This is a genomic window from Massilia solisilvae, assembly GCF_024753215.1.
GTDB classification, from domain to species: domain Bacteria; phylum Pseudomonadota; class Gammaproteobacteria; order Burkholderiales; family Burkholderiaceae_D; genus Telluria; species Telluria solisilvae.
The window spans coordinates 56,110-169,643 of sequence record NZ_JANUGV010000007.1; the positions used below are offsets into that span (position 1 = coordinate 56,110).

Consider the following 113,534-nt stretch of genomic DNA (forward strand, 5'->3'; position numbering starts at 1 on the left):
AGCCGGCCCGTGTCGTCCACGCCGGCGGCCACGCCTTCGTGCAGCACTGCGCCGCGGTCGAGGATGCGGACCGTGTCGCCCTGGTAGGCGTGCAGCAGGTTCCAGCGCGCGGCAAAGGCGGAAAACCCGGTGCGTTCGAACTGGCGCAGCATTGCGGCCAGGCCGTCCAGGAGCGCCGCTATCAGTTCGTCGCGGTCCATGCGCGCCAGCCACGGGACGGCGGACACGGCGCGTCCGATCTCGCGTTCGAGTTCGTCGGGCATCACGAGGTTCAGGCCCACGCCGATCACGGCCCAGATCCCCGGGCCCGGCGCGGCCGCCGTCTCGATCAGGATGCCGGCCAGCTTGTCGCCATCCTTGAGCAGGTCGTTCGGCCACTTCAGGCGTACCTGCACGCCGAGCCGGCCGAGCGTTTCGGCCAAGGCCACGCCCACCGCCAGCGGCAGTCCGGACAGCGCCTGCGGCCCGGACTCGAACTTCCACGCCAGCGAAAAGGTCAGCGAATGGCCGGGCGCTGACAGCCAGCTGCGCCCGGCGCGCCCGCGCCCCGCGGTCTGGTTCTCGGCCACCAGCAGCAGCGGCTGCGCGAGAGCGCCTGCGCGCGCCAGCAGGTCGACGTTGGTCGATCCGGTTTCAGGCACCACTTCGACTTGCACGCCGCTCGTGGACAGCGCGGCGATCGATGCGGCGTTCATGGCGCCGCCTTGCGCGCCTTGCGCGGCGCCTTGTGGAACAGGGCGTCGTACAGCGGATTGGGCAGCAGCCGCAGCAGCTTGGCGACGACGCCCATCTGCCACGGGATGACACGGTAGCTGTCGCCGCGGCCGATGGCGCGCACCGCCAGTTCGGCGAAGCGATCCACCGGCATCAGGAAGGGCATCGGGTATTGGTTGTGACGGGTCATTGGTGTATCGATGTATCCCGGCGCGATGGTCACGACCGGGATGCCATGTTGCTTCAGTTCGAGCCGCAGCGACTCGCAGTACGAGATGACCGCCGCCTTCGATGCGCTGTAGGCGCCGGCGCCGGGCAGGCCGCGGATGCCGGCCACGCTGGCGATACCCACCAGCCGGCGCGGACCCGGCTGGGCCTTCATCGCCTCGACGAAGGGAGCGAAGGTGGCCACGGTGGCGTTGACGTTGGTGGCGAACACGGCGTCGAACACGCCAAGGTCTTCCGCGCGGTCGGTGAGCGTGCCGTGCGAGATGCCGGCGTTGGCGATCACGATGTCGGCGCCGCCGAGCGCGCCGATGAAGTCCTGCGCGGCGGCCGCCAGCGCAGGACGGTCGAGCACGTCGAGCGCGTACACGCGGTGGCGTTCGGGATTGGGCAGGCTGGCGGCCAGTTCTTCCAGCAGTTCGCGGCGGCGCGCGGCCAGGCCAAGCGTGGCGCCTTGCTGCGCGTAGCGGCGCGCCAGCGCGGCGCCGATGCCGCTCGATGCGCCGGTGATGAACACACGGTCCATGCTGCCGGCGGCATGGGTCATTTCTTGTCCGCTTTCGCGCGTGCGACCAGGTAGTCCATCACCTGCAGCGCCTCCTGCTGCATCTGGCTCTCGGCGACCTGTTCGGTTTGCCCCAGGTGGGCGTGGTAGGGCGAGGTCAGGTAGCGGCCGCCGACGGCGACCATCGGCCACTGGTTGATGCCGTAGGCCTGCATCTTGGCGTTGGCCTGGTACATGCGCGCCTGCACGCCGTACGAACGGTAGGTGTCGATGAAACGGGCGCGGTCGATGCCGGCCTTGCTCGCCCAGTCGAACACGGCTTCGTCGGTATTGAGCGGCAGGCGGCTTTCGTGCATCGCGGCGAACACCTTGGCGTGGTACTGCTCCAGCAGGCCCAGCGCCTCGAGCGTGTAGAACAGGCGCTGTTGCGGCAACACGTTCATGTCGCGCGTGATGTGCACGCGCTTGAACACGATGTTCGCGCCCTGCTTTTTGACCCAGGCCGCCAGCACCGGCTCGAAGGCGTTGCAGTGCGGGCAGTAGTAGGCGAAGAACTCGGTCACTTCGACCTTGTCGCCGGCGTCCGTCGGCTGCGCGGCCGGCAGCACCAGGTATTCGACGCCGGCCGCGGGCGCATTGGGGGAGGCGCCTGCGGCCGAAACGAAGCCGAGCAGGGCGCAGGCGATCAGCAGGCGGCGCAGCAGGCGCATGGGAAGCTCCCTATTTCTGGTTGCGGACGATGGCCACGTCCACGCCGCTGTCGAGCAGCTTGGCCCTGGCCTTGTTCATTGCCTCGACCTGGTTGTACGGGCCCATGCGCACGCGGTGCAGCACGCCCGAATCGCTGGTGCGGTCGCTGATGCTGGCCTCGAAGCCGAGCAGGGCCAGCTTGGCCTTGGCGCTTTCGGCGTCGGCCATTTCGCGGAACGCGCCGGCCTGCAGGTAGTACACATAGCCGTCGCCGCCGGCTGCCGGGGCCGCGGCGGGGGCGGCAGGCGCAGGTGCTGGCGCGGCGCGCGGCGTCTCGGCCGCCGCTTGCGGCGCCGGCTCCTTCATGCCGGCGATCGCGGTGCCCAGCGGGTCGGCGTCGGCCGCGTTGCCGCTGCGGGCGGCGCGCGCGCTCAGTTCCTTGTTCGCTTCGCGCGCGGCGTCGCGGTTGCTGTACAGCGGCTTGTTCGGGTCGGTCGCCTGGCCCGGCTCCGGGTCTGCCGGGCGGCCAGTCTTGACCGCCTTGTCGGTGAACGGCGAGGCGCCTTTGGTGATCGCCAGCGCCACCGCCACCGCGATGGCAAGGCCGATGATCAGGCCGATGATGATGCCGGTGAGCGTGCTGCCACGCTGGCGGCTGTGGAGTGGGTGCTGGACGGTCATTGACGCCTTCTCTGGTTACATCTTGTTGGGTGCGGATACGCCGATCAGGGCCAGGCCGTTGCGCAGCACCTGGCGGGTTGCCGCCAAGAGTGCCAGGCGCGCCAGCTTGAGCGCCTCGTCGTCCACCAGCACGCGCTCGGCGTTGTAGTAGCCGTGCAGTTCGCCGGCCAGCTCGCGCAGGTAGAACGCGACCTGGTGCGGGCCCAGTTCGGCCAGCGCGCGCTCGAGCATTTCGGGGTAGGCGGCCAGGGTGGCCAGCAGCGTCGCTTCGCGCGGGGCGGTCAGCGGGGCCAGGTCCACGCCCGCCAGCGCCGCTTCATCGCCGCCCCACTGCGCCAGCACCGAACAGATGCGGGCATGGGCGTACTGCACGTAGTACACCGGGTTCTCGTCGCTGGTCTTGAGCGCCACGTCCACGTCGAACACGAATTCGGTATCGGCCTTGCGCGAGATGAGGAAGAAGCGCACCGCGTCGCGCCCGCGCGTGATGTCGCCGTTGCCCGACCATTCGATCAGGTCGCGCACGGTTACGTAGGAGCCGGCGCGCTTGCTGATCTTGACCTCTTCGCCGTTCTTCATCACGGTGACCATCTTGTGCAGCACGTAGTCGGGGTAGCCCTGCGGGATGCCGATGTTCACCGCCTGCAGGCCGGCGCGCACGCGCGCGATGGTGCCGTGGTGGTCGCTTCCCTGCACGTTGATCGCCTTGGTGAAGCCGCGGCGGAATTTCTCGATGTGGTAGGCCACGTCCGGCAGGAAGTAGGTGTAGGTGCCGTCGGACTTGCGCATCACGCGGTCCTTGTCGTCGCCGTAGTCGGTGGTCTTGAGCCACAGCGCGCCTTCCTGTTCGTAGGTCTTGCCCGAATCGACCAGCGCCTTGACGGTCGCCTCGACCTTGCCGTCGGTGTAGAGCGAAGACTCGAGGTAGTAATTGTCGAACTTGACACCGAAAGCCTGCAGGTCGATGTCCTGCTCGTTGCGCAGGTAGGTCACCGCGAAGCGGCGGATCGATTCGAGGTCGTCGGTGGCGCCGCTGGCGGTGGCCGGCTGGCCATCGCTGGCCGAGACGGTCTTCCTGGCCAGGAAGTCGTCGGCGATGTCCTGGATGTAGTCGCCGTTGTAGGCCGACTCGGGCCATTCCGTGTCGCCCGGACGGAAGCCCCGTGCGCGCGCCTGCACCGAGTTGGCCAGCGTGAGAATCTGTACGCCCGCGTCGTTGTAGTAGAACTCGCGCGTGACCTGGTGGCCCTGCGACTCGAACAGCGACGACAGCGCGTCGCCCAGCGCGGCCTGGCGGCCGTGGCCCACGTGCAGCGGGCCGGTCGGGTTGGCGGACACGAATTCGATGATCACGTGCTTGCCGGTGCCGGCGGTGCTGCGGCCGTAGCCCTCGCCCTGCTGCAGGATGGTGCGCACCACCGACTGCTTGGCACTGGCCGCCACGCGCAGGTTGATGAAGCCGGGGCCGGCCACGTCGGCCGATTCCACCAGCCCCTGTGCGGCGGGCTCGGCAAGCAGGGCGGCGACCAGGCGCGTGGCCAGCTCGCGCGGGTTGGTCTTGAGCGGCTTGGCCAGCTGCATGGCGATATTGCAGGCGATGTCGCCGTGCGACGGGTCGCGCGGGCGCTCCAGGACGATATTCGGGGTCAAATCGCTGCCGGCGATGATCGGCGCAAGGGCGGCCTGGAACAGGGCAGCGATTTCTTGTTTTTGTTGGGCGAGCATGGTGGTTCGTCTGTAAAGGGTTCGGGCCGTGGCCGCGCCACAGGCAAAATATCGTCCATTATACTGGTTTGCCGCAGCGCCGAATACCGCCAGGGCGCGCCGCGGCGCGACGGTTTAAGCCTGGCCAAAGGCGAAGCCGGTACAATGGCCGTCCTTTATGCATCCACGATCGCCATGACCGAAAAGCGCCCGACGCTCACCCTCAAGCCCCGGTCCAAGGCCGCGCCCGCCAAAGCGGGGCCGGCCCGCGCCGGGCAGTCGAAAGCCGCCGGGCCGAAGCCGGGGCCGGGCAAGCCGGCCGGGCCAAGGCCGGCTTCGCCAAAGCCGGCGCGGCCGGCACCGGCTGCCGCCGCGCCGCAAGCCGAGCTTGGGCCGCGACTGCGCCACAGCTACGAGGTCAAGGCGGTCCACCAGCTCGACTTTTGCCCCGAGCTGCCGGGCGATTCGCTCGCCTTTGCGCTCCTGGGCGCGGCCAGCAGCGTGGCCCGGGTGCGTGCGGGAAGCGCGCTGCCGCAGGCGCTGGCCGCCGTGTTTGCGGCCTTCGACGCCGAGCCGCAATCGCGCGGCGCGATCCAGGACATCGCCTACCGCGCCATGCGCCAGCTCGGCCGCACCGACGCGCTGATCGGCCTGATGACGTCCAAGGCGCCCGAACCGCCGATGCTGGCCGGGTTGCTGGGCTGCGCGCTGGCGCTGCTGGACCCGCCGGCCGGCGAGGCGCCACCCTACGAAGCCTTCACGGTGGTTGACCAGGCCGTGCGCGCGGCCGCCGCCCACCCCGACTTCGCCCATGCCAAAGCGATGGTGAACGCGGTGCTGCGCCGCTTCCAGCGCGAGCGCGACGCCCTGCTGGCCGACGCGCTGCGCGAGCCGCCGGCCCGCTGGAATTACCCGCAGTGGTGGATCGACGCCACCCGCGCCGCCTATCCGGACAAGTGGCAGGACATCCTCGAGGCCGGCAACGTCCACCCGCCGCTGACCCTGCGCGTGAACCGCCGCAAGAGCAGCGTGTCCGACTACCTGGACGTGCTGGCCGGCGCCGGCATCCGCGCGGCGCAGGTCGGGCCGGCGGCGGTGCGCCTGGAGCAGGCCATCAACGTGTCCAGGATCCCCGGTTTTCATGACGGCGTGGTGTCGGTGCAGGACGCCGGCGCCCAGCTGGCCGCGCCGCTGCTGGACCTGCAGGATGGCATGCGCGTGCTGGACGCCTGCGCCGCTCCCGGCGGCAAGAGCGGGCACATCCTGGAGCTGGCCGGCGTGGACCTGACCGCGGTCGACGCCGACCCCGAGCGCCTGCGCCGCGTGGGCGAGAATCTGGGCCGCCTGGGCCTGTCCGCCAGACTGGTCGCGGGCGGGGCGCAGGACCGCGACTGGTGGGACGGCCAGCTGTTCGACCGCATCCTCGCCGACGTGCCCTGCACCGCATCGGGCATTGTGCGGCGCCACCCTGACATCCGCTGGTTGCGGCGTAAATCCGACACGCTCCAACTTGCAACACTTTCGTCCGAAATACTCGACAATGTGTGGCAGATGCTCCGCCCCGATGGTAAATTGCTGTTCGTGACTTGCTCGCTGTGGCCCCAGGAATCGGAGGCGCAGGCGGCCGCGTTCGCGGTTCGCCACGGCGCGATCCGGCTGGACGCGCCCGGCCAGCTCCTTCCGGCCAGTGCCGCCGGAGAGGATCATGACGGTTTGTTCTACGCCCTGTTCCAGAAGCGGGCGTAGCCGGTCTCTGACAACAAGTACTAACTAATAGGCACTGGCCCCACTCGTGATCGTACGCTTATTACGCCTTCTCGCCTGCCAGCTCCTGCTGGCGTTCGCGTGCGCGCAGGCGCAGGCGTCCGACGGGATCGACATCACGCGCGCGGTCATCGAGTCCTCCGACGACGGCTACCGCCTGAACGCCGCCTACGCGTTCGAGCTGCCGCACGGGCTGGAAAACGCGCTGCAGCTGTCGGTGCCGCTGTACTTCACCACCGAGATCGAGCTGACCCGCCCGCGCTGGTGGTGGACCGACGAGAAGGCGGTCTCGCAGCGCCAGACCATCAGCATCAAGTACGACGTGCTCACCCGGCAGTACCACGTGCGGGTGATGGGCAGCGTGCAGCAGAGCTTTCCCACCCTGGATGAGGCCTTGTTCATGATCCGCCGCAGCCGCTGGCTGATCGCGCCCAAGGGCGCGCTCAAACCCGGCGAGACGTACAATGTCACGCTGCGCATGTTCATGGACCGCGAATACCTGCAAAAGCCGCTGCAGGTGAATGCCTTCAACAACTCCGACTGGCGGCTCACGTCCAGCAAGAAAACCTTCACCTATAAGGCAGAGTAAAGCGTGAACCAGGCTTTCCGCTATGCGTTGGTGGTCGGCGCGGCGATCGTCTCCATCCTGCTGTTCCTGCTGGCCTCCGCGTCCGACAACTCCGGTTTCTTCGACCGCAACTACTCGTGGCTGCTTGGGCTCAATGCCGTGACGGCGGCCGGCATGCTGGTGCTCGTGATCGTGGCGCTGGTGCGGCTGGTGCGTCGCTACCGGGCGGGCAAGTTCGGCTCCAGGCTGATGGCGCGGCTGGTGCTGCTGTTCGCCGTGATTGGCATCCTGCCGGGACTGGTCATCTTCATGGTCTCGGTGCGTTTCGTGTCGCACTCGATCGAGTCCTGGTTCGACGTGAAGATCGAGGCGGCGCTCGAATCGGGGCTGAACCTGGGCCACGCCGCGCTGGACGAGGCGCTGTCCGAGCTGTCGGCCACCGCCGAGAGCACCTCGGCTGCATTGGCCGGGCAGAGCGACCTGCACGCCAAGGCGGTGCTCAGGCGCGCCGTCAACGACACCTCCGGCATACAAAGCGCCATTCTGCTCGACGCCGAAGGCAAGGTGCTGGCTGTCGCGTCCAGCACGCGCGGGGCCGACCTGTCGGCCGACCTGCCCACGCCCGCGATCCTGCGCCAGGCCGGCATGCCCGCCGGGTACGCGCACGCCGAGGGCGGCATCGAGCGCGACTTCCGCGAGGCGCCCGGCGAAGGCAATGCGCTGGACGCGGCCACCGGGCTGCGCCTGCGCGTGGTGCGCGCGGTGCCCGAGCCGCCGGGCGCCGCGCCGCGCTACCTGCAGTTGCTGCAGTCGGTGCCGGTCAACCTGGCCTCCAACGCCGAGGTGCTGCGCACCGCGTACAGCGAATACCAGGAGCGCTTCGTGGCACGTGTCGGTTTGCGCAAGATGTACCTCGAAACGCTCACCCTCACGCTGCTGCTGGCCATGTTCGGCGCGCTCGCCAGCGCTTTCCTGATCGCCGAAAACCTGGCCCAGCCGCTCCTGGTGCTGGCCGAGGGCACGCGCGCGGTGGCCGAGGGCGACCTGTCGCCGCGCCCGATCGTCGAAACGAAGGACGAGCTGGGCACGCTGACGCAGTCGTTCAACGCCATGACCGGCCAGCTGTTCGAGGCCAGGAGCGCGGTCGAGCGCAACCGCGCCGCGCTGCAGTCGGCCAAGGCGCACCTGGAATCGGTGCTGGCCAACATGTCCGCCGGCGTGATCGTGATGGATGCCGACGGCGTGGTGGTCAACACCAACGACGCTGCGCACCGCATCCTGCAGGTGGAGGCGGGCGCGCTGGCCGACCGGCCGCTGGACGAGATCGAGGGGCTGGAAGGCTTGGCCGGCATCGTCAACCGCGCATTTTCGGCCCAGAGCGCGCAGTCCGCCGCCGGCAGCCGCCTGCACGCGCACTGGCAGCAGCAGATCGAGGTGCCGCGCCGGCCGGGCTCGCCCGAGGACCACGACATCACCCTGCTGGCGCGCGGCTCGCGCCTGCCGGTGGGCGCGGGCAGCGGCTTCATCGTGGTGTTCGACGACATCTCGGACGTGATCTCGGCGCAGCGCTCGGTCGCCTGGGGCGAGGTGGCGCGGCGCCTGGCGCACGAGATCAAGAACCCGCTCACGCCGATCCAGCTGGCGGCCGAGCGCATGCAGATGAAGCTTGCGCCGCACCTGCCGCCCAAGGAATCGGAGTTGCTGGACAAGGGCGCCACCACCATCGTCAACCAGGTGGCCGCGATGAAGCGCATGGTGGACGACTTCCGCGACTACGCCAAGGCGCCGCCGGCGGTGCTCGAGCCGCTCGACCTGAACGCGCTGATCGAGGAGATCCTGCGCCTGTATCAGGCGGGCGACGACTCGGACGTGATCCATGCCGCGCTGGCGCCCGGTTTGCCGCACGTAATGGGCGACGCCACCCAGCTGCGCCAGGTGATCCACAACCTGCTGCAGAACGCGCAGGACGCACTGACCGACCGCGGCGAAGGCGCACCTGTGCCGCGCATCGACCTGACCACCGAGGCGATCCACTACCAGGGCGCGGACGGCGCCGCCGGCACCGCGGTGCGCATGTCGATCGTGGACAACGGCCCCGGTTTCGCGCCCAAGATCCTGTCGCGCGCGTTCGAACCCTATGTCACGTCGAAGGCGCGCGGCACCGGCCTGGGACTGCCGATGGTCAAGAAGATCATCGACGAACATGGTGGCCGGATCGATATATCGAACCGTGCCGATGGAACCGGCGCTTCCGTGTTCATTTTGCTGTTAAAGTTAGCGCCTGAGGCGAACTTGGCCGCAGCGTAAATCGCGCATAAAATCATGCCTGTTGATGGGTGAGATCTGGAAGGCACACACATGGCGAACATACTCGTAGTAGACGATGAAATGGGAATCCGGGAGCTGCTCTCGGAGATCCTGGGCGACGAAGGCCATGCGATCACCTTGGCCGAGAACGCGCAGCAGGCGCGCGAGGCGCGCGCCGTGGGCGCGCCCGACCTCGTGCTGCTCGACATCTGGATGCCCGATACCGATGGCGTCACGCTGCTCAAGGAATGGCAGCGCGACGGCTTGCTGACGATGCCGGTCATCATGATGTCCGGCCACGCGACCATCGACACGGCGGTCGAGGCAACCCGGATCGGCGCACTGAATTTCCTGGAGAAACCAATCGCGCTGCAAAAACTGCTGAAGGCGGTGCAGCAAGGTCTTACCCGTGCGCAAGAAGTGGCGCGCGCCCCGGCCATTGCCCCGCGCCCGATCGCGGCAGCACCGAGCGAAGAGAGTGTGGCTGCGCCCAGCCCCATGTTCAGCGCGGCGGCGCCGGCGCCGGCCATCAACGGCCGCATGATCGGCATGGCCACCGCCAGCGACGCGCACGGCCATGGTTACACGCTCAGCTTCGACCTGCCCCTGCGCGAGGCGCGCGATGCGTTCGAGCGCATGTACTTCGAGCACCACCTCGGGCGCGAAGGCGGCAGCATGACGCGCGTGGCCGAAAAGACGGGCCTGGAGCGCACCCACCTGTACCGCAAGCTCAAGCAGCTCGGCGTCGAGCCGGGCAAGCTTGCTAAAAAACAAGGATGACCGGCCGGCGCGTGACCACCACCCTGGTCACCGGCCCGTCCTGCCATGACCGCGAGCAGGCGATCGCGGCGCGCCTGCACCACGACGGAGCACTTTCCGCCGTCATTCTCGAAGGCTTGCCCGACGGCCAGCCGGTCCTCGTACCGTCCCCCTCACTGTTGATTGAACGCATCGCTCCCGGTTGCCTGTGCTGCACCGGGAATCTGGTTTTGCGTGTAACATTAAATCGTCTCCTGCGCCGCCGCCCGGCCCGGCTGTTCATCGGGCTGGCGAACGCGGAACATCTTGGTCAGTTGCGATCGTGGCTGTGCAGCGCGCCATACGATCAGCTGTTGGAACTGGCGCCGAATTAGCACTCTTGAAATCGGTTCGGCCCAGCCCCACTTCTTCACTGAAGTGACAAGCCAGCCGTCCGCCGCCGGCGGCTGGTCGCCACACAACTCTGATCGGGAGGAGTCATCATGAACATGATCTACAACAGCGAACAGTACAGCGTGGTCGAATTCGGCGCCGACCGGAATCTCGAAGCCCTGCGCTTTGGCGGCTATGAAATCGTCGACAAGGCTGGACGGCGCGAGGCATTCATCGGCGGCAGACTGGCGCAAGCCTTCCGGCGCGACGTCAACAACCTGATCGCGAGCGAGCCGACCATGGAAGAAATCGACGACTTCCTGGGCTCGTATGACACCCTGATGAGCCAGCCGGTGGTGCTGCACTAAGCGCCACCTGCCGGGCCGGCTTGGCAAGCGGCCCGGCAGCGCTGACACATGGTAAGCTTGCAGCCATGTGCCAGCTTCTCGGAATGAATTGCAACGTCCCCACGGACATCGTTTTCAGCTTCACCGGCTTTGCCCACCGTGGCGGGCGCACCGATACCCACCGTGACGGCTGGGGCATCGCATTCTTCGAAGGCGCCGGGGTGCGCCATTTTGTCGACCACGAGGCCGCGATCGACTCGCCGATCGCCGAACTCATCAAGCGCTACCCGATCAAATCCACCAACGTCATCGCGCACATCCGCAAGGCCACCCAGGGCCAGGTGGCGCTGGAGAACTGCCACCCGTTCGTGCGCGAGCTGTGGGGCCGCTACTGGGTGTTCGCCCACAACGGCGACCTGAAGGACTTCGCGCCCGCGCTCACCGGGCCGTTCCGCCCGGTCGGCAACACCGACAGCGAACTGGCGTTCTGCTACCTGCTGCAGGAACTGCGGGCGCGCTTTCCCGACCGCGCGCCGGCACTGCCGGCCTTGCGCGCGGCCGTGGCCGAACTGGCGCAGCGCATCGCGCGGCACGGCACCTTCAACATGATGCTGTCCGACGGCACCGCGCTGTTCGCGCACTGCTCGACCAAGCTGTGCTACATCGTGCGCCAGCACCCGTTCGCGCACGCCCACCTGGCCGACGAGGACCTGTCGGTCGATTTTTCCACCGTCACCACCCCGCGCGACCGCGTCGCCATCATCGTCACCGAGCCGCTGACCAAGAACGAGCAGTGGACCGACTTCGCGCCCGGCGAACTGAAGGTGTTCGTGGACGGCGCACCGCTGCCCGCGGACGCCTGAGCCGCTGCCCGGCAGCCCTTATGCACGCTGCCTGTTTTGGTTTTTTCACCCCTCATAGTTGATAGGCCACGCCTGCGGCCGGAACGCGCAGAATGGCCTCCCTGTCGGTGTTTTTCTGACAACGAATGTAAGACAAAACCGAAATCCGGGGCAGCGCCGAACTGCTGCAACACCATGGTTCAGGAGGGGTGAAACATGTCCAAAACGAGCAAGGCATCGAATAATCTCCATCATGTTCAAAACCAGTGGGGCGGCTCGTCCGCGCCGTGGCAGGAAGGCGGCATGTGGGTCCTCGGCTGCCGTTCCGGCCAGAACGTCGTCGCCCTCAACCTCACGTCCGGCGACGGCGGCAAGACCTTCACGGGCCAGATGAAATACGCGGGCGAGGGCGCCATCGGCGTGCGCGCCACGCTCACCCAGGCCAACACCTACATCGTCGAAAACCAGTGGGGCGGCAACTCGGCGCCGTGGCATCCGGGCGGCACCTGGGTGATCGGCTGCCGCGCCGGCCAGAACGTGGTCGCGCTGAACATCGAGTCCGGTGACGGCGGCCAGACCATGGCCGGCACCATGACCTACGCCGGCGAAGGCCCGATCGGCTTCAAGAGCCAGCTGGCCGACGGCGGCGTGTACCTGGCCGAGAACCAGTGGGGCGGCTCGGCCGCGCCGTGGCACCAGGGCGGCGTGTGGGTGCTGGGCTGCCGTGACCAGGCGGTGATCGCGCTGAACATTGCCTCCAACGACAACGGCAAGACCCTGAACGGCACCATGCAGTACGTGGGCGAAGGGCCGATCGGTTTTCGCGCCACGATGGTCGCCGGCAACAACTACCAGGTCGAGAACCAGTGGGGTGGCTCGTCGGCCCCGTGGCATCCGGGCGGCATCTGGCTGATCGGCTGCCGCGCCGGCCAGCAGGTGGTGGCGGCCAGCATCACCTCGGGCGACGGCGGCAAGACCTTCAACGGCGGCATCACCTATAGCGGTGAGGGGCCGATCGGCTACCGCGCCATGATCCAGCCGGGTTGATGCCGGCTTTTGGCAGGGTGGGCGGGCAACCCGCCCACCCTGCATGATGCACCGCCTCAGCTTGCCGTGCCGGTTCCCACCCACTGCGCATGCAGCTCGGGGTCGGTGCGCATCTCCCACAGCGCCAGCACCACGGTGGCAATGCCGACGATAAGCAGGCTGGCCGTCATGCGCCGGTCCTGCACGTTGATGAGCCAGGGCGACACCGCCGTCCAGATCCCCACGATCAGGTTGAGCAGCACGGCCCAGATGTAGGTCTTGTACAGGTCGAAGATGGCCAGCGCAGCCATGATCAGTCCCGCGACGAAGCCGTTGATAGCCACCGGCGACGAGCCGGGATAGCCCAACGCCATCGGTGAAACGAACAGCCAGATACCAAGCAGCAGGATGAGTTGGTCCTGCCATCGCCTGGTCGAGAAACGCAGTGCCATGATGAACCTCCTTTGCGGGCCATTCCCGCAGTGCGTTTGGCAACAAATTCGCCGGTAAGTTCGCTGGCGGACATAAGGGGGACTTGCGTAAAGACAATATCAAGTGGACACTCTCGGCAACCGTTAATCATCCAACAATGCGGAGGCCGGATGCCCGATGTCCTGTTGAGTGCTTCAAACCTGGTGAAATCCTACGGCGAGCGGCGCGCCGTCGATGGCGTATCGCTGCGCGTACTGGCCGGGCAAACGCTCGGGCTGCTTGGCCCGAACGGCGCCGGCAAATCGACCACGGTCGGCATGCTGTGCGGCCTGGTGCGGCTTGACGCCGGCGAGGTGCTGCTGGCCGGCGAGCCAATCAGCCCGGATGCGATGCGCGCCAAGGGCCGCATCGGGCTGGTGCCGCAAGACCTGGCGCTGTACGAGGAGCTGCCCGCGCTTGAAAACCTGCGCCTGTTCGGCGCCCTGTATGGCCTGGCGGGCGCGCGGCTGACCGAACGCTGCAAGGCGGCGCTGGCGCTGGCCAACCTGGAGGACCGCGCGCGCGACAAGGTCGCCACGTTCTCGGGCGGGATGAAGCGGCGCCTGAACATCGCCTGCGCGCTGCTGCACGAGCCGCAGCTCTTGATCCTGGACGAGCCGACGGTGGGCGTGGACCCGCAAAGCCGCAACGCCATCTTCGACACGCTCGAACAGCTCAAGCGCGAAGGGCGCTCGCTGGTGTACACCAGCCACTACATGGAGGAGGTCGAGCGGCTGGCCGACCACATCGTCATCATGGACCACGGCAAGGTGCTGGCCGACGAGAGCCCGGCGGCGCTGCGCGAGCTGCTGCCGGCGCAGGCCGCGCTGCGTTTCGAGCTGCGCGAGCCGCTCAAGGAAGAGCACCTGGAACGCCTGCGCGGCGAGGCCGGGGTGGCGGGCATCAGCGCCAACGGCACGGCGTACGAGGTGCGGCTGGCCGACCCGGACGACGCGGTCTCGCTGCTGGCCTGGCTGGAAAAGAACGGCTACCGGATCCATCATTTCGCCACCGCCCGCGCCAGCCTCGAAGACATCTTCCTCAACCTTACCGGGCGCTCGCTGCGCGACTGACATGACCGCCTTGATTGCACTTGTCCGCAAGGACCTGATCCTGTTCCTGTCCGACCGCCGGCGCCTGCTCGTGAGCCTGGTGATGCCGATCCTGATCGGCGCCTTCTTCGGCTACCTGACCGGCGGCGCCGGCGACAAGGGGACGATCGACGTTGCGCTCGTCATGCAGGACAGCAGCGACGTCGCCGCAAAAATCGAGGCCGGCCTGCGCGCCGACCCGAGCCTGCACCTGGCGTCCATGACGCTGCCGGAGGCCGAGGCCGCCGTCAGCAAGGGCAAGCAGGGCGTGGCCATCGTGATTCCTGCCGGCTTTGGCGACGCCGCCGGCGAGGCGCTGTTCGGCGTGGCCGACAAGCCGCAGGTGCGCCTGCTGTACGACCCGTCGCAAAAAGCGGTGCTGGCGATGGTCAAGGGAATGCTGACGCAACAGGTGATGCAAGTCGTCAGCAGCGAAATGTTCGGCGGCCGGCGCGGGGCCGAGCTGGCCGACCGCGGGCTGCGCGAGCTGGACAAGCGGCCGGACGCCGACGCGAAGGCCCTGCGCGACCTGCTGGGCAGCGTGAAGAACTACCACGTCAGCTTGCAGGACAACGGCAAGGCTGAATCGGCCGGTCTGTCGATGCCGTTTTCGACCAACGACGAGCCGATGAAGGCGGGGCCTGCCGCCGAGGGCTACAACGGCTACGCGCATTCGTTCGCCGGCATGGCCGTGCAGTTCATCCTGTTCATGGGGATCGACATGGGCATCGGCGTGCTGCTGGCCAAGCGCAGCGGCGTGTGGAACCGGCTGCTGGCTGCGCCCGTGTCGCTTACCACCGTGCTGCTGGCGCGCGCCGCGTCCACCGCGCTGATCGCATTCGGCCTGATGTGCGCAGTGTTCGTCGTGGCGGTGCTGGGCTTTGGCGTGCATGTGGCCAGCGTGGCCGGCTTCGTGTGCGTGGTGTTCGCGTTTGCGGCGATGACCGCCGGGTTCGGGCTGTTGATTGCGGCATGGGGCAAGACGCCGGAGGCGGCGCGCGGCATCTCCATGGTCGCGACGCTGCTGATGGTGATGGCCGGCGGCGCGTGGATGCCCTCGTTCATGTTCCCGCCGTGGATGCAGCATGTCTCGCTCGCGATGCCGACGCGCTGGGCGGTGGACGGGCTCGACGCGGTGACCTGGCGCGGCTTCGGCATGGAAGTGGCCGGGCCGGCGACGCTGGCGCTGCTGGGCTTTGCGGTGATGTTCGCCGCGCTGGCCATGTGGAAGTTCAGGCAGGAAGACCAATAGAGCCGTCGTCCCGGCGAAGGCCGGGACCCATGCCGAGCATCCGTGCGCCAGCCTTGGGGTGTAGGGTGGGCAGATTCTGCCCACGCGTTCAATCAGAGCCAGCGCACAGGCAACGCAAGCGGGAGTTGAACGCGTGGGCGGGAGACCCGCCCACCCTGCGGATTACGACAGGTTCGGCGCCAGGTAGCGCTCCAGCTCGGCCTTGTCCATGCCGCGCCGGCGCGCCATGTCCTCGAGCTGGTCCTGCCCGATCTTCCCGACCACGAAGTAGGTGGACTGCGGGTGCGAGAAGTAGAAGCCGGACACCGCCGCCGCCGGATACATCGCGAACGCATCCGTGAGCTCCATGCCGATCTCGCCGGCCTGCAGCGTGTCGAACAGCGGGCGCTTGACCGTGTGCTCGGGGCAGGCCGGATACCCCGGGGCAGGGCGGATGCCCTTGTAGCGCTCGCCGATCAGCTCCTCGTTCGACAGCTTCTCGTCGGACGCATAGCCCCACAGGTCGGTGCGCACGCGTTCGTGCAGGTACTCGGCAAAGGCCTCGGCCAGGCGGTCGGCCAGCGACTTGAGCATGATGGCGGAGTAGTCGTCGTTCGCCTTCAGGAAGCGCTGCTCGTGCTTCTCCACGCCCAGCCCCGCGGTGACGGCGAACATGCCGATGTAGTCGGCAATGCCCGACGACCTGGGCGCAATGAAGTCGGCCAGGCACCGGTTCGGCTTCTGCTCGCCGTCCACCACCGGCTTGACGCCCTGCTGGCGCAGGCCGTACCAGGTGAACGCCACCTGCTCGCGTGAATCGTCGGTGTAGATCTCGATGTCGTCGTCGCCCACCGTGTTCGCCGGCAGCAGCGCGATCGTGCCGTTGGCGGTGAGCCAGCGGCCCTCGATGATCTGCTTGAGCAGCGCCTGGCCTTCCTCGAACAGCTTGGACGCGGCCTCGCCCACCACCGGGTCGTGCAGGATCGCGGGGTAGGGGCCTGCCAGGTCCCAGGTCTGGAAAAACGGGCCCCAGTCGATGTAGCGCGCAATGGCGGCCAGGTCCACGTTGCGGAACTCGCGCCGGCCGATGAACTTCGGCTTGACCGGGGCGTAGTCCAGCTTCGCCTTGTTCGCGCGCGCCTGCTCCAGCGTGACCATCGGCAGCGCCTTCTTGTTGGCGTGCTGCTCGCGGATGCGTTGGTAGTCGGCCGCGATCTCGGCCAGGTAGGCGTCGCGCCCGTCCGCCGACATCAGCGACTGGGCCACCGATACCGAGCGCGAGGCGTCCGGAACGTAGATCACCGGGCCTTCGTAATGCGGGGCGATCTTCACTGCCGTGTGCGCGCGGCTGGTGGTGGCGCCGCCGATCAGGAGCGGGATCTTGCGCTCGCGGAAGTACGGGTCGCGCTGCATTTCGCGCGCCACGTGCGCCATCTCTTCCAGCGACGGGGTGATCAGGCCCGACAGGCCCACGATGTCCGCGTTCTCGATCTTGGCGCGCGCCAGGATCTCGGACGCCGGCACCATCACGCCCATGTTCACCACTTCGAAGTTATTGCATTGCAGGACCACCGAGACGATGTTCTTGCCGATGTCGTGCACGTCGCCCTTGACGGTGGCGACCACGATCTTGCCCTTCGGCTTGGCCACCACGCCGGTCAGGCGCTCCTGCTCTTTCTTTTCCTCTTCGATGAACGGGATCAGGTGCGCCACCGCCTGCTTCATCACGCGCGCCGACTTGACCACCTGCGGCAGGAACATCTTCCCTTGCCCGAACAGGTCGCCCACGATGTTCATGCCGTCCATGAGCGGGCCTTCGATCACCTGGATCGGGCGCCCGCCCGCATTGGCCAGCTGCTGGCGCGCTTCTTCGGTGTCCTCGACGATCCACTGCGTGATGCCATGCACCAGCGCGTGCGCCAGGCGCTTGTCGACCGGCGCATTGCGCCATTCGAGGTTCTGTTCCTGCTTGTTGCCGCCGGCCTTGAGGGTGCCGGCCAGTTCGATCATGCGCTCGGTCGCGTCCGCGCGGCGGTTGAGCACCACGTCCTCGACGTGCTCGCGCAGCCCCGGGTCCAGTTCGTCGTACACGCCGATCATGCCCGCGTTGACGATACCCATCGTCATGCCGGCCTTGATCGCGTGGTACAGGAACACGGTGTGGATCGCTTCGCGCGCCGGGTCGTTGCCGCGGAAGCTGAACGACACGTTCGATACGCCGCCCGACACCTTCGCATGCGGCAGGTTCTCGCGGATCCAGCGCGTGGCGTTGATGAAGTCCACCGCGTAGTTGTTGTGCTCCTCGATGCCGGTGGCGATGGCGAAGATGTTCGGGTCGAAGATGATGTCTTCGGGCGGGAAGCCGACCTTCTGCGTGAGCACGTCGTAGGCGCGCTTGCAGATCTCGGTCTTGCGCGCGAAGGTGTCGGCCTGGCCCTGCTCGTCGAAGGCCATCACGATCACGGCCGCGCCGTAGCGGCGACACAGCACGGCCTGGCGGATGAATTCGTCTTCGCCTTCCTTGAGCGAGATCGAGTTCACGATGGCCTTGCCCTGCACGCACTTCAGGCCCGCCTCGATCACCGACCACTTGGAGGAGTCGATCATGACCGGCACGCGCGAGATGTCCGGTTCGGATGCGATCAGGTTCAGGAAGCGCTGCATCGCGGCGCTTGAATCGAGCATGGCCTCGTCCATGTTGATGTCGATGACCTGGGCGCCGTTTTCGACCTGCTGGCGCGCCACCGACAGCGCCTCGTCGAACTGTTCGTTCAGGATCATGCGCGCGAACGCCTTGGACCCGGTCACGTTGGTGCGCTCGCCCACGTTCACGAACAGCGAGTTCTCGTCGATGGTGAACGGCTCCAGGCCCGACAGGCGCATCGCGACCGGAATGTCCGGCACGCGGCGCGGTTCGGTGGTGGCCAGGATGTCCGCGATCGCCTTGATGTGCTCGGGCGTGGTGCCGCAGCAGCCGCCGGCGATGTTGATGAAGCCGGCATCGGCGAATTCGCGCAGCAGGGCCGAGGTATCGGCCGGCAGCTCGTCAAAGCCGGTGTCGCTCATCGGGTTGGGCAGGCCCGCGTTCGGGTAGATGCACACGAAGGTGTCGGCGATCTGCGACAGCTCCTCGGCATAGGGCCGCATCAGCGCGGCGCCCAGCGCGCAGTTCAGGCCGATGGTGAGCGGTTTGGCGTGGCGCACCGAGTTCCAGAACGCCGGCACGGTCTGGCCGGACAGGATGCGGCCCGAGGCATCGGTGACGGTCCCGGAGATCATCAGCGGCAGGCGCGGCGCATCGGGATGCTCGTCGAAGTACTGGTCGATCGCGAACAGTGCGGCCTTGCAGTTGAGGGTGTCGAAGATGGTCTCGACCAGCAGGATGTCCACGCCGCCTTCCACCAGGCCGCGCACCTGCTCGTGGTAGGCCGCCACCAGCTCGTCGAAGGTGACGTTGCGCGCGGCCGGGTCGTTCACGTCCGGCGAGATCGAGGCGGTTTTCGGCGTCGGGCCGAGCGCGCCGGCCACGAAGCGCGGCTTGTCGGCGCTGCTGTATTTGGCCACGGCGGCGCGCGCCAGCTTGGCTGCCTCCACGTTCATCTCGTAGGCGAGATGCGCCATGTGGTAGTCGTCCTGGGCGATGCGGGTGGCGCCGAAGGTGTTGGTTTCGATGATGTCCGCGCCGGCGGCCAGGTAGCGCTCGTGGATTTCCTGGATCACCTGCGGCCGGGTCAGGGTCAACAGTTCGTTGTTCCCCTTGACGAACAGCTCGCGGTGGCCGCTGCCGGCAGGCGCGGCAAAATCGGCGAAGCGCGCGCCGCGGTACGCCGCCTCGTCCAGCTTGTACTGCTGGATGATGGTGCCCATCGCGCCGTCCAGGATCATGATGCGGCGCGCAAGAATGTCGCGCAGCTGGGCTTCGATCGGGGAGGGGGCGGCGGTGCGGGTATTCATCGTTCTGCTTTCAAGAGGCGCGGCGCAAAGCCGCACTGTTGGGCGGGTCTGAAATTATACGTGATCGCGGCTGTTTGGTTCTTAGGCAGCCGCGGCGGCCAAAGTTCACCATGTGCGAGCGTTTGGCGACCCGCGAGTCAGTTATTTGTAACATTGTGTATTAACAGCCGCTGTCGTTACATTGCGATACAATTCGCGCCCCCTCAGCAATCTCCGCGTTACATATCGGTACGAAAATCATAGCGTGCCACCGGGGCGTGGCAGAAAGTGTTAAATAACTGGCATGTGTCGCGCTGTCGCGTGCACCGCCGAAATGGAAGATCCAATGAACAAAGAATACGAGCCGGACTGGAATCAGCCGGCAGTCCGCCCCCACGACACCGTCGCGCAAAAGCATCACGCCGGCGGTGGCGTCAAGCAGATCGTCACCATCCGCCTGGACGTGGACATGCTGGAATGGTTCAAATCGGCGGGGCCTGGCTACCAGACCCGCATCAACCAGGTCCTGCGCGCCCACATGGATGCGCAGCGCGCGGCAGCGCAGCAGCAACAGTAATTCGCACCGCGGGCAGGGCGGGCAGATTCCCTGCCCGCGTGTCCAGTGCCGGCGTGCTCTACGACGGCGCGGCAGGGAGGGCGATCCGGCCCACCCTGCGCCACCTCACTCGAACGCGAGGTTCTCGAGCGGGAAACCCTTGAGGAACTCGGCAGCCGGCAGGCGCTTGCCGCCCGGTTTCTGCAACTGGGCCAGGCGCAGCGCGCCCTGGCCACACGCGACCACGATCCCATGCTGGGCGTCGGCCTGCAGCACCGTGCCCGGCGTTCCCACGCCTTCCACCGGCTCGGCTTTCCAGATCTTGACCGTCACGCCACCCGCCTGCGCATGCGCGCCAGGGAACGGGTTGAACGCGCGTACCTTGCGCGCCAGCGCCTCGGCCGGCTGCGACAGGTCGAGCTTCGCTTCTTCCTTGCTGATCTTGGCGGCGTAGGTGACGCCTTCGTCGGGTTGCGGCACCGGGCGCAATTCGCCGTAGCGCCTGAGGGCATCGACGATCATGCGTCCGCCCAGCGCGGCCAGCTTGTCGTGCAGGCTGCCGGTGGTGTCCTGCGGCGTGATCGGGAGCGACTCGATGGTGAGCATGGGGCCGGTATCCAGGCCTTCTTCCATCTGCATGATGGTCACGCCGGTCTCAAGGTCGCCCGCTTCGATCGCGCGGTGGATCGGCGCGGCGCCGCGCCAGCGCGGCAGCAGCGAGCCGTGGATGTTGATGCAGGGCCGGATGTCGAGGGTGCTCTTCGGTAGGATCAGGCCGTACGCGGCCACCACCATCACGTCGTAGTCGAGCCTGGACAGCGCCTCGTGCGCGGCCTTGGCCTGCGCGGCGCGCTCCGGGTCGCGGCTGTCCAGGCGCAGCGACAGCGGCTGCAGCACGGGAATGCCGTGCGCCAGCGCGAACTGCTTGACCGGGGACGCTTGCAACTGCATGCCGCGCCCGGCCGGGCGGTCGGGCTGGGTGAGGACCAGGGGAATCTCGAAGCCCGCTTCGAACAGCGAGCGCAGGGCCACGGCGGCAAACTCCGGGGTGCCGGCAAAAACGACCTTCATGCGCGCGCCTTAGCGACGGGCGCCGGCGGCGCGCGGACCCGGTTCGCGCTGCATCCCGCGCTCTTCCTTGAGCAGCTTGGTCTTGATGCGGTTGCGCTTGAGCGGCGACAGGTATTCGACGAACACCTTGCCCATCAGGTGGTCCATTTCGTGCTGCACGCACACCGCCAGCAGGCCGTCGGCCTCGAGCTCGAACGGCTTGCCGTGCTGGTCGAGCGCGCGCACCTTCACGCGCGCGGGGCGCTCGACGCCGTCGTAGATGCCCGGCACCGACAGGCAGCCTTCTTCGTACAGCTGCTTGTCTTCGCTGGCCCAGATGATTTCGGGGTTGCAGAACACCTTGAGCTGGTCATGCGTTTCCGACACGTCGATCACGATCAGGCGCTCATGCACATCGACCTGGGTCGCGGCCAGGCCCACGCCTGGCGCGTCGTACATGGTTTCGGCCATGTCCGCCACCAGCTGCTGCAGGCGCTCGCCAAAATCGGTCACCGGTTTGGCGACCTTGTGCAGGCGAGGGTCGGGATAGCGGAGGATGTTCAAAATGGCCATGTGTCTGGTCGTGATATCTGTTCAATCAGGTTTGTTGGAAAAGCGCCCACACAAGCACAAATACTGCACGCCAGCCCGGAAGCAGGACGCGGTTTTGTCTTGCTAGTTCAGGGATTTATGTGCAGAATTTGATACAGTTCGGCAACTTTCTGGATCCGCCGTGCGGGTCCATGCGCCGCCTCTTGTGCTGTGGTTCGGCCGGGGCGAACAGCGCAGCCAGCATTTGTCGCGTGACAGCCGCACTTTACGGACCGTTTCGATGAAAAATTTTAGCATAGTCGGGACCCGCCTTGCAGCGGCAGCCCTGTTCACGTGTGCGGCGATGGCCGGGGCGCACGCCGCGCCGGGCAGCGACTTCCGGCCCGACGCGCCGGACCAGCACGTGGTGGTCAAAGGCGACACCTTGTGGGGCATCTCCAGCACCTTCCTCAACAGCCCGTGGCGCTGGCCGGAAGTGTGGGGCCTGAACAAGGACGAGATCCGCAACCCGCACTGGATCTACCCCGGCCAGATCATTTACTTCGACCGCACGCACGGCCGCCTGTCGCTGCACAAGCCGGGCGACGGTGGCGCTGGCGACGCGCAAGGCGAACCGCCTGAGCTGCGCATGTCGCCCCAGCTGCGCACCGAGGCGCTGGGCAAGGACGCGGTCCCGGCCATTCCCGCCGCCGCGATCGAGCCATTCCTGTCCCAACCCCTGGTGGTCGAGGCCGACGAGCTGGCCGGCGCCGCGCGCATTACCGCCTCGCCGGAAGGGCATCTGTACCTGGGCAAGGGCGACAAGGTCTATGTGCGGGGCGACCTGAACGGCGGCAGCTCGTTCCAGGTATTCCGCCCGGGCACGCCGCTGACCGATCCGGAATCGGGCAAGGTGACCGCCTGGCAGGCCACCTACCTGGGCACCGTGGCGCTGCAGGCTCCGGCCCGGGGCGGCGCCGACGTGCACACCTTCGTGGTCGCCAGCTCGAACCGCGAGATGGGCGTGGGCGACCTGCTGGTGCCGGCCCCGCCGACCCCGCTCCGCAACTATGCGCCGCACCCGCCGGAGCGCCCGGTCAGGGCGCGCGTGATGTCGATCTACGCCGACGTGGCGCAGGCCGCACAGAGCCAGGTCGTCACTGTCAATAAGGGTTCTGTTGACGGACTCGACATCGGCTCCGTGCTGCAGCTCTATCATTACGGCCAGACGGTGACCGACCCGGGCAGCAAGGGCTTCCTGGGCCTGTTCCGCAAGAAGATCAAGCTGCCCGACGAGCAGTTCGGGACGCTGTTCATTTTCCGTGTGTTCAAGCACGTCTCGTACGGCCTGATCATGCAAGTGACGGAGCCGGTGCGAGTCGGCGACGTGGCCAACTCACCGGAGTAAGCTCGCCGTGCAGGACACGGACCCCACCACCGCCGCCAGCGCCGACCCTCTTGCCGACTGGCTGCGCTTGGAACAGGCAAGCGGGGTGGGGTGCCGCAGCGCCAACCTGCTGCTGGCGCACTTCGGCTCGCCGGCGGCCATCTTCGCGGCCGGTGTCACGGCGCTGTCGCAACACGTTACCCAACGCCAGGCGCGCGCCCTGTGTGCGCCGCCTTCGGCGCAATTCGATGCGCTGCTCGGGGCCACGCAAGCGTGGCTGGCCGACCCCGCCCACCACATCATCACGCAGCACGACCCGCGTTTTCCAGGCGCGCTGGCGAACATCGCCGATCCGCCGCTCATGCTGTACGTGAAGGGCAATCCCGGCCTGCTGGCGCGGCCGGCGCTGGCCATTGTCGGCAGCCGCAACGCAAGCACCCAGGGCAAGGCCAATGCCGAGGGGTTTGCGCGCGTCCTGTCGCAAGCCGGGGTCACGATCGTGTCGGGCCTGGCGCTGGGCATCGACGCGGCAGCCCATGCGGGCGCGCTCAAGGGCGCGGGCGCCACCATTGCCGTCATCGGCACCGGCGCCGACCGCGTCTACCCGGCCGCCAACCGGGAGCTGGCGCGCGACATCGCCGAACAGGGCTGCATCGTCAGCGAGTATGCGCTCGGCACGCCGGCCACGAGCGGCAACTTCCCGCGCCGCAACCGCATCATCAGCGGCCTGTCGGCCGGCGTGCTGGTGGTGGAGGCGGCGGCCGAATCGGGCTCGCTGATCACCGCGCATGTGGCGGCCGACCAGGGGCGCGAGGTGTTCGCGCTGCCCGGCTCGATCCATTCGGCGCTGTCCAAGGGCTGCCACAAGCTGATCCGCGAAGGCGCGCGCCTGGTCGAGACGGTGGACGAGGTGCTGGAGGCGCTGCAGATCTCGCCGCTGGCCGGGCGCCGCCCGCAGGCGCCGCAGGCGGGCGGCGGCCTGCTCGACCACGTCGGGTTCGATCCGATCGGGTTCGATGCGCTGGCTGCCGCAACCGGCGCCAAGGCGTCCACCCTGAACAGCGAACTGCTGCTGCTCGAGCTGGCCGGCCTCATCGAGCGCCTGCCCGGCGGCGCTGTGCAGCGGCTGGTGCGGTGATCGCGACATCCCGCCGACCTTACGGTAACCCGGGCTTTTCCGCCTCCCCCTGCTGTTGAGCTTTGCCAGCGTTTTTAAGGATATTTGTTCTATTCACCCCGTCATTGCCAGAAACCAATGCATGGCGGGTTCGATAAGGCGGCAAAACAACGTTCCCAGGGCCGTGCCGTGCGGCACTTGTGTCGCGGCGAGCTTAACTGCTACAGTAGCGCCACTATGTTCGACATTCTGGTCTATCTCTACGAGACGTACTACCGTCCCGATGCCTGCCCCGAGCCGGCCGCTCTGGCGCGCAAGCTGTCGGCGGTGGGCTTTGACGATGTCGAAATCTCCGAAGCGCTCGACTGGTTGAGCGGCCTGACCGAAATGGCGGGCGAGGACATGCTAGACACCGCCGCGTCGACGGGCACGCGTATCTACGCCCGCCGCGAATTCGACGACCTCGGCACTGCCGCGGTCGGTTTCATCACCTTCCTCGAATGCGCCGGCGTGCTCGGCCCCGAGCAGCGCGAAATCGTCATCGAGCGCGCGCTGGCGCTGGGCGAGTCGCCGGTCTCGCTGGGCAAGCTCAAGATCATCGTGCTGATGCTCCTGTGGAGCCAGGGCAAAGAGCCGGACGCACTCATGTTCGACGACCTGTTCGGCGACGACGAGGAGGACGGCGAGGGCGAGCAACTGCCCAGGCTGCTGCACTGAGCCGCCGGTCCGTGGCCGATCGGTTCGCTACTGCACCGATGAAACTTCCTTTTTCCCGCATCCTGACGCTTGCCCTGGCCGCAGCCCTGCTGGCCGTGTCTGCGCCTACGCGCGCCGAGCCCCCCGCACCGCTGACGCCGGTCCCCTCGCTGGACCTGGCGCGCTATCTTGGCACCTGGTACGAAATCGCCCGGTATCCGAACCGTTTCCAGCGCCAGTGCGCAGGCAGCGCGACCGCCCAATACAGCATGTTGCCCGACAATACGGTCGAGGTGCGCAACCGCTGCCGCCGCGCCGACGGCAGCATGGACGAGGCAATCGGGCTTGCGCGCCAGGTCGGCGGGCGCGACTCGGCGCGGCTGCAGGTGCGCTTTGCGCCGGCCTGGCTGTCGTGGCTACCGCAGGTGTGGGGCGACTATTGGGTGATCGACCTGGATCCGAATTACCAGCTGGTGACGGTCAGCGAGCCGCGCCGTCAATACCTGTGGATCCTGGCGCGCACCCCCACCGTGGACCCGGGCGCCTACCAGGCGCTGCTGGCGCGCCTGGTACGCCAGGGCTTCGACCCCGGCCGGCTGCAGTCCGCCGCCCAACCCTAGCCGGGTACGGACCGCGCGAGCTGCCGCCCGGCGGCCCATTTTCTGTCCCCAGCGCAAACATGCTCCGCATTTTTGTTGCCGTGGGGCTAACAACTATTGCATAGTCCCCGGTGCCGAGCCCACTTGCCGTTTGCGCGGCAACCCGCTTATCATTGGCCGCTTGGCCCGGACTGTTACTAATAAGACATTTTCGGGAAAACGACCGGCTCGGCGACAAGCATGTATGATGCGGCCAAGCCTCTAATATAAGTACGACGAGAAACACTATGACCAAAACCCTCATCATCGCCGAGAAGCCGTCCGTTGCGAATGACATCGCCAAGGCGCTTGGCGGCTTTACCAAGCACGATGAGTATTTCGAGTCCGACGACTACGTGCTGTCGTCGGCCGTCGGCCACCTGCTCGAGATCGCGGTGCCGGAAGAGTATGACGTCAAGCGCGGCAAGTGGAGCTTTGCCCACCTGCCGATGATTCCGCCGTATTTTGCCCTGAACCCGATCGCCAAGACCGAATCGCGGCTCAAGGTGCTCAACAAGCTCATCAAGCGCAAGGACGTGGGCGCCCTGATCAACGCATGCGACGCGGGGCGCGAGGGTGAACTGATCTTCCGCCTGATCGTGCAGGCTTCCAAGGCCAACAAGCCGGTCAAGCGCCTGTGGCTGCAGTCGATGACCGCCGGCGCCATCCGCGACGGCTTCGCGCACCTGCGCAGCGACGAAGAGATGCTGCCGTTGGCCGACGCCGCGCGCTGCCGTTCCGAGGCCGACTGGCTGATCGGCATCAACGGCACCCGCGCCATGACCGCCTTCAACTCGAAAGAGGGCGGCTTCTACCTGACCACGGTGGGCCGGGTGCAGACCCCGACGCTGTCGATCGTGGTGGACCGCGAAGAGAAGATCAAGAAGTTCGTCCCGCGCGACTATTGGGAAGTGCGCGCCGAATTCGTGTGCGCGGCCGGCATCTACGAGGGTCGCTGGCTCGACCAGTCGTTCAAGAAGGACGAGACCGACCCCGAAAAGCGCGCCGAGCGCCTGTGGAGCAAAGCCGCCGCGGACTCGGTGGTGGCGGCCTGCCGCGGCAAGCAGGGCACGGTTACCGAGGAGTCCAAGCCGACCACCTCGATGGCGCCGGCCCTGTTCGATTTGACCAGCTTGCAGCGCGAGGCCAACGGCCGCTTCGGCTTTTCGGCCAAGAACACCCTGGGCCTGGCCCAGGCGCTGTACGAAAAACACAAGGTGCTGACCTACCCGCGTACCGATTCGCGCGCCCTGCCGGAGGACTACCTCGGCACCGTGAAATCGACCCTCGAGGTGCTCAAGGAGAACGCGAACTACCACCAGTTCGCCAAGCAGATCCTGGACAAGGGCTGGGTCAAGCCGAACAAGCGCATCTTCGACAACACGAAGATCTCGGACCACTTCGCGATCATCCCGACCGGCGTGGCGCCGAAGAACCTGTCCGAGCCTGAGCAAAAGCTGTACGACCTGGTCACGCGCCGCTTCATGGCCGTGTTCTTCCCGGCCGCCGAGTTCCTGGTCACCACCCGCTACACGACTGTTGCGGGCCACCAGTTCAAGACCGAGGGCAAGGTGATGACCAACCCCGGCTGGCTGGCCGTGTACGGCAAGGAGGTGGCCGAGGACAAGGAGGGCGGCGCAACCCTGGTGCCGGTGGCGAAGGACGAGAAGGTCCTGGCCGACAAGCTGACCGCCAACGGCCTGACCACCAAGCCGCCCGCGCGCTACACCGAGGCGACGCTGCTGTCGGCCATGGAAGGCGCGGGCAAGCTGGTCGATTCGGACGAGCTGCGCGACGCGATGGCGGGCAAGGGCCTGGGCACGCCGGCCACGCGCGCCGCGATCATCGAGGGCCTGCTGACCGAGAAGTACCTGATCCGCGAAGGCCGCGAGATGATCCCGACGGCCAAGGCGTTCCAGCTCATGACGCTCTTGCGCGGCCTGGGCGTAAACGAGCTGACCATGCCGGAGCTGACCGGCGAATGGGAGTACAAGCTGTCGCAGATGGAGCGCGGCCATATCTCGCGCGAAGAGTTCATGCAGCAGATCGCGCAGATGACCCAGGTGATCGTCAAGCGCGCCAAGGAGTACAGCAGCGACACGATCCCGGGCGACTACGCGACCCTGCACACGCCTTGCCCGAACTGCGGCGGTGTCGTCAAGGAAAACTACCGCCGCTTCGCCTGCACCAAGTGCGAGTTCTCGATGTCCAAGACGCCGGGCGGGCGCCAGTTCGAAATCGAGGAAGTCGAGCAGCTGCTCAAGGACCGCACCATCGGCCCGCTGCAGGGCTTCCGCTCCAAGATGGGCCGTCCGTTCGCGGCGATCCTGCGCATCGTGCGCGACGAGGAGATCCACAACTTCAAGCTCGAGTTCGACTTCGGCCAGGACCAGCAGGAAGGCGAGGAAGGCGAGGGCGTGGACTTCACCGGCCAGACCGCGCTCGGTCCGTGCCCGAAATGCGGCGCCGGCGTGTACGAGATGGGACTGGCCTATGTGTGCGAGCACAGCGTGGCCAAGCCCAAGACCTGCGACTTCCGCAGCGGCCGCATCATCCTGCAGCAGGAGATCCTGCCCGAGCAGATGGCAAAGCTGCTCAATGAGGGCAAGACCGACCTGCTGCCCGGCTTCGTTTCGCAGCGCACGCGCCGGCCGTTCAAGGCCTTCCTGGTGCGCGGCAAGGACGGCAAGATCAGCTTCGAGTTCGAGGAGCGCAAGGCCAAGCCGGCAGCCAAGGGCAAAGCGGCTGCCGCGGCGGCCGACGATGGCGAGGACGCTGGCAATGGCGGCGCGGCCGTGGCAACCAAGACTGCGAAGAAGGCTGCGGCGCCCAAAGCCGCGACAAAGGCCGTGGCGCGCAAGGCGCCGGCCAAGCGGGCCAGCGCGGCAGCTAAAAAGTAAGCAATCCGGCCTGAAGAAAAACGCGAACCCCTCGGTTCGCGTTTTTTTTTGCAGTGACTGTTTGTTACGCCTGGCTCGTCGTGATGCCAATAGGTAAAAATTGCGCATTTAACATTTTATCGTTTATTGGCAGTCGTTCTGCGTTTACGCTTCGAGCACACGTCTCCAATTTGTGACAAAAAGGCGAAGTAAACATTTCTGGCCCTCACAATTTCCGCTATATTGATCTGCGGAAATTGAACGCGTCGCGGGTCCTTCCACGGCGCATGTTGAGGGCTCTCGTGAAACTATCCAACTTGAAAATTGCAGCTCGGTTATACCTGGGCTTTGGCGCCGTCGTGGCCGTGCTGGTGACGCTGTTCGTGATCGCCTATGCGAACTTCGCCCGGCTGGGGGCGGCGAACAACATGAACATCCACACCTACCAGGTACTGGGCGCGGTCGATGGCGCGCTGGCCAGCCTGATCGACATCGAGACGGGCGAACGCGGTTTTGCCCTGACCGGGCAAGACGGTTCGCTCGAGCCTTACAAGGCGGGTAAGGAAGCATTCGGAAAATACCTGGCGCAGGCGCGCACGCTGACCGCCGATAACCCAGCCCAGCAGGCGCGCCTGGAGGAGCTAAGCGCGCAGCAGCGGAAGTGGGTCGATGACGTGATCAACCAGTCGATTGCGCTGCGCCGCCAGACGGGCGACGCCGACATGGCGCCGATGGTCGCGCTGATGAAGGCGGGCAAGGGCAAGAAGCTCATGGACGCAATGCGCGCCCAGATCGCCACCATCAAGCAGACCGAGCTCACGCTGCTGGAGCAGCGCCAGCAGAGCGCACAGGAACTGCACACGACGATGGCCGCGACGCTGGTGGGCGGCGGGGTCGTCGCCACGGTGCTCGCGGCCCTGGTTGCGCTGAGCCTCGCGCGCAATATCACGGCGCCGCTGCGCCGCGCGCTCGATCTGGCCAGGCAGGTGGCGCAGGGCGACCTGACGGCGCAGGTGCGCGTGGAATCGAAGGACGAGACGGGCGAGCTGATGGCCGCGCTCAAGGACATGAACGCGTCGCTGCTGGGGATCGTCACCCGGGTGCGCACTGGCACGGATGCGATCGCGACCGCCTCGTCCGAGATCGCGGCCGGGAACCAGGACCTGTCCTCGCGCACCGAACAGCAGGCCAGCTCGCTGGAAGAGACCGCGTCGTCGATGGAAGAACTGACCTCGACCGTGAAGCAGAATGCGGACAACGCCCGCACCGCCAACCAGCTGGCCGCCGCGGCCTCGGGCACCGCGGCGCAGGGCGGCATGGTGGTGTCGCAGGTGGTACAGACGATGGGCGCGATCAACGAGTCGGCCAGCAAAATCGTGGACATCATCTCGGTCATCGACGGCATCGCGTTCCAGACCAATATCCTGGCGCTGAACGCGGCGGTCGAGGCCGCGCGTGCCGGCGAGCAGGGCCGCGGCTTTGCGGTGGTGGCCAGCGAGGTGCGCAATCTGGCGCAGCGTTCGGCCGCCGCGGCCAAGGAGATCAAGGTGCTGATCACCGATTCGGTGGAGAAGGTCGAAGCCGGTTCGCGCCTGGTCGACCGGGCCGGCTCGACGATGGAGGAGGTGGTCGCCAGCGTCAAGCGCGTATCGGACATCATCGGCGAGATCGCAGCCGCAAGCGAGGAGCAGCGCTCCGGCATCGAGCAGGTGAACGAGGCGATCAACCAGATGGACCAGGTGACCCAGCAGAACGCGGCGCTGGTGGAGGAGGCTTCGGCTGCCGCCGAGGCGATGCAGGAACAGGCGGCCGGGCTGGCCGGCCTGGTGGGCACCTTCCGGGTGGACGAGCGCGCGCAGGGCGCCGCTGCGGCCCGGCCCGCGCTGGCGCGCAAGGCTGCGCCGCCGGCCCTGGCCGTGGGCGCCACGCGCCGACAGGCCGCGTCCAGCCGTGGCGGTCGCAAGGAGGTCGCGATGGCGGGCGAGGGCGAGTGGGAATCCTTCTGAGCGCAGGATAAAAAAATGCGAGCCGATGCTCGCGTTTTCGCTTCGCCGAACGACGCCGTTTGATTTCCAGATCACGTTCGCGCCGTCGTCCCGGCGAAAGCCGGGATCGATGCTGAGTGTGCGACTTCGGAACCTCGGCATGGGTTCCGGCTCTCGCCGGAACGACGGTGTGCCGGTTTAGCGCACTTCCACACTCACCATGTTATCCGCCGGCTTGCGGTCGATGAGCTTGTTGTCCGGGTCGATGCCTGCGCGCGCCGGCATCCGGTCCACCACCAGGGTCACCTGCTGCTCGCGTCCCGTCACCAGGCGGCGCTCGCGCACGATCGGGCTGCCGTTCTTGTCGTCCACGCCGAACTCGATGTAGTCGCGCAGCGCGGCCGGCTGCTCGTCGCCCAGCTCGCCCGCGCGCACCTTGCCCGCGGTCGCATGCAGCACCACCTCGTATTTGCCGTCCGGCCGCTTGTGCGCCACGGCGCTGTCGGCGCGGTTCTCGTACAGCACGATCGACTCGAACAGGTCGTCGATGAGGTAAGCCTTGTCCGGCGGCGTGATCGCGCGCAGCGCGTCCACCAGCACCGTCGCGTTCGGGTAGGGGTTGCCGTGGTAGGCATGGCGCGCCAGGATGCCTTGCAGGGCCTGGTCCACCTTGTCCTCGCCCAGCAGGTCCTGCAGCAGGTACATCGCCAGGCTGCCCTTGCGGTAGTGGATGTAGTCCTGGTTCTCGTTCTGCGCCAGCGGCAGCTCCTTGCGGCTCTCGTGCGCGCGGCCCATCAGGTAGCGGTCCAGGTCGTAGCGCAGGAAGCGCCGCATCTTGGCCGGCCCGTAGGTGTGCTGCATGACCATCAGCGCGGTGTACTCGGCCAGCGTCTCCGACAGCACCGTGCCGCCGCGCGTGTGCGCGGCCATCAGCTGGTGGCCCCACCATTGGTGCGCTACTTCGTGCGCCGTGATGTAGTAGGGGTAGTCGATGTCCTTGGGCGAGTCGTCGTCCACCTTGGCGATGAACCCCATGCTCTCGGAGAACGGGATCATGCCCGGGAACGACTGCGCGAACTGGGCGTAGCGCGGGAACTCGACGATGCGTAGTTCGTGGTACTGGTACGGCGAGAAGCGCTGCGAGCCGTAGCTGAGCGCCGCCTTGGCGCCGCGGATCATGCGGTCCACGTTGTAGTCGTGGCCCGGATGGTAGTACACGTCGATCGCCACGTCGCCCCAGCGGTCATGCCGCACTTCGTAGCGCGCCGACTGGAACGCGTAGAAGTTCAGGATCGGCTTGGTCATCCGGTAGTGGAAGAAGCGGCGGCCGTTGGCGATCCACTCCTGCTGCAGCTCGCCGGGGGCGATCGCCACCTGGTCGGCGCTGGTGCTCACCACCGCGTCGAAACGGATCCAGTCCGCGTCCGGGCCAACCTGGTTGATCGACTGCGATGCCGCATCGTCGCGCGCGGCCATGCGTTCACGCGGGGGCAGGCCGTGGCGCTTGCGGTCGCGCGCGTCCACCAGTTCGGCCTCCTCGCGGTAACCGATGTGCGGCAGGATCTCGTTGGTGAAGAAGGTGCCGTTGCCCACCACCGGCGTATCCTGGCCCAGCCCCAGCACGCCGCCGGGCGCCCAGATCAGCGTGTAGGACAGCGTCATGCGCTGGCCACTGGCGAGCGGCTGCGCCAGGCGGTAGTGGTAGAAGCCCAGTTGCCGGTCGCTTGCTACCAGCGTGGCCGGTTGCGAGAACGAGGGCTTGAACGCGGCGCTGCGGTCCTGGTACAGGATCACGTCGCGCAGCGGCTGGCCGGTCCGGTTCTCCAGTTCGTACACACCCTTGACCATCAGGCTGCGCGTTGCGGGAGCGATGTCCACCTGCAGGTCGGTGCCGGTGATGCGCGGCTGCGGCAGGCTGGCGTAGCGCTTGTAGCGCAGCTCGTACTGCGCGCGCTGCTCTTCGCGCGCGAACGCGGTCTGGTAGTTGCCGGCGATTTCCAGGTTGTAGCAGAGCAGGCCGCCCATGCCGACGAACACGGCCAGCCCCAGGCCAAAACTGGCGAGCACGCCCGGCGTCAGGCAGCGGCGCGCCGCGCGCAGGCGGCTCCTGAAGTCTTCGTTGGTCCCGCGTGGCCACAGCAAAAGCGACACCGACAGCAGCATCAGCGCCGCGCCGCTCCAATACAGCAGGAAGGCGCGCTCGCGCACCAGGTGGTGGCCCACGCCGTTCATGGCAGAGTAGGTGAACTCCGGCGTCACGCCGTACAGCACCAGCGGATGATCCAGCCCGAGCGAGCCGAAGGTGATCAGCGCGATGTAGTAGAGGATAAGGGCGAAGTAGGCCAGGTATTTGTGGTTGATGACCACCTGCGCCGCGATCGCGAGCACCGCGATCAGCGCATACTCGGGCAGCATCACGCCGAACAGGCCTTGCAGGTACAAGCCCGGCTCGAGCGAGAAGTAGCCCCTGGCCAGCTGGATGCCCATGCCAGTCACCATGGCAATGGCCAGCATCAGCGCCTGCAGCGCGATCAGGCCAATGGTCTTGCCCAAGAGCGCTACCCAGCTTGGTACCGGCAGCGCGTCGACCATCTGCGCCATGCGCGCCTCGCGTTCGCGCCAGACCAGTTCGCCGGCATACAGCGTGGTTACGACGATCATGAACAGCGAGTACACCTCGCGGATCATGTCAAGGATCTGGTAGGTCACCGGGTAGGTATTGGTGCCGAACAGCGAGCCCAGGTTGAGCGAGCTGGCCACCAGTGCCAGCACGCCGGCCAGCGCGATCACCGCGAAGTAGATGTTCTTGACCGATTCGCGCACGCTGTACCAGCTGGCGCGCAGCAGGAGCAGGCCCAGGCTGCGGCGCGCGAAATCGGGCGTCTCGCGCGTGTCCACCGCGGCATGCGACAGCGCCAGCGGAGCCTGGGCGTTGCCGCGCGCCTTGCCGCCGGCGTCCACGCTGCCCACGAACGAGAAGCGCCAGTAGCCGAGCACCAGCACCACCAACCCGAAGCCGGCCCAGATCAGGCGGTTCATCAGGTACACGCCTTCGAACGGGACCGCCCTGGCATTGCGCTCGGCCACGGTCCAGTATTCGGTGAGCCGGATCAGGGCCGTGGTGCCGAACGGGTCGATCAGCGCGGCCAGAGTCTTGTAGTCGAGGTCGCGCGCCAGCGACGGCGCCACGATGTAACCGACCAGCATGACCACGCTGGCCACGTACACCGGCAGCATGCGCCGGGTCAGCGCCGCCAGCACGAAGAAGATGGCGCCGAAGATGAACAGGTTAGGCAGCAGCGTGAGCAGGTAGGGCTGCAGGTAGGTTGAGGCTCGGATCGGGCCGAGCTTGTCGGGGTCGATTCCCGGGATCCAGCCGGCGGCCAAAGCGCCCAGCGGGATGCTCGCAAAGACGATCGCGAGCACCGCGAACGCGCCGAGGAAGCGCCCGAACACGTAGGCGTGCTTGCCGATCGGCGCGCTGAAGAAGAAGTGGTGCATCTCGCGCTCGAAGTCCTGCTGCACCGCGCGCCCCATCATCGCCGCGATCACGATCACGCCGAAGCTGCCCAGGACCGCCGACGAAATGGCGATCGAGCGCGGCGCGTTGATCGCCACGCGCGCGCCGAACGACACCACCGCATCCTTGAACACGCCGCCGGCGGCGGCCATCCACAGCATCGCCAGCGCCAGGAAAATCAGGAAGTACACCCAGGTCGAGAGCATCCGCAGCCGCTGCTTCGCCTCGAACAGCGCAATCTCAAATATCGCCCGCATGCTTCAGCTGGCCTCTTCTTCGGGCCGGTAGTGCCCTGCGATGGTGGCGAAGTACACGTCCTCCAGGCTGGCCTGGGTCGGCTCGAAGCCGTCGCCGGGGTCGCGTTCGCTGTACACGTGCACCAGCGTGCGGCCCATCAGGAGCCGGGTCGAGATCACCGCATGCTGCTTCTGCAAGAGCGGCAGCTCCTGCTTGGTGGCGAAGCGCGCCCAGATGCTGTCCTCGATGTCGTAGGTGAGCTTTTGCGGCTCGCCGCACAGCAGCACCTGGCCCTTGTTGATGATGGCCATGTTGGCGCACAGGTCAGCCACGTCGGACACGATGTGGGTGGACAGGATCACGGTCTTGTCCTCGCCGATGTCCGACAGCAGGTTGTGGAAGCGTACCCGCTCCTGCGGGTCCAGGCCGGCGGTCGGCTCGTCCACGATGATCAGCTGCGGGTCGCCCAACAGCGCCTGCGCGATGCCGAAGCGCTGGCGCATGCCGCCCGAGAAGCCGCCCATGCGCTGGTGGCGCACCTCGAACAGGTTGGTCTGCTGCAGCAGCCCGTCCACCACCTCGCGCCGGCGCGCCTTGTTGGAAAGCCCCTTCAGGATCGCGAAATGGTCGAGCAGTTCATACGCCGTCACCTTCGGGTACACGCCGAAGTCCTGCGGCAGGTAGCCGAGCAGCTGGCGCACCGCGTCCTTCTCGTCGAGCACGTCGATGTCGCTCAGGAAGACCGAGCCGGAGTCGCATTCCTGCAGCGTGGCCAGGATACGCATCAGCGTCGACTTGCCGGCCCCGTTCGGGCCGAGCAGGCCGAACATCCCGGGCGGGATGCGCAGGCTGACGTTGTCCAGCGCGACCACGCCGTTGGCGTAGGTCTTGGACAGGTTGCGGATGCGTAATTCCATGAACACTCCTCGAGGTGCGGCATTCTCCGCACGATGTTGCCTGACGGACTCTTTGACGCTTGCATTGTATTAAATTGTCACCGCGCCCGGGTCGTTCTTGCGATGCGCTGCGCGTTTGGGGGAGCAGAATGCACGATTCGGGGAGCAGGGCGGGGGGCGAACGAAGCCGCTGATCGGTAGGGTGGGCGGGTTTCCCGCCTACGCGTTCAGCCGCAGCGGGCTGTTCGCTGCCGCATTTCCCCCGTGCAACATAGTTGAGGATGGTTGAACGCGTGGGCAGGAAGACCTGCCCACCCTACCGCAGATTCAGGTAGTCACGCCAGGCCCTTCTTCGCCGATGACGAGCCGTTCGCCGTGGTAGGCATGTGGCGGCACCGCCAGGTTGACCGGCGCCGGCACGTTGCGAAATACGCGGCCGGCCAGGTCGTACTTGGAGCCGTGGCAGGGACAGTAGAAGCCGCCGGGCCAGTCCGGGCCAAGGTCGGCGGCTCCCGGCTCGGGCCGGAACACGGGAATGCAGCCGAGGTGGGTGCACACCGCCTCGACCACGAGAAAGGCCGGGCGCACCGAGCGGGTGGCGTTGCGCGCGTATTTCGGCTGCTGGTCGGTCTGCGAGTCGGGATCGAGCAGCAGCGCGTCATGCTTGCCCAGCGTGGCCAGCATTTGCGGCGTGCGGTGCAGCACCCACACCGGCCTGCCGCGCCAGTTGACGGTGATGAGCGTGCCCGGCGCGACCCGGGTCACGTCCACGTCCACCGGCGCCGCCTCGGCCTTGGCCCGCTCGCTCGGCTCCATCGACGCCACGAACGGGATCGCCGTTGCGGCCAGGCCCACCGTGCCCATGCCAATGGTCGAGGCGACCAGGATGCGCCTGCGTGCCTGTTCCTTTTCGTCCAGCGGTCCGGTTTCGCTCATGTCCACGGGGTGCCTCGGCCAGGGTGATACCGGTTTGACCGGGAATATCGCGCGTCGTTGCCATTTTTCGTTGTGCCATGCAGAAAGGTGGATAATGGCGCGATGGACACCGCAATCAAGGAAAAGGTACTGGCCGTCATGCGCCTGGCGCGCACCCGGCAGGAGTCGACGGACTGGTTCCGCGTCGCACTGGGCCTGTATTACCTGGCCGGCCTGATGACCAGCGAGGCGATCGACTTCAAGAAGGTGGACCGCGAGTTCAACCGCTTCATCTACCACACCATCGGCGGCGGCCACAGCATCACCAGCGTGCTGCAGTACATGAGCGGGGACAAGGTGATGCCGGTGGTCCAGTCCGAGCGCTTCATGGCCGCGTTCGTCGAATGCTGCGCCGACGTGCCGGCGGACACGATCCCGTTCCTGCTGTCGCTGAACCTGGGCGTGGCAAAGAACATCTCCAGGCTCGAGGTCACCGGGCCGTTGCACGAGTGGATCGAGCGCCAGCAGGCGCTGCTGGCGCAGGCGCAGCAAACGGCGGGCGAGGGCGAACGGAACCGACCGGCAACAGGCGAAGGCCTATAATGGCGCTTTCCGCCGTATCGTTTTGACTATTTCATGATTGCCAACCGTTCCATCAATCCCCTCGACCACCTGATCGTGGGCTTCGACCGCGCTCTGCGCGTGGTCGGTGGCGTGGCCACCTCGTCCCGCCCCAACCCGGCCGCGCACGCCGCCGACTGCGAACTGAACGAAGAGGAGCAGCGCCACAGCGCCGGCCTGATGCGCGTGAACCACGTGGGCGAGGTCTGCGCGCAGGCGCTGTACGACTCGCAGGCGCGCTTCGCCCAGACGCCGCAGGTGCGCGCCCAGTTCGAGCAGGCCGCGCGCGAGGAAGAAGACCACCTGGCCTGGACCGCGCAGCGGCTGTCCGAGCTTGGCTCGCAGCCGAGCCTGTTGAATCCCTTGTGGTATGCGGGCGCGTTCGCGCTGGGCACCATCGCCGCCAAGATGGGCGATGCGCACAGCCTGGGCTACGTGGTCGAGACCGAGCGCCAGGTCGAGGCGCACCTGAACAGCCACCTCGACGCGCTGCCGCCGCAGGACGCCAAGTCGCGCGCGATCGTGGACCAGATGCGCATCGACGAGATCGCGCACGGCGCCGCCGCCCAGTCGCTGGGCGCGGCCGACATGCCGCTGCCGGTGAAAATGGCGATGCAGGCGATGGCCAAGGTGATGACCTCCACCGCCTATTACATCTGAGCCGTTTTTCGTAGGGTGGGCGGGTCTCCCGCCCACGCGTCCAACGACCGTGTGAAACGCTTTACGCCTCGACGATCTCGAACGAGTGCGTGATCTCGGCCGTCTTGGCCAGCATGATCGAGGCCGAGCAGTATTTGTCGTGCGACAGGTTCACCGCGCGCTCGACCGACGCGCTCTTCAGGTTGCGGCCGGTGACGGTGAAGTGGAAGTGGATTTTGGTGAACACCTTCGGATCGGTCTCGGCGCGCTCGGCCTTGAGGGTCACGTCGCAGCCGCGCACGTCTTCGCGCCCGCGCTTGAGGATCAGCACCACGTCGTAGGCCGTGCAGCCGCCGGTCCCCAGCAGCACCATTTCCATCGGCCGCGGCGCGAGGTTGTGGCCGCCGCCCTCGGGCGCGCCATCCATGCTGACCATGTGGCCGGACCCGGTCTGGGCCCGGAAACTCATGCCCGACGGGCCATTCCAGCTGACTTTCACTTCCATTTGCGTTCTCCGCTATTGTGCGATGCCCTTATTGTAAGGCTTACACCGCCAGCACGTAGCGCTCGCTCTTCATCCGCCACGAGGCGAACGCCACCGCCGCCAGCGCCGGCACGGCCGAGCTGAGGAAGGTGAGCACGAACGGCACCGCCTCCACCTGTCCGGTCCGGGCCATTTCGCGCAGCAGGGTCTGGTCCGAGAGCATCGGCACCAGGTACATCCAGGTGGCGGTCTTCAGGTCGAGCATCGAAACCAGCACGCCCGGCACCATCGGCACCAGCATCACGAAGCTGAGCAGGCTCTGGGCCTCCTTGAACGACTTCGAATTCATGGCCAGCGCCACCTGTACCGCAGCGGCGAACAGCGACAGCGGCAGCGCGGCGATGCACACCATGGCCAGGCCGCCCCACGACAGGCTCCACGCCATGCCGATTTCTTCCAGCGGCAGCCAGGACAGCACCAGGTGCGCCAGCGCCAGTTCGAGCGTGACGCCCACCATGGCCAGGGTGCCGGCGGCCAGCCACTTGCCGACCACCAGGTCGGCGGCGCGCGCCGGCTGCGCCATCAGTACTTCGAGCGAGCGCCGTTCGCGCTCGCCGGCGGTGCTGTCGATGGCGGTGGCCATGCCCAGCATGAAGGACGGGAAGAACAGCGCGGCCAAAATGCTGCCGATCATGGCGGCCGAGCGCGAGGCGTTGGTGCCGGTGTCGTAGCGCTGCAGCTTGATCGGCGAGAGCGTGGCCGGCGATACCCCGTGCGCGAGCAGGCGCGCGCCCGCGATGTTCGAGCCGTAGGCGTTGATCACGTCTTCGATGTCGCGCGTGCGCGAGCCGGTGTCGGCGGCCGAGTCGAACCACAGCTCGATCGCGGCCGGACGCATTGCCTCGTAGTTCTCGGCGAATTTGTCGGACACGCGCAGCACCGCCACCGTCTTGCGGCCCTTGAGCAGGGCGGCGATGCCTTCCTCGTCCATCGGCGCGACCTCGCGCAGCGTGAAGTTCTTTTGCCTGAGCTGGGTCATCAGGGTGGGCGCGCGCGCCGCGCCGATCACGGCCACCTCGGCGCCTTCGCGCTCGGGCTTGGTGGCGCGGTTGACCATCTGCTGCAGGATAAAGCCGAGCACCACCGGGTACATCACCGTGAACAGCGCCAGCATCGCCAGCGTGCGCTTGTCGCGCAGGGTTTCGCGCAGCTCCTTGACGAGCACCACCATGAAACGCGGCTTCATGCGAGGATCCCTTCTTCGCCCACCAGGCTGACGAACGCGTCCTCCAGGTTGGCGATGCCGGTGCGGCGGCACAGCTCACCGGGCGAGCCCTGCGCCACCGTGTGGCCCTTGGCGATCACGATCACGTCGTCGCACAGGTGGGTCACCTCCTGCATTACATGGGTGGCCATCAGCACGCAGCAGCCTTCCGCGCGCAGCGCCGACAGCGCGTGGCGCAGCGCGCGCGTGCTCATCACGTCCAGCCCGCGGCTCGGTTCATCCAGCAGCAGGTGGCGCGGCCGGTGCAGCAGCGTGCGCGCCAGCGCCACCTTGATGCGCTGGCCCTGCGAAAAGCCCTTGCAGCGGCGGTCGATGATGTCGTCCATCGACAGCATCTCCGATACGGCGTCGATGCGGCTCTCCAGTGCGCGGCCGCCCATGCCGTTCAACTCGCCGAAGTAGGCCAGGTACTCGCGCGTGGACAGGCGCTCGTACAGGCCGAACTGGTCGGTCAAAAAGCCGATGTTGTTACGCACCTTGAGCGGGTCGCGCTCGGGGTCGACGCCGTCGATCAGGATGGTGCCGTGGTCGCGCCGCAAGAGGCCCACCAGCGTGCGCAGCAGCGTGGTCTTGCCGGCGCCGTTGGGACCGAGCAGCGCCGTGATCTGGCCGTCGCGCGCGGTGAAGCTCACCCCGCCCAGCGCCTTCACACCGCCAAATTGTTTGCGTACTTCGTCGACTTCGATCATGGGCTGGAGGGGTCAGGGTTGCGGGCCGGCGCTGCCGAGCTGGAAGGTCGGCGCCGGGATCTCGGACAGGCAGCGCGCGTCCACCTGCTTGTCCGGGCGGTCGAGGAATTCGCGCAGCACGCGCGCCGCGCACGGCAGCTGCGACACGCCATGGCCGGCATTGGCCACCACCACGTGCTGGGCGTGCGCCATGTGGCGCGCCGCCTCCTCCGCGCGGTGCGGCGGCGTGACCGGGTCGAGCGCGCCAGAGAGCAGCAGGGCCGGCGCATCGATGCGCGACGGTGCCTTGTAGGGTACGGCCGGCACCTTCATCGCCGCGCACAGGGGCACGATGCGCTTTGCCATCGGGGCCGTGAGCACGCCCGCGTCGGCGGCCAGCAGTGCGGGCGTCATGCGCGGCACGTCCTCGGCGCAGACCACGGCCAGGTGCAGCAGCAGCGCGTTCGAGCCCTCCGCCGACAGGTCGGAGAACAGGTTCTGGCGCGCCACGAACGGCGCCCAGTTGCCCTGGTACGCGGTGTGGATCAGGAACGGCAGGCGGCGCGCGTCGGCCGGGGTGTACAGGATGTTGTGGACGGTGCCGAGAAAGCGCGTGCTGGTCATCGTGAAGCTCACCGGGCGCGCCGTGCGCGGGTCGGGCAGCGACAGCTTGACGCCGGCCGCGGCGCGCTCGACCAGCGCCGAGAATTCCTGCTTCAGGTTGGGGTAGGCCTTGCGGCAGGCGGTGTCGCGCGCGCACAGGTCGAATACCTTGTCGAGCGAGGCCTGGCTGTCGCGGCCTCCCGCCGGGATCACCTGGTCGGGCGCGGCGACGGCATCGAGCAGCAGGGTGCGCACCGAACCCGGATAGGCACGGGCGTAGGCTTGCGCCAGGCGCGTGCCGTACGAGCCGCCCCAGACGTTGATCTTGCCGTAGCCCAGCGCCTGGCGCACCTGCTCGATGTCGCGCGCGGCGGCCTGGGTGGTGTAGGCGGCAAACGGCGCGCGCGAGTTGGCGATGCAGGCGCGCACCAGCGCGTCGAGCTGCTCGTCGCCCATCGTGTCTTCCTGCGGCATCGGGCAATCCAGCTTGCCCGACAGGCCAGTGCCGCGCTGGTCGATAAAGACGATGTCGCGCGTGGCGCGGGCGCGCTTGAAGGCGCCCGAGAGCAGTGGCAGCACGTCGCTGCCGGCTTCGCCCGGGCCGCCGGCCAGCACGAACAGCGGGTCGGGACCCGCGGCCTCGCGATAGGCGCGCGCCACGGTGACGTGCAGCTTGAGGGTGCCGGCCCCCGGCTTGCCATAGTCCAGCGGCACCGGCAGCGTCACGCAGCGCAGCGCGTCCTCCGAGCCGGGCAGGTGGCAGGTGCGTTCGCTTGGCGGCTCCGCGGCCCGCACCGGGGCGGCCAGCAGCAGCGCCAGGGCCGTCGCCAACGGTAACTTATATTTCACAGGCACTCCTATTCGGGGTCGGAGTCATAATAATTTGACAATCGCGGCGAGGTCAACGGTGGGCTCAATCACTGTAGACCAAATTTCTTAGTTGCAACTTAACCTTGGTTGAATGCGCCCACGCCACAGCGCTGCGCGGCTGGGTTGACCCGGGAGCCCGTTGTCCGCTATCATTGCAGGCTTTCCGTTTGCTCAGGAAAAGACAATAAGGTCGAGTCCGCGCCAGCGAGGGCGGAACCACCGCGTAATTTGAGCATTTAACCAATTTAGGAAGTCAACATGAAAACTTTTTCCGCTAAAGGACATGAAGTCCAGCGCGACTGGTTCGTGATTGACGCGACGGACAAGGTCCTCGGACGTGTTGCCAGCGAAGTGGCACTCCGACTGCGCGGCAAGCACAAACCGGAATTTACTCCGCACGTCGATACCGGTGACTACATCGTCGTCGTCAACGCAGGCAAACTGCGCGTGACCGGCACCAAGGCCAACAACAAGGTGTACTACCGTCACTCGGGCTACCCGGGCGGTATCTACGAAACCAACTTCCTGAAAATGCAACAGCGTTTTCCGGGTCGTGCGCTGGAAAAGGCCGTCAAGGGCATGCTGCCCAAGGGTCCGCTCGGCTACGCGATGTTCAAGAAGCTGAAAGTGTATGCGGAAGGTACCCACCCGCACGCTGCCCAGCAACCCCAAGCACTCGAGATCTAAGGAGCTGACTCATGATCGGTAACTACAACTACGGCACTGGCCGTCGCAAGAGTGCAGTCGCTCGCGTGTTCATCAAGGCCGGCACCGGCCAGATCATCGTGAACGGCAAACCGGCAGCGGAATACTTCTCGCGTGAAACCGGCCTGATGGTCATCCGTCAACCGCTGGAGCTGACCGGCAACGTCGAGCGTTTCGACATCAAGGTCAACGTGCACGGTGGCGGTGAGTCGGGCCAGGCAGGCGCCGTCCGTCACGGCATCACCCGCGCCCTGATCGACTACGATGCAGGCCTGAAGGGCGACCTGGCACGTGCCGGTTTCGTCACCCGCGACGCCCGCGAAGTCGAGCGTAAGAAGGTCGGCCTGCGCAAAGCACGTCGCGCCAAGCAGTTCTCGAAGCGTTAATCGCTGCCGCAGCGTTCATCGCTGCTGCAAAATCAGCCGCCCGCTGCAAAGCCGGCGGCTTTTTTTTCGTCCGTTGCACCTGGCAGGCTTCGTGCAGTCATGCAGGGTGGGCAGCTCGCCTTCCCACCCCGCGTGTCGTTCAGCGCAGCAGCGCCTCCACGGTCTGCTGCACCTGCCAGGCTTCGTCCAGCGTGGCGAGCGTATGCGGCTCGCCGGCGCAAAAAGCCCGCAATTGCAGGGCCAGTCCTTCGCGCGTTTGCCGGTAGCTCGTTTCCTTGTCCGCCGCCCCGACCGGGTGCCATTCGCCGCCGATGCGGCGCTGCACGCAGTACCAGTCGTGCAGGCGCAACGCGCCGTCGGTGCCGACAAAGGTGCAGCGATTGTCGTCGTCGATGGCGCCTGCCACCGCGGCGTCGATCTCCACCGGCGTATCGCCGATCCGCAGCTGCGCCTGCAGGCTGGTTTCGGCTGCCGCCGGATCGCGGGGATAGACCACCGCATGCGCCAGGAGGTGCGGCGCGCCGAGCTGGCGCACCAACAGGAACAGGAAGTGCGACAGGACTTCGCGGCAAAAGCCGCCCTCGGCCCGCTGCGCCAGCCAGGTCGCATCCGCTTGCCAGGGACGCGGCCATTGCCGAAAGCGCAGGCGCACCTCGGCACGCGTGACCCGGCCCGCCACGCCGTCGTGCAGCATCCCGGCCAGCATGGCCACCGGCGGCGACGCGCCAAACCCGAAGTTGACGGCCACGCGCCAGCCTTCGTGCCCGGCGCGCGCCACCAGCGCGGCGGCGGCGTCGACATCCAGGGCCAGCGGCTTTTCGCACAGGACCGCTTTCCCGGCTTCGGCCGCGGCGGCCAGGTACTGCAAGTGCGTGCCGGGCGGCGAGGCAATGTACACCAGGTCCACGTCCGGGTCGGCAAGTACGGCCTCGGCGCTGGGGCGCATGGCGTTGTGCGCCAGCGCGGCCATCGCCGCACGCGCCTGCGGCGCCGGATCCCAGGCGCCGGCGATCTCGAACTGCCCGGATGCGACCAGCCGGGGCGCAAGCGCCCGGGCCATCGTGCCGCATCCAATGATTCCTAGTCGATATGGAGACATACGATTCCCGGGCCGGATCAGCCGGCGGCGTTCAGTTGGGTGAAGGGCTTGAGGTCCGTATAGTTGGCCACGTCGGCCATGATTTCGGCCCCGTGCTCGGCCAGGCCGGCGGCCAGGCGTTCGCCGTCGCTGCACAGCAGGTGGCCCACGGCGAGAAAGCGCGGCGGGTTGCCGTCGGCGTCGGGCAGGCCGCGGTCGACCTCGAAACCCTTGACGCCAAATGCCTGCAGGCGCTGCATCACCATCGGGAAGTGCTGGTCCCGGTAGTAGTCGAAGTCGAAACGGGCGGCGGCGTCGAACGGGTAGAACACGGACAGTTTGATCATGATGTTTCTCCTGATTGAGAGGGAAGGGACTGGCCGTCGCCGGCCAGGATGGCGAGCCACTGGTCCACGCCCCGATAGAGCGTGGACAGCAGCAGGTTTTCGTCGTGACTGTGCTGGTTGCAGTCGTCGTTCGAAATCGGCATGGTGATGACCGCAAGACCAGCGCGGGCAAAGTGGTGGAACGCGAGGCTGCCGCCTTCGCTGGGCTCGAGCACCAGCTCTTCGCCCAGCAGCGTGCGCAGCCTGGCGACGATGCGCCGGCCAGCGGGGTGGTCGAGCGGGGTGCGGGTGGCGGGAAAGCCGGCCAGGCAGTCCAGCTGCACCACCGGCCCGCATTGCCGCAGCATGGCCGCCGTCGGCGTGCCGGAAATCACCGGGTAGCCGAGTGCCGCGATCGCGTCGCGCAGCTGTGCGCAAACGGTTTCGGGCGCCATGCCCTCGACCAGGCGCAGGTCGAATTCCGCGACCGCGCTGCCTGGCACGACGTTGCGCGCGCCAGCGCCGACGCCACCGGCGGCCAGGCCGCGCAGGTTGAAGGTGGGCTGGTTGATCAGCATTTGCAGGCTGTCGCGCGGCAGCTCGCGCATGCCGAGTCGCTGCGCCACCGCCTGCTCGATCGGCGGCACGGCGGCGATCGCGGCCAGGCTCGCGGCGTCCAGCGGCGCCGCGTCCTTGCCGTAGCCGGGCAGCAGGGCGCGGCCGTCGGCATCCACCAGGCGGCCAATCAGGTGTGCCAACTGCACTGCGGCGTTTGGCGCAAAGCCGCCGAAATGGCCGCTGTGCGCATCGTGCGTCGCCGCATGCAAGGTCAGGCGGGCCTGCACGATGCCGCGCACGCCGAAGGCCACCGTCGGCAGGCCGCTCTGGTGCAATTCACCCGAGGCCGAGATGACCAGGTCGGCATTCAGGCGCGCACCGTGGTGGTCGATGATGCCCGCCAGTCCCGGCGATTCGCGTTCTTCCTCGCCGTCGAACAGGAATTTCAGGTTCACCGCCGGCGCCATGCCGGCGGCACGCAGCACGTCCAGCGCCGACAGCGCCGCCACGATGGCGTTCTTCGAATCGGCGGCCGAGCGCGCATACAACCGCCAGCTCGGGTCGATCCCCGCCGGCGAAGCCGGCCAGTGCACGAAGCCGGAGTCCGCGCCGCCGGTGCGCAGCCGGGGCTCGTAAGGCGGCGAGTGCCAGCCTTCGCCAGCCGGGACGCCGTCGTAGTGGCTGTAGATGAGCAGCGTCTCGCGCACACCAGGACGGCATAGCTCGCCATAGACGTAGGGGCGGCCGCTGGCAGTTGGCCACAGCTCGGAGTGGATGCCGCGGCGCGCCAGCATCTCGCGCAGGTGGTCGGCGTTGGCCTGGATCGCGGCGCTGTCCTCGACGTCGTTGGGCACGCGCAGCCACCCGGCCAGCTCATCCAGGATGACCAGCGAGCGTTGATGGCGGAGGGACTGCAGGGTGGCAAGTGTCATCATTGGATCCGTACAATGTGTTTTTGAACATTAAATGTAATGGTACACTTGACGGAATGATGCAGTCAAAAAGAAAATTGTTTCATGACAAATTGGATACCTGAGCTACCAGCCGCCGGTGACAAGCCGATCTATCTGGCGATCGTCGATGCGCTGCAGGACGCGATCCGCAAGGCCGTGCTGCCTGCCGGCGCGCGCCTGCCGGCGCAACGCGAGCTGGCCAAGGCGCTGGGCGTGACCGTTGGCACCGTCAGCCGCGCCTTCATCGAGGCGCAGCGGCGCGGCCTGATCGAATGCGGGGTCGGCAGCGGCAGCTACGTGCGGCGGGCCAGTGATGCGCTTGCTGACGCCGCGATCGACCTGCGCACCCACGCCCCGGCCTTCCCCGAGGGCATCGACGGGCGCGATATGCTCGAACAGGCGCTGGCTGGTTGCCTGCGCGGCGACGCTCTGGCCGGCCTGCTGGCGCCCGAGGTCAGCGCGGAGAATCCGATGCACCGGGAGGCCGCGGTGGCCTGGCTGGCGCGCTGTGGCGTCACGGCCAGCAGCGCCAGCGTCCTGATCGCGGCGGGCGCGCAGAACGGCCTGTATGCCATCCTGGCGACCTTGTCCCGCCCCGGCGCTGTGGTCCTGTGCGAGGCGTTCACCAATCCCGGTTTCATGCTGGCCGCGCGCCAGCTGGGCTTGAGCCTGGTTGAGGTCGCGAGCGACGGGGAGGGGGTGTTGCCGGACGCCGTGGCGCAGGCGTGCCGGCAGCACGCGCCGTGCGTGCTGTACTGCCAGCCGACCTGGGCCAACCCGACGGCGGCCACGATGTCGCCAGCGCGCCGCAAGGCCCTGGCGGCCGTGCTGGAGCGGCATGACCTGCCGATGATCGAGGACGACGACTACGGTCCGCTGGCGCCCGAGGGCTTGCCGCCGCTGGCCGCGCTCGCCCCCGGGCAGGTGTTCTACCTTGCCAGCCTGTCCAAGCCGATCGGATTCGGCTTGCGGCTGGCTTACGTGCAGGCGCCGCCGCGCTGGCAGGCGGCATTGCAGTCGCAGCTGCGCGCGACCATCTGGATGGTCTCGCCACTGGTGACCGAGCTGGCGGCGAGCTGGCAGCGCCAGGGCCTGGCCGACAGGATCCTGCGCTGGCGCCGTGACGAAGCGGCCGCGCGCGCGCAACTGGCGCGGCAGCACCTGGGCGTGCCCGTCAACGGCATGGCCAGCCACGTCTGGATCGCGCTGGCGCCGGGCTGGCGCGGCGACCGCTTTGTGCAGGGGCTGGAGCGCCAGGGTGTGCTGCTGGCCGCGGGCGAGAGCTTTGCCGTGCAGCCCAGCGCGCGCGGCTACGTGCGCGTGACCCTGGGTGCGGTGCCGCGTCGCGCCAGCCTTGCGCGCGGGCTCGAGCTGGTGGGCGCGGCGCTGCGCCAGCCGCCGGAGATCGAATTGCTGTGAGCAGAAACCGGCGCCGTGTGTGCCGGTGGGCATGCAGGCGGCGAGACTGCTAAAATTGCACCCTCGGCCGAAAGGCAATGTCTCATCACAAGGAAACCACAATGATCAAAGTTGGCATCGTCGGCGGAACCGGTTACACGGGCGTGGAATTGCTGCGGCTGTTGGCCGTTCACCCGCAGGTGGAGCTGACCGCCATCACCTCGCGCAAGGAAGACGGACTGCCGGTCGCCGACATGTTCCCGTCGCTGCGCGGCCGCGTGAACCTGGCTTTCTCCGCGCCCGACAAGGCCGACCTGACCAAGTGCGACGTCGTGTTCTTTGCCACCCCACACGGCGTGGCCATGGCGCAGGCGCCCGAGCTGCTCAAGGCCGGCGTCAAGGTGATCGACCTGGCCGCCGACTTCCGCATCAAGGACGCGTCCGTGTTCGAAAAGTGGTACAAGATTCCCCACACCGCCCCCGAGCTGCTGGAAGAGGCGGTGTACGGCCTGGTTGAGCTGAACCGCGAGCAGATCAAGGGCGCGCGCCTGATCGCCAACCCGGGCTGCTACCCGACCACCATGCAGCTGGGCTATTACCCGCTGCTCAAGGCCGGCGTGATCGACGCGGGCAACCTGATCGCCGACTCCAAGTCCGGCGTGTCCGGCGCCGGCCGCAAGGCCGAGATCGGCACCCTGTTCTCGGAGGCCAGCGACAACTTCAAGGCCTATGGCGTGGCCGGCCATCGCCACACCCCGGAAACGTCGGCCCAGCTGCAGCGTTACACCGGCCAGAAAGTCGGCCTGATCTTCACCCCGCACCTGGTGCCGATGATCCGCGGCATGTTCTCGACCCTGTACGCCAAGCTGACCCGTGACATCGACAACGCCGCCCTGCAGGCGCTGTTCGAGGCCGAGTACAAGGATTCGCAGTTCGTGGACGTGATGCCGTTCGGTTCGCTGCCGGAAACCCGCTCCACGCGCGGCTCGAACATGCTGCGCATCGCGCTGCACCGCCCCGAGAACGGCGACACCGTCGTGATCCTGGTGGTGCAGGACAACCTGGTCAAGGGCGCCTCCGGCCAGGCGGTGCAGTGCATGAACCTGATGTTCGGCCTGCCGGAAGAGACGGGTTTGCAACAGATCGCGCTGTTGCCGTAACGGATTTGCACCCCTGCGGCGTCGTTTTCGGCTGAGCCGGACACGATCTAGATCAAAGCGGTAACTGTTGAGCGAGATAAATTGACCAATGCTCTGGTTGGTTTTACAAGCTCGGTCCGTTCCGTCATTTCTTGCAGGGGTGCCATCATGTTCGGTCGTAATGCCAAAAGCGAAATAGACAGCCTGGTCGGTATTTCCGCCCGCATCGAGGGCGACCTGATGTTCACCGGCGGCCTGCGCATCGATGGCGAGGTACACGGCAACGTGGTGGCCGGCGACGGCGCCGACAGCGTGCTGATCGTCTCCGAGCACGCGCGCATCGAGGGCGAGGTACGCTGCGCCAACCTGGTGGTGAATGGCTATATTGCCGGTACGGTTTATTCCTCCGAGCTACTTGAATTACAGCCAAAAGGCCGCATACATGGGGATGTACATTACAAGTTGCTCGAGATGCACGGCGGCGCTCTTGTTACGGGGAAATTAACCCACCAACAGACGGGCGAGCCGGTTTTCCACCTGGCGGTGGGGGCGGAGGTGACCGAAGCATGACTTTCGCCGAGCGACTATAATGGACGGCAAACCGAATCCATCCAGGAGTTACCAAATGACTGCAGTCGCTGACGTGCAAGAAAACACCATCCCGACGCCCATCGTGTTCACCGACAGCGCCGCGCAAAAGGTTGCGCAACTGATCGAGGAAGAGGGCAATCCCGACCTGAAACTGCGCGTGTTCGTGCAAGGCGGCGGCTGCTCGGGCTTCCAGTACGGCTTCACGTTCGACGAAATCGTCAATGAAGACGACACCACCATGGTCAAGAACGGCGTCCAGCTGCTGATCGACTCGATGAGCTACCAGTACCTGGTCGGCGCCGAGATCGACTACAAGGACGACCTCGAAGGCGCGCAGTTCGTGATCAAGAACCCGAACGCCAACTCGACCTGCGGCTGCGGTTCGTCGTTCTCGGCCTAAGCCAGCACCAACAGCAGTAAAACCGTCGTCCCCGCGCAGGCGGGGACCCATGCTGAGCATCCAGTTCCGCGGCGCGGATCATGGACGCGGTCTATGGGTCCCCGCCTGCGCGGGGACGACGTTTTTAAGGCTGCGGCATCAATTGTGCCGTCGTCCCGGCGAACGCCGGGACCCATGCCGAGGTGTCGATGCGATAGCTTAGAGCGCGGCTCCGCGCCGGGATGACGATATGCTGGTGAATGTGGTGCCGACATTGTTTGCCGCCAGCGGCGGCCCGCTCATGCCGGGTACAGCGCGCCCAGGATGCGCAAGCCCTTCGCCCCCGTCACCGCCGGCAGGTTGCCTGGCTCGCGCTGCATGAAGCGGTAGCCCAGCCAGGCGAACGCCAGCGCCTCCACCCGGTTGGGCGCCACGCCCAGCACCGCCGTCGATTCCACCGGCACCTTTCCGCCCAGCTCCTGCGCAAGATCGCGCAGCAGCGTCCCGTTGTAGGCCCCGCCGCCGCACACGTAGACCGCCTGCACATGCGCGCTCTCGTCCCGGATCGCGCGCGCGATCGTGATCGCCGTCAGCCGCGTCAGGGTCGCCTGCACGTCGGCCGGCGCCACGTCCGGGCACTGTGCCAGCTTCGCATCCAGCCACTCGTCATGGAACAGGTCGCGCCCGGTGCTCTTGGGCGCCGGCTGGCGGAAGTAGGGCTCGTCCAGCAGCACCTCGAGCAGTGTCGCGTCCACCTTGCCGGTTGCCGCCCATGCCCCGTCCGCGTCGTAGGCCTTGCCCTGGTTGCGCGAAATCCATAGGTCGATCAGCACGTTGCCCGGGCCGGTGTCGTAGCCTGTCACCCGGCCGTCACCGTGCAGTACGCTGATGTTGCCGATGCCGCCGATGTTGACCACCGCGCGCGCCACGCCCGGCTTGCCGAAAGCGGCCTCGTGGAAGGCCGGCACCAGCGGCGCGCCCTGGCCACCGGCGGCGATGTCGCGGCTGCGGAAATCGGCCACCACGTCGATGCCGGCCAGTTCCGCCAGCAGGGCAGGGTTGTTGGTCTGGCGCGTGAAGCCGAGTTCGGGCCGGTGCCGGATCGTCTGCCCGTGCACGGCCACCGCCGCCACCGGCCCGCCTGCCGCCGGCAGCAGGGCCTGCACGCACTGCGCGTACGCCGCCGCCAGCCCATTGGCCGCGATCGCCTCGCGTTCGAGTTCGTTCTCGCTCTTGGCCTGCAGGGCCATCAGTTCGGCGCGCAGCGCGGCGGGAAAGGGAACGAAGGCCGCTTCGATGGTGCGGATCGTGCCGTTGCCAAAGTCGGCAAGCACACCGTCCACGCCGTCCAGGCTGGTGCCGGACATCAGCCCGATGTAGAGGGAAGAAGTGTTCATCAGATAAAGGAATTTGCCGTGCCCGGCAGTATAGTCAATAAAAAACGCCTCCCGCGCAAGCGCAGCGGGAGGCGTTCTGGTGTTGCGTCAGCCTGGCTTAGCGCGCGGCCATCGTCTGGCCGGCCGGCGCCAGCAGCGAGAAGCGGTGGCTCATGTCGGCCGCGGCCATCTTGAAGCGCGACAGTTCGCCCTGGGACAGCGGCGCCTGCGCCACCACCTTCATCGAGTTCGGGTCGCGCGCTTCGCCGGCGACGCGGAATTCGTAGTGCAGGTGCGGACCGGTGGCCCAGCCGGTGGCGCCGACGTAGCCGATCAGGTCGCCCTGGTGGACCTTCTGACCGCGACGCAGGCCGCTGGCGAAGCGGCTCAGGTGGCCGTAGGCGGTGCTGTAGTTGGCCCAGTGCTTGAGCACAACCAGGTTGCCGTAGCCGTTGCTGGTGCCGGCGAAATCGACGACGCCATCGCCGGCCGCGCGGATCGGGGTGCCCAGCGGTGCGGCCAGGTCGATGCCCTTGTGCTGCTTCCACACGCCGAACACCGGATGCATGCGCATCGAGAAGCCGGACGAGACGCGGGTGTAGGCCACCGGCGACTTGAGGAAGCCCTGCTTGAGCGACTTGCCGTCCAGGGTGTAGTAGCCGCCCTGGCGGGTGACCGGGTCTTCGTACCAGACCGACTGGTAAGTGACGCCACGGTTGACGAACTCACCGGCGAGGATGCGGCCGGTCTTCACCAGTTCGCCATCCTGGTAGAAGGTTTCGTAGACGACCGAGAAGTGGTCGCCACGCTTCAGGTCCGAGCGGAAGTCGATGTTGTTCGAGAACATCTCGATGATCTGGCCGACGATCGAATCCGGCAGCTTGGAGCCGTCGACATCGGAGTCGGTGGCCGCGTACAGCGAGCTGGTGATCTGGCGCGAGCGCATCTCGATGCGGCGCTCCAGCTCCGGCGCGCCCTCGGTCGCCACGAACTTGTCGCCCTTGCGCTTGACGGTGATGGTGGTCGGCGCGTCCTTGCCTTCGATCGTGGCGTGCAGCGACAGCAGCAGGCCGTTTTCGTCGGTTTCGGCCTGGATGCGCTTGCCGGTCTTGAGCGTCAGGATGCGTTTGGCCAGCTTGTCCGAGCGGATGAAGTTCTGCGCTTGCGCGTCGTCCACGCCCAGGCGGGTGAGCACCGAGCCGAGCGAGTCGCCCGAGCGGATCCGCTCTTCGTGGATGAACTGCTGCGAGTCGTTCTGCAGCGCGGCGATCTGCGCGGACAGGTTGGGCAGGTCCAGTTGCTGGGTGATCGACTTGACCGGCAGGTCGGAAGCGTCGGGGGCGATGGGAGCGACAGCGGTGGCGCCAAACGCGCACACTGCCAGGAAGCCAGCGCCTGCGGCGACGATCCGCGTCTTGCGGGACGTGTGGGCCAGCTTATCGGTGATTTTCTGTATTGGGTTCATGCAATCAGTTAAAATTTGCCGCTTCAACGTCTCTGAACCACTGCTTGTTATTGATCTTGTTACTGCTGATATCTTTTTTTGCGGCAAGATCGATGGATCGGGCATTATACCAAACTCCTCGGTCCTACAACCAAATTAGCTCATTTCCTACAAGAATTTTATGACAGATTCCGTTTCTTCTGGTAGTGATAAAAATGCAACTCTGCCGCTGACCGACAGCGTCCGGGAAGCGCTCGCCATTACCAAGCGGGGCGTCGACGAACTGCTGATCGAAAGCGAATTCGCACAGAAGCTGGCGCGCGCCGAGCAAACCGGCAAGCCGCTGCGCGTGAAGCTGGGGCTGGACCCGACCGCGCCCGACCTGCACCTTGGTCACACCGTCGTGCTCAACAAGCTGCGCCAGCTGCAAAACCTTGGCCACCAGGTGATTTTCCTGATCGGCGACTTTACGTCGATGATCGGCGACCCGTCGGGCCGCAACGTGACCCGCCCGCCGCTCACCCGCGAGCAGGTGGAAACCAACGCGATGACCTACTTCCGCCAGGCGTCGCTGGTGCTCGACCCCGAGCGCACGGAGATCCGCTACAACTCGGAGTGGAGCGACCCGCTGGGCGCGCGCGGCATGATCCAGCTGGCCTCGCGCTACACCGTGGCGCGCATGATGGAGCGCGACGACTTCACCAAGCGCTTCAAGAGTGGGACACCGATCAGTATTCATGAGTTCCTCTATCCGTTGATGCAGGGCTACGATTCGGTCGCTCTGCACTCGGACCTTGAGCTAGGTGGAACGGACCAGAAGTTCAACTTGCTTGTTGGCCGCGAGCTGCAGAAGGACTACGGCCAGGAGCCGCAGTGCATCCTGACCATGCCGCTGCTCGAGGGCCTGGACGGCGTGGACAAGATGTCCAAGTCCAAGAACAACTACATCGGCATCACCGAGCCGGCCAACACCATGTTCGGCAAGCTGATGAGCATCTCGGACGTGATGATGTGGCGTTACTACGAGCTGCTGTCGTTCCGCTCGATGAACAACATCATCCAGCTCAAGGCCGCGGTGCAGGAAGGCATGAACCCGCGCGACGCCAAGGTGGCGCTGGCCAAGGAAATCGTCACCCGCTTCCACAGCGCCGACGCTGCCGAGGACGCGCTGGCCGACTTCGTCAACCGCTCCAAGGGCGGCATTCCGGACGACGTGCCGGAAGTCACCCTGGCCGGCGCCCCGCTGGGGATCGGCGTGCTGCTCAAGCAGGCTGGCCTGTGCGCCTCGACCTCGGAAGCGAACCGCATGATCGACCAGGGCGGCGTGCGCATCGACAGCGCCGTCATCAGCGACAAGGGCCTCAAGGTCGAGGCCGGCACCTTCGTGCTGCAGGTCGGCAAGCGCAAGTTCGCACGCGTTACGCTGACCGCATGATTGGCCTGCTGCAACGGGTCAGCCAGGCCAGCGTGGTCGTCGATGGCGAGAATATCGGCGCCATCGACGCCGGCCTGATGGTGCTGGTGTGCGCCGAAAAGCGCGACACCGAGCGCGAGGCCGACGCCTTGCTGGCCAAGCTGCTGGGTTACCGCGTGTTCGCCGACGATGCCGGCAAGATGAACCGCAGCGTGAAGGACGTGCAGGGTGGCCTGCTGCTGGTGCCGCAGTTCACGCTGGCGGCCGACACCAAGTCCGGCACCCGCCCGTCGTTTTCACCCGCCGCCAGCCCGGAAGACGGGCGACGCCTGTTCGATTATTTCGTGCGCCGCGCCGCCGAAAGCCATGGCAATGTTCAGACCGGCAGGTTCGGTGCGGACATGAAAGTTTCGCTGATCAACGACGGTCCCGTGACTTTCTGGCTGCAGGTTGATCCGGTCGGTGTTTCGCGCTGAAACAAGCCGGCACCGGCAAGGGTCAATGACATCAGGGCGACGGGAGACAGCGATGAAGATCTGGAGTGATTCCTTTACCGAGGGCGGGGTCATCCCGCCCGAGTGCGCGTTCGCCGTGATCGATCCGGTCAACCACATCAAGCTGTCGAGCAACCGCAACCCGCACTTCGCCTGGGAAGACGTTCCCGCCGGCACCCAGTCGCTGGTGCTGCTGGCCCACGATGCCGATGTGCCCAGCGAAGGCAGCAATGTCAACAAGGAAGGCAGAACCGTGCCCGAATCGCTGGCCCGGGTGGACTTCTACCACTGGACGCTGGTGGACATCCCGCTGTGCATGAAGTCGGTCACCGAAGGCATGTTCTCGGACATGGTCACGCCGCACGGCAAGGCCGGCCCGTTGGTTCCGTTCACCATCAAGAACGGCACCGAGCACCAGCTGCGCCAGGGCCTGAACGACTACACCGGCTGGTTCGCGGGCGACCCCGACATGGCCGGCGAATACTATGGCTACGACGGCCCGTGCCCGCCCTGGAACGATGAGCGAGTGCACACTTACGTGTTCACGCTGTACGCGCTCGACATCCCGCGCCTGCCGCTGGAAGGCCGCTTTACCGGGCCCGAGGCGCGCCTGGCGATCATGGGCCACATCCTGGACGAAGCCCAGATGATCGGCGTGTACTCGCTCAACCCTGCCGTTGCGGCCACGCTCACCAAATAACCACCACGCGCCCCGAGGTTCGGGCGTCCTTGGAACCTCATGCCTGCATCAAACAACAACAACCCCACCCGCATCCTGCTGATCCGCCATGGCGAAACCGCGTGGAACGCCGAGCGCCGCCTGCAGGGACACCTCGACATTGCGCTCAACGCTGAAGGCGAACGCCAGGCCGAACTGCTGGCCGCTGCGCTCGCCAGCGAAACCATCGACGCCATCGTAGCCAGCGACCTGACCCGTGCAAGGCAGACCGCCGCTGCGGTGGCGCGCGCGCACCAGTTGCCCGTGCACGAAGACCGCGCCCTGCGCGAGCGCTGCTACGGCGGCTTTGAAGGGCTGCTGTATGCCGAGATCGCCCAGCGCTTTCCGGCCGAGTTTGCCGCATGGCAGGCGCGCGACGTGGACGCGGCGCTGCCGGCGGGGGCCAACCGGGGCGAGACCTTCCGCCAGTTCCACGACCGGGTGACGGGTGCCATGCTGCGCTGGGCCAAGGCACATCCGGGCAAGACGCTGGCGCTGGTGGCCCACGGCGGCGTGCTCGAATGCGCCTACCGTGCGGCGCAAAACATGCCGCTGGAAACGCCGCGCGACTTCAAGGTGCACAACGCGAGCGTCAACCGGTTCGTGGTCGAAAACGGCGTGCTCAAGCTCACCAGCTGGGGCGAAATCGGCCATTTGCGGCCGGCGGTGCTGGACGATTTGCCCTGATCGTTTCTCGGTACGCTCGATCGCGTTCTTATCCTCACCGCTTTACCTTGAGACCGTCGTCCCGGCGAAGGCCGGGATCCATGCTGAGCGTGCATCCAGGTAGCCCATGATGGCGCCTGTCAGGCTGTGCTTCGGGCCTGACCAAACGACAGGTGCCCTCGCTGGCCGGGCCATTGCTCGACCTGTCTATGGGTCCCGGCGTTCGCCGGGACGACGTGCTGATGCTTGTGGCGAGATCGCACCTTGGGCCATGCATGCATGTAATCGCTCGATAACCCCAGTGAATCCTCGCGCCTCACTGTCGCGTCCGCCACACCTCATCAAAAAATAGTGCTAATAAATTGAGCAGCGGTTCGGTTAAAATAGCGGATTCCCGCTGACCCTTTCCAAGTTTTCGCCTGTGCAAATCGGTCCCTACACCCTGCGCAATAACGTCTTCGTCGCCCCGATGGCAGGGGTGACGGACCGGCCGTTTCGCCAATTGTGCAAAGAGCTCGGCGCCGGTTACGCGGTGTCCGAAATGGCCGCGTCCAATCCGCGCCTGTGGGCCAGCGAAAAGAGCACGCGGCGCATCGATCACGCCGGCGAAATGGAGCCCAAAGCCGTGCAGATCGCCGGCGCCGTGCCCGAGGAGCTGGCCGAGTGCGCCAAATTCAACGTCGATCGCGGCGCGCAGATCATCGACATCAACATGGGCTGCCCGGTCAAGAAAGTCTGCAATAACTGGTGCGGCTCGGCGCTGCTCCAGCACGAAGACCTGGTCGCACGCATCCTCGACGCCGTCGTGAGGGCGGTGGACGTGCCGGTCACGCTGAAGTTTCGCACCGGCTGGAACCGCGAAAACAAGAACGCGCTGCGCATCGCGCGCCTGGCGCAGGATGCCGGCATCCAGATGCTGACCCTGCACGGCCGCACCCGCGCCGACGGCTACAAGGGCGAGGCCGAATACGACACCATCGCCGCCGTCAAGGCGGCGGTAGCCATTCCGGTGGTGGCCAACGGCGACATCACCACGCCCGAAAAAGCCAGGTTCGTGCTCGATTACACCAAGGCGGACGCGATCATGATCGGGCGCGCGGCACAGGGCCGGCCATGGATCTGCCGCGAAGTGGACCATTACCTGCGCACCGGCACCCACCTGCCGCCGCCCACCGTGGCCGAGGTGCGCGCATTGATGAACGCTCACCTGCAGGCGCATTACGCCTTCTACGGTGAATACGTCGGCGTGCGCACCGCACGCAAACATATCGGCTGGTACGTGCGTGATTTGCCGGGCGGGGAAGCGTTCCGTCAGCGCATGAACCTGCTCGAAGCGACAGCCGATCAACTCGCGGCTGTCGATGAGTTTTTCAAATCGCAATATCGGTACGGTGAGCGGTTACAATACCGGCCCGCGGATCCTGCCGACGAAGCGATGGCGGCATAGCAGTGAAGAAGAAATAAAAAAGACCAGGGGACAAACGCTGCCAACAGTAAGCAGCGTGGAAAACTAACCAGGATGAAGCAGCAAACATGAGCAAAGAGAGTATTCAGGAAGTCGTCCAGAAGAGCCTTGAGGACTATTTCAACGACCTGGGCGAGCAAAAACCGTCGAACATCTACGACATGATGGTGATGACCGTCGAAAAGCCGATCCTCGAGGTCGTGATGCACCGCGCCGAAGGCAACCAGTCGCACGCGGCGCAAATGCTCGGTATTAACCGTAACACCTTGCGCAAAAAGCTCCAGGAGCACGGCCTCCTGTAACGCGCCGGCATCCGTGGCCGTGCGATCGGGCGCGGCCGCGAAAGCGCCCCTAGCCCGATCGCAGAATTCCAATCAACCAGGCCACACCCATGATCAAACAAGCTCTTATCTCCGTCTCCGACAAGACCGGCGTGCTCGATTTCGCGCGCGCGCTGTCCGCGCTCGGCGTGAACATCCTGTCCACCGGTGGCACCGCCAAGCTGCTGCAGGATAACGGCGTGCAGGTGACCGAAGTCGCCGACTACACCGGCTTCCCGGAAATGCTGGACGGCCGCGTCAAGACGCTGCACCCGAAAGTCCACGGCGGCATCCTCGCCCGCCGCGACCTGCCGGAGCACATGGCCAAGCTCACCGAGCATGGCATCCCGACCATCGACATGGTGGTCGTCAACCTCTACCCGTTCCAGCAGACCGTTGCCAAAGAACAGTGCTCGCTGGAAGACGCGATCGAGAACATCGACATCGGCGGCCCGACCATGCTGCGCTCGGCTGCCAAGAACCACCGCGACGTGGTCGTGGTCTGCGACCCGGCCGACTACGGCCGCGTGCTGGCCGAGATGAAGGGCACCGGCGCTGCCGCCGGCGACGTCAGCTATGAGACCAAGTTCGAGCTGGCCAAGAAAGTGTTCGCGCACACCGCGCAGTACGACTCGGCCATCACCAACTACCTGACCAGCCTGGGCCCGGACAAGGCGCACGCCACCCGCGCCACCTACCCGCAGACCCTGAACATGACCTACGAGAAGGTGCAGGACATGCGCTACGGCGAGAACCCGCACCAGAGCGCCGCGTTCTACCGCGACCTGGCCCCGGCCGAAGGTTCGCTCGCCAACTACAAGCAGCTGCAGGGCAAGGAACTGTCGTACAACAACATCGCCGACGCCGACGCGGCGTGGGAATGCGTCAAGTCGCTGGGCGGCTTCGACCAGCCGGCCGGCTGCGTGATCATCAAGCACGCCAACCCGTGCGGCGTGGCGATCGGCGCCGATGCGCTGGACGCCTACTCGCGCGCGCTCAAGACCGACCCGACCTCGGCCTTCGGCGGCATCATCGCCTTCAACGTGGAAGTGGACGCCAAGGCAGCCGAAGCGGTTGCCAAGCTGTTCGTCGAAGTGCTGATCGCACCGTCGTTCACGCCGGAAGCGCTCTCGATCATGTCGGCCAAGCAGAACGTGCGCGTGCTGCAGATCCCGCTGGGCAACGGCCACAACGCGTTCGACCTCAAGCGCGTGGGCGGCGGCCTGCTGGTGCAGTCGCCGGACGTCAAGAACGTCGGCATCGGCGAACTGCGCGTCGTCACCAAGAAGCAGCCGACCCCGCAGCAGCTGCAGGACCTGATGTTCGCGTGGCGCGTGGCCAAGTTCGTCAAGTCGAATGCCATCGTTTTCTGCGGCAACGGCATGACGCTGGGCGTGGGCGCCGGCCAGATGAGCCGTGTGGACTCGGCACGCATCGCCTCGATCAAGGCGCAGAACGCCGGCCTGACGCTGGCCGGTTCGGCCGTGGCGTCGGACGCGTTCTTCCCGTTCCGTGATGGCCTGGACGTGGTGGTGGACGCGGGCGCGACCTGCGTCATCCACCCGGGTGGCTCGATGCGCGACCAGGAAGTGATCGACGCTGCCGACGAGCGCGGCGTGGTGATGCTGTACACCGGCACCCGCCACTTCCGCCATTAAACGGCGGTTCCCGTAGGGTGGGCGGGGTGAGGCTGGGCAGTGCCCAGCCGAACGAACGCCCACGCGTTCGACCAGCGCTAGCATGACCGCGTACACTGTTTGAACGCGTGGGCAGACAAGCTGCCCACCCTACATTCGTGGGACACCTCGAAAAACCTGTGTTTTTGCACAGTATTTCCCCACGAAACTTGTCTGCCGGTATAACATGCGCACATGATTATTCTCGGCATCGACCCCGGCCTGCGCACGACCGGCTTTGGCGTCATTGAAAAGCACGGCGCCAGGCTGCGTTACATCGCCTCGGGCACCATCAAGACCGGTCTGGAAGGCGCCTTGCCGCCGCGGCTGAAGGTGATCCTGCACGGCGTCTCCGAGATCATCACCACCTACCGCCCCACCTGCGCGGCCATCGAAAAGGTGTTCGTCAACGTCAACCCGCACTCGACCCTGCTGCTGGGCCAGGCGCGCGGGGCGGCGATCACCGCGCTGGTGGGCGCCGACCTTGACGTTGCCGAGTACTCGCCCACCCAGATCAAGCAGGCCGTGGTTGGCACCGGCAAGGCCGCCAAGCCGCAGGTGCAGGACATGGTCTCGCGCCTGCTCAAGCTGCCCGGCCTGCCGGGCACGGACGCGGCCGACGCGCTGGGCGTGGCCATCTGCCACGCCAACAGCCAGGACGCGCTGGCCCTGATCGGCGCGACGGCACCCGCATTCCAAGGCCTGCGCATGAAGCGCGGCCGCCTCGTTTAACCGCAAAGGAAGCACACGATGATCGGTCGTCTGTCTGGAATCCTGCTGGAGAAGAATCCGCCGCAACTGCTGGTGGACTGCCAGGGCGTCGGCTACGAAGTCGACGTGCCGATGAGCACCTACTACAACCTGCCCGAGACCGGCGCCAAGGTGACGCTGTTCACGCACCTGACGGTGCGCGAGGACGCGCACCTGCTGTTCGGCTTCGGCAGCGCCAGCGAGCGCGCCGTGTTCCGCCAGCTGATCAAGATTTCCGGCGTGGGCGCGCGCACCGCGCTCGCCATCCTGTCCGGCATGACGGTGGCTGATTTGTCGCAGGCCGTCACGCTGCAGGAAGCCGGCCGGCTGATCAAGGTGCCCGGCATCGGCAAGAAGACTGCCGAGCGATTGCTGCTGGAGCTCAAGGGCAAGCTGGGCGCGGACATCGGCGCGGTTGGCGGCGCCGCCCGTGACGACGCGCAATCGGACGTGCTCAATGCGCTGCTCGCCTTGGGGTATTCTGACAAGGAGGCGCTGGCCGCCATCAAGAACCTGCCGGCCGGTTCCAGCGTTTCCGACGGCATCAAGTTCGCGCTGAAGGCGCTATCCAAGAGCTAAGCAATGAGCATCCAGACCGACAACTTCACCGAGCAGCGCGTGATCGACGCGGCGCCCGCCTCGCCCAATGAGGAGGCGATCGAGCGCGCCTTGCGGCCCAAGCAGCTCGACGAATACGTCGGCCAGCAAAAGATCCGCGACCAGCTCGAAATCTTCATCCACGCCGCCCGCAAGCGGCGCGAGGCGCTCGACCACACGCTGCTGTTCGGCCCGCCGGGCCTGGGCAAGACCACGCTGGCCCACATCATCGCGCGCGAGATGGGCGTGAACCTGCGCCAGACTTCCGGCCCGGTGCTGGAACGCCCCGGCGACCTGGCCGCCATCCTGACCAACCTCGAGCCGAACGACGTTCTGTTCATCGACGAGATCCACCGCCTGTCGCCGGTGGTCGAGGAGATCCTGTACCCGGCGCTGGAGGACTACCAGATCGACATCATGATCGGCGAGGGGCCGGCCGCGCGCTCGGTGAAGCTCGACCTGCAGCCGTTCACGCTGGTGGGCGCGACCACGCGCGCCGGCATGCTGACCAATCCGCTGCGCGACCGCTTCGGCATCGTCGCGCGGCTGGAGTTCTACAACGTCGATGAGCTGAGCAAGATCGTCACCCGCAGCGCCGCGCTGCTGGAAGCGCCGATCATTGATGACGGCGCGCGCGAAGTGGCCAAGCGTGCGCGCGGCACGCCGCGTATCGCCAATCGCCTGCTGCGCCGCGTGCGCGACTACGCGGAAGTGAAGGGCAACGGCGAGATCACCAAAGACATGGCCGACGCCGCGCTGCGCATGCTGGACGTGGACTCCGTCGGCTTTGACGTGATGGACCGCAAGCTGCTGGAAGCGGTGCTGTTCAAGTTCGGCGGTGGGCCGGTCGGCATTGGCAACCTGGCCGCGGCCATTGGCGAAGCGGCGGACACGATCGAGGACGTGCTCGAGCCGTATCTCATCCAGCAAGGCTACCTGCAGCGCACCCCGCGCGGGCGCGTTGCGACGCCGGCGGCCTACCAGCACTTCGGCGTGGCCGCGCCGCGCATCAGTCCCACGGGCGATCTGTGGGATAACCTGCCCTGAACTACGTCGGTGGGAACCAAACGCAAAGGGTAAATGGATGGGCAAGAACCGACTCGAAGCCTTCAGCGACGGCGTCATTGCCATCCTCATCACGATCCTGGTGCTGGAATTGAAGATCCCGCATGGCGCGGACCTGGCCGCGCTTGCGCCGCTGTGGCCGGTCTTCCTGAGCTACGTTCTCAGCTTCATCTATCTCGGTATCTACTGGAACAACCACCATCACTTGATGCACGCGGTTCGCGAAATTGGCGGCGGCGTGCTGTGGGCAAACCTGCACTTGCTGTTCTGCCTCTCGCTCATTCCCTTCGTAACCGCATGGATGGGCGAAAACCACTTTGCCACGATCCCAGTCGCCGCCTACGGCATCGTGCTGTTCATGTGCGCAATGGCGTACAGCCTGCTGGTGCGCTGCCAGATTCGCTACCACGGCGGAAACCGGGAGCTCGCAGCGGCGATCGGCACCGATGCCAAGGGTTGGGCCTCGATTGTGCTTTACCTTGCCGGCGTTGCGCTGTCCTTCGTCCAGCCCTGGCTTGGCTTTGCAGTCTATATCGGCGTTGCCCTGATGTGGCTGATCCCCGACCGCCGGATCGAAAAACGCCTCGCACACGAATAGCTTGGCGGCGCTCGCGTCCGTCCATGCTCGGTACCGCCCGGTCCCGGCAACTCTGCCAATAATCGTGTCTTCGGGTTACTTCCCTGTGCTAAGATAAGCTTGCCCTAATGCAATATTTCTGACATTTCTGGAAAGGATCAAGCTTGAAACCGTTCACCATCGTGCTCGCGAGCGCGCTTGCGCTCACTTCGGCCCAGTCTGCGTTTGCCGACGTGCCGGTTGCCACCTCGGGGGCGCCGATCAATGTCGGCGCCGAGGGCATCAAGAAAACGGTTCAGGCCAAGAACTGGAAGGTGAACCTGGACTCGCCGAACAAGATCGGCACGGTGACCCGGGGGGTTTTCTGCACTGGCGCGACTGACTTCGCCTATACCGCCACCTATGATCGCTATTTTGCCGGTCAAGTGGGCAAGGTGTTCCGGGAGAAGTCGCTTGCGCTCGGTTACCCCAAGTTTGGCGGCAGCGACTCCGCTTTTGCCGACGCTTCCAATTCCAGCGCCGACTTCCGCCTCGGCTTCTCGCTGATGGACATAAGCCAGAATATCTGCATCAGCGGCACCGAAGCCAGCGGCAGTGGCAAGGTCACCCTGCGGGCGGAGTTGTTCTCGAACAAGCTGCAGAAGGTGATTTACTCGCGCACCATCGAAGGCGCGTTTTCGTCCGAGAACAAGATCAAGTTAGATGCATTTGTCGATACGATGATCGGCAACGCGCTGGATGCCATGTTCGCTGACCAGAAGTATGTCAACAGCTTCCGCGACAATGCCGTTGTGGTGTCCGACGCCCCGACCGACCTGATCCAGGTGAAGAACGGTGCCCGGCCCAGCGAGAAGGTGACCAAGGATTCCAAGGGCATCCTCAGCGCGGTGGTGACCATTGTGACCGCCAGCGGCAGTGGTACCGGTTTTTACATCGGCCGCGACGGTTACGTGATCACCAATCACCACGTGGTGGGCGACTCCAAGTACGTGAAGGTGAAACTGGCGAATGGTTATGCCGTGCCGGGCGAAGTCGTGCGCAAGAACGCGGCGCGCGATGTCGCCCTGATCAAGACCGACCTCGAGCCGCCGACGGCGCTGTTTATCCGCACGACGGCCACGAAGGTGGGGGAGGAAGTGTTTGCCGTGGGCTCGCCGTTCGGGGAGCAGCTGAGCAACACCGTCACGCGCGGCATCCTGAGCGGCGAACGTACGATGAACGACCAGAAGTTCATCCAGAGCGATGTCGCGATCAACCCCGGCAACAGCGGCGGGCCGTTGGTGGACGCCGACGGCGGGCTCATCGCCGTCGCCGACCTGAAGCGCAAGGACGCCAGCGGTATCGGCCTGTTCATCCCGATCAGCGAAGTGCTGGAGAAACTCGGGCTGAGCATCCAGTAAGGCTGACGGTCGGCGTTCCCCTGGCGCTGGCCGTGGCGCATGACAGTTGTCATGCCAAAGTCATGGCACCTGCCTCTGCCGCCTTCTCGTTGTGTTCGCGATACTGATCGCATCGAACACAACGAGAGGGAAACATGACCAAGACTGCTTTGAAAGCGCTGGCGCTCGCCGCCGGCATCACCTGCGCCGCCGCCCAGGCTTCGACCACTCTGGTGCAGGACGCGCGCGTCTTCGATGGCAAGTTCGCGCACGAGCACCGATCGGTGCTGGTGGTCGATGGCGTCATCGCCGACGCCGATTACCACGGCGCTGCCCCCGCCGGCGCCCGCATCGTGAGCGGCAAGGGACGCACGCTGCTGCCCGGCCTGATCGACTCGCACGTGCACGCCTACCGCCACTTCGAGCTGCCGCTCCTGTTTGGCGTCACCACCGAAGTGGACATGTTCACCTCCGTCCAGGCCATGCAGCAGACCACGAAGGCGATGGCGGCGGGGACCAACCGCGACAAGGCCGACTTCTTCTCTGCCGGGACGCTGGTCACGGCGCCCGGCGGCCACGGCACCGAATACGGCTTTCAGATCCCGACGCTCGCCAACGGCGCAAACGCGCAGGCTTTTGTGGACGCGCGCATCGCCGAGGGCTCGCACTTCATCAAGGTCGTGATGGAGGATGGCTACGGAGAGCACAAGTTCAACAGCCTGGACCGCGCAACCGTCAAGGCCGTCATCGACGCTGCTCACCGCCGCGGCAAGCTGGCCGTCGTCCATATCAGCACGCTGGCCAATGCACGCGCCGCTCTGGAAGCGGGCGCCGACGGCCTCGCGCACCTTTTCCCCGGCAAGTCGATCAGCGCAGAAGATGTCGACAGCCTCGCCCAGCTCGCGCAGGCCAAGGGTGCGTTCGTGATCCCGACCTTCACGGTCCTGGAGAGCATCGCGGGCCTCAAACCGCGGGACGTGATGGACGAGCCCTCGTTCGCGGGCCTGCTGAACAAGGAACAGCGCGCCACGCTCGAGGAGGGTTATCGCAACGTGCCGGTGCCGCAGCTGATGACCGCGCCCAAGATGGTTACGGCCGCGTTGCGCAAGGCCGGCGTGCCAGTCCTGGCCGGCACCGACGCCGGCAATCCGGGCACGCAGTACGGCATCAGCCTGCACCACGAGATGGCCGCGCTGGTGGATGCCGGCCTGACGCCGCGTGAAGCATTGGTGGCGGCAACCAGCGGCCCGGCCTCCGCATTCAAGCTGGGCAAGCGCGGCCAGGTCGCCAACGGCTACAAGGCCGACCTGGTGCTGGTCGAGGGCGACCCGCTCACCGATATCGGCGCTACACGCCACATTGTCGAGGTGTGGAAGGACGGCGAAAGCACGACGGCATTGCGCGACCAGCAGCGCGCGCATGTCGCGCAGGAGCAGCAGGCACGGGGCACGCCGCTGGCGCTGCCGGCCGATGGGCGCATCAGCCTTGTGCGCGACGGTAAACTGGCCAGCCCCTTCGGCGTCGGCTGGATGCCTTCGGAGGACCGCATGATGGGCGGCCGCTCCAGCGTCAAGCTGGCCACGTCCGAATCGAATGGGGGCGCGCTCATCGCAGTCGATGCCAAGGTCGAGCCGGGCTTCGCGTTCCCGTGGGCCGGAGCCGGGTTCATGCCGGGTGCGCAGCCGATGCGGCCTGCGAACCTGTCCGGCGCGAACGCGATCGCATTTCGCGTGCGCGGCGACGGCCAGCGCTACCAGCTGACGATGCTGTGGCAAGGCGCGAGCATTCCACGCGGCGTGCCGTTCGAGGCTGGCAGCGAGTGGACCGATGTGACCATCCCGTTCAGCCGCTTCGACGGCATCGATCCGGCGGCGCTGCTCATGATAGGATTCAACGCCGGTCCCAAGCCGGGCAGCTATCACTTCGAAATCGCCGACGTGCGCCTGGTCCGCCAATGACCCGCAACGGCAAGAACAACGATAAGCACAATGAACACCATACAGCGTATCCTCAAGGGGCCGTGGATTCCGCCCGAGTTCGGCAAGATGCCGTACATGTGGCTCTTCTCCCTGTGTTTCGTCTGGTGGAAGTACCTGTACGTCGTGCCAGACAGGACGGAGGTGCTGCTGATTGCACTGACCACGCTGCTGTTCTTGCCAATCTATTTGCATAGCTTCTGGGTTGAACGGGAACGCGCGCTCTTGTATGTGGCGCTTGCCAGCGCGCTGGCCACGATCTGGGCTTTCTACAACTTCTCGAACCTCTTCATCTTTGCCGGCGCCATGTGCGCGCGTGTGCAGCCGCAGCGCAGGGCATACCAGACGCTGGCAGCGGTGATGGCGGTTGCGGTGGCCGCCGGGCTGTTGCTGGCACGGGAGCGCCTGTTCTACTTCATGCCGTTGCTGGTCGTTGGTCTGCCGGTCGGCATTGCGGCGATCTCGGAAGCCAGCTTGCGGCGCACCCGCCAGGCGCTGTTGCGCAAGCAGGAAGAGGTCGAGCACCTGGCCCGCATCGCCGAGCGCGAGCGCATCTCGCGCGATCTGCACGACCTGCTTGGCCATTCGCTGTCGATGATCGCGTTGAAAGCGGAATTGGCGGGCAAGCTGGCCGAGCGCGACGTGGCGGCCTGCCGCAGCGAGATCCATGATATCGAGACCGCTGCGCGCAAGGCGCTGTCCGAGGTGCGCGCGGCGGTGACCGGCTACCGCCAGAGCGGACTGGCCAGCGCGCTGGCGAGCGCCCGTGCCAGCCTGGCTGCGGCCAACGTCGAACTGCATGAAGAGGTGCAGCGCCTGGCGCTGCCCCCGGCGAAGGAGCACGTGCTGGCGCTGGCCCTGCGCGAAGCGGTCACGAATGTGGTGCGGCACGCCCAGGCGAACCGCTGCCGGCTGGCGCTGGCGGAAGAAGACGGCATGGCAGTGCTGCGCGTGGCCGACGACGGCGCGCGCGTGCGGGAGGCCACGGACCTCAAGCGCGGCAATGGCCTGACGGGCATGCACGAGCGCGCGGCGGCTGCCGGCGGTTCGCTGTCGATTACCGCCGGTCCGGGCACCACGCTCGAACTGCGCCTGCCTTTGGGAGAACCTGCATGATCCGAGTACTGATTGCCGAAGACCAGACGCTGGTGCTGGGCGCGCTGGCCGCGCTGCTCAAGCTGGAATCGGACATCGACGTGGTCGGCACCGCCAGCAACGGCAAGGACGCGCTGGCGCTGTGCCGCCAGCTGCTTCCGGACATTGTGTTGACCGACGTGGAAATGCCGCAGATGACGGGCCTGGAGCTGGCCATCCAGCTGGCCGACGAAGGGTTCGCGAGCAAGGTCATGATCCTGACCACGTTTGCCCGCAGCGGTTACCTGCGCCGCGCGATGGCCGCCGGGGTGCGCGGCTACCTGCTCAAGGACGCGCCGGCCGACACGCTCGCCGCCGCGATTCGTCAAGTGCAGGCCGGCGGCCGCGCCATTGCGCCCGAGCTGGCGCTGGAGAGCTGGAACGCGGGCCAGGACCCGCTGTCGGACCGCGAGCGCCAGGTGCTGCGGCTGGCGGGTGAGGGCAAGACCAGCGGCGAAATCGCGAAACAGGTGCACCTGTCCGAGGGCACCGTGCGCAACTACCTGTCCGAGGCCATCAGCAAGCTCAATGCAGGCAACCGCATCGAAGCCTACCGCATGGCGCGCGACGCCGGCTGGCTCTAGGCGGGAACGACTGTGGCTGGCGCGCTGCTGCGCCTGACGCGGCACCGGCAGACCACGCCCCAGCCCCGCCGACCAGGCTCGCCGTGTACCGCACCGGCCTGCTGTCACGAACTTCGCTGTTGCAGGCCGGGGCGCTCATGCTCTACTGCTCCCGGACCCAGGTCTGGGTGCGGCCCAGCAGCGGGGTGCCGATGTAGCCGCGCATGTCGAGCTTCTTGCCGCCGTCCTTGAGGGTGATCTTGGCCTTGTAGGTCTTGCCGTTCTTGGGGTCGAGCACGGTGCCGCCGCTCCAGACGTCATCGTCCTTCTTCAGGCCGTTCAGGATGGTCATGCCGACGATCGGCTGATCCTTCAGCGCGCCTTCGCACTTGTCGCACTTGGGGTTCTGGTCTTCGCTCGGCTCGCGGAACAGCTTTTCGATCTTGCCCGAGAGCTCACCGTTGTTCTCGGTGATGCGCACCAGCGATTTGGCTTTGCCGGTTTCGTCGTCGATGGTCTTCCATACGCCGACCGGGGAATTCGATTGCGCCCATGCCGACGGCATGGCGAGTACGGCCGCGATCAAACCTGCTTGAACGAGGGTTCGCATTGGATGTCTCCTGTTTTGGTTTTAGTGACAACCAGTGTAGCAAACAGTTCAGCAGACTTGATTGAGTGTGTGCAGAATTTAGAGGAAAGTCTCAGAAAGTTACGCTGACCAAACAACACCCGCACCCACAAAACGTCGTCCCCGCGGAGGCGGGGACCCATAGACAGCGCGCGGAACTGGCAAGCTCTGAGCAGCCGTGATGCAAGCGCAGCATGGGTCCCCGCCTGCGCGGGGACGACGGGTTGAGGCTGGTTGTGTTGCTTTACGCTGCCGGCAGCTTGGCAAACTGCTCGCGCATCTTCTCGAGGGTGGCCGAGAAGTTGGCCAGGCGCTCTTTCTCCTGGGCCACAACGGCTGCCGGCGCGCGGGCCACGAAGCTTTCGTTACCCAGCTTGCCGTTGCACTTGGCGATCTCGCCCTCGATGCGCGCGATCTCCTTGGACAGGCGCTCGCGCTCGGCGGCAACGTCGATCTCGACCTTGAGCATCAGCTTGGTGGTGCCGACGATCGACACGGCGGCGGGCGACTCCGGCAGCGCGTCCACGATCTGCACTTCCGACAGCTTGCCCAGCGACTGCACGTACGGCGCAAAGCCTTCCATGCGCGCCTTGTCGTCCACATTGCCCGGCTCGACGATCAGCGGCACGCGCAGCGACGGCGCCAGCTGCATTTCGCCGCGCAGGTTGCGGGTCGCGTCGGTCAGCGCCTTGAGCTGCGCCATCCACTGCTCGGCGTTCTCGTCGATGGCCGAGGCGTCGGCAACCGGGTAGGGCTGCAGCATGATCGTCTCGCCGGATTTGCCGGCCAGCGGCGCGATCGCCTGCCACAGTGCTTCGGTGACGAACGGGATCACCGGGTGCGCCATGCGTAGCACCACCTCGAGCACGCGCAGCAGGGTGTGGCGGGTGGCGCGTTGCTGGCTTTCCGTGCCTTGCTGCACCTGGACCTTGGCCACTTCCAGGTACCAGTCGCAGTACTCGTCCCACACGAACTTGTAGATCGCGGAGGCGATGTTATCGAAGCGGTAGTCGTCAAAGCCCTTGGCCACTTCCTGCTCGGTCCGGTTGAGCAGCGAGATGATCCAGCGGTCGGCGGCGGACAGGTCTTCCGGATTCGGCTTGCCGCAGTCCTTGCCCTCCGTGTTCATCATCACGAAGCGGGTCGCGTTCCACAGCTTGTTGCAGAAGTTGCGGTAGCCTTCGCAGCGGCCCAGGTCGAAGTTGATGTTGCGGCCCAGCGAAGCATAGCTCGCCATCGTGAAGCGTACGGCGTCGGTGCCGAACGCCGGAATGCCCTCCGGGTACTCCTTGCGGGTGGCTTTGGCGATCTTGTCGGCGTCCTTCGGGTTCATCAGGCCGGTGGTGCGCTTGGTGACCAGCGATTCCACGTCGATGCCGTCGATCAGGTCGATCGGGTCGAGCGTGTTGCCCTTCGATTTGGACATCTTCTGGCCGCTCGAATCGCGCACCAGGCCGTGCACGTACACGGTCTCGAACGGCACCTTGCCGGTGAAGTGCGCGGTCATCATGACCATGCGCGCAACCCAGAAGAAGATGATGTCAAAGCCGGTCACCAGCACCGACGACGGCAGGAACGCGCGCAGGTCGGGCGTGTCTTGCGGCCAGCCGAGGGTGGAGAACGGCACCAGCGCCGACGAGAACCAGGTGTCGAGCACGTCCTCGTCGCGGTGCAGCGGGCCGAATTCGCCGGCCGCTTCCGCCTTGGCACGGGCTTCCTCGTCGCTGCGGGCAACGTACACGTGGCCCTTCTCGTCGTACCACGCCGGGATGCGGTGGCCCCACCACAGCTGGCGCGAGATGCACCAGTCCTGGATGTTGCCCAGCCACTGGTTGTAGGTGGTGGTCCAGTTTTCGGGCACGAACTTGATCTCGCCGCTGGCTACTTTTTCCAGCGCCACGTCGGTGATCGACTTGCCCGGATTGAAGGTGCCTTCCGGCGCCGGCTTGGACATCGCCACGAACCACTGGTCGGTCAGCATCGGCTCGATGATGACGTTGGTGCGGTCGCCGCGCGGCACCATCAGCTTGTGCGGCTTGACCTGCTCCAGGAAGCCCTGCGCTTCCAGGTCGGCCACGATCTGCTTGCGCGCGGCAAAGCGGTCCAGGCCGCGGTACTGTTCCGGCGCGTTGTCGTTGATCTTCGCGTCCAGCGTGAACACGTTGATCATCGGCAGATTGTGGCGCTGGCCCAGCGCGTAGTCGTTAAAGTCGTGCGCCGGCGTGATCTTCACGCAGCCGGTACCGAATTCCTTGTCCACGTACGAGTCGGCCACGATCGGCACTTCGCGGCCGGTCAGCGGCAGCCTGATCATCTTGCCGTGCAGCGGCTGATAACGCTCGTCGGTCGGGTCCACCGCCACGGCCACGTCACCGAGCATCGTTTCAGGACGGGTGGTGGCCACGGTGATCGAGCCGCTGCCATCGGCCAGCGGGTAGCGGATGTACCACATCGAGCCGTCTTCTTCTTCCGACACCACTTCCAGGTCGGAGACGGCGGTGCCCAGTTTCGGGTCCCAGTTCACCAGGCGCTTGCCGCGGTAGATCAGGCCTTGCTCGTACAGGCGCACGAACACTTCCGCCACCACTTCCGAGCGCGTTTCATCCATCGTGAAGTATTCGCGGCTCCAGTCGGCAGATGCCCCAAGGCGGCGCATCTGGCCGGTGATGGTGTTGCCGGACTTTTCCTTCCACTCCCAGACGCGCTTGACGAATTCCTCGCGGCCCAGGTCGTGGCGCGAGATCTTTTGTGCGTCGAGCTGGCGCTCCACCACGATCTGGGTGGCGATACCGGCGTGGTCGGTGCCCGGGATCCAGGCCGTGTTATGGCCGCGCATGCGGTAGTAGCGGGTCAGGCCATCCATGATGGTCTGGTTGAACGCGTGGCCCATGTGCAGGGTGCCCGTCACGTTCGGTGGCGGCAGCTGGATGCTGAACGAAGGCTTGGACGGATCGGTGGTGCCGGTGAAGTAACCGCGCTTTTCCCACTCGCTGCGCCAGAACTGTTCAATGTCGGCTGGCTCGAAAGACTTGGCTAATTCCATGGTGGTGGCGTCTAAATTTGGCGAAAAGAACCATTATAGATGACCGGCCGGAAGGTCGGTTGCCTGCGTGGTCCCCTTGCCTGGCCTGCGGTTGAGCTGGGGCAGCGATATCGCACGGGTTTCGGCGGGGATGCTCGCCACCCGCATGGCCGGGCACATTGGCAGCGTCAACGCTCGCTTGATCCCACATGATCTGGTCGTGCTCGCGCAGCTGTCGGAGGACTGCCTCGTGGATGCGCTGCCTCTGGACGATCCAGCACCGGCCGTCGCGACGAATCCATCGGTGTTTGTCACAACAAGACAAGGCTGCACGTCTTGTAAAGAGCGGCGGGCAGGTCTGCCAGCCACACGACCAATCACCTCACGAAAGGAAGTACGAACAATGAATCGCGCAAACTGGTTTCAAGTCTCGCAGGAAGGCGCCAAGGCGCTGGGAGCGCTGCACCACTACGCAACGACGGGGACAGGTCTGGAACCCGAGCTCATTCACCTTGTCTTTCTCAGGGTTTCGCAATTAAATGGTTGCGCACACTGTATCGACGTCCACACCCGCGATCTCATCAAACACGGGATGTCTATTGACAAGATTGTACTGGTGCCGGTGTGGGAAGAGGTCGAGTATTTGTTTTCGGACCAGGAGCGTGCGGCCCTCGCATGGACGGAAGAGGTAACACGAGTGAGCGAAACTCATGCTTCGGATGAGGCATACTCGGCGGCATCAACCGCATTTGGCGAAAAGGCCCTGGTCGAACTGACCATCGTGATCGCCGCCATGAATGCGATCAATCGCATGGGTATTAGCTTCCGTTTGAAACCACGTGCTAGAGCTTGAAGAGTTCCGGCGGGGAGCATCCTCGCGCGCTTTGGGTGTTGAATTGGGTAGCGCAGTAACACGTCCTGGCCCTTGATGATTCGGATGCCCGATGACGACACAGTCCGGCGTCGAATCAGGCGTCAGCAGGGAGTCGCGCAGTCAGCGGTGCTCCCGTCAACTGGAAGCCCTTGTTGGGCAGCTTGAGCGAAATTGCCGCAGCAAGCAGCAGCAGCACGCCAGCCGCGCCGAACGCAACCCAGTGCGAGCCGAAACGCTCGTAGCCCCAGCCGCCCAGCCACGAGCTGATCATCGCGCCAACCTGGTGCAGCAGGTAGGCGTAACCGTACAGCACGCCAACCAGGCGCACGCCGTACACGTCCGCGATGATGGCCGACGACGTCGCCACGCTGCCGGCCCACACCAGGCCGCCGATCGCGGCGGCCGCGTACAGCTCGAAGTGCGTTCCCACCAGCAGCAGCGCAAAGAAGCCGAGCCCGCGCACGAAGTAGATCGTCGCCAGGATGTTCTTGCGCGGCAGTTTGTCGGCCACGCGCCCCAACATCTGGGTGCCGAAAATGGCGACGATGCCGATCATGCCGATGCCAAAGGCGGCGGTGGTGGCATCAAAGCCGTGGTCCATCAGCATCGGAACACCGTGCGTGCCGAGCAGGTTCATGCTGAAGCCGCAGGCGAACAGGCCAGCCGACACCTTCCAGAACGGCGCGGTGCGCACCGCCTCGCCGAGCGTCAGGCTGGGCGCCGGCGCGGCCGTGGCAGCGGGCATGATTTGGCCCGGCAGCAGGTCGGTGTGCTCGGGGGCCTCGTCACGGATGATGAACAGGGCCGCGGGCACGGCGATCAGGGCAAACACGGCGGCAAAGGCCAGCAAGGTGTTCTGCCAGCCGATCATGCGGATGGCCAGCGAGAACAGCGGCGTGAGGATCGCAATGCCGGCCATCGAGCCGCTCGACACGAAAAACAGCGCCATGCCGCGCTGGCGCGTGAACCAGCGGCTGATCACCGGCGTCAACGCCACCTGGCTGGTGAAGGCCAGCCCGATGGACAGCAGAACCCCGAACGACAGCAGCAGGGTCAGCGGCGTGCGCGCGACGACCGTCCACAGCACCGAACCGACGACGATGGCGGTGCCGGCGAGCAGCACCGAGCGGGTGCTGTAGCGCCCGGCCAGGTAGCCGGCCAGCGGCATGCCCGCGCCATAGAACAGCATGCCGATGGCGATAATCGCCGACAGGTCGCTGCGGGAAAAGCCGAGGCTGGTCGCCATCGGGATGAAGAACGGGCCAATGCCCAGGCGCAGGCCGACCGTGAGCAGGGTCAGCAGGGTGGCGGCGATCACAATGTTCCATCCGAAATACCAGCCACCGTTGGTCTTGTCAGTCACTTCAGGTCCCGTTCTGCAGTTCTCTTGGAGCTGAAGATTGTATGCGAACAATATTTGGCGCGCTTGCCACCAACAAAAAAAGGGCGTCCTGAGACGCCCTTGGTTCGCGATGCGAGACGTGCTTACTTGCCGCAGCCCAGCGACTTGATGCGGTCGTAGGCGGCCTTGGCTTGCACCAGGCCGTAGCCGTAGTGGACGTCGCGGCCGGCGGCGCCCAGGTCCAGCGCGCTGTTGTTCAGCGAGGTGCGGATCTGGCTGCCGGTGCAGGTCGGGAAGTAGCTCCACACCAGCGCGGCCACCGCGGACACGTGCGGGGTTGCCATCGAGGTGCCGTCGAAGTAGGCGTAGTTCGATGCCTTGACCGCCACGGTTGCACTCTGGCCCAGCTGCGCCTTCATCGCGGCGCCGTCGGTGTCCGACGCCGAGACCGACGGGATGCTGGTCACGGTACCGTTGAGCGTGCCCGAGAAGCTGCCGGCCGCGTTGTTGTAGATGATCGCGCCCACGCCGCCGCTGTTCTGGCAGTTGGTGACCTTGGTCGCGAAGTCCACGGTGCCGCGCTGGATCAGGCAGACCTTGCCGGAGACGGCGGTGTTGACCGTGTCGCCGATGCCGAAGTCAGCCAGCGGGGCGGTCGCGGTCTGTTGCGGCGAGCCGTCCATCGGGAACGACGAGCCGTAACTGGTCGTGCCGACCGACAGCGACGAATCCTCGCCGGTGCCCATCGGCACGGTCGACAGCACGGACACGCCCGGGCCGGAAATCTCGACGTCGTTGTTGTACTGCGAGAACGACGCGTAGGCCTTGTTCTCGTCCACCGCCGCCACCGACATCACGCTGCCGTAGCCGGCCGGGTAGGAGGTGGTGGCGTTGCCGCTGTTGCCGGCTGCGGCGATCGAGAGCACGCCCTTGGTCTGCAGGCTGTCGAAGGCGCGCTGTTCGGTGATGCTCTTGGAGCCGCCGCCGAGCGACATGGTGATGACGTTGGCGCCGGCCGAGCCGCACTTGTTGGCGGCGCTGGCCAGCGTGGACGAGTAGGTCCAGGCGCCGTTGGCGCCGAACACCTTCACGATATGCAGTTTGAGTGCCTTGTTCGGGTTCACGCCGACCACGCCCACGCCGCTCTGGTTCACCGCCGCGATGGTGCCGAACACGTGGGTGCCGTGGTGGGTCTCGTCGGTGTACCACCAGCCGGTGCCCGAGTCGTATTCGCCGGTCACGTTGCTGCCGTTGTCCTTCAGGTCTTCATGGCTGAAGTCCACGCCGGAGTCGATGATGCAGATCTTGCGGTTGCCGGCGTTGGTGTCCGGCAGCTGGTCGGCCTGCACCAGCTTGATGCCGTACGGGACCAGCTGGCCGCTCGCATACGGCGTGCCGGTCGACGGCGTGGTCAGCGCGAAGGGCTTGCGCACCACGTCTTCCTCGATGTATTCGACGTTCGGATTGTTGTCCAGGCCCTTGAGCGCGGTGGTCGGCACTTCGACCGCCATCGCGTTCATGCCGAAGATCTCGAGCTTGACGTTGCCGTGGGCGGCGGCAACGGCGGAGCGAATGCTGGCGGCGGCGCCAGGCTTGAAGGCAACGATGACACGGGTGGTGTCCGGCGCCGCGGCGGAAGCATTGCCGATCACGCCTGCGGCAAGCGCGGCCAGGCAAAGTCCCAGGGTTTTTGATGCGCGAGTGTCGTGTTTGGTCATTCTACTTTTCTCCGTATGTAAGCCTATCGTTATCGCCGCGGTTCTTTGCCCGCGTGCTCTTGTTGCAGCCGTTGCCGCATATGCATGCAACCGATCTAGTCTATTTGGAAAGGTTCTGGCTGCGCAATTGCAGGTTCAAGCGTGCGCGAGAACTGTTGTTATGTGGTGGGCCTGCACTGTTGAAACCGCTGAGTTCGGCAGGCGCGTGCTATATTTTTCGCGCGGCCGCGAGCAGGATGCACGGCGGGTGAGCGGCCTTGGCGGACACGCATTTGCGCGTGTTCGAAGCGCGGCTTTTCCTGGCTTGATATCATGGCAAACCCCAGCGGCAGTGTCCGCGTCTGAAGAGGAAGAACACATGAAAACCAAGGCAGCGATTGCGTGGAAGGCGGGCCAGCCGCTGACGATCGAGGAAGTGGACCTGGAAGGCCCGCGCGAGGGCGAAGTCCTCATCGAGGTCAAGGCCACCGGCATTTGCCACACCGATTACTACACCCTGTCCGGCGCCGACCCGGAAGGCATATTCCCCGCAATCCTGGGCCATGAGGGCGCCGGCGTGGTGGTGGACGTGGGCCCGAACGTGAAGAGCCTGCGCACCGGCGACCACGTGATCCCGCTGTACACGCCCGAGTGCCGCCAGTGCAAGTTCTGCCTGTCGCAAAAGACCAACCTGTGCCAGGCGATCCGCAGCACCCAGGGGCGCGGCCTGATGCCCGACGCGACCACGCGCTTCCACCTCGACGGCAAGCCGATCTTCCACTACATGGGCACGTCCACCTTCTCCAACTACATCGTGGTGCCGGAGATCGCGGTGGCCAAGATCCGTTCCGACGCGCCGTTCGACAAGGTGTGCTACATCGGTTGCGGCGTCACCACCGGCATCGGCGCGGTGATCTTCACTGCCAAGGTGGAGGCGGGCGCCAACGTGGTGGTGTTCGGCCTGGGCGGCATTGGCTTGAACGTGATCCAGGCGGCGCGCATGGTCGGCGCCGACAAGATCATCGGCGTGGACATCAACCCGGGGCGCGAAGAGATGGCGCGCAAGTTCGGCATGACGCACTTCGTCAACCCGCTCAAGGAAGAGAACGTGGTGGACACCATCGTTCAGCTCACCGACGGCGGCGCCGACTACAGCTTCGAGTGCATCGGCAACGTGCAGGTGATGCGCCAGGCGCTCGAGTGCTGCCACAAGGGCTGGGGCCAGTCGATCATCATCGGCGTGGCGGAGGCGGGCAAGGAAATCTCGACCCGTCCGTTCCAGCTCGTCACGGGACGCCAGTGGAAGGGCTCGGCCTTCGGCGGCGCGCGCGGGCGCACCGATGTGCCCAAGATCGTCGACTGGTACATGGAAGGCAAGATCAACATCGACGACCTGATCACCCACCACCTCACGCTCGACCAGATCAACAAGGGCTTCGACCTGATGAAGGCCGGCGAGTCGATCCGTTCGGTCGTGGTCTACTGACGCATCCATTCCCCGTCGTCCCGGCGCAGGCCGGGACCCATGCTGAGTTGGTGCGGCACGCGGCTCCGCTCCATTGAGCATGGGTACCGGCGTTCGCCGGTACGACGGTCCAGGCGCGCGTTTTTGTCGCCTGTTCCGCTTTTCCTGCAGCCTGTCGCACCCCGGTAGCACCCTCCCACGCATTTTCCTAGAGTTGTCATCGGCGGCATGCGCCCGCCAGCAAGTAGATAAAAAGTTCTAGACAAAATTATCTAGACCTTTTAATCTGGATTCCACAACAACGGAGACCACATGAACCAGCACCGCCTTGAGCAGAAAGGGCAGCGCCGATGAGCCGCTTGCTGTCCTCCATCGTTCCCAGCCTGGGCTGGGCGCTGCTCGACTTCGTGTGGCAGGGCATGCTGGTGGGCTGGATCGCCGCCTTGCTGCTGGCGCTGCTGCGCAAGGCATCCCCGCAGGCGCGCTACGCCGTGGCGTGCGTGGCGCTGCTGCTGTGTGCGGCGCTGCCGGTGGCCGGCACGCTGCAACGGGTGCTTGCCGCGCAGTCGGCCACGGCCAGCAGCTTGCCGCTTGCACTGGCGGACGCCGCCGTCCTGCATGCCGCCCCGGTGCTGGCCCTACCCGCCGGGCAGCTTGCGTCGTGGGAAGGCATGCTCCAGCAGCGGTTGCCGCTCGTGATCTTCTGCTGGGCTTGCGGCGCCGGCGTGCTGGCGCTGCGCATGCTGCTTGGCCTGGTGTGGGTGCGCAGGCTGTGCCGGCCCGGCCATTATCGGCGCGACCCGGCCTGGCAGGCGCGCCTGGACCGGCTGGCGCGCGCGATCGGCGTGGGCCGGCGCGTCACGCTTGGCCTGGTGGACGACCTGGCCAGCCCGGTGACGGCGGGCTGGTGGCGTCCGGTCGTGCTGGTGCCGGCATCGCTGGTGTCAGGCATGCCGCCCGAGTTGCTGGAAGCGCTGCTGGCGCATGAACTGGCGCATGTGCGCCGCCTTGATTACCTGGTCAACCTGATCCAGAGCGCGATCGAAATCCTGCTGTTCTACCACCCGGCCGTGTGGTGGCTGTCGAAGCGGATTCGTACCGAGCGCGAACAGATCGCAGACGATTTAGCCGCAAGCACGCTCGGCGAACCGCGGCGCCTGGCACTTGCACTGTCCGAGCTGGACCTGTTCCGGCTCACCACCCCGCAACTTGCCCATGCAGCACATGGAGGAAATCTTATGTCTCGCATCAAACGCCTGGTTCGCCCCGAGTCCGAACCGCTGAACTGGAAGCTGGCGCTGCCCATCCTGGGCCTGGCCGCGTGCGCCGCGCTCTACGCCCACACATCCACCGCGCTGGCAGCGTCGGACACGGCGCCCGCGGCGAAGGCGTTTAAGCGCCACGCCGGCCCCAGCAAGGATGGCGCGTATGCCCTGGTGCGCGATACCGACCGCGGCACCAACATGAACGGCGACAGCGTGGACTGGAGCGAAATCGAAGCGGTCAAGAAGAACATGCACGGCCAATTCCTGTGGTTCCGCGACGGCGGCCAGGCCTGGGTCGTGCAGGACCCGGACATCCTGGCACGCGCCAATGCGGCCTGGGCGCCGGTGGACCGGCTCGGCGAGCAAATGGACGTGTACGGCAGGCAGATGGACGAGCACAGCAAGAAGATGGAAGCGCTCGGCCGCGAGATGGAGCAGTCGGTTGCACGCGTCCAGCCCGACCAGCAAGCCACGCGCGAGTTCGAGCGAAAAATGAACGAAATGGGCGCCCGGATGGGAGATCTCGGCGCCAGGTTGGCGAGTACGGATGGTGCGGAGCGCGACCGTGTGTCACAGCAGATGCGTGAGCTCGGCAAGAAAATGGACGCCGAGGGCAAGCAGTTCCGCCAGCATGCGGAGAAACAGGACCAGCGCCAGGCGCACGCGGCCATGGACGACCTGGGCCGGCGCATGCGCGAGGCGAGCAAGCCGATGGATGAATTGGGCCACCAGATGGGCGCGCTCGGCAAGCAGATGGAGCAGGAGAGCAAGACCGCCGACCAGGTGGTGCGCCAGTTGATCCGTGAATCGCGCGAAAAAGGCCTGGCCCGGCCGGTGCCGCTTACCACGGCCAAGGGCTGAGTCCAGGTTGACGTGGCAGGCGCCCGGCGGCTGTCACGTTTCATTGATTCCACCGTGTAACAAATTGTCATCGAGCTATCGAACAGTCAGTTGATGGGTTATCATTGCCGGTTGGCAATCCAGTCCTCATACGAAAAACTGGGCTGCAACGGTTCTGAAAATTCATCTTAGGAAACTCATCATGATCAAGAAAATCCTCGCTGCCGCCGCCCTGGCGACCCTGGCTGCTTCGTCGCAAGCTGCCGGTCCGGGCACCACCTACGCCGGTGTTGACGTCGGCGCGACCCACATCAAGGGCGATTCCAACCAGGTCAGCTACGGCGCCTTCGTTGGCTACAATTTCAACCAGAATTTCGCCGGCGAGGTCGGCGTGCGCCGCCTCTGGTCCGACACCCAGGACTGGAACGAGGCTCGCATGGACCAGATCGCCGTGTCGGCCATCGGCAGCCTGCCGGTCAACGCCGCGACCAGCGTGTACGGCCGCGTGGGCTACAACCGCCTGAACGCCAAGGTCGAGATGGGCAAATACGGCAGCGTTTCCGACAATACCTCGGGTCTCCTGCTGGGCGTTGGCGTGAAGTATGACTTTGACAGCAACATCAGCGGCCGCGTCGAACTGCAGCGTCCGCACAGCGACGTGCTGAACCTGAGCGCAGGCATCTCGTACGCTTTCTAAGCTGCGACGATCGAAGCAAAGGGAAGGGGTGCTGCGGCGCCCCTTTTTTTGTTCCCGAGAGAATGTAAGAGTTTGTGACCGATTGTCTGGTTGCTCGATCCCTCTGGTAAATTTCACGTCAGCAACTAGTTAAATCGATAACGACTGGTTGCGACGATCGATTCTTACAACACAACTGAAAGAGGGTTTCATGATCAAGCAATTTATCGCAGCAACCATGTTGGCGGGCCTGGGGCTCAGCGCGGCGTCCTACGCCGCCGAGCCGGTGACCAATCCGTTCTACGCCGGCGTGGAGGCCGGGGTGACCAAGAACGATGATTATTCGAACACGCGCAGCAGCTACGGCGCCTACCTGGGTTACAACGTCAACCAGAACTTCGCGGTCGAAGCCGGAGCGCGCCGCCTGTCCAGTTATGATGACCCGTGGAGGTCCCTGCGCTCGGACCAGTATTCGCTGTCGGTCATCGGTTCGCTGCCGGTCAACGAAAAGCTGAGCGTGTTCGGCCGTGTTGGCGCCAGCCACATCGTGAACAAGGTCAGCTTCAAGGCCGTGGGCCAGCCGGGGGTTCCTGATTTCCAACTCCGTGACGAGGACACCCATCTGCTGCTGGGCGTGGGCGCAAGCTACAAACTGACCGAGAAGGTGTCGGCCCGACTTGAATTGCAGCGTCCGCAAAGCGGCGTCAAGAACCTCAGCGCAGGCGTGCATTACGCGTTCTGACGTCGAGGCGCCAACGTAGAAGGGCGGCGGCCGCAGGGCTGCCGCCCTTTTTGTTCGACGGCGCAGTCAATATTGCCGATCAAATAATTGTGTGGCAGCATACGCCCCATTCGCGCGTACGCTCCCGCCGCTCCCACGCGCCGGAATGCGTGCGCATTGTTCCCGCCTTCCGGAGCCTTCATGCGCCACCTCATTCGCCTTGCATTTTCCCTGACTGTCGCCGGTGCCGGCGCTGTTGCCGTCGCGCAGACGGCGCCTGCCCAGCCCGATCGTCCTGCCACCGCATTCCCGTACACGCCGGGGCTGGACGTGAGCTCGATGGACAAGAGCGCCAACCCGTGCGAAGACTTCTACCAGTACGCCTGCGGCGGCTGGATGAAGAACAATCCGATCCCGGCCGACCAGGCGCGCTGGTCGGTGTATGGCAAGCTGGCGCAGGACAACCAGCGCTTCCTGTGGGGCGTGCTGGACGAACTGGCCAGCAAGAAGGAAGGGCGCAACGCGACCCAGCAAAAGATCGGCGACTACTTCGGCGCCTGCATGGACGAGGCGGCGATCGAACAACGCGGCGCCGCGCCGCTCAAGCCGTACTTCGAGCGCATCGCGGCGATGCGTTCCACGCGCGACTTGCCGGCCGTGCTGGCCGCACTGCACATGGATCTGGCCGATGAAGGTTTCTTCTTCGGCTTTGACTCCGGCCAGGATTTTGCCGACGCCACCCGCGTGATCGCGTTTGCCGGCGCCGGCGGCCTGGGCCTGCCGGACCGCGACTCCTACCTGAAGGACGACGCCAAATCGAAGGAAATCCGCGAGAAATACGTGGCGCACGTGGCCAGCATGTTCCAGCTGTCCGGCGAGATGCCCGAGCAGGCGCAGCGCTCGGCCGCCAAGGTGATGCAGATCGAGACGGCGCTGGCCAAGGCATCGCTGTCGCGCGTGGACAAGCGCAACCCCTACAAGCTGTTCCACAAGATGAATGGCAAGGGCCTGCAGGCCCTGACCCCGGGCTTTGACTGGCACGCCTACCTGGCCGCGCTGGGCGAGCCAAAGCTGAACAATTTCAACGTGACCGAGCCGGGATTCTTCAAGGAATTCGCCAAGCAGCTGCGCAGCAACGACCTGGCTGCGATCCAGACCTACCTGCGCTGGCACGTGATGCACGCGCTGGCGCCTGCGCTGTCGTCGAGCTTCGACAAGGAGAACTTCGCGTTCTTCAGCAAGACGCTGCGCGGTGTCCAGCAGCAGCCGCCGCGCTGGAAGCGCTGCGTGCGCCTGGTGGACACCCAGCTGGGCGAAGCGCTGGGCCAGGAATTCGTCAGCCGCGCGTTCTCGCCGGAGCTCAAGGCCAAGTCGCTGCACATGACGCGCCAGGTCGAGGAAGCGATGAAGAAGGACATCGACTCGCTCGACTGGATGAGCCCGGAGACGAAAAAGCGTGCGCAGCAGAAGCTGGCTGCAATCGTGAACAAGATCGGCTACCCGGACAAGTGGCGCGACTACACGGCATACACCGTGAAACCCGATGACTTCGCCGGCAACGTGGTGCGCGGCAATGTGTTCGAAGTGAAGCGCCACCTGGCCAAGATCGGCAAGCCGCTCGACCGCAGCGAGTGGGGCATGACGCCGCCGACGGTGAATGCCTACTTCAACCCGCAGATGAACGACATCAACTTCCCGGCCGGCGTGCTGCAGCCGCCGCTGTTCGATCCGAAGATGGATGACGCGCCGAACTACGGTAACACCGGCGGCACCATCGGCCACGAACTGACCCACGCCTTCGACGACGAGGGCCGTCAGTTCGACGCCAACGGCAACCTGAAGGACTGGTGGACCAAGAAGGACGCCAAGGAATTTGAAGAGCGCGCCCAGTGCATCGTGGACCAGTACGCGCAGTACACGGTGGTGGACGACATCAAGATCAACAGCAAGCTGACGCTGGGCGAGGACGTGGCCGACCTGGGCGGCCTGATCCTGGGCTGGATGGCGTGGAAAGAGCAAATGGCGACCATGCCGCAGCAGGCGCAGCCGCTGCGCGATGGCCTGACGCCGGAGCAGCGCTTCTTCGTCGGCTACGCGCAGTGGGCGTGCGAGAACGACCGCCCCGAGAACCAGCGCGTGCACGCGATGACCGACCCGCACTCGCCGGGCCGCTACCGCGTCAATGGCCTTTTGGTAAACATGCCGCAGTTCCAGGAGGCGTTCCAGTGCAAGCCGGGGCAGGCGATGGTCAAGGAGAAGCGCTGCCGGGTTTGGTAAGCAGGGCTGAGCGGGACAATGGATAACTACTGATGCAGGAGGCTGAGTGTGACTGATGCGCAGTTGGCCTTCTACAGCTCATGGGCCTCGATTGTTGGCTTGTGCATATCCGTTGTCTCGCTGTTCTATGTGCGAAGCATCAGGAAGAACATCATCCGGTTCAGACGCAAACAGCGGATTCGCAAATTGACCGATGAAATCCTTCAGCTCCAGGACGACGCGACGCCACTCTCCTCGGCGTCGCGCACCAAGCTCATGGCATTAAAGGGGAACATCCCGACATACGTGTGGTCCCGCTTTACTGAAAAGGGCAGGGCGGCGTTGGAAGTACATAAGCACATTGACGAGGGCAATATCGTCGCGTCAAGGAAGCCATTTACGACCTGGCCTCGTTTTCGGAGGACGCATGAACAAATACGAAGCCCTGTTCGACGAAATTTTGCAGCAGACACAGGCGCGTGAACTGGAGTGGAGGCAGCTCAGGCGCAGTGCGAATGCAGACCTCATTTTCAACCTCACCTTGGTCTACCGTCAGTTCTCGGCGGAAATGCAGCGTCGGGGTCATCTCTTGACATTACTTCTCGTCGAGAAGAAATATGACGACCCAGAGCATGACTTTGCTTATCAGCGCTATTCGCCGGAATTGCTGGTGGTCGATGAGGGGTGAACTCGTCACGACATTAACCGATTCTGTGATCGAGTGGAAAGACTTGATGCGGCTCGCTAGCATGGCTGAGGCGCAAAGCGATAAAGCGAGCAAGCTCTTCGACGCGAGCTAACCAAGTGCCGCCGGCATGGCCCCCGTTGCGCGGAGGCCGGGCCGTCAACCAGATGACTGGTCAGTGCGTCGAGGACGACGACGACTGCTGCGGGATGGTCCCGCGCCAGGCGCCAGTTTCCTTGCCGCGCTCTTCCAGCATATCCTTGAAGCGCTGCAGGTTCTGGCGCGCCTCCAGGCGCATGGCGCCCAGTGCATCGCCGATCTTTTCCATCGGGCCTTCCGGCTTGTAGCTCATCTGCACCGTGACCCGGGTGCAGCTGTCCGAGAGACGATGGAAAGTCACCACGCCGGAGTTCGGTGCGCCGCTGGTGCTGCGCCAGGCAATGCGCTGGTCCGGAATCTGCTCGGTGATTTCGGCATCCCATTCCTTTTCTTCGCCCATGACGTTGGCCTTCCAGTGCAGGTGACGGTCGTCCAGCTGTTTGACCTCGTGCACGCTAGCCATGAACTTGGGGAAATCCTCGAACTGGGTCCACTGGTTGTATGCCGAGCGCACCGGCACGTTGACCTCGGCCGATTCCATGATGGTCGAGCTCTCGCTCATGCCGGAACGGCTTTGCTTCTTGTCCATCTGCTTTTTCAGCATCATGCCGCCGACTGCGAGGGCGGCGACTGTCACTACTCGATTCAGCATGTCAAATCTCCTTTCGCTGTAAAGCACGCAAACGCTAAGGTAAGCCAATCGCGCAGCGGGTGGCGCGCGACAGGTTGTGTCCGGCAGGCAGGCCAGGCAGCGGCGCCACCGTTTCCAGTGGCGCCGCTTGCGCAGTAAAGATCAGCGGTGCATGTCGATGCCGGCCTGCGATTGCATGTGGATCAGGTTCGCTTCGAACGATTGCATCTCGAGCCCGATCGGGGCCATGTCCATATTGGCGGCCTCGAGTTTCGGGAAGAACTCTTTTTCCTCCTGCTCGATGTGATGCAGCGTGCTTTGGATCAGTTCGCGCATCAGGCGGTCGGCGTGCGGCTCGTCAAGCGACATGCCTTGCAGCGTGGCCACCAGGTCGTCGGCCTTTAGGTGTTCCTGCTCGAAGTGCCCGATCATGGCCGGGTCGATCTTGGCGCACGCCGGGGTAGAACACCGATTCTTCCACGCGCGAGTGGGTGTGCAGCGCCTGCAGCATTTGCTTGGCAGCCTGCTTCTGGACTTCCTTGTCCTGGGTGTGGCAGTACTTGTCCGCCAGTTTGCGCACCAGTTCGTGGTCGCGGATCAGCAAGTCGAGCGGGTGCTCGACCGGGTCCAGGGTCTGGACGGGTTTGACGGGATCGTCGTTGGCTTCCATTTGAATCTCCTCCTTGAAACAAAGTCGCGTACGCGAAGTCCACAAGGGTGGACCCGTTCCGGGCATATGCCCGTGGCGGGTTGGATTTTCAACACCTATCTTTGTGTCTTGGGGGAGGGCAACAGCAAGACCTTGCGATGCTGTAGCGGGCGCTGTGGCCAATGCTGGGCCGCCAGCTCCGGCGGCCCAGCATGGGTCCCGGCCTTCGCCGGAACGACGGTGCCAATGGTAGTCAGCGCGCCTCGACCAGTTCCACCAGCTGCTCGGTGGCCTTGGCCCAGCCTTCATGGAAGCCCATCTTTTCGTGCGCCTCGCGGTCTTCCACCGACCAGTGGCGCACGTGGGCGCTGTAGCGGGTCTTGCCGCCGCCAATGTCTTCAAAGTTCACTTCGGCCACCATGAACGCCTTGTCCGACGGCTCCCAGGCAGTGGTGAAGGCATCGGTGAACACGATACGGCGGTTGGGCACCACGTCGAGATAGACGCCGTTGTTGGGGAACTCCTGGCCCTCCGGCCCGTGCATGGTCATGACGCTCGCGCCGCCGGGACGCAGGTCGCTGGAGATCACGGACACGCGCCACGGCTTGGGGCAAAACCACTTTTCCATCGTCCGCGGGTCGGTCCAGGCCTGGAACAGCTTTTCAGGCGTGGCGTTGATCACGCGCGTCAGGAACAAATCGCGCCCTTCGGCACGGGTGGTGGTCTGGTTTTCGCTCATCTCATCTCCTCATTGGTCAGGTTGTTCGTCAGACTCCCGAACTCATCGATCAGTTGCCTGTTCATTGTCGTTCAGGCTTGGCGTAAATCGACAAGTGCGCGAAAAATTTTTGGTGTTTGAAGCCATCAGCTGACAAGCTGGCAACAGCGGCGGCCGCAGACCCCCGGCGGTATAATGACGGGATGCAGAATCTCCTCCAGAACCTGAATCCAGAACAACTGGCCGCCGTTACGCTGCCGCCCCAGAGCGCCCTGATTCTCGCGGGTGCCGGCTCGGGCAAAACGCGGGTGCTGACCACGCGCATCGCATGGCTGATCCAGACCGGACAGGTGTCGCCCGCCGGCATCATGGCCGTGACGTTCACCAATAAGGCGGCCAAGGAGATGCTGACCCGCCTGTCCGCCATGCTGCCGGTGAACACGCGCGGCATGTGGATCGGCACTTTCCACGGGTTGTGCAACCGGCTGCTGCGCACGCACTACCGCGACGCGGCGCTGCCGCAGGCATTCCAGATCCTCGACACGCAGGACCAGCTGTCGATGATCAAGCGCCTGCTCAAGGCCAACAATGTGGACGACGAGAAGTACCCGGCCAAGGATCTGCTGTACTTCATCAACAATGCCAAGGAACAAGGGCTGCGCGCGAATGACGTCGAGGCCTATGAGCCGATCACGCGCAAGTTTGCCGAGCTGTACGAGGTGTACGACCAGCAGTGCCAGCGCGAGGGCGTGGTCGATTTTGCCGAACTGCTGCTGCGCACCTACGAGCTGCTGTCGCGCAACCAGCCGCTGCGCCATCACTACCAGATGCGCTTCAAGCACATTTTGGTGGACGAGTTCCAGGACACCAACGACCTGCAGTACAAGCTGCTCAAGCTGCTGGCCGGCTACGGCGAGGCGCAGGGCGGCGCGCTGTTCGCGGTGGGCGACGACGACCAGAGCATCTACGCCTTCCGCGGCGCCAACGTGGGCAACATGAGCGCGTTCGAGCGCGACTTCCACGTCCAGAACCTGATCAAGCTGGAGCAGAACTACCGCTCGCACGGCCACATCCTCGACAGCGCCAACTACCTAATTTCTTACAACGCCAAGCGCCTTGGCAAGAACCTGCGCACCGACCAGGGCCAGGGCGAGCAGGTGCGCGTGTACGAGGCGTCCTCCGACCTCGAGGAAGCGCAGTGGATCATCGAGGAAGCCAAGAACCTGATGGCCGACGGCATCCCGCGCAGCGAAATCGCCATCCTGTACCGCTCCAACGCGCAAAGCCGCGTGATCGAGCACGCGCTGTTCGCGGCCGGCCTGCCGTACACCGTCTATGGCGGCCTGCGCTACTTCCAGCGCGCCGAGGTCAAGCACGCGATCGCCTACCTGCAGCTGATGGACAACCCGCACAACGACTCGGCCTTCCTGCGCGTGGTGAACTTCCCCACGCGCGGCATCGGCGCGCGCACCATCGAGATGCTGCAGGGCGCGGCCGAGCAGTACGGCATTTCGCTGTACGCGTCGGTGCCGTACATGACCGGCAAGGCCGGCTCCTCGCTGGGCGCGTTCGTCAAGCTGGTCGAGGGCGCGCGCTTCGAGACCCAGCAGTTGCCGCTGCCTGAAATGGTGCGCGTGGTGCTCGAGCGCAGCGGCCTGTTGACCCATTACGCCAACGAGAAGGAAGGCGCGGACCGCGTCGAGAACCTCGAGCAGCTGGTGGACGCCGCCGCCCAGTTCGTTCAGGAAGAAGGCTTCGGCCAGCAAGCGCCGGCGCACCTGGGCCCCCAGGCGCAGGCGCAGGCGGGCGAGCTGGTGGTCAGCGAAGACGGGGTCGAGATCCTGGACGCCGACGCGCCGTTTCCGGCGGTGATGTCGCCACTGTCTGCCTTCCTGTCGCACGCGTCGCTGGAAGCGGGCGACGCGCAGGCGCAGGTGGGACAGGACGCGCTGCAGCTCATGACGGTGCACTCGGCCAAGGGCCTGGAGTTCGACGCGGTGTTCATCACCGGCCTGGAAGAGGGCCTGTTCCCGCACGAGAGCAGCTCGCGCGAGGCGGACGGCGTGGATGAGGAGCGGCGCCTGATGTACGTGGCGATCACGCGTGCGCGCCGCCGGCTGTACATGAGCTTTACGCAGCAGCGCATGCTGCACGGGCAGACGCGCTTCAACATGAAGTCGCGCTTCTTCGACGAGCTGCCGGAGGAGTCGCTCAAGTGGCTGTCGCCGCGCGTGCAGGGGCACTGGTTCGCGAACAAGAAGACGACTGCCTGGGACGACGCCGAGTTTCGCAATGCGGGCACGGACAACAAGATCGCCCGGCAGATCACGCAGAAATCGGGTAACGGCTCCGGCTGGCGGATCGGCGAGTCGGTCTCGCACGCCAAATTCGGCGAGGGCGTGATCGTGAACATCGAAGGCGGCGCCGGCGCGGCACGCGCGCAGATCAACTTCGGGTCGGCCGGGATGAAGGTGCTGGACCTGTCGGTGGCCAAGCTCGAACGCCTGTCGCGCTAAGCGTACCAACACCCTTTGTGCCGTCGTCCCGGCTTTCGCCGGGATGACGGTAACGTTTTCAGGCCGGCTGCCCTTGCGGCTGTACCGGCTTGCCGAAAATCTGGCGGTATCCGACGTAGATCGCGCACTGCAAGAGCAGCACGAAAAGGAAGATCAGCCACATGATGATCACCTGCGCGATGTGCACCGGCCCCACGACCAGCGCCACCAGCATGCACACCGAGAAGAACAGCCCGAACCACGCCAGCAGCAGCACGCTGAACACGCGCGCGCTCTTGACCACCGCGAAGAAGCTGTAGAACGTGGCCTTGCCAGGTCCCATCTTCTCCCAGTAGGTGAGCGGCGCGGCAAAGGCCAGCGAAATCAGCGCCGCAAGGTCGAGCACGAAGATGAGGAACATCGCCAGCACGTCGGACACATCCACCGCCAGCTTCTTCGGGTCCGGCTGCTGCACCGTGATCTGCTCCCAGAACGACTGGTCGATGGCGAAACGCGCCAGCAGCGCGAGCAGCAGCGACACAGCCAGGTACACCAGCCCGAGCTTGCACAGCGTGACCACGGCCGGCTTGCGAAAGCCCGTCAGCAGCACGCCGGGTGTGACGCGCTGGCCGTTGTCGATCATCAGGCAGGCCTGCATGAAAGCCATCGACAGCGACGGAATCAGGACCACGGCCAGGATCGGGCCCACCACCGGCACGGCGGAAAACGCGATGCTGATCAGGATGTTCGCGAACATCAGCGTGGTCAGCCCGCCGGGCTGCTTGCGAAACAGCGCGGCGCCTTGCTTGAGCCATGCCCAGCCAGTGCTGGCGGGAAGCTTGCTCATGCCGGCAGCTCCTGCGACGCGTGCTCCACGCGGTCGCGCAGGATGCGTTCGAAATGGGTGGGGTCGTGCGGCGTGAGCAGCTCGGCCTCGCGCGGCAGGTGCAGGTCGTACAGGCGCGACAGCCAGAAGCGCAACGCGGCGGCGCGCAGCATGGTCTGCCAGGCGGCGCGGTCGGCGTCGGTGAACGGCCGCACCGCGTGGTACGCGTCGAGCAGCGCGGACAGGCGCGCCGGGTCCAGCTTGCCGCTTTGCTGGTCGATGCACCAGTCGTTGACCGTCACTGCCACGTCGAACAGCCAGGTATCGCAGCCCGCAAAGTAAAAGTCGAAGCAGCCGGTGAGCTTGTCGCCGACGAACATCACGTTATTGCGGAACAGGTCTGCGTGGACAGGGCCATGCGCGAGCTGACGGTAGGTGTCGGTGCCGGCAAACGCCTGCTGGAACGCGATCTCGGACGAGAGCAGCTGCGCGTTTTCCGGCGAAAGGAAGGGCATCACCTTGGGAGCTGTCTCGAGCCACCAGTCCAGCCCGCGCAGGTTCGGCTGCTGCAGCGGAAAGTCGCGCGCGGCCAGGTGCATGCGGGCCAGCATGGTGCCTGCCTCGGCGCAGTGCACCGGCTGCGGATCCATTTGCGATGCGCCTTCCAGCTTGGTGACCACCGCCGCCGGCTTGCCGTGCAGGGGCACCACCAGCTCGCCGTGCTCGTTCGGCACCGGATCGGGCACGGGAATGCCGCGCCGCGCCAGGTGGCGCATCAGCTGCAGGTAGAACGGCAGCTGGTCGAAATCGAGGTTCTCGAAGATCGTGAGCACGTACTCGCCGCGCTCGGTGGTCAGGAAGAAGTTACTGTTTTCGATGCCGGAGGCGATGCCCTTGAGCGCGAGCGCCTGGCCGAGAGGGAACTGCTTGATCCACTGGTTGAGGTCGTCCAGCGTGACCGCGGTGAAAACTGCCATGTTCAAGCAAAAAGTGAGAGTCGGTAGCTGATTCGGGTTGGCGCTTGCGCGCGGTGTTGTTCTGGCGCGGCGCGCGTTACTTGGTCGGGCGCGGCGGCGGCGGCACTTCGGCCGCGGCCGGCGTCTGCTCCGGCGTTTCGCTGCTTGGCTCGCCCTGCTTGCGCTTGCGGTTCAGGTCGAACTCCAGCACCTGCCACTGCGGCGCGCGAATGCCGCCGGCTTCCTGCGTGCCGGGCGCGGCGTTCCCCGCCGGGACGTTGGGGCGCATGTAGTAGTGGCTGGGGCCGGCCTGCACCTCGACTTCGGTGACCTGCCCGTTCTGCTTGCGCTCCTTGATCTGGGTGCCGCCTTTGGGCGGAATGGTGGTCGCCGGCACGTCGCTGCCCGGCTCGATACGCTCGAGCTTGGGCGGCTTGTCGCTGGGCGGCGCGCTTTGCGCCTGCTGCTGTGCGAACGCGCCAGGCGCGAGCGCAAACAGGCAGAGCGAGAACAGTCGGAGGGAAGGGAGCTTGCGCTGCATGATGTTTCACCTTTGTCGTTTTGTTCATTGTAACAAAGGGCGTGCCTTCCCAGTGAAAAGTGTGGGCATCGTCCCCATCTGGATTGACGGGCCGTTGCGTTTTCTTCATGCCGGATTCTGCGATAATGCGTGGATCGAACGCGGCGCTGGCCCGCCCATCACCAGATTATCTCCCTATGCAAAATACCCTGCTGCTCGTTGACGGTTCCAGCTATCTTTATCGCGCCTTCCACGCGCTGCCCGACCTGCGCAGCCCCGACGGCTTCCCGACCGGGGCCATGCACGGCATGGTCAACATGCTGCGCCGCTTGCGCGCCGATTACCCGGCCGCCTACATCGCCTGCGTATTTGACGCCTCGGGCAAGACCTTCCGCGACGAGATGTACCCGGAATACAAGGCCACCCGCGCCTCGATGCCGGACGACTTGCGCAAGCAGATCGAGCCGATCCACGAGGCGGTGCGCTACCTGGGCTGGCCGATCCTGATGGTGGAGGGCGTGGAGGCCGACGACGTGATCGGCACCCTGGCGGTGCAGGCCGCTGCCCGTGGCATGAATACGATCGTCTCCACCGGCGACAAGGACCTGGCCCAGCTCGTCAACGACAAGGTCATGCTGATCAATACCATGACCAACGACAAGCTGGACGAAGCCGGCGTGCTCGCCAAGTTCGGCGTGCCGCCCAACCGCATCATCGACTACCTCACCCTGGTCGGCGACACCGTGGACAACGTCCCCGGCGTGAACAAGTGCGGCCCCAAGACCGCGGTCAAGTGGCTCACGCTGCACGGTTCGCTCGACGGCGTGATCGAGAACGCGCACGCGATCACCGGCGCGGTTGGCGAGAACCTGCGCGCCGCGCTCGAATGGCTGCCCAAGGGCCGCCAGCTCATCACCGTCAAGACCGACTGCGACCTGACGCGGCACGTCGTATCGATCGAGGAAACGCTGGTCGGCCGTCCTGAAGACCGGGAGGCACTGCAGGCATTCTTCCAGCGCTACGGCTTCAAGACGATGCTGCGCGAGCTGACCGCGAACGGCGGCGTGGCGGCCTCCACGGCGCAGCTCAATTCGCCGGAAGGCGCGCAGGCCACGCTGCCCGGCATGCCGATCATCCGCGGCGAATACGAAACCGTGCTCACCGAAGAGCAGCTCGCCAAATGGATCGCGCTGGTCGATGCGGCCGCGCTCACCTCGGTGGATACCGAAACCACCTCGCTGGACCCGATGGCCGCCGAGATGGTCGGCATTTCGCTGTCGGTCGAATCGGGCAAGGGCTGCTACATTCCGGTGGCGCACCGCTACGCCGGCGTGCCGCAGCAGCTGGCGCGCGAGCTGGTGCTCGAGCGTCTCAAGCCGTGGCTGGAGAACCCGGACAAGCCCAAGCTCGGCCAGAACCTGAAGTACGACATGCACGTGTTCGAGAACCACGGCGTCAAGCTGCGCGGCATCGTGCACGACACGCTGCTCGAATCCTACGTGTTCGAGTCGCACAAGCCGCACGACATGGACACGATGGCCATGCGCCACCTGGGCTACACCACGATTCCCTACGTGGACGTGTGCGGCAAAGGCGCCAACCAGATCTGCTTCGACCAGGTGGAGCTGGCGCGCGCGACCGAGTACGCGGGCGAGGATTCGGACATCACCCTGCGCCTGCACGAGGTGATGCTGCCGCATGTGCAGAGCAACGAAGGCCTGAAGTACGTGTACGAGAAGATCGAGCTGCCCACGCAGGTGGTGCTGCAGAAGATCGAGCGCAACGGCGTGCTGGTGGATGCCGAGCTGCTGGCGGTGCAGTCGAATGAACTGGCCGAGCGCATCATGAAGCTCGAACAGGAGGCTTATGAACTGGCCGGCGGTCCGTTCAACCTCGGTTCGCCCAAGCAGATCGGTGAGATCTTCTTTGGCAAGCTCGGGCTCCCGGTCATCAAGAAGACTGCGACCGGCGCCCCCTCCACCGACGAAGAGGTGCTGCAGAAGCTGGCCGAGGACTTCCCGCTGCCGAAGGTGCTGCTCGAGCACCGCGGGCTGTCCAAGCTCAAATCCACTTACACCGACAAGCTGCCCAAGATGGTCAACCCGCGCACCGGGCGCGTGCACACCAACTACGCGCAGGCGGTGGCGGTGACCGGACGCCTGGCGTCCAACGATCCCAACCTGCAGAACATCCCGGTGCGAACGAGCGAAGGGCGCCGCATCCGCGAGGCTTTCATTGCGCCGCCGGGAAGCGTGATCGTCTCGGCCGACTACTCGCAGATCGAGCTGCGCATCATGGCCCACATCTCGGGCGACGAGGCGATGCTGCGCGCGTTCGCGCAAGGCGAGGACATCCACCGCGCCACCGCCGCCGAGATTTTCGGCCTGCCGCCCGAGGAAGTGCAGGCCGAGCAGCGCCGCTACGCCAAGGTCATCAACTTCGGCCTGATCTACGGGATGAGCGCGTTCGGCCTGGCGTCGAACCTGGGCATCGAGCGTGCGGCCGCCCAGAACTACATCGAGCGCTACTTCAACCGCTTCTCGGGCGTGAAGCAGTACATGGACGAGACGCGCCTGGCGGCCAAGCAGCGCGGTTATGTGGAGACGGTGTTCGGGCGCCGCCTGTGGCTCCCGGAGATCAATTCGCCCAACGGCCCGCGCCGCGCCGGCGCCGAACGGGCCGCGATCAACGCGCCGATGCAGGGCACGGCGGCCGACCTGATCAAGCTGGCGATGATCGCCGTGCAGGGCTGGATCGAGCAGGACCGGCTGGCCACGCGCATGGTCATGCAGGTGCACGACGAGCTGGTGCTCGAAGTGCCCGAGGCCGAGCTCGAGCTGGTGCGCGCACGCCTGCCCGAGCTGATGGCCGGCGTGGCCAAACTCGACGTGCCGCTGTTGGCGGAAACCGGCGTCGGGCCGAACTGGGAGCAGGCGCACTGATGAACTCGTGATTGACCGCGTGCGCAGGTCTCCTGCCCGCGCGGTCAACCAGCCGTCGCACTGCTGGCGCCAATTGGAATCCCGATAACGCCTGTTAATACAAGGTTAAATTTCGGTGGCTTCGCCGCAACAGTTCAGCATCTGAAGTGTAAGCAATGGTTTCAATGTGAGTTCGTTAACTCAAAAGTTGCCAATCGGAATATAGGATGCCTTTCAACCCGCCGTGGTCGTCGGCGATTTTTCTGAAAGGCATAACATGAAACAACAGCTCACCAAAATCGGCCTCGTGGCCGGCAGCGCCCTGGCTGCAGCCTCGCTCGTCGCTTGCGGCGGCGGCGGCGGCTCCTCCGGTTCCTCGACCACGCCGCCCCCGGTGTCCACCGCTGGCACCCTGACCGTTGCGCTCACCGACGCGCCGGCCTGCGGCTTTGACGCGGTCAACGTCACCGTCAGCAAGGTACGCGTGAACAAGAGCGCCACCGCCAGCGACACCGACGCCGGCTGGGTGGACGTGACCCTGAACCCTGCGCGCAAGATCGACCTGCTCAAGCTCACCAACGGCGTGCTCGATACGCTGGGCCAGACCTCGCTCGAAGCCGGCCACTACACCCAGGTGCGCCTGGTGCTGGACTCGAACGCGAGCGGCACCGCCAACACCGTGCTGCCGACCGGTTCCAAGACCGAGCAGCCGCTCGATACGCCGAGCGCGGTCCAGAGCGGCATCAAGCTCACCGGCGAATTCGACGTGGCCGCAGGTCAGCGTTCGGACATCGTGATCGACTTCGACGCCTGCAAATCGGTGCTCACCAAGGGCAACGGCAAGTATGCGCTCAAGCCGGTGCTGCGCATGGTTCCGAGCGCCGTCAACAACGGCATCACCGGCGTGATCGCCACCGCTGCGCTGGCCAACCATGTGGTGGTGTCGGCCCAGCAGAACGGCAAGATCGTCGCTTCCACCGCGCCGGACAGCACCGGCGCGTTCAACCTGTCGCACCTCACGGCCGGTAACTACGATGTCGTCATCACCTCGGACAACAGCGCCGCGTCGGTGATCAGCGCGGTGCCGGTGACGGCAAGCGGCACCACCGCCATCAGCACCACGGGTGCCCCGATCGCGCTGGCGCTGTCCACCACCGGCTCGATCAGCGGCACCGTCACCATGACGCCGCCGAGCGCCACCGAGGCGGCGTACGTCGCGGCCAAGCAGACGTTCGGCACCGGCCCGACGGTCACGATCAAGTACCAGGGCGCTGACCTGGCGACGGGCGCCTACACCCTGGCGAACCTGCCGGTGGCCGCGCCGCAGTACGCGGTGTACAGCAGCACGCTGCCGCTGATGTTCAACGCAGCGGTTGGCGTGACGCCGGCGACCTACACGGTCGAGGCAAGCGCCAACGGCTACGCCACCAAGTCGGTGGCGGGCGTGAGCATCGCGACTGCGAACCAGACCAACCTCAACTTCGCGCTGGCGCCGTAAGTAAAGCCGGCTTGATTTGAACGCGTGGGCAGGAGACCTGCCCACCCTACCGGAGACGATCGTAGGGTGGGCAGGTTTTCCTGCCCACGCGTTCAGCCGATGCCTGAATGCGCGCCATCGCTCCGACGCTGATAAGATAGCAAGCCTTTCCCATCACGTCGGAGGATCGCAGATGAAGGACCTGGTACAGGATGGCGACAGCCTTGTCGCCGACAGCGCTTTCGCGGACGGTGTGGACCGCCGCGTGTTCCTGAAGGCCGCGCTGGGCACCGGCTTTGCCGCCGCCACGCTGCCGGTCGCGGCGCAGTCCGTGATCAAGACCGATACCGCGGGCCTGACCGCCGGCACCGTCCAGATCAAGGTGGGCGGCACCACCGTGCCCGTCTACCGCGCCCAGCCCGAGGGCAAAACCAACCTTCCCGTCATCCTGGTCGTGTCCGAGATCTTCGGCGTGCACGAACACATCGCCGACATCGCGCGCCGCTTCGCCAAGCTGGGCTACCTGGCGCTTGCGCCCGAGCTGTTCGTGCGCCAGGGCGACCCGCAGAAGGTGCCCAACATCGCCGACCTTATCCGCGACATCATCTCCAAAACCCCCGATGCGCAAGTCATGGGCGACCTCGACGCCTGCGTCGACTGGGCGCGCCACAATGGCGGCAACGTGGACAAGCTGGGCATCACGGGCTTCTGCTGGGGCGGCCGCATCACGTGGATGTACAGCGCCCACAATCCCAAGGTGAAGGCCGGCGTGGCATGGTACGGCCGCCTGGTGGGCGAACCGAGCGCCAACACGCCCAAGCACCCGATCGACATCGCGACCAGCCTCAAGGTGCCGGTGCTGGGGCTGTACGGCGCCAAGGACACCGGCATCCCGGTCGATACGGTCAAGAGGATGGAGGCCGAACTGGCCAAGGGCAGCAGCGGTTCCACCTTCGTGGTGTACCCGGATGCCGGCCACGCCTTCAACGCCGACTACCGCCCGAGCTACGTCGAAGCCGACGCCAGGGACGGCTGGTCGCGCGCACTGGCCTGGTTCAAGTCGCACGGCGTCGCGTAGGCGGCGCACGGCTGCGGCCCGGCGGCGGTACAATGCTGGGCTGCAGCACTGCACGACCAAGAACAAGAGGCTAACAAATCGACCCGATCCTCATCTCCATCCTGCTGGCGACGCTGTTCGCCGGCGCCGTCAGCATCACCGCCGCCGCCATCTTCTCGTTCACGCTGCTGTCCAAGGTAGTCGAGCGCATGGTCAGCCTGTCGGTGGGGATCATGCTGTCCACCTCGCTGCTGCACGCGCTGCCCGAGGCGTTCGAGTCGAAGGCCGATCCGCGCAGCCTGTTCGCCACGCTGCTCGCGGGTCTGCTGGCGTTCTTCATGCTGGAAAAGCTCGCGGTGCTGCGCCACTCGCACCATCACGAGGGCGACGGCCACCACCACGCGCACGGCCACGACGCGCGCGAGGCAGGCAAGGCGGGGTGGATGATCCTCGTTGGCGACGGCATGCACAACTTCACCGACGGGATCCTGATCGCGGCGGCCTTCCTGGCCAATCCGCAGCTGGGCATCGTCACGGGCCTGGCCATCGTCGCGCACGAAATCCCGCAGGAGATCGGCGACTTCATCGTGATGCTCAACGCCGGCTTTACGCGCCTGCGCGCCTACGTGTTCAACCTGCTGTGCAGCCTGATGGCGGTGGCCGGCGGCCTGCTCGGCTACTTCACGCTGGACCGCGCCAGCAGCCTGATTCCTTACGTGCTGGTGTTCGCGTCCTCGGGCTTCATCTACATCGCCGTCAGCGACCTGATGCCGCAGATGCAGCGCCGCGCCACCGTGCGCGAGTCGGTGCCGCAGGTGCTCCTGATCGGGCTGGGCGTGCTGATCGTCCTGTTCCTCACGCGCGGGCACTGATCGCCCAAAGCTTGCGCTGCGCCGTTGACAGTGCTCACGCCCCGGCCATACTTGGGTGTGGCCGGCGAGGAGAAGTCATGAACAGGTTCGATCAGGTACTGGGCGCAATCCGCGCCAATCCGGTGCGTTTCGTCGCATGGATGCTGGCGCTGCTGGTCCTGGCGGCGGCTGCGCTGACCGTCTTCGACGGTATTGGCCTGGACCTCTGGCTCTTCAGCCACTAAATCCAAGCCGGCACCCATGCCGAGTGTCCCGGACTGAAATCAGGCGCCGGTCGCGACGGGGCGCGACGAATCGGCGCACCATTCGCTCCACGACCCCGGATAAAGCGCCGCTTTGCGCAGGCCGGCCACTTCGAGCGCCAGCAGGTTGTGGCACGCGGTCACTCCCGACCCGCACTGCATGACAGCCTGCTCTGGATCGCTGACGATCGCAGACCACTCCGACTTGAGCTGCGCGGCGTCCTTGAAGCGCCCGTCCGCGCCCAGGTTGTCCTTGAAGAAGCGGTTCTTCGCTCCCGGGATATGCCCGCCCACCGGATCGATGGTCTCGTTCTCGCCGCGGAAGCGGTCAGGGGAGCGCGCATCCACCACCACGCGGCCACCGCCGCCAATGTTGGCCAGTACCTGGCTTGCGTCCACGGTGGCCACCAGCGGCGCGCGCGCTGCGATCGCGCCGCGCGGTTTGGTGTCCACCTCGGCGGACAGCGGCAGCCCCTGTGCCTGCCACGCGGCCATGCCACCGTCCAGCACCGCCACCGCCTCGTGGCCGATCCAGCGCAGCAGCCACCACAGGCGCGCCGCGAACATGCCGCCGTGCGCGTCATAGGCGACCACTTGCGTGCCCTCGTTCACGCCCCAGCCGCGCAAGGTTTCGATGAACGCGTCGCGCTCGGGCAGGGGATGGCGGCCACGGAAGGCACCGTCAGCAGCGCGCCTGGCGCCGGACAGTTCGTTTTCCATGTCGGCGAACGCCGCGTGCGGCAGGTGGGCGACGGCATAGCCTTCGCGGCCCGCGTTCAGGTTGACGAGGTCATGGCGGCAGTCCACCACCACCCAGTTGGGGTCGTCGATGTGGCGTGCCAGTTCAGCGGCTTGGATCAGCGTGGTGTACATGATGCTCCTCAGGTTTCGGCTGCAATCGGATCGGTCTCGATGGAGGTGGCGCCGCGCGGCGCGCTCTTCGTATTGTAGAACGTCGCGGCGATGCCGGAGGCGAGGATCACGCCCATGCCCAGCCACACGTGCCAGTCGAAGCGGTCGCCCCACAGCGCCATGCCCCACAGGCTGGAGAACACGATGCCGGTGTACTGCAGGTTGGCCACGACCAGCACCTTGCCCACGCGGTAGGCGCGCGTCATCGCCATCTGCGCCAGCAGGGCCGACACGCCGATGGCCAGCACCAGCGCCGCCAGGCGCGGGGTGAAGGCGTGGAAGCTGACGCCGGCCGCATCCGGCGTGGCCAGGCTCAGGAAGAAGCCGGCGATGGCGGTGGTGAGCGAGAAGTAGAACACCACGCGGTATTCCGGCTCGCCCATCTGGCCCAGGCGGCGCACCTGCATGTAGGCCATCGCCGAGATCACCGACGAGGCCACGCCGGCCAGGCCGCCGAGCCACTGGTTGGTCTGCACGGCCGGCCGCAGCACCAGCGTCACGCCGACAAAGCTCATCGCCACCGCGAGCGCCAGCGGCCACTCGACGTGCTTCTTGCCGTGCCACCAGCCCAGCGCGAACATCCACACCGCGATCCAGATCGGCGCGGTGTAGTTGAGCGTGACGGCGGTGGCCAGCGGCAGCGCGCCGATCGCGAAGAACCACAGCCACAGCGAGGTTACGCCGACGATGCTGCGCCAGATGTGCTCCCTTGGGAAGGCGGTGCGCAGCGTGCCGCCGTGCGCGCGCAGCGAGGCGAACAGGATGACCGAGCCGATCAGGCCGCGGTACATCAGCAGTTCGGAAGTGGAGAAGGTGGCGGAGGCCAGCTTGACCGCCGCGCCCATGGCGGCGAAGGCAAAGCTGGCAAACAGCATCCAGAGAGAAGGCATATGTACAGCGTGGGGTTATAAAACAAAACCGCGGCCCATTCGAGGCCGCGGTTTCAGGGTGCTACAGGTACTTACAGGGCAATCCGGCTCCGGTACCACTCGTGGAAGTGCTGCATGCCGTCTTCCATCGGCGACTGGTAGGGGCCCACTTCGTTGGTGCCGCGCTCCATCAGGATCTTGCGGCCTGCATCCATGCGCAGGCCGATCTCGTCGTCCTCGATGCAGGTTTCCATGTAGGCGGCGCGCTCGGCCTCGACGAATTCGCGCTCGAACAGCACGATCTCTTCGGGGTAGTAGAACTCGACCACGTTGCGAGTCTTCTGCGGACCGTCCGGCCACAGGGTCGAGACCACCAGCACGTTCGGGTACCACTCGACCATGATGTTGGGGTAGAGCGTGAGCCAGATCGCGCCGAACTTGGGCGGCACGCCGTTGCTGAACTTGAGCACCTCTTCCTGCCACTTCTTGTACTTGGCCGAGCCGAAGCGCTTCAGGCCGGCGTTCACGCCCACCGTCTGCACGCTGTAATCCTCGCCGAACTCCCAGCGCAGGTCGTCGCAGGTGACGAAATTACCCAGGCCCGGATGGAACGGCTCGACATGGTAGTCCTCGAGGTACACCTCGATGAAGGTCTTCCAGTTGTAGTCGCAGTCGTGCACCTCGACGTGATCGAGCATGAAGCCGGAAAAATCGAGGTCCTTGGTGACTGACAGCTTGGACAGCTTGTCCATCACGTTGTAGCCGTTCTGCTCGAACAGCATGCCGTTCCAGCTTTGCAGCGGCGTCTTGGACAGGTTCAGGCACGGCGTGTGCTCGAAATGCGGCGCGCCGATCAGCTCACCCTTCAGGTCATAGGTCCAGCGGTGCAGCGGGCAGACGATGTTGTCGGCATTGCCGCGGCCGTTGAACATGACGGCCTGGCGGTGGCGGCAGACGTTGGACAGTACTTCGATGCCGGTTGCGTTGCGCACCAGCATGCGGCCTTCCTTTTCCGATGCCAGCGTGTGGAAGTCGCCGACTTCCGGAACCATGAGTTCGTGCCCGACGTAGCGCGGGCCCTTGAGAAACAACTCCTGCATTTCGCGCTTTTGCAGCGCGTCGTCAAAATAGACATTTACCGGAAGCTGCGCGCACGAACGCGCAAGCTTCGCCTGGGTCGCCAGATCGGACATCCCAACCCCCCTTATATAAGAGCGAGCCAAAGAAGAGAAAATCCTAAGACCAGTATTCGGCTTCGTAATACGGTATTTCGGAACAGAACCGGAGATTATACCGTCTAACAAGCCCTACCGTAATGGGTCGGCGCGAGATTGTGGCAGGCAGGGTGAAAGATATTGCCTGAACGGCATCGTTTTCATGAGTCGGGGAAGGGCTCCCGTTACATTGTGGACGCACTGACAAGATGGTGACGCGACACGCGATTCGCCACCCGAGTGGTTGGATTGTTCTAAAATACGCGATTAGACTGTCCAGTGGCGCACAAGTTGCACTACGGCGGGCCGGTCGTTGAATAAAAGAAAACTATGTCAAACAACACACCTTCGTCGCCGCCGGAATCGTTCGAGCAGGCGATGGCCGAGCTGGCCCAGCTCGTGAGTCAAATGGAATCCGGCCAGCTGCCGCTGGAAGCGTCGGTGGCCGCCTATGCGCGCGGCTCCGAGCTGGTCAAGTACTGCGCGGCCCAGCTGGACAAGGTCGAATCGCAGGTGAAGGTGCTGGAGGGCGACATGCTCAAGCCGTTTGCGGCTGACGCGGCGGGCGAGGGCGCGCAATGACGGTTCCTTTCGGCGACTGGATGAAGGGTGTGCAGGACGAGGTCGAGCACGCGCTTGGCGCCTTCCTGCCCGATGCCGGCGCGGTGCCGCACAAGCTGCACGAGGCCATGCGCTACACCACGCTGGGCGGCGGCAAGCGCGTGCGTCCGCTGCTGGTGTATGCCAGCGGCGCGCTGTTCGGCGCCGATGCGCGCGCGCTGGCCAGGGCCGCCTGCGCGGTCGAGATGATCCACGCCTATTCGCTGGTGCACGACGACATGCCGTGCATGGACGACGACGATCTGCGGCGCGGCAAGCCGACGGTGCACGTGGCGTATGACGAGGCGACCGCGCTGCTGGTGGGCGACGCGCTGCAGTCGCAGGCCTTCCAGGTGTTGGCCGAGACCGACACGCTGCCGCCGAAACAGGTGGTGGCGATGCTGCGCCTGCTGGCCGCAGCGGCTGGCTCGGCCGGCATGTGCGGCGGGCAGGCGATCGACCTGGACAGCGTGGGCCATGCGCTCACGCTCGAACAACTGGAGCGCATGCACCAGCTGAAGACCGGCGCGCTGCTGCGCGCATCGGTGGTGCTGGGCGCGCTGGCCGGGCGCGAGCTCGCACCGCATGAACTGGACGCGCTGGCCGCGTATTCGAAGGCGATCGGCCTGGCGTTCCAGGTGGTGGACGATGTACTGGACGCGACGGCCGACTCGGCCACGCTGGGTAAGACCGCCGGCAAGGACGCGGCCGACAACAAGCCGACCTATGTGTCGATCCTTGGCCTTGAGCCCTCGCGGGCCCTGGCCGAACAACTGCGGCGCGATGCGCATGAAGCGCTGGCGCCGTTCGGAGAACAAGCACTGCGGCTGCGCGAACTCGCGGACCTCATCGTGCAGCGGAAGGCCTAAATGAAACTGCTAGAGACCATCAACGATCCCGCCGACCTGCGCAAGCTGCCGCGTACGCAGCTCACGCCGCTGGCGCACGAGCTGCGCAGCTTCCTGCTCGATTCCGTCTCCAAGACCGGCGGCCACCTGTCGTCGAACCTGGGTACGGTGGAGCTGACCATCGCGCTGCACTACGTGTTCAACACACCGCACGACCGCATCGTGTGGGACGTGGGTCACCAGACCTACTCGCACAAGATCCTGACCGGACGGCGCGAGCGCATGCCCACGCTGCGCCAGCTGAACGGCCTGTCGGGCTTCCCCAAGCGCGACGAAAGCGAATACGACACTTTCGGCACCGCGCACTCGTCCACCTCCATTTCGGCGGCGCTGGGCATGGCCCAGGCGGCCAAGCTCAAGGGCGAGCACCGGCATGCGATCGCGGTGATCGGTGACGGCTCCATGACCGCCGGCATGGCCTTCGAGGCGCTGAACAACGCGGGTGTCGAGGACGACGTCAACCTGCTGGTCATCCTGAACGACAACGACATGTCGATCTCGCCGCCGGTGGGCGCGCTGAACCGCTATCTGGCGCGCCTCATGTCGGGCAAGTTCTACGCGGCCGCCAAGAACGTCGGCAAGACCGTGCTGCCGGCCCCGATGCGCGAACTGGCCAAGCGGCTGGAAGAGCACGCGAAGGGCATGGTGGTGCCGGCCACGATGTTCGAAGAATTCGGCTTTAACTACATCGGCCCGATCGACGGCCACGACCTCGAATCGCTGATCCCGACGCTGGAAAACATCAAGCAGCTCAAGGGGCCGCAGTTCCTGCACGTGGTGACCAAGAAGGGCCAGGGCTACAAGCTGGCCGAGGCCGAACCGATCCTGTACCACGGCACCGGCAAGTTCAACCCGACCGAAGGCATCAAGCCGGCGGCCGCGCCGTCCAAGCTGACCTACACCGAGGTGTTCGGCAACTGGCTGTGCGACATGGCGGCGGTGGACAAGAAGCTGGTCGGCATCACCCCGGCAATGCGCGAAGGTTCGGGCATGGTGAAGTTTCACCAGCAGTTCCCGAACCGCTATTTCGACGTTGGCATCGCCGAGCAGCATTCGGTGACCTTCGGCGCGGGCCTGGCGGCCGAAGGCATGAAGCCGGTGGTGGCGATCTACTCGACCTTCCTGCAGCGCGCCTACGACCAGCTGATCCACGACGTGGCGCTGCAGAACCTGGACGTGACCTTTGCGCTCGACCGCGCGGGCCTGGTCGGCGCCGACGGCGCGACCCACGCCGGCAATTACGACATGGCCTACCTGCGCTGCATTCCCAACATGGTGGTGATGGCGCCGTCGGACGAAAACGAGTGCCGCCAGATGCTCACCACGGCCTACCACTACCCCGGCCCGGCCGCGGTGCGTTACCCGCGCGGCGCCGGCGTGGGCGCGCAGGTCCAGCAGGAGCTGACCTCGATCGAGATCGGCAAGGGCGAGATCCGCCGCCAGGGCAAGGGCATCGCGATCCTGGCCTTCGGTTCGATGGTGGCGCCGAGCCTGGCCGCCGCCGGGGAGCTGAATGCGACGGTGGCCAACATGCGCTTCGTGAAGCCGCTCGACGTCGAGCTGGTCAAGCAGCTGGCCCGGGAGCACGACTACCTGGTCACGGTGGAGGAGGGCTGCATCATGGGCGGCGCCGGCTCGGCAGTGGCCGAGGCGCTGGCTGCCGAGGGCATCGCCAAGCCCATGATCCAGCTGGGCCTGCCCGACAAGTTCATCGACCACGGCGACCCGGCCCTGCTGCTGGCCTCCGTGGGCCTGGATGCCAAGGGCATCGCGGCCGCGATCCGCGAGCGCGTCGGCATTGCAGAGCCGCGCCTGGTGGTCAACAACAGCTGACCTGCGCATCCCCAACTCGAAACCATGACGCCGGGTTCGCCCGGCGTTGTTGTTTCCGCAATCCAATACAAATTTTGTAGCGGAAACGTTACGCTGCGCTAATTCACAATTGGCACTTTCATGGGCTTCGGTTACGCTGGAAGACTGATATTTCAGTTTGGCAAATAGACGTGTACATTGTGCAAGACCTTACCGGGTCGCGGGGCCATTTCGAGCCTGCACTCGAGGCGGCCTATCAGGCCGATCTCGCGACGCAGAAAATTGTCGCATTCCACCGCACGGCCTTGCTGTGCGCGGTGCTGTACAGCTGCTTCGCGGTGCTCGACCTGATGGCGGTGCCCAGCAATGTGGCCGCGGCCTGGGCGATCAGGGCCGTGGTGCTGTGCGTGACCGCCGCCACCTCGCTTGCCAGCCGATTGTCGCGCGAGACCTTCGTCCGCCGCTACGCCATGCTCACCTGCCTGACCTACCTGATGTGGGGGCTGGGGATCGAGGCGATCATCATGTTCACCCGCCCCGACGACCCGGGCTGGAGCACCTACTATGCGGGCTTGCTGCTGGTTTCGATGGCGCTGTACGGCGCTACCTACCTGCGCGTGCTGCACGCCAGCCTGACCGGGCTGGCGCTGACCCTGAGCTACCTGGCGCTGGCGCTGGGCTACCAGCACATGGGCGAGCGCGGCGACTGGGTCATCCTGGTGCAGAACTGCTTCTTCCTGATCGGCGCCAACTTCATCGGCCTGTTCTCGCTGCACATGCGCGAACACTTCTCGCGCCAGGCCTTCCTGCTCAAGAATGCGCTCAAGCGCGACCTCGAGCTCGAAGAGGAGGCCAAGCGCCAGAGCGAGCACCTGTCCGAGCATGACGCACTGACCGGCCTGCCCAACCGTGTGCGCTTCCTGCGGCGCCTTGGCGAACTGCTGTCCCAGCGCGACGACGGATCGACGGTGGCGGTGCTGTTCCTCGACCTGGATGACTTCAAGCCAGTCAACGACCGCCACGGCCACGCCGCCGGCGACTACGTGCTGCGCCGCGTGGCCGACCGTGTGCGCGGCGCCATCCGCGCGTCAGACCTGGCCGGCAGGCTGGGGGGCGACGAATTCGTGGTGGCGCTGCCGCTGGCCGTCGGGCAGGCCGAACTGACCATCGAGCGCCTGAGCGCTGCCCTGCGCGCCGCCATCGGCGAGCCGATCGCTTTCGGCGGCGAGGTGGTGCGCGTGACCGCGAGCGTTGGCGCGGCGCGGTGTCCCGATCATGGCCAGACGGCCGAGGAACTGCTGCACGCCGCCGACCAGTGCATGTATCGCTCCAAGCGGCGCAAGGAGACTGCACTGGCGGCGTAGGGTGGGCGGGTTTCCCGCCCACGCGTTCAGCGACGATCGGCGTAGCTGCGGCGTTGAACGCGTGGGCAGGAAAACCTGCCCACCCTACCGGCGCTGGTCCGGCACGTACAGCGAGCGCGCCAGCAGCAAGCCGGCCAGATAGCCACCGGCCAGCCCGCCGATGTGGGCCGCGTTGTCGGTATGCGGGTACACCAGGCCGGCGGCGATGTTAAACATCAAAAAGCCGCCCAGCGAACCGCGCAGGTCCCGGACAATGGTGGCCGGCACGCCGCTGTCAGGCCGCTGCATGAAGGCGAGCAGCCCGCCGATGATGCCGAAGATCGCGCCCGATGCGCCAACGCTGTTCACGTGCGGATTCCACAGCACGCTGGCCAGGCTGCCGCACACGCCGGCGATCATGTACAGCGCCAGGAAGCGCGCGCTGCCGAACATGCGCTCGACCAGGCGCCCAACCTGCCACAGCGCGAACATGTTGAACAGGATGTGCAGCAGCCCCCCGTGCACGAACATCGACGTCACCAGCCGCCACGGTTGGCCGTGCAGCGTCAGCGGACCGGCGTTCGAGCCCCAGCGCACCAGCTTCATCGACTCGGCAGCCGCCGAACCGTCGCCGGAAGAACTGAGCGACATCAGCACGAACACCAGGATGTTCATCGCCAGCAGCGCCCAGATGACGGGCGTGCGCGGGGTCCAGTGGTCGATCCGGTCGTGGAAGGTCTCGCGGTCCGACTGCGCGATTCTGAATTCCTCGGTCTGGCGGACCGGCAGCAGCTCGAAGATGCGCCACGCGTTCACTTCGTCCGGCACATCGAAGGCCACGGTCTGGTCGCGCTCGACGCCGACGACCTCGAATTCCACTTCCTTGCCGTCGCTGCGCACGTTGACGATATCGACCATCTTCAGCCGGTGTTCCTCCGGTTCGGCGGCGCGCAGGTTGCGGTAGCGCGTGCCGCGCAGGACCAGGAAATCGGGCTCGATCGTGACCGAGCCCTTGCCGTTGAACTGGTAGGGATTGCCCGCGCGACGCCTGCCGCCGGCGCGAAAGCGGACCTCGAAGGTTTCGCCGGCCGTCATGCGCGCCGGGGTGTCAGCGCTTGCGGTCGTGCTGCCACAGCACGTCGCTGCCGCCGGCAAAGCGGTTGAGCACGCGCGCCAGCACGAACATCAGGTCCGACAGCCGGTTCACGTACTGGCGCGGATAGGCGTTGATGGTCTCGCTGCGGGCCAGGGCCACGATCTCGCGCTCGGCCCGGCGGCATACGGTGCGGCACACGTGCGCCAGCGCGGCAGCGCGCGAGCCCGCCGGCAAAATGAACTCCTTCAGGATCGGCAGGTCGGCGTTGTACTTCTCGAGCAGGGCGTCCAGCCGTGCCACGTGGTCCTCGGTGATCAGCTGGTAGCCCGGGATGCACAGCTCGCCGCCCAGGTCGAACAGGTCGTGCTGGATCGTGACCAGCTCCTCGCGCAGCTCGCCCGGCATGTCCTCGCACAGCAGCAGGCCGACGAAGGAATTGAGCTCGTCGACCTCGCCCAGCGCATGGATGCGCACGCTGTCCTTGCCGGTGCGGCTGCCATCTCCCAGTCCGGTAGTGCCATCGTCGCCCGTGCGGGTGGCGATTTTTGAAAGTCGATTGCCCATGGTTATGTCACACTTGAAAAAAAGATAGGCCGAGGATACGACAAAACGACAATATTGTGCCTACAATCTCCGCATGAGTGCATCCCTTCCTGTCAATACAGGGCGCCGGGACGAAGTCGCGGCCGCCCTCAAGGCCCGCCTGCCGGCGCGCTGCGTGCTGTCCGACCCCGAAGATACCCGACCCTACGAGTGCGACGGCCTGGCGGCGTACCGCCAGTTGCCGATGGTCGTCACCCTGCCCGAGAACGAGGAGCAGGTGCTGGCAGTGCTGAACGCATGCCGCGAGCTGAGCGTGCCGATCGTGCCGCGCGGCGCGGGCACCGGCCTGTCCGGCGGCGCGCTGCCGATTGCCGAGGGCGTGGTGATCTCCACCGCGCGGCTGAACCGGATCGTGCGGGTGGACGCCCACGCGCGCACGGCCGTGGTGCAGCCCGGCGTGCGCAACCTGGCCATTTCGGACGCGGCCGCGCAGCATGGCCTGTACTACGCGCCGGACCCGTCCTCGCAGATCGCCTGCACCATCGGCGGCAACGTGGCCGAGAACTCGGGCGGGGTGCACTGCCTCAAGTACGGCCTCACGGTCCACAACGTGCTGCGCGTGCGCGTGGCCACCATCGACGGCGAGATCATTGAACTGGGCAGCGAAGCGCTGGACGCGCCGGGCCTGGACCTGCTGGCCGTGTTCATCGGCTCGGAAGGCATGCTCGGCATCGTGACCGAGGTGACGGTCAAGCTGGTGCCCAAGCCGGCCACGGCGCGCGTGATCATGGCTTCGTTCGACGACGTGGTCACCGGCGGCAATGCGGTGGCGCGCGTGATCGCAGCCGGCATCATCCCGGCCGGGCTGGAGATGATGGACCGCACCTCGGTGCGCATGGTCGAGCCGTTCGTGAAGGCGGGCTACGATACCGAGGCCGCCGCGATCCTGCTGTGCGAGGCCGACGGCACCGAGCTCGAAGTGGCCGAGGAAATCGAGCGCATGTCCGAAGTGCTGCAGGCCGCGGGCGCGACCGCGATCTCGGTGTCGCAGAACGAGGCCGAGCGCATGCGCTTCTGGTCCGGCCGCAAGAACGCCTTCCCGGCCGCCGGCCGCATCTCGCCGGACTACTACTGCATGGACGGCACCATCCCGCGCAAGAAGCTGGCCGAGGTGCTGACCGGGATCGAGCGCATGGAAACGACCTTCGGCCTGCGCTGCTCGAACGTGTTCCATGCCGGCGACGGCAACCTGCACCCCTTGATCCTGTTCGATGCCAACCAGCCCGGCGAATTCGAGCGCGCCGAGGCCTTCGGCGCGGCGATCCTGGCGCTGTGCGTGGAAGTGGGCGGCACCATCACCGGCGAACACGGCGTGGGCATGGAGAAGATCAACTCGATGTGCGTGCAGTTCCGGCGCGAAGAGCTTGACGCCTTCATCGAGGTCAAGCGCGCGTTCGACGAGCCGATGCTGCTCAACCCCGACAAGGCCATCCCCACCAAGCACCGTTGTGCCGAATTCGGCAAGATGCACGTGAAGGGCGGGGTGCTGCCGTTCGCGGACCTGCCGCGCTTTTAAGTTGGAACACCAGATGCAGGCGATTGAACAATTCAAGGAACAGGTGTGCGCCGCGGCCGCGAACAAGCGCGCCTTGCGTATCCGTGGTGGCGGCACCAAGGACTGGTACGGCCAGGCGCTGGATGGCGAGATCCTCGACACCCGCACCCACACCGGCATCGTCGATTACGAGCCGACCGAACTGGTGATCACCGCGCGCTGCGGCACCCCGCTGGCCGAAATCGAGGCAGTGCTGGCCGAACGCAACCAGATGCTCGCCTTCGAGCCGCCGCACTTCGGCGCGGGGGCCACCTTCGGCGGCGCCATCGCTGCCGGCCTGTCCGGGCCGCGCCGCGCCAACAGCGGCGCCGCGCGCGACTTCGTGCTGGGCGCGACCATCATGGACGGCAAGGGCGAGGTGCTGCGCTTCGGCGGGCAGGTGATGAAGAATGTGGCCGGCTACGACGTGTCGCGCCTGATGGCGGGCTCGCTCGGCACGCTCGGCCTGCTGCTCGACCTGTCGGTCAAGGTGCTGCCGCGCGCGTTTCGCGAAACCACGCTGCGCTTTGACATCAGCGAGATCGAGGCCCTGCGCAAGCTGAACGAGTGGGGCGGCCAGCCGCTGCCGATCTCCGCCAGCTGCTGGACGGGCGGCGAGCTGACGCTGCGCCTGTCCGGCGCCCAGGCGGCGGTGGACGCGGCGGTGAAGTCGCTGGGCGGCCAGGTGGTCGAGGACGCCGATCCGTTCTGGGCGTCGCTGCGCGAGCAGCAGCACGCATTCTTTGCGGGGGAGACCGCGTTGTGGCGCCTGTCTGTGCCGTCCACCACCGGCGCGATCGTGCTGGGCGGAGCGCAGCTGATCGAATGGGGCGGCGCCCAGCGCTGGCTGCGCGCGGATTCGGACGAGGCAAGCGCGCAGGCGATCCGCGCGACCGCCGCGGCCTGCGGCGGCCATGCCACGCTGTTCCGCGGCGGCGACAAGCGTGTTGGCGTATTCCAGCCGCTGGCGCCGGCCGTGGCGAAGATCCACGCGCGCCTGAAAGCGGCATTCGACCCGGCGCATATCTTCAATCCGGGACGGATGTACTGAACCATGCAAACCAATCTGGCTGACTTCATCAAGGGCACGCGCGAAGGCGACGAGGCCGAATCGATCCTGCGCGCCTGCGTGCACTGCGGCTTTTGCACCGCCACCTGCCCGACCTACCAGCTGCTGGGCGACGAACTCGATGGTCCGCGTGGGCGCATCTACCTGATCAAGCAGGTGCTCGAAGGTGCCGAGCCCACGCACAAGACCATGCTGCACCTGGACCGCTGCCTCACCTGCCGCAACTGCGAGACGACCTGCCCATCGGGCGTGCGCTACGGCCGGCTGGTGGACATCGGCCGCAAGGTGGTCGAAGCGCGCGTGGCGCGTCCGCTAGGCGAGCGTATCAAGCGCAACGCGCTCAAGGAAGCGCTGCCGCGCGCGGGCCTGTTCAAGGCCGCGTTCAAGGCAGGGCAGGCGGTGCGCCCGCTGCTGTCGGAAAACCTGCAGGACAAGCTGCAGCCGGCGCGCCCCAGCGGCCAATGGCCACGCCGCGAGCACGCGCGCAAGATGCTGGTGCTGGACGGTTGCGTGCAGCCGGCGATGGCGCCCAACATCAACGCGGCCACTGCCCGCGTGCTCGATGCGCTCGGTGTGCAGCTGATCGTTGCGCCCAAGGCGGGCTGCTGCGGCGCGGTGCGCTACCACATGAACGACCAGGAGGGCGGCCTTGACGACATGCGCCGCAACATCGACGCCTGGTGGCCGTACGTGGACAAGGTGGAGGCCATCGTGATGACCGCCTCCGGCTGCGGTGTGACGGTCAAGGAGTACGGCCACCTGCTCGCGCATGACAGCGTGTATGCCGCGAAGGCCAAGCGCATTTCGGAGATGACCCTCGACCTGTCCGAGATCATGCCGCAGTTCGAAGCGGAACTGGCAGCACGGATGAACGGCAGGATCGGCAAGCGCGTGGCCTACCACCCGCCCTGCACGCTGCAGCATGGCCAGCAGATCCGCGGCAAAGTCGAGGGCGTGCTGCGCGCCGTCGGCGTGGACGTGGTGCTGTGCGCGGAGAGCCACCTGTGCTGCGGCTCGGCCGGCACCTACTCGATGCTGCATCCGGAGATCGCCCACCAGCTGCGCGATCGCAAGCTCGCCAACCTGGAAGCGACCGGCGCCGACGAAATCGTTTCGGCCAACATCGGCTGCCTGACGCATCTCCAGTCAGGCACGGATACGCCGGTCACGCACTGGATCGAGTTCGTGGACCGGGCATTGCAGTTGTAAGCATTTGCCAGCGATGTAACGCTTTGTAAAGCCCGTCAACAGGCCGAGGTGGCGCCCCGTTTCTGGCTCAGTGACACAGCAAATGTGCACGACACCCAAACCAAACGAGGAGCCACCATGAACAAAGTTATCGCTACCCTGATCGCCGGTCTGTTTGCAACTGCTGCCTTCGCGCAGAACCCGGCTCCGACCACCGCGCCGGCTGCCGCCGTCAAGGCCGAAGCAAAGCATGACAAGACCGTCGCGAAGGCTGACGCCAAGGAAGCAGCAACCGTGGCCAAGGCCGATACCAAGGAAGCGAAAGACGTGGCCAAGGCCCAGGCCAAAGAGACCAAGGCTGCCGTGAAGACCACTGCCAAGGAATCGAAGGAAGCCGCCAAGACCGACGCCAAGGAAACCAAGGCCGACGCCAAGGAAGCCAAGAAGGACGTGGTGACCGCCAAGGCCGAGACCAAGCACGCCACCAAGGCAGCCAAGGCCGAGAAGAAAGCCGAAGCCAAGGAAGCCAAGGCCGAAGCAGCTCCGGCCAAGTAAGCAGCTCCCCATCTCCTGGTAAAGCCCGCCGCGCGCGGGCTTTTTCCGTTGGCGCGCTGGCAAGCGCGCCGGTAGGGGGGCAGCTCGCTCAGCTGGGCATTGCCCAGTTTCGCCCCACGCGTCCAACCGGCGGTGACTCGGCTTGACCGCATTGAATTTCCAAAGTTCAATCACCAGCCCCGACGCTTGATACGCGCAGGTTCGCGCTCCAGTACTTTGCAAAACGCAGGAACAAGTGCAATTTGCTGAGCTATATTTTCGCCATCCCAATCCGGGATGCATCTCCCATTCCGCTTTGCAACGAAAAGAGGGAACACCATGCGCAAGAGTGTTGTTGCTGTTGTGGCCGCACTGGCGGCCAACGCTGCCCTTGCTCAGAGCAGCGCCGACCTGGTGCATTTGAGCGCCAAGGATGTGCCAGTGGAAAACGGCAAACAGCTCGACATGAGTTTCGAGGAAATCCGGCGCGCGCCCGACAATTCACTGGTCGAGGTGACCTATCCGATCACGGCGCGGCCATCGTCGATGTTCATTCTCAAGGGCTTGTGTAGCATCGCGGAAAGTCGCGGCAAGCAGTACTTCCGCGCCGTGCTGCTCTCGAAAAAGCCGCTGCGCTACGGCGTCACGTTCCCGGAAGACGCCGGCCAACCCGACGGCCGGCCCGTCAGCGTGACGGAGAAGGTGTTCTCAGTGGCCGAGTGCGCGCTGCTCAATTTCTAGGATTTGCCGAGCAGCGCTTCGATATCGCCCACGAGTTCTTCGGGCTTGGTCTGCGGCGCATAGCGCTTGACCACGCTGCCGTCCTTGTTGATGAGGAACTTGGTGAAGTTCCACTTGATGCCTTCCGTGCCGAGCACCCCCGGCGCCTGCTGCTTCAGGTACTTGAACAGCGGGTGCGCCGTGTCCCCGTTCACATCGACCTTGGCGAACAGCGGAAAGCTCACCTGGTACTGCTGCTGGCAGAACGCGCGGATTTCGGCCTCGGTGCCCGGCTCCTGCTTGCCGAACTGATTGCAGGGAAACCCGAGCACCACCAGCCCGCGATCCTTGAATTGGCGGTACAGCTTTTCCAGCCCCTCGTACTGCGGCGTGAACCCGCACTCGCTTGCGGTATTCACGATGAGCAGTACCTTGCCGCGCCAGCGCGACAGGTCGGTTGGCGTGCCATCGAGGGCATTGGCCTGGAAGTCGAAGGTGTTCATGACTTAACTATACCAAGCTTCGCTGCCGGCCGCGCGCGGCGCACACACGACCCCAGTCGCCCGCGCTGGCGCGGCGGCCGTGGTAGCATGCAGCCCGTTTCAACAACAGAGAGTGCCGACCGTGAGTTCCGTGTTCCGGCTTTGGTCGCAGGACGACGAGACCGAGCCCGCCATCGTATTCGAAGACAGCGCCAGCCCCGGCTTCGTGCCGCTGTGGGAGGCCGCCGGAGTGTACGACGCGCTCTACAACAGTGACGGCAAACAGGCGCGCGACGTCTCGCGCGCGATTGCCTACGGCGTGGACCGCATCAGCGATGACGTCTCGCTCGCCGCGCTCGTTCCATCCAGCCTGTCGCTGGGCGAGGCGATCCGCTTTCTCGAGAACGTGCACAAGGCCTGCGTCACGCACGCGTCGGCGCGGGTAGCTTCCGCTTAAACGATCCCCAGGCCCTCGGTCCCGGCCGAGAAGTCCTTGTTCTTCGCGTGCTTGGAGTTGAGCTTGATGTTCAGGCGCAGGTCGTTCACCGAATCGGCGTTGCGCAGCGCGTCCTCGTAGGTGATCTTATCTGCCTCGTACAGGTCGAACAGCGCCTGGTCGAAGGTCTGCATGCCCAGCTCGCGCGACTTCTTCATGATCTCCTTGATCTCGTGAACTTCGCCCTTGAAGATCAGGTCCGAGATCAGCGGCGAGTTGAGCAGGATTTCGATCGCCACCACGCGGCCCTTGGCTTCCTTGCGCGGAATCAGGCGCTGCGAGATCAGGCCCTTCAGGTTGAGCGACAGGTCCATCAAGAGCTGCTGACGGCGCTCTTCCGGGAAGAAGTTGATGATGCGGTCCAGCGCCTGGTTGGCGCTGTTGGCGTGCAGCGTGGCCAGGCACAGGTGGCCGGTTTCGGCGAACGCGATCGCGTGCTCCATGGTCTCGCGGTCGCGGATCTCGCCGATCTGGATCACGTCCGGCGCCTGCCGCAGCGAGTTCTTCAGCGCCGCTTCGAAGCTCTCGGTGTCCACGCCCACTTCGCGCTGCGTGATCACGCAGTTGCGGTGCGGGTGGACGAATTCGACCGGGTCCTCGATGGTGAGGATGTGGCCGTAGCTGTTCTCGTTGCGGTAGCCGACCATTGCCGCCAGCGTGGTCGATTTACCCGAGCCGGTCGCGCCGACCATGATCACCAGCCCGCGCTTGGTCATGACGACTTCCTTGAGCACCTCCGGCAGTTCCAGGTCCTCGAACTTCGGGATCGTGGTCGTGATCACCCGCAGCACCATGCCCACCGCGCCCATCTGCTGGAATGCCGACACGCGAAAGCGCCCCAGGTCGCCAGGACTGATCGCGAAGTTGGCCTCGCGCGAGAGCTCGAAGCTGGCGGCCTGCTTGTCGTTCATGATGGCGCGCGCCAGGTCGGCCGTGTGATTCGACGTGAGCGCCTGGCTCGACACGGGCGTCATCTTGCCGTCGATTTTTATCGCGGGCGGGAAACCCGCGGTGATGAACAGGTCCGAGCCACCCTTGCTGACCATCAGGCGCAGCAGGTCGAACATGAATTTTGAAGCCTGATCGCGTTCCATCGTGTGCTGTCCTTGTTAGCCGGGGAAGTTTTCCGGAATCTTGGCGGCCGAGCGTGCCGCTTGCGCCGAAATCACGTTGCGTCGTGCGAGGTCGGTCAGGTTCTGGTCGAGCGTCTGCATGCCCACGTTGCTGCCGGTCTGGATCGCCGAGTACATCTGCGCGATCTTCGCCTCGCGGATCAGGTTGCGGATCGCCGGCGTGCCGATCATGATCTCGTGCGCCGCCACGCGGCCCGAGCCGTCCTTGGTCTTGAGCAGGGTCTGCGAGATCACGGCCTGCAGCGATTCGGACAGCATCGCGCGCACCATCTCCTTTTCCTCGGCCGGGAACACGTCCACGATACGGTCGATGGTCTTGGCCGCCGACGAGGTGTGCAGCGTGCCGAACACCAGGTGGCCGGTCTCCGCCGCCGACAGCGCCAGGCGGATCGTCTCCAGGTCGCGCAGCTCGCCCACCAGGATGCAGTCCGGGTCTTCGCGCAGCGCCGAGCGCAGCGCGTTGTTGAAGGACAGCGTGTGCGGGCCGACTTCGCGCTGGTTGATCAGGCAGCGCTTCGATTCGTGCACGAATTCGATCGGGTCCTCGATCGTGAGGATGTGGCCGTACTCGTTTTCGTTCAGGTGGTTGACCATCGCCGCCAGCGTGGTCGATTTGCCCGAACCGGTCGGGCCGGTGACCAGCACCAGGCCGCGCGGCTTGAGCGCGAGGTCGGCAAAAATCTTTGGCGCGTTCAGCTCTTCCAGCGACAGGATCTTGGACGGAATCGTACGCAGCACCGCGGCTGCGCCACGGCCCTGGTTGAAGGCGTTCACGCGAAAGCGCGCCAGGCCCGGGATCTCGAACGAGAAGTCGGCCTCGAGCACCTCTTCGTAGTGCTTGCGCTGGCCGTCGTTCATGATGTCATAGATCATGCCGTGGACCTCTTTGTGGTCCATCGCCGGCAGGTTAATCCGGCGCACGTCGCCGTGCACGCGGATCATCGGTGGCAGGCCGGCCGACAGGTGCAGGTCCGAAGCTTTGTTCTTGACCGAGAAGGCGAGTAGTTCTGCGATGTCCATTTATAATCCCTGTGCCGTTGGTGCGCCCTTGCGAGTCGCGCGTCAAACCCGAATATTGCCCCGTGTTAATGAATATGTCCACAATCAGCAGCAAGCTCCATAACGTTGGCGCCACAATCAAAGCTGCCGCGCAGGCCGCGGGGCGTGCGCCCGACAGCGTGCGCTTGCTGGCCGTCTCCAAGACCTTCGGGCCCGAGGCGGTGCTCGAAGCGATGAAGGCAGGGCAGCGCGCATTCGGCGAGAACTACCTGCAGGAGGCGCTGGACAAGATCGAGGCCGTGGCGCAGGCGGCGCCCGGGGTGGCGCTGGAGTGGCACTTCATCGGCCCGATCCAGAGCAACAAGACGCGGCCCATCGCCACCCATTTCGCATGGGTGCATACGGTGGAGCGCCTGAAGATCGCGCAGCGGCTGTCCGAACAGCGGCCGGCCGGGATGGGGCCGCTCAACATCTGCCTGCAGGTCAATATCAGCGGCGAAGAGACCAAGAGCGGCGTGACCGAGGCCGACTTGCCCGCACTGGCTCGGCAGGTGGCGGGCCTGCCAAATTTGCGACTGCGCGGGCTGATGGCGATCCCGGAACCGGAAGAAGACCCGGACAAACAGCACGCCCCGTTCCGGCGCATGCGCGAGCTGCTCGAACAGCTGCGCGGCGAAGGACTCGAACTGGATACGCTGTCGATGGGCATGTCGGGCGACATGGCCGCGGCGGTGGCCGAAGGCGCGACCATCGTTCGCGTCGGCAGCGCGATTTTCGGCGCGCGCAACTACAACAAGGTGAAGGAATGAAGATCAGTTTTATCGGCGGCGGCAACATGGCCACCGCGCTTATCGCGGGCCTCGTGGGCAGGCTTGCAGCGGGGCCGGACATCCAGGTGGTGGACCCGAACAGCGAGGCGCTGCACAGGCTCAATGGGCAGTATGGCGTGAACACGGCCGAGACGATCGGCGCGCGCGTGGGCGAAAGCGAAGTGGTGGTGCTGGCCGTGAAGCCGCAGCAGATGCGCGAGGTGGCCGCGGCGCTGCGCCCGCAGCTGGCGCAATCGCGCCCGCTGGTGTTGTCGATTGCGGCCGGCATTCGCGGCGCGGATTTGTCGCGCTGGCTGGGCGATTACGGCGCCATCGTGCGCTGCA

103 protein-coding genes and 1 pseudogene (2 of these 104 only partly in view) are annotated in these 113,534 nt (G+C 65.8%); 65 read left to right on the plus strand and 39 right to left on the minus strand.

Annotation, left to right across the window (positions count from 1 at the left end; genetic code table 11):
• The 5 genes in view from NX773_RS19920 to argS are tightly spaced (at most 15 nt apart) and all read right to left on the minus strand, a layout consistent with a single transcriptional unit that may run on beyond the window.
• Window positions 1-695: the 5' portion of a biotin--[acetyl-CoA-carboxylase] ligase gene (locus NX773_RS19920; RefSeq protein ID WP_258858027.1), read on the minus strand. Its footprint begins 70 nt before the window's first position; 695 of the gene's 765 nt are visible here — the first part of the coding sequence; its start codon is at window positions 693-695; the stop codon falls past the left edge of the window.
• On the minus strand, window positions 692-1,486 hold the full coding sequence (locus tag NX773_RS19925) for an SDR family oxidoreductase (RefSeq protein WP_258858028.1): 795 nt from the start codon (window positions 1,484-1,486) through the stop codon (window positions 692-694). Before NX773_RS19925 ends, NX773_RS19920 begins: the two co-directional genes overlap by 4 nt.
• On the minus strand, window positions 1,483-2,154 hold the full coding sequence (locus tag NX773_RS19930; RefSeq protein ID WP_258858029.1) for a thiol:disulfide interchange protein DsbA/DsbL: 672 nt from the start codon (window positions 2,152-2,154) through the stop codon (window positions 1,483-1,485). The genes NX773_RS19925 and NX773_RS19930 overlap by 4 nt, the downstream gene beginning before the upstream one ends.
• Before the next feature lie 10 nt (window positions 2,155-2,164).
• Window positions 2,165-2,815 (minus strand): SPOR domain-containing protein, encoded by a 651-nt coding sequence (locus tag NX773_RS19935; protein WP_258858030.1) that lies wholly within the window; start codon window positions 2,813-2,815, stop codon window positions 2,165-2,167.
• Window positions 2,816-2,830: 15 nt separating this feature from the next.
• The gene (gene argS / locus NX773_RS19940; protein ID WP_258858031.1) at window positions 2,831-4,540 is read right to left on the minus strand and encodes an arginine--tRNA ligase; all 1,710 of its coding nucleotides are present in this window, start codon (window positions 4,538-4,540) and stop codon (window positions 2,831-2,833) included.
• Window positions 4,541-4,684: 144 nt separating this feature from the next.
• Between argS and rsmB the strand changes: the two genes are divergently transcribed.
• From rsmB to NX773_RS19980, 8 genes are all read left to right on the plus strand, one after another.
• Window positions 4,685-6,265: a 16S rRNA (cytosine(967)-C(5))-methyltransferase RsmB gene (rsmB, locus tag NX773_RS19945; protein WP_258858032.1), complete on the plus strand. Its 1,581-nt coding sequence runs from the start codon at window positions 4,685-4,687 to the stop codon at window positions 6,263-6,265.
• Between the two features lie 46 nt (window positions 6,266-6,311).
• A complete protein-coding gene (locus NX773_RS19950; RefSeq protein ID WP_258858033.1) occupies window positions 6,312-6,872 on the plus strand; it encodes a DUF4390 domain-containing protein in 561 nt (186 codons plus the stop codon).
• Between the two features lie 3 nt (window positions 6,873-6,875).
• Complete coding sequence (locus NX773_RS19955; RefSeq protein WP_258858034.1) at window positions 6,876-9,158, plus strand: sensor histidine kinase; 2,283 nt, start codon at window positions 6,876-6,878, stop codon at window positions 9,156-9,158.
• Between the two features lie 51 nt (window positions 9,159-9,209).
• Entirely contained in the window at window positions 9,210-9,938 is a 729-nt protein-coding gene (locus NX773_RS19960) for a response regulator (protein WP_258858035.1), read from the plus strand.
• Window positions 9,935-10,291, plus strand: coding sequence for a GTPase (locus tag NX773_RS19965; protein WP_258858036.1), 357 nt, complete (start codon window positions 9,935-9,937; stop codon window positions 10,289-10,291). The genes NX773_RS19960 and NX773_RS19965 overlap by 4 nt, the downstream gene beginning before the upstream one ends.
• 108 nt (window positions 10,292-10,399) lie before the next feature.
• Window positions 10,400-10,657, plus strand: coding sequence for a BTH_I0359 family protein (locus NX773_RS19970; RefSeq protein WP_258824584.1), 258 nt, complete (start codon window positions 10,400-10,402; stop codon window positions 10,655-10,657).
• Between the two features lie 65 nt (window positions 10,658-10,722).
• On the plus strand, window positions 10,723-11,499 hold the full coding sequence (locus NX773_RS19975) for a class II glutamine amidotransferase (protein ID WP_258858037.1): 777 nt from the start codon (window positions 10,723-10,725) through the stop codon (window positions 11,497-11,499).
• A gap of 195 nt (window positions 11,500-11,694) precedes the next feature.
• Window positions 11,695-12,525 (plus strand): lectin OAA family protein, encoded by an 831-nt coding sequence (locus NX773_RS19980; RefSeq protein WP_258858038.1) that lies wholly within the window; start codon window positions 11,695-11,697, stop codon window positions 12,523-12,525.
• A gap of 56 nt (window positions 12,526-12,581) precedes the next feature.
• On the opposite strand, the gene NX773_RS19985 is transcribed toward NX773_RS19980, so the two are convergent.
• On the minus strand, window positions 12,582-12,956 hold the full coding sequence (locus NX773_RS19985) for an SPW repeat protein (protein ID WP_258824587.1): 375 nt from the start codon (window positions 12,954-12,956) through the stop codon (window positions 12,582-12,584).
• 165 nt (window positions 12,957-13,121) lie between these two features.
• Between NX773_RS19985 and NX773_RS19990 the strand changes: the two genes are divergently transcribed.
• Together NX773_RS19990 and NX773_RS19995 are read left to right on the plus strand one after the other, a co-directional pair.
• The gene (locus NX773_RS19990) at window positions 13,122-14,048 is read left to right on the plus strand and encodes an ABC transporter ATP-binding protein (RefSeq protein WP_258858039.1); all 927 of its coding nucleotides are present in this window, start codon (window positions 13,122-13,124) and stop codon (window positions 14,046-14,048) included.
• 1 nt (window position 14,049) lies between these two features.
• A complete protein-coding gene (locus NX773_RS19995; RefSeq protein ID WP_258858040.1) occupies window positions 14,050-15,318 on the plus strand; it encodes an ABC transporter permease in 1,269 nt (422 codons plus the stop codon).
• Window positions 15,319-15,480: 162 nt separating this feature from the next.
• On the opposite strand, the gene metH is transcribed toward NX773_RS19995, so the two are convergent.
• Complete coding sequence (gene metH / locus NX773_RS20000; RefSeq protein ID WP_258858041.1) at window positions 15,481-19,251, minus strand: methionine synthase; 3,771 nt, start codon at window positions 19,249-19,251, stop codon at window positions 15,481-15,483.
• Window positions 19,252-19,576: 325 nt separating this feature from the next.
• Here metH and NX773_RS20005 point away from each other — a divergent pair, with 325 nt between their 5' ends.
• Complete coding sequence (locus tag NX773_RS20005; RefSeq protein ID WP_258858042.1) at window positions 19,577-19,807, plus strand: BrnA antitoxin family protein; 231 nt, start codon at window positions 19,577-19,579, stop codon at window positions 19,805-19,807.
• 105 nt (window positions 19,808-19,912) lie between these two features.
• On the opposite strand, the gene fmt is transcribed toward NX773_RS20005, so the two are convergent.
• Window positions 19,913-20,857, minus strand: coding sequence for a methionyl-tRNA formyltransferase (gene fmt, locus NX773_RS20010; RefSeq protein ID WP_258858043.1), 945 nt, complete (start codon window positions 20,855-20,857; stop codon window positions 19,913-19,915).
• A gap of 9 nt (window positions 20,858-20,866) precedes the next feature.
• Window positions 20,867-21,409: a peptide deformylase gene (gene def / locus NX773_RS20015; RefSeq protein ID WP_258824593.1), complete on the minus strand. Its 543-nt coding sequence runs from the start codon at window positions 21,407-21,409 to the stop codon at window positions 20,867-20,869.
• A gap of 259 nt (window positions 21,410-21,668) precedes the next feature.
• On the opposite strand from def, the gene NX773_RS20020 reads away from it, so the two are divergent.
• From NX773_RS20020 to NX773_RS20045, 6 genes are all read left to right on the plus strand, one after another.
• Entirely contained in the window at window positions 21,669-22,775 is a 1,107-nt protein-coding gene (locus tag NX773_RS20020) for a LysM peptidoglycan-binding domain-containing protein (RefSeq protein ID WP_258858044.1), read from the plus strand.
• A gap of 7 nt (window positions 22,776-22,782) precedes the next feature.
• Window positions 22,783-23,892, plus strand: coding sequence for a DNA-processing protein DprA (gene dprA, locus NX773_RS20025; RefSeq protein WP_258858045.1), 1,110 nt, complete (start codon window positions 22,783-22,785; stop codon window positions 23,890-23,892).
• 216 nt (window positions 23,893-24,108) lie between these two features.
• Complete coding sequence (locus NX773_RS20030) at window positions 24,109-24,588, plus strand: Smg family protein (RefSeq protein WP_258858046.1); 480 nt, start codon at window positions 24,109-24,111, stop codon at window positions 24,586-24,588.
• A 38-nt stretch (window positions 24,589-24,626) separates the two neighbouring features.
• A complete protein-coding gene (locus NX773_RS20035) occupies window positions 24,627-25,187 on the plus strand; it encodes a lipocalin family protein (protein ID WP_258858047.1) in 561 nt (186 codons plus the stop codon).
• A gap of 266 nt (window positions 25,188-25,453) precedes the next feature.
• Window positions 25,454-28,105, plus strand: a complete 2,652-nt coding sequence (locus NX773_RS20040; RefSeq protein ID WP_258858048.1) for a DNA topoisomerase III — start codon at window positions 25,454-25,456, stop codon at window positions 28,103-28,105.
• 281 nt (window positions 28,106-28,386) lie between these two features.
• A complete protein-coding gene (locus tag NX773_RS20045; protein WP_258858049.1) occupies window positions 28,387-30,090 on the plus strand; it encodes a methyl-accepting chemotaxis protein in 1,704 nt (567 codons plus the stop codon).
• A 177-nt stretch (window positions 30,091-30,267) separates the two neighbouring features.
• Here the strand turns inward: NX773_RS20045 and NX773_RS20050 are convergent, their stop codons facing one another.
• The 3 genes from NX773_RS20050 to petA form a co-directional block, all read right to left on the minus strand.
• Window positions 30,268-33,846: an ABC transporter permease/M1 family aminopeptidase gene (locus NX773_RS20050; RefSeq protein WP_258858050.1), complete on the minus strand. Its 3,579-nt coding sequence runs from the start codon at window positions 33,844-33,846 to the stop codon at window positions 30,268-30,270.
• Between the two features lie 3 nt (window positions 33,847-33,849).
• On the minus strand, window positions 33,850-34,743 hold the full coding sequence (locus NX773_RS20055; protein ID WP_258858051.1) for an ABC transporter ATP-binding protein: 894 nt from the start codon (window positions 34,741-34,743) through the stop codon (window positions 33,850-33,852).
• A gap of 306 nt (window positions 34,744-35,049) precedes the next feature.
• A complete protein-coding gene (petA, locus tag NX773_RS20060) occupies window positions 35,050-35,658 on the minus strand; it encodes a ubiquinol-cytochrome c reductase iron-sulfur subunit (protein WP_258858052.1) in 609 nt (202 codons plus the stop codon).
• A gap of 102 nt (window positions 35,659-35,760) precedes the next feature.
• Between petA and NX773_RS20065 the strand changes: the two genes are divergently transcribed.
• A complete protein-coding gene (locus tag NX773_RS20065; RefSeq protein WP_258858053.1) occupies window positions 35,761-36,240 on the plus strand; it encodes a hypothetical protein in 480 nt (159 codons plus the stop codon).
• A 33-nt stretch (window positions 36,241-36,273) separates the two neighbouring features.
• Window positions 36,274-36,918, plus strand: coding sequence for a 2-polyprenyl-3-methyl-6-methoxy-1,4-benzoquinone monooxygenase (gene coq7 / locus NX773_RS20070; protein WP_258858054.1), 645 nt, complete (start codon window positions 36,274-36,276; stop codon window positions 36,916-36,918).
• 61 nt (window positions 36,919-36,979) lie between these two features.
• Here coq7 and NX773_RS20075 read toward each other — a convergent pair whose 3' ends face one another.
• Genes NX773_RS20075 through NX773_RS20090 form a run of 4 tightly spaced genes read right to left on the minus strand, consistent with a single transcriptional unit; the run spans window position 36,980 to window position 40,786 of the window.
• A complete protein-coding gene (locus tag NX773_RS20075; RefSeq protein ID WP_258858055.1) occupies window positions 36,980-37,402 on the minus strand; it encodes an OsmC family protein in 423 nt (140 codons plus the stop codon).
• A 40-nt stretch (window positions 37,403-37,442) separates the two neighbouring features.
• A complete protein-coding gene (locus NX773_RS20080; protein WP_258858056.1) occupies window positions 37,443-38,627 on the minus strand; it encodes an ABC transporter permease in 1,185 nt (394 codons plus the stop codon).
• Window positions 38,624-39,355 (minus strand): ABC transporter ATP-binding protein, encoded by a 732-nt coding sequence (locus tag NX773_RS20085; protein ID WP_258858057.1) that lies wholly within the window; start codon window positions 39,353-39,355, stop codon window positions 38,624-38,626. The genes NX773_RS20080 and NX773_RS20085 overlap by 4 nt, the downstream gene beginning before the upstream one ends.
• A 12-nt stretch (window positions 39,356-39,367) precedes the next feature.
• Window positions 39,368-40,786 carry an alpha/beta fold hydrolase gene (locus tag NX773_RS20090; RefSeq protein WP_258858058.1) on the minus strand — a complete coding sequence of 473 codons (1,419 nt, stop codon included), beginning with the start codon at window positions 40,784-40,786 and terminating at the stop codon, window positions 39,368-39,370.
• 279 nt (window positions 40,787-41,065) lie between these two features.
• Here NX773_RS20090 and rplM point away from each other — a divergent pair, with 279 nt between their 5' ends.
• Window positions 41,066-41,494, plus strand: a complete 429-nt coding sequence (rplM, locus tag NX773_RS20095) for a 50S ribosomal protein L13 (protein WP_258858059.1) — start codon at window positions 41,066-41,068, stop codon at window positions 41,492-41,494.
• Window positions 41,495-41,505: 11 nt separating this feature from the next.
• On the plus strand, window positions 41,506-41,898 hold the full coding sequence (gene rpsI, locus NX773_RS20100) for a 30S ribosomal protein S9 (protein WP_028102305.1): 393 nt from the start codon (window positions 41,506-41,508) through the stop codon (window positions 41,896-41,898).
• 139 nt (window positions 41,899-42,037) lie between these two features.
• On the opposite strand, the gene NX773_RS20105 is transcribed toward rpsI, so the two are convergent.
• Genes NX773_RS20105 through NX773_RS20115 form a run of 3 tightly spaced genes read right to left on the minus strand, consistent with a single transcriptional unit; the run spans window position 42,038 to window position 44,792 of the window.
• Window positions 42,038-42,997 carry a Gfo/Idh/MocA family protein gene (locus NX773_RS20105; protein ID WP_258858060.1) on the minus strand — a complete coding sequence of 320 codons (960 nt, stop codon included), beginning with the start codon at window positions 42,995-42,997 and terminating at the stop codon, window positions 42,038-42,040.
• Window positions 42,998-43,014: 17 nt separating this feature from the next.
• Complete coding sequence (locus NX773_RS20110) at window positions 43,015-43,323, minus strand: EthD family reductase (RefSeq protein WP_258824612.1); 309 nt, start codon at window positions 43,321-43,323, stop codon at window positions 43,015-43,017.
• The gene (locus NX773_RS20115; protein ID WP_258858061.1) at window positions 43,320-44,792 is read right to left on the minus strand and encodes a M20/M25/M40 family metallo-hydrolase; all 1,473 of its coding nucleotides are present in this window, start codon (window positions 44,790-44,792) and stop codon (window positions 43,320-43,322) included. The genes NX773_RS20110 and NX773_RS20115 overlap by 4 nt, the downstream gene beginning before the upstream one ends.
• Before the next feature lie 84 nt (window positions 44,793-44,876).
• Between NX773_RS20115 and NX773_RS20120 the strand changes: the two genes are divergently transcribed.
• The 4 genes from NX773_RS20120 (at window position 44,877) to erpA (ending at window position 48,341) form a co-directional block, all read left to right on the plus strand.
• Window positions 44,877-46,232 (plus strand): aminotransferase-like domain-containing protein, encoded by a 1,356-nt coding sequence (locus tag NX773_RS20120; RefSeq protein ID WP_258858062.1) that lies wholly within the window; start codon window positions 44,877-44,879, stop codon window positions 46,230-46,232.
• 101 nt (window positions 46,233-46,333) lie between these two features.
• Complete coding sequence (gene argC / locus NX773_RS20125) at window positions 46,334-47,371, plus strand: N-acetyl-gamma-glutamyl-phosphate reductase (RefSeq protein WP_258858063.1); 1,038 nt, start codon at window positions 46,334-46,336, stop codon at window positions 47,369-47,371.
• Window positions 47,372-47,518: 147 nt separating this feature from the next.
• On the plus strand, window positions 47,519-47,920 hold the full coding sequence (locus NX773_RS20130) for a bactofilin family protein (RefSeq protein WP_258824616.1): 402 nt from the start codon (window positions 47,519-47,521) through the stop codon (window positions 47,918-47,920).
• Window positions 47,921-47,975: 55 nt separating this feature from the next.
• Window positions 47,976-48,341, plus strand: coding sequence for an iron-sulfur cluster insertion protein ErpA (gene erpA, locus NX773_RS20135; protein ID WP_258824617.1), 366 nt, complete (start codon window positions 47,976-47,978; stop codon window positions 48,339-48,341).
• 278 nt (window positions 48,342-48,619) lie between these two features.
• Here erpA and NX773_RS20140 read toward each other — a convergent pair whose 3' ends face one another.
• Both NX773_RS20140 and NX773_RS20145 read right to left on the minus strand, forming a co-directional pair.
• On the minus strand, window positions 48,620-49,717 hold the full coding sequence (locus tag NX773_RS20140; protein WP_258858064.1) for an anhydro-N-acetylmuramic acid kinase: 1,098 nt from the start codon (window positions 49,715-49,717) through the stop codon (window positions 48,620-48,622).
• 97 nt (window positions 49,718-49,814) lie between these two features.
• Window positions 49,815-51,161 carry a M23 family metallopeptidase gene (locus NX773_RS20145; protein ID WP_258858065.1) on the minus strand — a complete coding sequence of 449 codons (1,347 nt, stop codon included), beginning with the start codon at window positions 51,159-51,161 and terminating at the stop codon, window positions 49,815-49,817.
• 160 nt (window positions 51,162-51,321) lie between these two features.
• Here NX773_RS20145 and tyrS point away from each other — a divergent pair, with 160 nt between their 5' ends.
• From tyrS to NX773_RS20220, 15 genes are all read left to right on the plus strand, one after another.
• Complete coding sequence (gene tyrS, locus NX773_RS20150; RefSeq protein ID WP_258858066.1) at window positions 51,322-52,575, plus strand: tyrosine--tRNA ligase; 1,254 nt, start codon at window positions 51,322-51,324, stop codon at window positions 52,573-52,575.
• The gene (gene dtd, locus NX773_RS20155) at window positions 52,572-53,030 is read left to right on the plus strand and encodes a D-aminoacyl-tRNA deacylase (protein ID WP_258858067.1); all 459 of its coding nucleotides are present in this window, start codon (window positions 52,572-52,574) and stop codon (window positions 53,028-53,030) included. The genes tyrS and dtd overlap by 4 nt, the downstream gene beginning before the upstream one ends.
• Window positions 53,031-53,082: 52 nt before the next feature.
• Window positions 53,083-53,748, plus strand: coding sequence for a YbhB/YbcL family Raf kinase inhibitor-like protein (locus NX773_RS20160; protein WP_258858068.1), 666 nt, complete (start codon window positions 53,083-53,085; stop codon window positions 53,746-53,748).
• A gap of 39 nt (window positions 53,749-53,787) precedes the next feature.
• A complete protein-coding gene (locus tag NX773_RS20165) occupies window positions 53,788-54,453 on the plus strand; it encodes a histidine phosphatase family protein (RefSeq protein WP_258858069.1) in 666 nt (221 codons plus the stop codon).
• Between the two features lie 400 nt (window positions 54,454-54,853).
• On the plus strand, window positions 54,854-55,879 hold the full coding sequence (gene dusB / locus NX773_RS20170) for a tRNA dihydrouridine synthase DusB (protein ID WP_258858070.1): 1,026 nt from the start codon (window positions 54,854-54,856) through the stop codon (window positions 55,877-55,879).
• Between the two features lie 86 nt (window positions 55,880-55,965).
• Complete coding sequence (locus NX773_RS20175) at window positions 55,966-56,199, plus strand: helix-turn-helix domain-containing protein (RefSeq protein WP_258823795.1); 234 nt, start codon at window positions 55,966-55,968, stop codon at window positions 56,197-56,199.
• A gap of 89 nt (window positions 56,200-56,288) precedes the next feature.
• Window positions 56,289-57,875: a bifunctional phosphoribosylaminoimidazolecarboxamide formyltransferase/IMP cyclohydrolase gene (gene purH, locus NX773_RS20180; protein ID WP_258858071.1), complete on the plus strand. Its 1,587-nt coding sequence runs from the start codon at window positions 56,289-56,291 to the stop codon at window positions 57,873-57,875.
• A gap of 213 nt (window positions 57,876-58,088) precedes the next feature.
• A complete protein-coding gene (gene ruvC, locus NX773_RS20185) occupies window positions 58,089-58,625 on the plus strand; it encodes a crossover junction endodeoxyribonuclease RuvC (protein WP_258858072.1) in 537 nt (178 codons plus the stop codon).
• An 18-nt stretch (window positions 58,626-58,643) separates the two neighbouring features.
• A complete protein-coding gene (ruvA, locus tag NX773_RS20190; protein WP_258858073.1) occupies window positions 58,644-59,222 on the plus strand; it encodes a Holliday junction branch migration protein RuvA in 579 nt (192 codons plus the stop codon).
• A 3-nt stretch (window positions 59,223-59,225) separates the two neighbouring features.
• Window positions 59,226-60,287 (plus strand): Holliday junction branch migration DNA helicase RuvB, encoded by a 1,062-nt coding sequence (gene ruvB / locus NX773_RS20195; RefSeq protein WP_258858074.1) that lies wholly within the window; start codon window positions 59,226-59,228, stop codon window positions 60,285-60,287.
• A 37-nt stretch (window positions 60,288-60,324) separates the two neighbouring features.
• Entirely contained in the window at window positions 60,325-60,903 is a 579-nt protein-coding gene (locus NX773_RS20200; protein ID WP_258858075.1) for a TMEM175 family protein, read from the plus strand.
• 143 nt (window positions 60,904-61,046) lie between these two features.
• Window positions 61,047-62,282 carry a S1C family serine protease gene (locus tag NX773_RS20205; protein ID WP_258858076.1) on the plus strand — a complete coding sequence of 412 codons (1,236 nt, stop codon included), beginning with the start codon at window positions 61,047-61,049 and terminating at the stop codon, window positions 62,280-62,282.
• 134 nt (window positions 62,283-62,416) lie between these two features.
• Complete coding sequence (locus NX773_RS20210; protein WP_258858077.1) at window positions 62,417-64,219, plus strand: CIA30 family protein; 1,803 nt, start codon at window positions 62,417-62,419, stop codon at window positions 64,217-64,219.
• A gap of 30 nt (window positions 64,220-64,249) precedes the next feature.
• Window positions 64,250-65,353, plus strand: coding sequence for a sensor histidine kinase (locus tag NX773_RS20215; protein WP_258858078.1), 1,104 nt, complete (start codon window positions 64,250-64,252; stop codon window positions 65,351-65,353).
• Window positions 65,350-65,955, plus strand: a complete 606-nt coding sequence (locus NX773_RS20220) for a response regulator transcription factor (RefSeq protein ID WP_258858079.1) — start codon at window positions 65,350-65,352, stop codon at window positions 65,953-65,955. The genes NX773_RS20215 and NX773_RS20220 overlap by 4 nt, the downstream gene beginning before the upstream one ends.
• Window positions 65,956-66,097: 142 nt before the next feature.
• Here the strand turns inward: NX773_RS20220 and NX773_RS20225 are convergent, their stop codons facing one another.
• The gene (locus NX773_RS20225) at window positions 66,098-66,544 is read right to left on the minus strand and encodes a DUF2147 domain-containing protein (RefSeq protein ID WP_258858080.1); all 447 of its coding nucleotides are present in this window, start codon (window positions 66,542-66,544) and stop codon (window positions 66,098-66,100) included.
• Window positions 66,545-66,806: 262 nt separating this feature from the next.
• Window positions 66,807-69,605, minus strand: coding sequence for a valine--tRNA ligase (locus NX773_RS20230; protein ID WP_258858081.1), 2,799 nt, complete (start codon window positions 69,603-69,605; stop codon window positions 66,807-66,809).
• A gap of 382 nt (window positions 69,606-69,987) precedes the next feature.
• On the opposite strand from NX773_RS20230, the gene NX773_RS20235 reads away from it, so the two are divergent.
• On the plus strand, window positions 69,988-70,437 hold the full coding sequence (locus tag NX773_RS20235) for a carboxymuconolactone decarboxylase family protein (RefSeq protein WP_258858201.1): 450 nt from the start codon (window positions 69,988-69,990) through the stop codon (window positions 70,435-70,437).
• Window positions 70,438-70,552: 115 nt separating this feature from the next.
• Here the strand turns inward: NX773_RS20235 and NX773_RS20240 are convergent, their stop codons facing one another.
• Both NX773_RS20240 and NX773_RS20245 read right to left on the minus strand, forming a co-directional pair.
• Window positions 70,553-71,821 carry an MFS transporter gene (locus NX773_RS20240; protein WP_258858082.1) on the minus strand — a complete coding sequence of 423 codons (1,269 nt, stop codon included), beginning with the start codon at window positions 71,819-71,821 and terminating at the stop codon, window positions 70,553-70,555.
• Window positions 71,822-71,943: 122 nt separating this feature from the next.
• On the minus strand, window positions 71,944-73,518 hold the full coding sequence (locus NX773_RS20245) for a S8 family serine peptidase (protein WP_258858083.1): 1,575 nt from the start codon (window positions 73,516-73,518) through the stop codon (window positions 71,944-71,946).
• A gap of 358 nt (window positions 73,519-73,876) precedes the next feature.
• Here NX773_RS20245 and NX773_RS20250 point away from each other — a divergent pair, with 358 nt between their 5' ends.
• The 6 genes from NX773_RS20250 (at window position 73,877) to NX773_RS20275 (ending at window position 81,408) form a co-directional block, all read left to right on the plus strand.
• Window positions 73,877-74,983 carry an S-(hydroxymethyl)glutathione dehydrogenase/class III alcohol dehydrogenase gene (locus tag NX773_RS20250; protein ID WP_258858084.1) on the plus strand — a complete coding sequence of 369 codons (1,107 nt, stop codon included), beginning with the start codon at window positions 73,877-73,879 and terminating at the stop codon, window positions 74,981-74,983.
• Window positions 74,984-75,312: 329 nt separating this feature from the next.
• Window positions 75,313-77,088 carry a M56 family metallopeptidase gene (locus NX773_RS20255; protein WP_258858085.1) on the plus strand — a complete coding sequence of 592 codons (1,776 nt, stop codon included), beginning with the start codon at window positions 75,313-75,315 and terminating at the stop codon, window positions 77,086-77,088.
• 181 nt (window positions 77,089-77,269) lie between these two features.
• Window positions 77,270-77,764, plus strand: coding sequence for an outer membrane beta-barrel protein (locus tag NX773_RS20260; protein ID WP_258858086.1), 495 nt, complete (start codon window positions 77,270-77,272; stop codon window positions 77,762-77,764).
• Between the two features lie 190 nt (window positions 77,765-77,954).
• Window positions 77,955-78,485, plus strand: coding sequence for a porin family protein (locus tag NX773_RS20265; RefSeq protein WP_258858087.1), 531 nt, complete (start codon window positions 77,955-77,957; stop codon window positions 78,483-78,485).
• Window positions 78,486-78,665: 180 nt separating this feature from the next.
• Window positions 78,666-80,741 (plus strand): M13 family metallopeptidase, encoded by a 2,076-nt coding sequence (locus NX773_RS20270; protein WP_258858088.1) that lies wholly within the window; start codon window positions 78,666-78,668, stop codon window positions 80,739-80,741.
• A gap of 406 nt (window positions 80,742-81,147) precedes the next feature.
• Window positions 81,148-81,408 carry a hypothetical protein gene (locus tag NX773_RS20275; RefSeq protein ID WP_258858089.1) on the plus strand — a complete coding sequence of 87 codons (261 nt, stop codon included), beginning with the start codon at window positions 81,148-81,150 and terminating at the stop codon, window positions 81,406-81,408.
• 172 nt (window positions 81,409-81,580) lie between these two features.
• Here NX773_RS20275 and NX773_RS20280 read toward each other — a convergent pair whose 3' ends face one another.
• The 3 genes and pseudogenes from NX773_RS20280 to NX773_RS20295 form a co-directional block, all read right to left on the minus strand.
• Window positions 81,581-82,156: an SRPBCC family protein gene (locus tag NX773_RS20280; protein WP_258858090.1), complete on the minus strand. Its 576-nt coding sequence runs from the start codon at window positions 82,154-82,156 to the stop codon at window positions 81,581-81,583.
• Between the two features lie 141 nt (window positions 82,157-82,297).
• Window positions 82,298-83,093 (minus strand): annotated as a pseudogene (locus NX773_RS23650) (hemerythrin domain-containing protein).
• Window positions 83,038-83,523, minus strand: coding sequence for an SRPBCC family protein (locus tag NX773_RS20295; RefSeq protein WP_258858093.1), 486 nt, complete (start codon window positions 83,521-83,523; stop codon window positions 83,038-83,040). The pseudogene NX773_RS23650 and the gene NX773_RS20295 overlap by 56 nt, the downstream one beginning before the upstream one ends.
• 182 nt (window positions 83,524-83,705) lie before the next feature.
• Between NX773_RS20295 and NX773_RS20300 the strand changes: the two genes are divergently transcribed.
• Window positions 83,706-86,018, plus strand: coding sequence for a UvrD-helicase domain-containing protein (locus tag NX773_RS20300; protein WP_258858094.1), 2,313 nt, complete (start codon window positions 83,706-83,708; stop codon window positions 86,016-86,018).
• Window positions 86,019-86,076: 58 nt separating this feature from the next.
• On the opposite strand, the gene NX773_RS20305 is transcribed toward NX773_RS20300, so the two are convergent.
• The 3 genes from NX773_RS20305 to NX773_RS20315 form a co-directional block, all read right to left on the minus strand.
• Window positions 86,077-86,844, minus strand: a complete 768-nt coding sequence (locus NX773_RS20305) for a BPSS1780 family membrane protein (protein ID WP_258858095.1) — start codon at window positions 86,842-86,844, stop codon at window positions 86,077-86,079.
• A complete protein-coding gene (locus NX773_RS20310; protein WP_258858096.1) occupies window positions 86,841-87,800 on the minus strand; it encodes a homoserine kinase in 960 nt (319 codons plus the stop codon). The genes NX773_RS20305 and NX773_RS20310 overlap by 4 nt, the downstream gene beginning before the upstream one ends.
• Window positions 87,801-87,876: 76 nt before the next feature.
• Complete coding sequence (locus tag NX773_RS20315; protein ID WP_258858097.1) at window positions 87,877-88,320, minus strand: DUF2782 domain-containing protein; 444 nt, start codon at window positions 88,318-88,320, stop codon at window positions 87,877-87,879.
• 176 nt (window positions 88,321-88,496) lie between these two features.
• Between NX773_RS20315 and polA the strand changes: the two genes are divergently transcribed.
• The 5 genes from polA (at window position 88,497) to NX773_RS20340 (ending at window position 94,850) form a co-directional block, all read left to right on the plus strand.
• Window positions 88,497-91,241: a DNA polymerase I gene (polA, locus tag NX773_RS20320; protein WP_258858098.1), complete on the plus strand. Its 2,745-nt coding sequence runs from the start codon at window positions 88,497-88,499 to the stop codon at window positions 91,239-91,241.
• A 256-nt stretch (window positions 91,242-91,497) separates the two neighbouring features.
• The gene (locus NX773_RS20325; protein ID WP_258858099.1) at window positions 91,498-92,718 is read left to right on the plus strand and encodes a DUF4382 domain-containing protein; all 1,221 of its coding nucleotides are present in this window, start codon (window positions 91,498-91,500) and stop codon (window positions 92,716-92,718) included.
• 172 nt (window positions 92,719-92,890) lie between these two features.
• A complete protein-coding gene (locus tag NX773_RS20330; RefSeq protein WP_258858100.1) occupies window positions 92,891-93,775 on the plus strand; it encodes a dienelactone hydrolase family protein in 885 nt (294 codons plus the stop codon).
• A gap of 188 nt (window positions 93,776-93,963) precedes the next feature.
• Window positions 93,964-94,626: a ZIP family metal transporter gene (locus NX773_RS20335; protein ID WP_258858101.1), complete on the plus strand. Its 663-nt coding sequence runs from the start codon at window positions 93,964-93,966 to the stop codon at window positions 94,624-94,626.
• Between the two features lie 77 nt (window positions 94,627-94,703).
• Window positions 94,704-94,850, plus strand: a complete 147-nt coding sequence (locus NX773_RS20340; protein WP_258858102.1) for a hypothetical protein — start codon at window positions 94,704-94,706, stop codon at window positions 94,848-94,850.
• A 39-nt stretch (window positions 94,851-94,889) separates the two neighbouring features.
• Here NX773_RS20340 and NX773_RS20345 read toward each other — a convergent pair whose 3' ends face one another.
• The 3 genes from NX773_RS20345 to NX773_RS20355 all read right to left on the minus strand — a co-directional run bounded on the left by NX773_RS20345 (window position 94,890) and on the right by NX773_RS20355 (window position 97,842).
• On the minus strand, window positions 94,890-95,741 hold the full coding sequence (locus NX773_RS20345; RefSeq protein ID WP_258858103.1) for a sulfurtransferase: 852 nt from the start codon (window positions 95,739-95,741) through the stop codon (window positions 94,890-94,892).
• 8 nt (window positions 95,742-95,749) lie between these two features.
• Window positions 95,750-96,670 (minus strand): DMT family transporter, encoded by a 921-nt coding sequence (locus NX773_RS20350; protein WP_258858104.1) that lies wholly within the window; start codon window positions 96,668-96,670, stop codon window positions 95,750-95,752.
• A gap of 71 nt (window positions 96,671-96,741) precedes the next feature.
• Window positions 96,742-97,842: an aromatic ring-hydroxylating oxygenase subunit alpha gene (locus NX773_RS20355; RefSeq protein ID WP_258823831.1), complete on the minus strand. Its 1,101-nt coding sequence runs from the start codon at window positions 97,840-97,842 to the stop codon at window positions 96,742-96,744.
• A gap of 351 nt (window positions 97,843-98,193) precedes the next feature.
• Here NX773_RS20355 and NX773_RS20360 point away from each other — a divergent pair, with 351 nt between their 5' ends.
• The 4 genes from NX773_RS20360 (at window position 98,194) to NX773_RS23655 (ending at window position 102,547) form a co-directional block, all read left to right on the plus strand.
• Window positions 98,194-98,445, plus strand: coding sequence for an exodeoxyribonuclease VII small subunit (locus NX773_RS20360; protein WP_258823832.1), 252 nt, complete (start codon window positions 98,194-98,196; stop codon window positions 98,443-98,445).
• The gene (locus tag NX773_RS20365; RefSeq protein WP_258858105.1) at window positions 98,442-99,332 is read left to right on the plus strand and encodes a polyprenyl synthetase family protein; all 891 of its coding nucleotides are present in this window, start codon (window positions 98,442-98,444) and stop codon (window positions 99,330-99,332) included. Before NX773_RS20360 ends, NX773_RS20365 begins: the two co-directional genes overlap by 4 nt.
• Window positions 99,333-101,204: a 1-deoxy-D-xylulose-5-phosphate synthase gene (dxs, locus tag NX773_RS20370; RefSeq protein ID WP_258858106.1), complete on the plus strand. Its 1,872-nt coding sequence runs from the start codon at window positions 99,333-99,335 to the stop codon at window positions 101,202-101,204. It abuts the gene before it with no gap.
• Window positions 101,205-101,374: 170 nt separating this feature from the next.
• Entirely contained in the window at window positions 101,375-102,547 is a 1,173-nt protein-coding gene (locus tag NX773_RS23655; RefSeq protein WP_258858107.1) for a diguanylate cyclase domain-containing protein, read from the plus strand.
• 84 nt (window positions 102,548-102,631) lie between these two features.
• Here the strand turns inward: NX773_RS23655 and NX773_RS20380 are convergent, their stop codons facing one another.
• A complete protein-coding gene (locus NX773_RS20380; RefSeq protein ID WP_258858108.1) occupies window positions 102,632-103,621 on the minus strand; it encodes a rhomboid family intramembrane serine protease in 990 nt (329 codons plus the stop codon).
• Between the two features lie 13 nt (window positions 103,622-103,634).
• A complete protein-coding gene (locus NX773_RS20385; protein ID WP_258858109.1) occupies window positions 103,635-104,186 on the minus strand; it encodes a cob(I)yrinic acid a,c-diamide adenosyltransferase in 552 nt (183 codons plus the stop codon).
• A gap of 73 nt (window positions 104,187-104,259) precedes the next feature.
• Here NX773_RS20385 and NX773_RS20390 point away from each other — a divergent pair, with 73 nt between their 5' ends.
• From NX773_RS20390 to NX773_RS20410, 5 genes are all read left to right on the plus strand, one after another.
• Complete coding sequence (locus NX773_RS20390; protein ID WP_258858110.1) at window positions 104,260-105,741, plus strand: FAD-linked oxidase C-terminal domain-containing protein; 1,482 nt, start codon at window positions 104,260-104,262, stop codon at window positions 105,739-105,741.
• A 13-nt stretch (window positions 105,742-105,754) separates the two neighbouring features.
• Entirely contained in the window at window positions 105,755-106,810 is a 1,056-nt protein-coding gene (gene glcE, locus NX773_RS20395) for a glycolate oxidase subunit GlcE (protein WP_258858111.1), read from the plus strand.
• Window positions 106,811-106,813: 3 nt separating this feature from the next.
• Entirely contained in the window at window positions 106,814-108,037 is a 1,224-nt protein-coding gene (gene glcF, locus NX773_RS20400) for a glycolate oxidase subunit GlcF (protein WP_258858112.1), read from the plus strand.
• 117 nt (window positions 108,038-108,154) lie between these two features.
• A complete protein-coding gene (locus NX773_RS20405) occupies window positions 108,155-108,571 on the plus strand; it encodes a hypothetical protein (protein ID WP_258858113.1) in 417 nt (138 codons plus the stop codon).
• A 318-nt stretch (window positions 108,572-108,889) separates the two neighbouring features.
• Window positions 108,890-109,291 carry a hypothetical protein gene (locus NX773_RS20410; RefSeq protein ID WP_258858114.1) on the plus strand — a complete coding sequence of 134 codons (402 nt, stop codon included), beginning with the start codon at window positions 108,890-108,892 and terminating at the stop codon, window positions 109,289-109,291.
• On the opposite strand, the gene NX773_RS20415 is transcribed toward NX773_RS20410, so the two are convergent.
• Entirely contained in the window at window positions 109,288-109,773 is a 486-nt protein-coding gene (locus NX773_RS20415) for a glutathione peroxidase (protein ID WP_258858115.1), read from the minus strand. The genes NX773_RS20410 and NX773_RS20415 overlap by 4 nt on opposite strands.
• Before the next feature lie 121 nt (window positions 109,774-109,894).
• Between NX773_RS20415 and NX773_RS20420 the strand changes: the two genes are divergently transcribed.
• Window positions 109,895-110,209, plus strand: a complete 315-nt coding sequence (locus NX773_RS20420; RefSeq protein ID WP_258858116.1) for a hypothetical protein — start codon at window positions 109,895-109,897, stop codon at window positions 110,207-110,209.
• On the opposite strand, the gene NX773_RS20425 is transcribed toward NX773_RS20420, so the two are convergent.
• Both NX773_RS20425 and NX773_RS20430 read right to left on the minus strand, forming a co-directional pair.
• Complete coding sequence (locus tag NX773_RS20425) at window positions 110,206-111,342, minus strand: PilT/PilU family type 4a pilus ATPase (RefSeq protein ID WP_258858117.1); 1,137 nt, start codon at window positions 111,340-111,342, stop codon at window positions 110,206-110,208. The genes NX773_RS20420 and NX773_RS20425 overlap by 4 nt on opposite strands.
• Window positions 111,343-111,357: 15 nt before the next feature.
• Window positions 111,358-112,401 carry a type IV pilus twitching motility protein PilT gene (locus NX773_RS20430; RefSeq protein ID WP_258858118.1) on the minus strand — a complete coding sequence of 348 codons (1,044 nt, stop codon included), beginning with the start codon at window positions 112,399-112,401 and terminating at the stop codon, window positions 111,358-111,360.
• A gap of 74 nt (window positions 112,402-112,475) precedes the next feature.
• Here NX773_RS20430 and NX773_RS20435 point away from each other — a divergent pair, with 74 nt between their 5' ends.
• Window positions 112,476-113,189, plus strand: coding sequence for a YggS family pyridoxal phosphate-dependent enzyme (locus NX773_RS20435; RefSeq protein WP_258858119.1), 714 nt, complete (start codon window positions 112,476-112,478; stop codon window positions 113,187-113,189).
• On the plus strand, window positions 113,186-113,534 hold the 5' end (the start) of the coding sequence (gene proC, locus NX773_RS20440) for a pyrroline-5-carboxylate reductase (RefSeq protein WP_258858120.1). 473 nt of this gene lie beyond the right edge of the window; 349 of the gene's 822 nt are visible here — the first part of the coding sequence; the start codon lies at window positions 113,186-113,188; its stop codon lies beyond the right edge, outside the window. Before NX773_RS20435 ends, proC begins: the two co-directional genes overlap by 4 nt.

Bases quoted from the DNA above. Each gene is read 5' to 3' on its own strand.
- NX773_RS19925 (WP_258858028.1), bottom strand. From the start codon at position 1,486: ATGACCCATGCCGCCGGCAGCATGGACCGTGTGTTCATCACCGGCGCA.
- NX773_RS19930 (WP_258858029.1), bottom strand. From the start codon at position 2,154: ATGCGCCTGCTGCGCCGCCTGCTGATCGCCTGCGCCCTGCTCGGCTTC.
- NX773_RS19935 (WP_258858030.1), bottom strand. From the start codon at position 2,815: ATGACCGTCCAGCACCCACTCCACAGCCGCCAGCGTGGCAGCACGCTC.
- argS (WP_258858031.1), bottom strand. From the start codon at position 4,540: ATGCTCGCCCAACAAAAACAAGAAATCGCTGCCCTGTTCCAGGCCGCC.
- rsmB (WP_258858032.1), top strand. From the start codon at position 4,685: ATGGCCGTCCTTTATGCATCCACGATCGCCATGACCGAAAAGCGCCCG.
- NX773_RS19960 (WP_258858035.1), top strand. From the start codon at position 9,210: ATGGCGAACATACTCGTAGTAGACGATGAAATGGGAATCCGGGAGCTG.
- NX773_RS19965 (WP_258858036.1), top strand. From the start codon at position 9,935: ATGACCGGCCGGCGCGTGACCACCACCCTGGTCACCGGCCCGTCCTGC.
- NX773_RS19970 (WP_258824584.1), top strand. From the start codon at position 10,400: ATGAACATGATCTACAACAGCGAACAGTACAGCGTGGTCGAATTCGGC.
- NX773_RS19975 (WP_258858037.1), top strand. From the start codon at position 10,723: ATGTGCCAGCTTCTCGGAATGAATTGCAACGTCCCCACGGACATCGTT.
- NX773_RS19980 (WP_258858038.1), top strand. From the start codon at position 11,695: ATGTCCAAAACGAGCAAGGCATCGAATAATCTCCATCATGTTCAAAAC.
- NX773_RS19985 (WP_258824587.1), bottom strand. From the start codon at position 12,956: ATGGCACTGCGTTTCTCGACCAGGCGATGGCAGGACCAACTCATCCTG.
- NX773_RS19995 (WP_258858040.1), top strand. From the start codon at position 14,050: ATGACCGCCTTGATTGCACTTGTCCGCAAGGACCTGATCCTGTTCCTG.
- metH (WP_258858041.1), bottom strand. From the start codon at position 19,251: ATGAATACCCGCACCGCCGCCCCCTCCCCGATCGAAGCCCAGCTGCGC.
- NX773_RS20005 (WP_258858042.1), top strand. From the start codon at position 19,577: ATGAACAAAGAATACGAGCCGGACTGGAATCAGCCGGCAGTCCGCCCC.
- fmt (WP_258858043.1), bottom strand. From the start codon at position 20,857: ATGAAGGTCGTTTTTGCCGGCACCCCGGAGTTTGCCGCCGTGGCCCTG.
- def (WP_258824593.1), bottom strand. From the start codon at position 21,409: ATGGCCATTTTGAACATCCTCCGCTATCCCGACCCTCGCCTGCACAAG.
- NX773_RS20020 (WP_258858044.1), top strand. From the start codon at position 21,669: ATGAAAAATTTTAGCATAGTCGGGACCCGCCTTGCAGCGGCAGCCCTG.
- NX773_RS20030 (WP_258858046.1), top strand. From the start codon at position 24,109: ATGTTCGACATTCTGGTCTATCTCTACGAGACGTACTACCGTCCCGAT.
- NX773_RS20035 (WP_258858047.1), top strand. From the start codon at position 24,627: ATGAAACTTCCTTTTTCCCGCATCCTGACGCTTGCCCTGGCCGCAGCC.
- NX773_RS20040 (WP_258858048.1), top strand. From the start codon at position 25,454: ATGACCAAAACCCTCATCATCGCCGAGAAGCCGTCCGTTGCGAATGAC.
- NX773_RS20050 (WP_258858050.1), bottom strand. From the start codon at position 33,846: ATGCGGGCGATATTTGAGATTGCGCTGTTCGAGGCGAAGCAGCGGCTG.
- NX773_RS20055 (WP_258858051.1), bottom strand. From the start codon at position 34,743: ATGGAATTACGCATCCGCAACCTGTCCAAGACCTACGCCAACGGCGTG.
- petA (WP_258858052.1), bottom strand. From the start codon at position 35,658: ATGAGCGAAACCGGACCGCTGGACGAAAAGGAACAGGCACGCAGGCGC.
- NX773_RS20065 (WP_258858053.1), top strand. From the start codon at position 35,761: ATGGACACCGCAATCAAGGAAAAGGTACTGGCCGTCATGCGCCTGGCG.
- coq7 (WP_258858054.1), top strand. From the start codon at position 36,274: ATGATTGCCAACCGTTCCATCAATCCCCTCGACCACCTGATCGTGGGC.
- NX773_RS20075 (WP_258858055.1), bottom strand. From the start codon at position 37,402: ATGGAAGTGAAAGTCAGCTGGAATGGCCCGTCGGGCATGAGTTTCCGG.
- NX773_RS20080 (WP_258858056.1), bottom strand. From the start codon at position 38,627: ATGAAGCCGCGTTTCATGGTGGTGCTCGTCAAGGAGCTGCGCGAAACC.
- NX773_RS20085 (WP_258858057.1), bottom strand. From the start codon at position 39,355: ATGATCGAAGTCGACGAAGTACGCAAACAATTTGGCGGTGTGAAGGCG.
- rplM (WP_258858059.1), top strand. From the start codon at position 41,066: ATGAAAACTTTTTCCGCTAAAGGACATGAAGTCCAGCGCGACTGGTTC.
- rpsI (WP_028102305.1), top strand. From the start codon at position 41,506: ATGATCGGTAACTACAACTACGGCACTGGCCGTCGCAAGAGTGCAGTC.
- NX773_RS20105 (WP_258858060.1), bottom strand. From the start codon at position 42,997: ATGTCTCCATATCGACTAGGAATCATTGGATGCGGCACGATGGCCCGG.
- NX773_RS20110 (WP_258824612.1), bottom strand. From the start codon at position 43,323: ATGATCAAACTGTCCGTGTTCTACCCGTTCGACGCCGCCGCCCGTTTC.
- NX773_RS20115 (WP_258858061.1), bottom strand. From the start codon at position 44,792: ATGACACTTGCCACCCTGCAGTCCCTCCGCCATCAACGCTCGCTGGTC.
- NX773_RS20120 (WP_258858062.1), top strand. From the start codon at position 44,877: ATGACAAATTGGATACCTGAGCTACCAGCCGCCGGTGACAAGCCGATC.
- argC (WP_258858063.1), top strand. From the start codon at position 46,334: ATGATCAAAGTTGGCATCGTCGGCGGAACCGGTTACACGGGCGTGGAA.
- NX773_RS20130 (WP_258824616.1), top strand. From the start codon at position 47,519: ATGTTCGGTCGTAATGCCAAAAGCGAAATAGACAGCCTGGTCGGTATT.
- erpA (WP_258824617.1), top strand. From the start codon at position 47,976: ATGACTGCAGTCGCTGACGTGCAAGAAAACACCATCCCGACGCCCATC.
- NX773_RS20140 (WP_258858064.1), bottom strand. From the start codon at position 49,717: ATGAACACTTCTTCCCTCTACATCGGGCTGATGTCCGGCACCAGCCTG.
- NX773_RS20145 (WP_258858065.1), bottom strand. From the start codon at position 51,161: ATGAACCCAATACAGAAAATCACCGATAAGCTGGCCCACACGTCCCGC.
- tyrS (WP_258858066.1), top strand. From the start codon at position 51,322: ATGACAGATTCCGTTTCTTCTGGTAGTGATAAAAATGCAACTCTGCCG.
- dtd (WP_258858067.1), top strand. From the start codon at position 52,572: ATGATTGGCCTGCTGCAACGGGTCAGCCAGGCCAGCGTGGTCGTCGAT.
- NX773_RS20160 (WP_258858068.1), top strand. From the start codon at position 53,083: ATGAAGATCTGGAGTGATTCCTTTACCGAGGGCGGGGTCATCCCGCCC.
- NX773_RS20165 (WP_258858069.1), top strand. From the start codon at position 53,788: ATGCCTGCATCAAACAACAACAACCCCACCCGCATCCTGCTGATCCGC.
- NX773_RS20175 (WP_258823795.1), top strand. From the start codon at position 55,966: ATGAGCAAAGAGAGTATTCAGGAAGTCGTCCAGAAGAGCCTTGAGGAC.
- purH (WP_258858071.1), top strand. From the start codon at position 56,289: ATGATCAAACAAGCTCTTATCTCCGTCTCCGACAAGACCGGCGTGCTC.
- ruvC (WP_258858072.1), top strand. From the start codon at position 58,089: ATGATTATTCTCGGCATCGACCCCGGCCTGCGCACGACCGGCTTTGGC.
- ruvA (WP_258858073.1), top strand. From the start codon at position 58,644: ATGATCGGTCGTCTGTCTGGAATCCTGCTGGAGAAGAATCCGCCGCAA.
- ruvB (WP_258858074.1), top strand. From the start codon at position 59,226: ATGAGCATCCAGACCGACAACTTCACCGAGCAGCGCGTGATCGACGCG.
- NX773_RS20200 (WP_258858075.1), top strand. From the start codon at position 60,325: ATGGGCAAGAACCGACTCGAAGCCTTCAGCGACGGCGTCATTGCCATC.
- NX773_RS20210 (WP_258858077.1), top strand. From the start codon at position 62,417: ATGACCAAGACTGCTTTGAAAGCGCTGGCGCTCGCCGCCGGCATCACC.
- NX773_RS20215 (WP_258858078.1), top strand. From the start codon at position 64,250: ATGAACACCATACAGCGTATCCTCAAGGGGCCGTGGATTCCGCCCGAG.
- NX773_RS20220 (WP_258858079.1), top strand. From the start codon at position 65,350: ATGATCCGAGTACTGATTGCCGAAGACCAGACGCTGGTGCTGGGCGCG.
- NX773_RS20225 (WP_258858080.1), bottom strand. From the start codon at position 66,544: ATGCGAACCCTCGTTCAAGCAGGTTTGATCGCGGCCGTACTCGCCATG.
- NX773_RS20230 (WP_258858081.1), bottom strand. From the start codon at position 69,605: ATGGAATTAGCCAAGTCTTTCGAGCCAGCCGACATTGAACAGTTCTGG.
- NX773_RS20235 (WP_258858201.1), top strand. From the start codon at position 69,988: ATGAATCGCGCAAACTGGTTTCAAGTCTCGCAGGAAGGCGCCAAGGCG.
- NX773_RS20245 (WP_258858083.1), bottom strand. From the start codon at position 73,518: ATGACCAAACACGACACTCGCGCATCAAAAACCCTGGGACTTTGCCTG.
- NX773_RS20250 (WP_258858084.1), top strand. From the start codon at position 73,877: ATGAAAACCAAGGCAGCGATTGCGTGGAAGGCGGGCCAGCCGCTGACG.
- NX773_RS20255 (WP_258858085.1), top strand. From the start codon at position 75,313: ATGAGCCGCTTGCTGTCCTCCATCGTTCCCAGCCTGGGCTGGGCGCTG.
- NX773_RS20260 (WP_258858086.1), top strand. From the start codon at position 77,270: ATGATCAAGAAAATCCTCGCTGCCGCCGCCCTGGCGACCCTGGCTGCT.
- NX773_RS20265 (WP_258858087.1), top strand. From the start codon at position 77,955: ATGATCAAGCAATTTATCGCAGCAACCATGTTGGCGGGCCTGGGGCTC.
- NX773_RS20270 (WP_258858088.1), top strand. From the start codon at position 78,666: ATGCGCCACCTCATTCGCCTTGCATTTTCCCTGACTGTCGCCGGTGCC.
- NX773_RS20275 (WP_258858089.1), top strand. From the start codon at position 81,148: ATGAACAAATACGAAGCCCTGTTCGACGAAATTTTGCAGCAGACACAG.
- NX773_RS20280 (WP_258858090.1), bottom strand. From the start codon at position 82,156: ATGCTGAATCGAGTAGTGACAGTCGCCGCCCTCGCAGTCGGCGGCATG.
- NX773_RS20295 (WP_258858093.1), bottom strand. From the start codon at position 83,523: ATGAGCGAAAACCAGACCACCACCCGTGCCGAAGGGCGCGATTTGTTC.
- NX773_RS20300 (WP_258858094.1), top strand. From the start codon at position 83,706: ATGCAGAATCTCCTCCAGAACCTGAATCCAGAACAACTGGCCGCCGTT.
- NX773_RS20305 (WP_258858095.1), bottom strand. From the start codon at position 86,844: ATGAGCAAGCTTCCCGCCAGCACTGGCTGGGCATGGCTCAAGCAAGGC.
- NX773_RS20310 (WP_258858096.1), bottom strand. From the start codon at position 87,800: ATGGCAGTTTTCACCGCGGTCACGCTGGACGACCTCAACCAGTGGATC.
- NX773_RS20315 (WP_258858097.1), bottom strand. From the start codon at position 88,320: ATGCAGCGCAAGCTCCCTTCCCTCCGACTGTTCTCGCTCTGCCTGTTT.
- polA (WP_258858098.1), top strand. From the start codon at position 88,497: ATGCAAAATACCCTGCTGCTCGTTGACGGTTCCAGCTATCTTTATCGC.
- NX773_RS20325 (WP_258858099.1), top strand. From the start codon at position 91,498: ATGAAACAACAGCTCACCAAAATCGGCCTCGTGGCCGGCAGCGCCCTG.
- NX773_RS20330 (WP_258858100.1), top strand. From the start codon at position 92,891: ATGAAGGACCTGGTACAGGATGGCGACAGCCTTGTCGCCGACAGCGCT.
- NX773_RS20335 (WP_258858101.1), top strand. From the start codon at position 93,964: ATGGTCAGCCTGTCGGTGGGGATCATGCTGTCCACCTCGCTGCTGCAC.
- NX773_RS20340 (WP_258858102.1), top strand. From the start codon at position 94,704: ATGAACAGGTTCGATCAGGTACTGGGCGCAATCCGCGCCAATCCGGTG.
- NX773_RS20345 (WP_258858103.1), bottom strand. From the start codon at position 95,741: ATGTACACCACGCTGATCCAAGCCGCTGAACTGGCACGCCACATCGAC.
- NX773_RS20350 (WP_258858104.1), bottom strand. From the start codon at position 96,670: ATGCCTTCTCTCTGGATGCTGTTTGCCAGCTTTGCCTTCGCCGCCATG.
- NX773_RS20355 (WP_258823831.1), bottom strand. From the start codon at position 97,842: ATGTCCGATCTGGCGACCCAGGCGAAGCTTGCGCGTTCGTGCGCGCAG.
- NX773_RS20360 (WP_258823832.1), top strand. From the start codon at position 98,194: ATGTCAAACAACACACCTTCGTCGCCGCCGGAATCGTTCGAGCAGGCG.
- NX773_RS20365 (WP_258858105.1), top strand. From the start codon at position 98,442: ATGACGGTTCCTTTCGGCGACTGGATGAAGGGTGTGCAGGACGAGGTC.
- dxs (WP_258858106.1), top strand. From the start codon at position 99,333: ATGAAACTGCTAGAGACCATCAACGATCCCGCCGACCTGCGCAAGCTG.
- NX773_RS20380 (WP_258858108.1), bottom strand. From the start codon at position 103,621: ATGACGGCCGGCGAAACCTTCGAGGTCCGCTTTCGCGCCGGCGGCAGG.
- NX773_RS20385 (WP_258858109.1), bottom strand. From the start codon at position 104,186: ATGGGCAATCGACTTTCAAAAATCGCCACCCGCACGGGCGACGATGGC.
- NX773_RS20390 (WP_258858110.1), top strand. From the start codon at position 104,260: ATGAGTGCATCCCTTCCTGTCAATACAGGGCGCCGGGACGAAGTCGCG.
- glcE (WP_258858111.1), top strand. From the start codon at position 105,755: ATGCAGGCGATTGAACAATTCAAGGAACAGGTGTGCGCCGCGGCCGCG.
- glcF (WP_258858112.1), top strand. From the start codon at position 106,814: ATGCAAACCAATCTGGCTGACTTCATCAAGGGCACGCGCGAAGGCGAC.
- NX773_RS20405 (WP_258858113.1), top strand. From the start codon at position 108,155: ATGAACAAAGTTATCGCTACCCTGATCGCCGGTCTGTTTGCAACTGCT.
- NX773_RS20410 (WP_258858114.1), top strand. From the start codon at position 108,890: ATGCGCAAGAGTGTTGTTGCTGTTGTGGCCGCACTGGCGGCCAACGCT.
- NX773_RS20415 (WP_258858115.1), bottom strand. From the start codon at position 109,773: ATGAACACCTTCGACTTCCAGGCCAATGCCCTCGATGGCACGCCAACC.
- NX773_RS20425 (WP_258858117.1), bottom strand. From the start codon at position 111,342: ATGGAACGCGATCAGGCTTCAAAATTCATGTTCGACCTGCTGCGCCTG.
- NX773_RS20430 (WP_258858118.1), bottom strand. From the start codon at position 112,401: ATGGACATCGCAGAACTACTCGCCTTCTCGGTCAAGAACAAAGCTTCG.
- NX773_RS20435 (WP_258858119.1), top strand. From the start codon at position 112,476: ATGTCCACAATCAGCAGCAAGCTCCATAACGTTGGCGCCACAATCAAA.